This window comes from Citrobacter sp. RHBSTW-00986 (assembly GCF_013783065.1).
In the GTDB taxonomy this organism is placed as follows: Bacteria; Pseudomonadota; Gammaproteobacteria; order Enterobacterales; family Enterobacteriaceae; genus Citrobacter; species Citrobacter braakii.
The window spans coordinates 2704345-2819687 of the sequence record NZ_CP056200.1 but is presented as its reverse complement, the minus strand read 5'-3'; the positions used below and the strand labels follow the sequence as shown (position 1 = coordinate 2819687).

Genomic DNA, 115343 nt, shown 5'->3' with positions numbered 1-115343 from the left:
AGCCCGATGACCAGACAAGGCTGGCGCGATTTATTTCTGAACGGTGGGTTTGCACAGGTCTTGCAGCAGAATGGTGATATGTCGCTGATGTCGCCGCGAGGATTAATTCGTGATGAAGGGCTGACTGGGGCGGTTAAAATTGTGTTTAACGGCTTACGCACACGCGAAAATCGTCGCCGGTTCCTGAAAATGTTTCGCTTCTTCCGTTCGCAACGTCACCAGCTAAACTACATTGCCTGCTGCTCCGTAAAGGGAAAATAAAAAAGGATAAACGGATGAATATTGATAAAATGAAAGATCAGCATGTTGAAATTCTGGAAAAAATATCATTTCTACGTACGTTGAGCCATGCAGGCGTATCATCCAATGCCCAGGAAATTGCAACTGCGATCGTTAGCATGAGTGCCATTATAAAAACACATTTGTCTGCTGAAGATCAGTTCCTTTATCCACATATTGAGCAGGATGGAAATAGTACGCTCAGACAGGTTAGCTCAAAATTTAAACGTGAAATGACGGATATCGTCAGCGAATATGAAGTTTTTTCCCGGCGCTGGAATATTGCCAGTAAATTAAAAGGTAATGATGAGGCATTCAGACGTGATGCCAACAATGTTCTACGCAAAGTGTATGTGCGTATGCAAAAAGAAAATAAAGACTTCTATCCGCTGGTGGAAAGGATGTAGGGTGTTTTAAAACACAATGATAAAAGGATGGCGAAGTGTCAGAAAAACACTGGTCGAGAATGGAGTACCTTCATCAGACAGTAACCAACCCTAATATAGTTATTAAGGGTACGCATAGCTATTACAGTGACTGCTGGGATCATGGATTCGAACGTTCGGTGGTGCGGTATTTACTCGGTGATGAGATCAGCCGGGACTGGGAACCGCTTGGGCATTTGGATAAGTTGATTATTGGGAATTTCGTCTGCATTGGCGCTGAGAGCGTTATTCTGATGGGGGGAAATAGTACGCACCGGCTTGACTGGATCAGTCTTTATCCCTTTATGGCGTCGATCAAAGATGCCTACGAGTTTCGGGGTGACACGGTGTTGCATGATGGTTGCTGGTTAGGCATGCGCGCCATGATCATGCCAGGCGTTACGCTCGGGGAAGGCGCTGTTGTCGCAGCAGGTGCGGTGGTGACTAAAGATGTGCCACCGTATGCGGTAGTCGGCGGTAATCCGGCAAAAATAATAAAATATCGCCTGCCGGTGGGGGATATTGAACGAATACTGGCCCTTAATTTGTATCAACTTCCGGAAGAGTCGCTCGTGAAAATGCAACCGCTGTTGTCTTCTGGCGATATTTCCGCGCTCGAAGTTGAAGTGGCTAGCCTGAGACAAAATGCTAAATGACATAACATGTGGTCGAAACGCGAGGTCATAAAAATCAACCAGAGGAGATAACCTCTGGCTGATTTATGTATGTGGTTAGCTATTGCTGGTTGTACTTTGCTTATGAAACAGTTCGCGAAAGACCGGATAAATATCATCCTGGTCGCGGATATGCTGCATCGCAAAGTTTTCAAACGTTGATTGCAGATGTTCGTATTCACGCCACAAGGTCTGGTGCGCGCGGCGGGTGATTTCGATATAGCTATAATATCGCACCATCGGCAGCAGTTTTTTCGCCAGAATCTCATGACACAACGGGGAATCATCCGCCCAGTTATCACCGTCCGAGGCCTGTGCGGCATAGATGTTCCACTGGGCCGGGTCGTAACGGTCTTTTACCACTTCATCCATTAACTTCAGCGCGCTGGAGACAATGGTTCCCCCGGTTTCCTGAGAGTAGAAGAACTCGTGCTCATCCACCTCTTTCGCCTGGGTATGGTGGCGAATATAAACCACTTCCACGTTTTTGTAGGTCCGACTCAAGAACAGATACAGCAAGATATAAAAACGCTTGGCCATATCTTTGGTCGACTGATCCATTGAACCGGAGACGTCCATCAGGCAGAACATCACTGCCTGGCTGGAAGGATCGGGCCGTTTTTCATAATTCTTGTAGCGTAAATCAAAGGTGTCGATAAACGGCACGCGTTCGATTTTTGCCCGTAGTTCGGCAATCTCTTTGCGTAACCGTTCCTCTTCCAGCAACTGCGCTGGTTCACTTTTTGCGATGGTTTCCAGATCCGCTTCGAGCGCATGCAATTCGCGACGCTTACCTGCCGTCATCGCTGTGCGGCGCGCCAGTGAGTTTTGCAGGGAGCGCACCACGCTGATGTTGGCAGGCACGCCGTTAGAGGTGAAACCTGCCCGGTGCGTTTTGTACTCCGTTAACTGACGCTGCTGATTTTGCTTCAGGTTAGGAAGTGCTAAATCTTCGAACAACAGATCGAGATATTCATCTTTAGAGATCTGGAAGACGAATTCATCCTGACCCTCGCCATCCTGGCTGGCCTGGCCTTGTCCGCTTCCTGAACCACCGCCGCCGCCCTGCGGGCGTTCAATGCGGTCGTTCTGCACAAAATGGTCGTTACCCGGATGCACGCGATGGCGCAAGCCGCCACGCCCCTGATGGAACATCGGTTCGCTAATATCATCAGTCGGAATAGAGACAGATTCGCCGCTATCCACATCAGTCACCGAACGCTTGTTAATGGCCTCGGAGATCGACTGTTTAATTTGCGATTTATAACGGCGTAAGAAGCGCTGGCGGTTTACCGTGCTCTTGTTTTTGCCGTTAAGACGCCGGTCAATAAACCAGGTCATAAGCCCCCCGTACTGCATTTGCCAACTTTATGCTACATCAGTAACGCCGGATGCGCTGAGCATATCCGGCCTACGGATGTGTATTGTAGGCCCGGCAAGCGTACGCGCCTCCGGGCACTTATTTTAAGACGATTTACGTACGCGCAAATACCATTCGCACAGTAAACGTACCTGCTTACGCGTGTAGCCTTTTTCCATCATCCGGTCGACAAAATCGTCGTGTTTTTTCTGCTCGTCAGTTGAGGTTTTGGCGTTGAACGAAATGACCGGCAGCAACTCCTCGGTATTGGAGAACATTTTCTTCTCAATGACCGTGCGCAGTTTTTCGTAACTGGTCCAGTTTGGATTGCGACCGCTGTTATTCGCTCTGGCACGCAGAACAAAGTTGACGATCTCGTTACGGAAATCTTTGGGGTTACTAATACCCGCCGGTTTCTCAATTTTCTCCAGTTCTGAGTTCAACGACTCGCGGTCAAACAGCTGACCGGTATCCGGGTCGCGATACTCCTGATCCTGAATCCAGAAATCCGCATAAGTGACATAACGGTCAAAAATGTTTTGTCCATATTCGGAATAGGATTCGAGATAAGCCGTCTGGATCTCTTTGCCAATGAACTCAGCATATTTCGGGATCAGATAGCCTTTCAGGAACTCAAGGTAACGTTCTGCCAGCTCCTGCGGGAACTGTTCGCGCTCGATTTGCTGCTCCAGTACGTAGAACAGATGCACCGGGTTAGCTGCCACTTCGGCGTGGTCAAAGTTAAAGACGCGTGAGAGGATCTTAAACGCGAAGCGCGTGGAAAGACCGTTCATTCCCTCATCGACCCCGGCGTAATCCCGATATTCTTGATAGGACTTCGCTTTTGGATCGGTATCTTTCAGGCTTTCCCCATCGTAAACGCGCATCTTCGAGTAAATGCTCGAGTTCTCAGGCTCTTTCAGGCGAGAAAGAATGGTAAAGCGAGAGAGCGTTTCCAGCGTGCCCGGTGCGCAAGGCGCATGGGTCAGCTCACTGTGGTTAAGCAGTTTTTCGTAAATTTTGATCTCTTCGGAGATCCGCAGGCAATAAGGCACTTTGACGATGTAAACACGGTCAAGGAACGCCTCATTGTTTTTATTATTACGGAACGTCACCCATTCGGACTCGTTCGAGTGGGCAAGAATAATTCCGTTAAACGGCAGGGCAGAGATACCTTCTGTCCCGTTGTAGTTTCCTTCCTGGGTTGCGGTCAGCAGAGGATGCAGCACTTTAATTGGTGCTTTAAACATCTCAACGAACTCCATAATCCCCTGGTTTGAGCGGCACAGTGCGCCCGAATAACCGTAGGCATCAGGATCGTTCTGGGCGTGGTGTTCGAGTTTACGAATATCCACTTTCCCGACCAGCGCAGAGATATCCTGGTTGTTTTCATCACCAGGCTCCGTTTTGGCAATAGCGATCTGCTCCAGAATAGACGGCCAGACTTTGACAACGCGGAATTTTGTAATGTCCCCGCCAAAATCATGCAGACGTTTTGCAGCCCAGGGCGACATGATCGTACCGAGATAACGACGTGGGATCCCATACTCTTTTTCCAGGATCTGGGCGTCTTCCTGCGGGTTAAACAGGCATAACGGATGATCGTTTACCGGGCTACGCTCGCCGTTGGCGCTCAGGACATAAATCGGTACTCGCTGCATCAGCGACTTCAGCCGCTCAGCAAGAGATGATTTCCCCCCTCCCACAGGCCCCAGCAGATACAGAATCTGCTTCTTCTCTTCCAGACCCTGAGCCGCATGCTTCAAATAAGAAACAATCTGCTCAATGGCCTCTTCCATGCCATAAAACTCTTCAAAAGCAGGGTATCGTGCAATCACCCGATTCGAAAAGAGTCGAGAAAGACGAGGTTCGTGGGCAGTGTCGACCATGACAGGCTCACCAATAGCCATTAATAGCCGCTCTGCCGCATTGGCATAAGCGCTGCGATCTTGCCGACAAGTGGTAAGAAACTCCTGCAGCGTGAACTCTTCGTCCTTGGCAGCTTCATAACGCTGGCGATAGTGATCGAATATATTCATGGTATGCCGTCCTTTCGTTTTTTTAGCACATGTTAAGAGCCGTTCATATGAATAGTAGAGGCCCCTGAAGAGGTAAACTGAACGACGTCGCTGCTGAAGAAATAAGCAACTCTCATGCCATTGTGGTGGTCAGGAGATCAACGTATTCGGTGATACACCTTCTAAAATTAAGCGTAGATGGCATTTGCAAAACTTGCCTGTGTGCGCAAATGAATTTCAATGGCATATCAATAACTCATCAGCAAAAAAAGCATATCTTTTGTAAATCTATGGGGCAGGATTCATGCGGTGTTCACTGTCCTGCAAGCAAAATGTCATCACTCGCTGAGAAATTAGGGGGTTACATTCTGGGGCGAATCCGTAAAATAGTTGGGCTGAAGCGTATTGACGGTTAAACTTTGACCGCTACACATTTAAATAAGGAATTATTGACTGTGACCAAACTCAAACTTCTGGCACTTAGCGTGCTTATCGCCACTTCCGCTAACGTCGCACAGGCAGAGAGCAACCTGACGCTGGGCGCAGGCGTTGGTGTGGTTGAGCACCCTTACAAAGATTACGATAGTGACGTTTACCCGGTCCCGGTTGTGACTTATGAAAGCGATAACTTCTGGTTCCGTGGTCTGGGCGGTGGTTACTACCTGTGGAATGACGATACCGATAAGCTGTCGGTGATGGCCTATTGGTCGCCAATGTACTTCAAACCGGGTGACAGCGACGACAACCGTCTGCGTAGTCTGGATAAACGTAAGAGCACCATGATGGCTGGCCTTTCTTACATTCACAACACGCAATACGGTTTCCTGCGTACCAGCCTTGCAGGCGATACGCTGGATAACAGCAATGGTATTGTATGGGATCTGGCGTGGTTATACCGCTATACCAATGGCGGTTTGACGTTGACTCCGGGGATTGGTGTCGAGTGGAACAGTGAAAACCAGAATGAATACTATTATGGTGTTTCACGCCATGAATCTGCCCGTAGCGGCTTGCGTAGCTACGATCCTGAAAGCTCCTGGAACCCGTATCTGGAGCTCAGCGCAAACTATAACTTCCTTGGCAACTGGAGCGTATACGGTACTGCGCGTTATACCCGCCTGTCTGATGAAGTGACAGACAGCCCGATGGTGGACAAATCCTGGACGGGTCTGATTTCAACGGGTGTTACCTACAAGTTCTGATGCCACTGCGTGTCAAACACTAGCCCGCAGAGATGCGGGCTTTTTTGTGCATATCAGAGATGAATATTGATCCAAAACATGTGATTTGATTTTTTGTGCTGTTTTGGCATTACATCGGCCGCAACAAATAGTTAACGTATTTTTCCTGCCGCAATTACCAAAATTAAACCTGTTGTTTGATGAGACTGAAATCTATTCGTTTGTGAATGGAAGAGTATCTGTACAGTTTCACGAATCATTGTTCTGGGAGAGTGATTTCTGGTTGCGCAATATATTGATAATATTCTATTTTATAATCACGGTATAATTTTATCGTGAAACTCTCGCCACTAAAAATAGCAAGGTAACTATTTTATTATTGTTGTGTAACGATGAAAGTTAACTTTCATTTGAAAAAAATAAAATCATTAAGTTAATTTTTATTTTACATCTTTTAGGTATTTATCTGAAAAAATTAAAATTGACATTAAATAAGCGATTGCAGATATTACTCCAACTTAATAAGTAAAGACAGTAACGCTGCATGGCTCAGATATTAAATGTCATGTGGTTTTCTTGCGAATAAACCTGGTAGAGATAATGAAAAAGTTAATCATGATAGCAGTGATGGGTGGGATTCTGACGGGATGTTCCACCGAGGCTTCACGCATGAGTGCTTGCGAAAGCAAGGGCGTGAGCCGCGATGCCTGCTATATCGCTGAGCAAAACCGTCAGGCGACAATCAATGCCGTAGCTGAAAAACAAGCTATGGAGAACGCGCAAAACTTATATAACTCAAATGATACTAATTCCAGTCATCACCACAAACACAATAATTATTAAGGTGTAACTTATGAAGAAATTAATAATTATCGCTGTACTGGTCGCAACATCTGCTGCTGCACCAGCCTATGCCATCAGCGAGGCTTACCGTCAGCAGTTACAGCATGAACATAAAACGATGGTCAGCGATGCTAATGCTCCGCTGCAAGCCAGTAAAATCACACCCGTGAATGTGAATAAACTGGGCGTAGACTTTAAACGTGGCGCTGATGGTATTGCTTATATTAATGGCAAAGCTGCGGCAAATGATGAGAACAATGCAGACGCTCAGTCTTATAGCGCGGGCTTGATTTCCGTCATTGTCTATAAAAACGGGAAAATTAACGCGATGAAAGAGGGGAAATATTTAGGTCGCTTAAAATAACCGCAGTGCAGTTAAGATTTTCTGTCATTCGGCCCGGGAGCATTGTTTGTTCCCGGGTTTTTTATTGCCGTTGCCATAGCGGTCAACTTCCAATCTTAGAAGGTGCAATTTGTGCACCCTAACAGGACACATGCCAGTTGTTTTGCTTTACTGTGGTGCATTAACACAGGAGGGCGCGATGACAGCGAAACAGGTGATGTTTACAAAGCAGGTATCGCTGCCTGCTATTGGGCAGGGAACATGGTACATGGGCGAGGATCCTGGCCGACGCCGGGAAGAGGTTTCAGCGCTGCGGGCTGGTCTGGATCTCGGTCTGCGGTTGATCGATACCGCCGAAATGTATGCAGATGGTGCAGCGGAAGAGGTAGTGGGTGAAGCATTAATCGGGTGTCGTGATAGCGCTTTTTTAGTCTCGAAAGTATACCCCTGGAATGCCGGTGGTCAGAAAGCCATTGCCGCCTGTGAGGCGAGCCTGCGTCGACTAAAAACCGATTATCTGGATCTCTATTTGCTCCACTGGACGGGCAGTTTTTCATTTGCTGAGACCGTGGATGCCATGGAAGCACTCATTGCGCAGGGGAAAATCCGCCGCTGGGGCGTCTCTAATCTCGATTACGATGACATGCAGGCGTTATGGCAAGTCACAGGTGGGCGGGAATGTGCCACTAACCAGGTGCTTTATCATTTAGCATCGCGCGGTATTGAATATGATTTACTGCCGTGGTGCCAGCAGCAGCAGATGCCGGTCATGGCTTACAGTCCGCTGGCTCAGGCGGGGCGATTGCGCGGTGACTTGCTTTCTCACTCTGTGGTGAACGACATCGCGCACGCGCACAATGTTAGTGCTGCGCAGATTTTGCTGGCATGGGTGATCCGTCTGCCGGGCGTGATGGCGATTCCAAAAGCGGCAAGCATAGCGCATGTCGAACAAAATGCCGCCGCGCTGGAGATAACGCTCTCAGTTGATGAGCTGAAGCAGTTAGATAAGGCATATCCAGCGCCAAAGGGTAAAACGGCGCTGGATATGGCCTGATTTGCCGAATGGCGATGCTCACGCTTCTTATCCGGCCAACGCAATGTTTGGTAGGCCGGATAAGGCGCAAGTTCCGTCAGGCTACAGACACAATTTTAGCGTTTAGCAACGCGGATAGTTTGTGCCAGGCGTGATGGTTTTTCTTCGCGGGTTTTCTGCGGCGCGGTTGCGTAAGCCGTCTCTACGCAAACAAACGTTTTATAGCCGTCATCCGGCATGTCGCCCATGCTAACGGACAGCGCCGGACCCGGGTTCCAGCCCACGACATTCAGATGGTGATGATGGACGACGTCGATATTGCGGTTGAGCGCATCATCATGGATAACGCTGCACGCTTGCGGATTCAGATAGACACGATCGGTGCGGTCCGGGAAGGTCTGGATACCATCAGCCAGCACATCTTCTTTAGCATCATTCACTTTGTCGATCAGGCGATCGCCAAGTCCACTGACTTTTACTGCCGCAATGTCACCGACGTTGAAATAGGTATGCAGCGCAGAGGTGGTTTCAAATTCACCGTGGGCTTCCAGTTCCATTTCACAGGTAGCACCTACTTTGAAACGGGCCAGCAGGCAGAACTCGTGCGGCCATAGCTGACGCGTTTCAGCGTTGCTTTGCAATTCAAACGTCAGCACCACGCCATTGTCGTCTTCATTGTGCGCTTTCAGCGTCCATGGCAGGTTGCGGGCAAAACCATGAGAAGGCAGGCCCTGCTGAGCAGCCGGACCAAACCACGGCCAGCAAATTGGTACGCCGCCACGCAGCGCTACGCCGGTTTTAAACGGGGTATTGTTACTTAGCCACAGGACTTCCTCTTCGCCGTTGGGTTTCCAGGAAAGAAGATGTGCGCCCTGCAATGCGAAAGATGCTTTAACCTGTGGATGATCGACCACAAGAATCTCAAGTTCATCAAGCTGGCGGCGGGAGAGGACCGGGGTAATTTGTTCGATTACCGGAAGTGCAAAAATTTTATTAATCATTATGCAATCCTTTTTTTTACCCTAAATAATTCGAGTTGCAGGACGGCGGCAAGTGAACGATCCCGATGAGCTTACAGAAGTAAGTGATTCGGGTGAGAGAGCATTGCCAACACACCGGTAACTTGAAGTATGACGGGTATCTTCAGGCAAAAAAAAGAGCGACCTGAGTCGCTCTTACAGATTACTGTTTCATCTCAACTTATTTGGAGATGTGAGCAATCAGGTCCAGAACTTTGTTGGAGTAGCCGGTTTCGTTGTCGTACCAGGATACCAGTTTCACGAAGTTGTCGTTCAGTGCGATACCAGCTTTAGCATCGAACACGGAAGTGCAAACTTCACCGTTGAAATCGGTAGATACTACGTCGTCTTCGGTGTAACCCAGAACGCCTTTCATCGGGCCTTCGGAAGCAGCTTTGATTGCTTTCTTAATTTCTTCGTAAGAAGCAGCTTTTTCCAGACGAACGGTCAGGTCAACAACAGATACGTTCGGGGTAGGAACGCGGAACGCCATACCAGTCAGTTTGCCGTTCAGTTCTGGCAGTACTTTACCTACAGCTTTAGCAGCACCGGTAGAGGACGGGATGATGTTCTGGGATGCGCCGCGGCCGCCGCGCCAGTCTTTGTGAGACGGGCCATCAACGGTTTTCTGAGTAGCGGTGGTCGCGTGAACAGTAGTCATCAGACCTTCGATGATGCCGAAGTTGTCGTTGATAACTTTAGCCAGCGGAGCCAGGCAGTTAGTGGTGCAGGAAGCGTTAGAAACGATGTCCTGACCTTCGTATTTGTCAAAGTTAGCGCCTTTAACAAACATCGGAGTGTTATCTTTGGACGGACCAGTCAGAACCACTTTTTTCGCGCCAGCAGTGATGTGCTTACGAGCGGTTTCATCTGTCAGGAACAGGCCAGTAGCTTCAGCTACTACGTCAACACCAACTTCGTCCCATTTCAGGTTAGCCGGATCACGTTCAGCGGTAACACGGATTTTTTTACCGTTCACGATCAGATGACCGTCTTTCACTTCAACGGTACCGTTGAAACGGCCGTGAGTGGAGTCATATTTCAGCATGTAAGCCATGTAGTCAGCGTCTAACAGGTCGTTGATTGCAACGATCTCGATGTCAGAGCGTTCTTGAGCAGCACGGAAAACAATGCGACCGATACGGCCAAAACCGTTGATACCTACTTTGATAGTCATATATTCCACCAGCTATTTGTTAGTGAATAAAAGGTTGCCTGTAAAATTACAAAAACCTTACGCAGCGTCAAGCGGAATCGTGTCAATCATTGCGACAAATCAATCTGCTGCTTAAGCTTTGCGCAACTGACTCGCCTCACTCTTCCTTTGGGCTTGAAACCACATGGGGTCGGCGGCCCGAATTTTAAAGGGCAATCAAGATAAAAACGTGATTGTGATCACGAATTGCAGGCTGCCATTTCGCACGGATCAAGTTTAGAACAAAAGTTCGCACTCTGGTGTTAATGTTTTGTTAGAATCTGTCTCGCGATGTGAGTTTAGATAAAGCGAGATGTGAGCAAATGGCTAATCAACCTTCTCCAGAAGAACTAAAAAAAAATTTAACCGAAATGCAGTTCTACGTGACGCAGAATCACGGGACAGAACCGCCATTTACCGGGCGTTTGCTGCACAACAAGCGTGACGGAATCTACCACTGTTTGGTCTGTGACAAACCGCTATTTCGTTCCGAGACAAAATATGACTCTGGCTGCGGCTGGCCCAGCTTTTACGAGCCTGTCAGCGCAGAGGCTATCCGTTACATTAAAGATACTTCACACGGCATGCAGCGCATTGAAATCCGCTGTGGTAACTGTGATGCGCACCTGGGGCACGTCTTCCCGGATGGTCCGCAACCTACAGGTGAACGTTACTGCGTTAACTCAGCCTCTTTGAACTTCACCGATGGTGAAAACGGTGAGCAGACCAAAGGCTGAAGAAACGATTCAGCAAATTATTCTACGGAGAGTGGATTTAACATGAATCTTGATGAGATGATCAACAGCATGACGCCGGAAGTTTATCAGCGCTTATCAACTGCCGTTGAACTCGGAAAATGGCCGGATGGCGTGGCGCTAACGGCAGAACAAAAAGAGAACTGCTTACAGCTGGTGATGTTATGGCAGGCGCGAAACAATATTGACGCGCAGCATATGACGATTGATACCAACGGTGAGATGGTGATGAAGAGTAAGCAGCAGTTGAAAGTGGAGTTTGGTATTACGCCCGAACCCATTGCGACGTTTAAATCCTGATTACTCAGGCCCGGCAAACATCTATGTCGGGCCCGCAGTTGAAGTTATTTCTTGTTCATCATCGCCTTCAGATCGGCGAACGGATTATATTTCGCTTCGCCCACCGCTTTCTGTGCATCTTCGCCTGCAACCACCGTTGAACCATACTGGTCCGCTTCCGTATATTTGGAATGTTCGTGATCGTGGCAGTACAGGCACAACATTTCCCAGTTGCTACCATCTTCCGGGTTATTGGAGTGATCGTGATCGATATGGTGTACCGTCAATTCGCGCAAATTTGAATATACGAACTCACGGGAACAACGTCCGCAGACCCAGGGGAAGAGTTTAAGCGCCTTTTCCCGGTAACCGACTTCCAGACGGGCGTAATTTTTAGGGATAAAAGCCATAAAGCTCATGCCTCCAGTAGAAAATGAAAAGCTGCGCCAAAAGCTGGCGCAGCAGAATGCGATAATCATAACCTATTGTGTCAGGCGTTGGGATCAGTGTTTGATGCCTAACGAATCGGCTAACTGCTTAGCCAACTGGTTTTGGTCATCCGCACCGTATTCCCAGAACATGGCGCCTCCCAGCCCCTTGCTCTTGATGTAGTCAGCCTTGATCGCTACCGAGCGCGGGTTTTCATAGGAGAGGGCAAAGAGCGCTTTTCCCTCCACAGACTGCACTGACAGCCACGGCACTTTTGCTTCATCATCCCAATGCTGGCTAAAGCGCTTCTGCGGATCGTTGATCAATTTCGCCACGATATCGTTGTACTTCACATAGGTATCTTTGCTCAGATCGACGCCCAGTGATTTGAACAATTCAATTTGCGCGGGCCCGAAATAGGGCTGGGTAACAGGATTTTTCTGTGCGTCAGGTTTGCTCCAGTCAATGCCTGGCTCAACAGCGCGTTTCGGTACGCGACCATAAAAACCAATGCCCAGGTTCATCTGACTCGCTTTTAGACCGGCAGCAAGATAGTTGTTGACCACAAAATCAGCGCTGTACCTATCCGCCGCGGCGACTGTCGGCCATTGTGTCGAATCGTACAGGTTCGAGTTGAAATACTGCGTACCGTAAGCCATGTCATAGGTCATCAGGTTTATGTAGTCGAGCGATGGCGCAATGGCTTTCACATCCACCCAGCTTTTCGGGCTTTCCGCATTTGCGCCCACGGCGATGGTCAGTAGTTTTTTATGCCCCAATGCGGCGCGGAGCTCTTTTAACAGCGCGGTAAAGTTAGCTCGGTCGGCCGGTTGACTTTCGACCAGTCCCCAGGCGCCGTTGACCGGATATTCCCAGTCGAGGTCGATGCCATCAAGGCCATATTTCGCAATTATCTCCTGAGCAGACTGAATAAACACCGCGCGCGATTCTTTCGTTGCTGCCGCGCCGGAGAATCCACGAGCCCCCCAACCACCGACGGAAAGCAATACTTTCAGGTTCGGATTCTGTTTACGCAGCTGTGGAATTTTCAGTAAATCATCCTGCACTTTCGGTGAAAGCCAAATCTGATGCAGCTTACTGGCGTCTTTTAAGGCGTCATTGGTCTCGTCTTTTTCGTTGTTGTAGACAAGGCCAAACGAATAGTTGAGATGGGTTATCTGACGAACATCCAGTTTATTGATGTCGCCACCAGGACCGGCAGTGACGTCGCCGCCACCATTGAAGTAGCCAACTGACATCAGTGAACTGGCGGAAACAACGCTGGCGCAAAGCAGGGGTAATGCTGCCAACAAAGGCAATAGTTTCATCGGTGTTCCTCTTTGACATTTAAACAAGCAAACACGCCACGGAAATGGCGTGGCGAAAAAAACAGCATTTGCAGGTTAACAGTTTCATAACAGGAAAAATGCGAAGGTGTTCACGTCATGTCGGCGAGGCGGCAAACCATTTCTGGTAGGTTGTATCGGTTGGGGCAAACATTACTGATTGTTGACGCAAGTCCTTTTTCAGGCCTACAGATTTGCATACATGCGCAAATTCAATAGGCCGGATAAGGCGTTTTAAAGTATTAGCGCTGGGTTTCCAGCCAGTCATCAAGCGTATACAGCGTCGCGCCCGCTGCAGCCATTTCCATAAACGCCTCTGCACTGTCCTGGGGTTGAATATTGACGCCACGGCAGCCGTCGGTAATAACGCTGACGGTATAACCAAGATCGAGCGCATCCAGAACGGTGAATTTAACGCAATAGTCGCTAGCCAGACCCATGATAATAAGCTCAGCAATACGGTGTTCGAGCAGCCAGGCGTTCAGCGCGGTTGCCTGACGACGACCGTTATCAAAAAATGCACTGTAACTGTCGACCAGCGGGTTCTCGCCTTTGGTGAAGGTTTTCGCTATTGCACGCTGGTTCAGCAGCGGATGCAGGGCCGCCCCTTCGCTGTTTTGCACGCAATGATCGGGCCAGAACGTTTGCGCCAGACCATCCAGTTGTCCCTGACTGTAGGGGGCGACCTGATGCTGGCTGGCAAAACTACCGTGATTAGCCGGATGCCAGTCAAGACTGGCAACAACCGTGTCGCCGCGTAGGGCGCACCAGTCAATCAGACGGTTGGCAATCTCGATTGTGCTGTCGCCTTGCGGAACAGCGAGAGCGCCGCCGGCACAAAAGTCATTTTGTAAATCGACCAACAGTAAGGCTCGGGCCATGGGCATAGACTCCTTTATTCGTCCGGGGTGAGCTCGCCGCGCAGATTTTGCGTCATAGCTTCACGAATGCTCTGCACATCCAGTCCCTGACTGAGTAAATAGTGCAATTTGGTGAGCGTGGCTTCGACGGTCATATCCGCGCCGCCAATTACGCCAGCGTGGGCGAGGGCATTACCCGTCGCGTAGCCACCCATGTTTACCTTGCCGGACATACACTGGGTCAGGTTCACCACCACAATGCCACGTGAGCTCGCATCTTCAAGTTCTTGCAGAAACTCTTTATTTTGCGGTGCATTGCCCACGCCGTAGGAGCGCAAAATTAACGCTTTTACCGGCTGGCGCAGGAAGTTACGCACCACATCAGCGGAGATACCTGGATAAATGGTGACCACGCCAATCGGTTGTGGAGTAATAGGATGAACAATCAGTTCACCTGCGCCGTGCGGTGCTGGCGGAGTTCCCAGTCGACGGATGTGGATCCCGGCTTCCAGTAGCGGCGCAAGGTTGGGTGAGGCAAAGGCGTCAAAGCCATCGGCGTGCGCTTTAGTGGTACGGTTGCCGCGAAACAGTCGATTGTTGAAAAACAGGGTTACTTCATTGATCGGATAATTTGCCGCAACGTACAGCGCGTTGAGCAGATTGATTTGCCCGTCTGAACGTAGCTCTGCCAGCGGAATTTGTGACCCTGTCACAATGACCGGTTTACCCAGGTTCTCCAACATAAAAGAGAGCGCCGAAGCCGTAAACGCCATGGTGTCGGTGCCGTGCAGAATGACAAAACCATCGTAATCGTCGTAGTGTGCTTTAATGTCTTCCGCAATATGCTGCCAGTCTTCCGGCGTCATGTCGGAGGAATCCATCAACGGGACGTATTCGTGGATGGTGAAGTCTGGCATCTCCGGGCGGTGGAATTCAGGCATCAATGCCAGTTGACGCTGGAGATGACCAGAAACAGGAATATAACCCTGTTCTGAGCGCTGCATACCAATGGTACCGCCGGTATAGGCAACGTAAATCGATTTCTTTTGCATGACTTTTCTTCTGTCTTAATGAAAACCCCTCTTCATCCCGAAGAGGGGGCAATTGTTAGCGAACGTTGGCGCAGGTCAGGCAAAACGCATATCGGTTTTGCGGATCGTTAAACGCGGCCAGCTTATCGCTTTCCGCTTTAACTGCACTGGCCGCAGAAGCAAGCGGCGCCGGGAGCATGGCCTGAATAGCTTCGGGCAGCATGGCGCGAACGGAGCCTGACATGCTGTCCATTACCATATCGACGAATGTCGGTTCATCCTGATAATACGCAATGTGCCACTGTTTCAGCTTGGCAAGCTCAGCCGCTTTCGCGATGGCGTCGTCAAAATCACCGAGGCTGTCTACCAGTCCGTTGGCTTTCGCATCCTGACCGGTCCAGACGTGACCCTGCGCGATTTTGTCAATCTGCTCAGGGGTTGTCTTACGTGCATCCGCGACCAGCGTGATAAAGCGCTTATAGCCATTTTCAATGCTCAATTGCATCATTTGCTGCACTTCAGGCGGTAACGCTTTGGTGATGGAGATATCCGCCAGCGGGGAAGTGGCCACGCCATCGGTATGTACACCAATGGAATCCAGGCTGTTTTCTACGGTGTTGATCACACCAAAGATCCCGATTGAACCGGTTAACGTGCTGGGGTTTGCCACAATGTAACTGGCTGGGGTGGAGATCCAGTAGCCACCGGAGGCCGCCATGCCGCCCATAGACACGACAACCGGTTTACCCGCCGCTTTTGCCGCAGCCAGCTCAGCACGAATGACTTCCGAGGCGCTGACGCTGCCGCCAGGACTGTTCACGCGCAGAACAATAGCTTTCACTTTCGGATCGAGACGCGCTTCGCGGATTTGTGCGGCAGTGGTGTCGCCCCCCACATTTCCTGGGGTTTCTTCACCGTCCATAATCGCGCCGTTCGCGAAGATAACGCCAATGCTGTCTCCGGTATCCGCCGGTGTTTTCAGCGAATAATCGTAATAGCTGACGGCGCGATAGTTTTTATCCGCTTTGCTCCAGCCAAACTGTTTGGTCAGCATTTTTTCGACTTCGGCGCTGGAGGCGAGTGCATCCACCAGTTTGTTGTCGAGCGCATATTTCGCCGTATCTCCATCGACCTTCGTCAAACCGTCCAGCATCGCCTGTGCGCCAGGGAACACCTGCTGAGCTGGGATCTGGCGGTTGGCGGCGACCGTGTCGAGATAGTTCTGCCACAGCTCGCCGATCCAGCGACTGTCGGCTTCACGCGCGGCAGGAGACATATCATCGCGGATAAACGGCTCTACGGCAGACTTATAGGTCCCGACACGGAACACGTGCGTGGAAACTTTCAGCTTATCGAGCAGGGACTTGTAGTACAGACCGTTGGTGGCAAAGCCGTGCAGATCAACGGAACCCTGCGGAGAGAGGTAAATTTTGTTAGCAAAACTGGCGAGGTAATACTGCCCCTGGCTGAAGTTATCACCCACGGCAAAGACCGGTTTACCGCTGTCGCGGAATTCCCGCAGTGCTTTGCCGATATACTGCATGGAAGGCTGGTCTGCCCCGGCAAAATTTTTCAGATCCATCACGATGCCGGTGATGTTGCGATCATCTTTTGCCTGGCGAATCGTATTCACGATATCAAACAGAGAGTTTTCCTGCAGACGATCGGAACTGGCGCCAAACAGCTGACGGCCAATAACGCTTAAACGACTGGTGCTCGAAGGCTTATCGACAATCACCCCGGAGATATCCAGCAGCAGCGCGCCTCGCTCAGCGTGTTCGCTGGTGTTGCTGCTGCTGACCTGCATCCAGATGCCCACGCCAACCAGCACCAAAAAGATGAAGAACAGGTTAAGCACAAATTCACGGACGAAATTGAGTAATCGCCATGTCCATTTAAAAAATCCGGCAATAAATCGCCACAGGGTTCGCATGTATTCTCCCTACCAATTAACAACACGCCACCCCGAAATCCCGGAGAAAGGCGATAAGATGAGGCTATCGTAATGACCCGACAGGCACTTGTCAGCAGGAATCACCGCCTGTGCTGTAACAAAATCCGCTCACGTGTTAATTTTGTGAACAAATTTCATTGTTGGAGTTAAGCAAATGGATGCACTCGAATTACTTATGACTCGTCGTAGCGCCTCTCGTCTCGTCGAACCGGCCCCGGCAGGAGAGCAACTGCAAAATATTCTGCGTGCGGGAATGCGCGCGCCGGACCACAAAACGCTGCAACCGTGGCAATTCTTTGTCATTGAGGGCGAAGGGCGTGAACGCTTTGCCGCCGTGCTTGAAAAAGGCGCTATTGCATCTGGCAGCGATGAGAAGGCCCAGGAAAAAGCGCGCAGCGCGCCGTTTCGCGCGCCGCTGATTATTACCGTGGTGGCGAAATGTGAAGCAAACGACAAGGTTCCGCTATGGGAACAGGAAATGTCTGCCGGTTGTGCGGTGATGGCCATGCAGATGGCTGCCATTGCCCAGGGCTTTGGCGGTATCTGGCGCAGTGGCGCATTAACCGAAAGTGAGGTCGTCCGCGAAGCGTTTGACTGTCGCCCACAGGATAAAATCGTCGGTTTTCTCTATCTGGGCACACCACAGTTGAAAGCATCCACGACGATTACCCTTGCCGATCCGAGCGCATTCGTCCGTTATTTCTGATATCAACGGCAAAACTGTCTGGATTATGAGCAAAGGCACCCGAATTCAGACAGTCACTCTTACCACATCATGGAATGAGCGCTACCATATCCGGATTGCAATGACAGGAGATGTCCATGAGCGAGCAAGCTATTCGTTTAACGCAATACAGCCACGGAGCCGGTTGCGGTTGTAAAATTTCCCCAAAAGTGCTGGAAACCATCCTGCACAGTGAGCAGGCGAAGTTTGTTGATCCAAACTTACTGGTGGGTAATGAAACCCGCGACGACGCGGCTGTATACGATCTGGGGAACGGCACCAGCGTAATCAGCACCACCGATTTCTTTATGCCGATTGTCGATAATCCGTTTGATTTTGGCCGCATCGCCGCCACCAACGCCATCAGCGATATTTTCGCCATGGGCGGCAAACCGATTATGGCAATTGCTATCCTGGGCTGGCCGCTTGATAAGCTGGCGCCGGAAATCGCCCGCGAAGTAACCGAAGGCGGACGCTTTGCCTGCCGTCAGGCGGGTATCGCGCTGGCGGGGGGGCACTCTATCGATGCCCCTGAGCCTATCTTTGGTCTTGCGGTAACCGGCGTTGTTCCAACTGAACGCGTGAAGAAAAACAGCACCGCCGAGGCGGGATGCAAGCTGTTTTTGACCAAGCCTCTGGGTATTGGTGTCCTGACCACCGCAGAGAAAAAATCGCTGCTGAAGGACGAGCACAAAGGGCTGGCGACGGAAGTGATGTGCCGGATGAACATTGCCGGGGCGGCATTTGCCGATATCGACGGCGTGAAAGCCATGACCGACGTTACCGGTTTTGGGCTGCTGGGGCATCTGAGCGAGATGTGTCAGGGGGCCGGCGTTCAGGCGCAGATCGTCTACCAGGCTATTCCTAAGCTGCCAGGTGTTGAAGAATACATCGCGCAGGGTGCGGTGCCGGGCGGTACCCAGCGTAACTTTGCCAGCTACGGACACCTGATGGGTGAAATGCCGCAGTCGGTTCGCGATTTGCTCTGCGATCCGCAAACTTCCGGTGGTCTGCTGTTAGCGGTAACGCCGGAAGCTGAAGCCGAAGTTAAAGCGGCAGCGGCGCAGTTTGGCATCGACCTCACCGCGATTGGTGAGTTAGTGGAAGCTCGTGGCGGTCGCGCCATGGTTGAGATCCGTTAACTCGATGCGGTTGTTTATTGCCGAAAAACCGAGTCTGGCGCGCGCTATCGCCGATGTGCTGCCGAAGCCGCATCGCAAAGGTGACGGTTTTATCGAATGCGGAAACGGGCAAGTGGTGACCTGGTGTATTGGTCACCTGCTTGAACAGGCGCAGCCAGATGCCTACGACAGTCGTTATGCTCGCTGGAGTCTGGTTGATCTGCCGATTGTCCCGGAAAAGTGGCAACTGCAGCCGCGTCCCTCGGTGACCAAACAGCTCAACGTTATTAAGCGATTTTTGCATGAGGCCAGTGAAGTCATTCACGCAGGTGACCCCGATCGTGAAGGACAGCTGCTGGTAGATGAAGTGCTGGATTACCTGCAACTGGCCCCTGAAAAGCGCCAGCAGGTGCAACGCTGCCTGATTAACGACCTCAACCCGCAGGCCGTCGAGCGGGCGATTGAGCGTCTGCGCGCCAACAGTGAGTTCATCCCCCTGTGTGTGTCGGCACTGGCGCGAGCGCGGGCGGACTGGCTGTACGGTATCAACATGACGCGCGCTTATACCATTCTGGGGCGTAATGCGGGCTATCAGGGCGTACTTTCGGTCGGGCGCGTGCAAACGCCGGTGCTCGGACTGGTTGTGCGTCGCGATGAAGAAATTGAAAACTTCGTTGCCAAAGACTTCTTCGAGGTAAAGGCGCATATCGTGACGCCCGCCGATGAGCGGTTTACCGCTATCTGGCAGCCGAGCGAAGCGTGTGAGCCGTATCAGGATGAAGAAGGGCGCTTGCTAAACCGCACGCTGGCTGAACACGTGGTAAACCGCATTAACGGTCAGCCGGCGATCGTCACCAGCTATAACGATAAACGGGAATCAGAATCCGCGCCGCTGCCGTTTTCGCTGTCGGCGTTGCAGATTGAAGCGGCGAAACGCTTTGGCTTAAGTGCGCAAAACGTTCTGGATATCTGCCAGAAGCTGTATGAAACCCATAAACTGATCACCTATCCGCGTTCGGATAGCCGTTATCTGCCGGAAGAACACTTTGCCGGACGTCACGCGGTACTGAACGCGATTAGCGTCCATGCGCCGGATCTGCTTCCGCAACCGGCGGTCAATCCCGATACGCGAAACCGCTGTTGGGATGATAAAAAAGTGGATGCGCACCACGCCATCATTCCAACCGCGCGCAGTTCGTCCATCAACTTGAACGATAATGAAGCGAAGATATACAACCTGATTGCCCGTCAATATCTGATGCAGTTTTGCGCGGATGCGGTATTCAGGAAGTGCGTTATTGAGCTGGACATCGCGAAAGGTAAGTTTGTCGCCAAAGCCCGTTTTCTGGCGGAGGCCGGATGGCGTACGCTGCTTGGCAACAAAGAGCGCGACGAAGATAACGACGGGACGCCGCTGCCGGTGGTGGCAAAAGACGACGAACTGCTGTGCGAAAAAGGCGAAGTGGTTGAACGACAGACCCAGCCTCCGCGGCACTTTACCGATGCCACGCTGCTGTCAGCGATGACCGGAATCGCGCGCTTTGTGCAGGATAAAGATCTGAAAAAGATCCTGCGCGCAACGGACGGACTGGGAACGGAAGCGACGCGCGCCGGGATTATCGAGCTGCTGTTTAAGCGTGGTTTCCTGGTGAAGAAGGGGCGCTATATCCATTCTACCGATGCCGGAAAAGCGCTGTTTCATTCGCTGCCTGAAATGGCGACGCGCCCGGATATGACCGCGCACTGGGAATCGATCCTGACCCAAATCAGCGAAAAACAGTGTCGATATCAGGATTTCATGCAGCCGCTGGTGGGGACGCTGTATCAGCTAATCGATCAGGCGCGCAGCACGCCGGTACGACGCTTCCGTGGTATTGCCGCACCGGGTAGTAGTGGTGGTGACAAGAAAAAGAGCGCGCCGCGGAAACGCACGGCGAAAAAAAGCCCGCCATCTGAAGAGGCGGGCCTGTAATGCGCTCTTAGGCTGGATAAGGCATGTGTGCCGCATCAAGCCTACGGGAACAATAGATCTGAATTAAATCACACCCTGGCCCAACATCGCGTCGGCAACTTTCACGAATCCCGCGATGTTGGCGCCACGTACGTAGTTGGTTTGCTTGCTTTCGCCGCCGTACTCGACGCAGGCATGGTGAATATCCAGCATGATGTGGTGCAGGCGTGCATCCACTTTCTCCGCTTTCCAGCCCAGACGTGCGGCGTTCTGCGCCATTTCCAGACCGGATGTCGCTACGCCTCCCGCGTTGGCCGCTTTACCCGGCGCGAACAATACACCCGCTTCCAGGAACAGATCGGTGGCCTCGATGGTGGTAGGCATGTTTGCCCCTTCGGCGACAGCCTTCACGCCGTTGGCGATCAGCACGCGTGCCGCATCGACATCAAGTTCGTTCTGGGTGGCGCACGGCAGGGCGATATCAACCGGAACCGACCACGGCTGTTGGCCTTCCAGATAGGTCAGGCCAAATTCGCGGGCGTAATCTGCCACGCGGCCGTCGCGGCTGTCTTTGATCGCGCACAGACGCGCCAGTTTTTCTTTGGTAAATCCGCTTTCGTCGACCACGGTACCGCTGGAATCGGAGGCGGTGACTACTCGCGCGCCAAACTCCATGGCTTTCTCAATGGCGAATTGCGCCACGTTACCGGAACCAGAGACGGCCACGCGCATGCCTTCAAAGCCCAGACCATGGCGTTTGAGCATCGCTTCGGTGAAGTACACCAGACCGTAGCCGGTAGCTTCCGGGCGAATCAGGCTGCCGCCGAAAGAGAGACCTTTACCGGTAAAGACGCAGGCGCTGTTGTTGGACAGTTTTTTCATCATCCCGGCCATAAAGCCGACTTCACGACCTCCTACGCCGATATCGCCCGCCGGAACATCGGTATCGGGCCCTAAATGGCGGAACAGTTCGGTCATCAGCGCCTGGCAGAAACGCATGATTTCGCCTTCGCTTTTACCTTTCGGATCGAAATCGCTCCCGCCTTTACCCCCGCCCATTGGCAGCGTGGTGAGGGCGTTTTTAAATGTTTGCTCGAAGCCAAGGAATTTCAGGATCGACAGGTTCACGGAAGGGTGGAAACGCATCCCGCCTTTGTATGGGCCAATGGCGGAGCTAAACTGCACGCGCCACGCGCGGTTGACCTGCACCTGATTGCGATCGTCCAGCCAGACGACGCGGAACTGGATCACGCGCTCCGGTTCAACCAGACGTTCCAGCAACGACATCTGACGATAACGCGGGTTTTGCTCGAGGAAGGGCCACAGTGTCGTCATTACCTCACGAACGGCTTGCGCGAACTCGGTCTGATTCGGGTCGCGCTTTTGCACATGGTTAAGGAATGACTCCAGAGAACGTGTCTGATCCATAGATATAAGTACCTCTTATGTATTGATATGGTTATATTTTTGATTTTTGTGTTAAGTGTTTTGCAGTTTTTGACTATAACATCAGCAGTGTGACGGGACGCAAGAAAAAATTAACCGCGCTAAGTAAATTAATATTGCGGCGTGGGTCATAACCAAAAGCGATGATGGCAAGGGCTAAAGTTTCTGCCGGTTTATACCGTTATACTGAGCATAACTGTCAGTCAAAAAGGAAAGAATATGCGCCGTATAATCATGGCAGGAGCGTTGGCACTGGTGTCCAGCGCGACGCTGGCAAATCAGCTCTATCGCCCGGACGTGCAGGTGAATGTCCCGCCGGAAGTGTTCAGTTCCAGCGGTCAGCGGGCGCAACCCTGTAGTCAGTGCTGCATTTATCAGGATCAAAACTACTCAGAAGGGGCGGTGATTAAAGCGGATGGCGTTTTGCTTCAGTGCCAGCGTGATGATAAAACGATCAGCACGAATCCGCTGGTCTGGCGTCGCGTAAAAGGATAAACGCTTCTAATAGCGGGATATCGGCAGGCGCCAGCGGATAACGCAGCGCCTCTTCGGGTGAACACCAGACGATATCCTGATGTTCATACACTTTCAGCTCCCCCTGATATGACGGTACATGCCAGGCATGTAAGTGAATGAGTCGGCCTGAAACCTCGCGTTGATGGCTGGCAATGTAGCGCCCAACGACCGCCTCGATGCCGAACTCTTCACGCAGTTCACGGACCAGCGCCTCTGGCTGACTTTCCCCCGGCTCAACCTTACCGCCAGCAAACTCCCACATACCTGACTGATCCGCATGCTGCGGGCGTTGAGCCAGTAAAATTTTGCCATCACGTTCAATGATAGCGGCGACCACGTCGAGGGTTTTCATTATATTCATCAAGATCTAACGGTAGAAAATGACATACTATCGTTATCTTTGTTTTATCTAAAGTATTCAGGAGCCACCGTTGAACGATCCTCAGTCGTGGGTAAAACCGTTAACGCGTATCCCTTCCAGTTTGCAACCGCTCGTTGCTACGCAGAAAAAACATTATGGTGATGTGCTGCATCCCACACGCTGGTGGGGGCGGATGCCGTTCCTGTTCTGGCTGGTGGCGCTGTTTGTCGGGTATCTGGAGCGTAAAAAGGCGCGCCTGTCGCCGGTGATGCGCGCGCTGTTGATGACCCGCGTTTCTCAGGTGTGCCACTGCGCTTTCTGCGTTGACGCCAACAGTTTACGGCTGGCTGAACGCTGCGGCGCGCTGGATAAAGTCTTACAGGTTGCCAACTGGCAAGAATCAACGCTATTTAGCGCAGAAGAACGTGTAGGGCTGGCCTATGCTGATGCGGTCACCGCAACGCCACCACAGGTTGACGATGCGCTGAAAGCGCAGATGAAGCAGTATTTTACCGATGACGCCATTACTGAAATGACCGCGCTGATTGCGTTTCAAAATCTCTCGGCGCGTTTTAATGCCGCTCTCGATATTCCCTCCCAGGGACTGTGCGACAGTTTTAAAGGACGCCCGCATGCTTGACCGCCATCTTCATCCGCGATTAAAACCGCTTTTGCATCGCTGCGTGGGCATCATTGATCAACCGGCGATTACCCCGGACGGACTTACGCTGGTCGGTTTTGCTATTGGCGTGCTGGCGTTGCCATTTCTGGCGTTAGGCTGGTATATGGCGGCGCTGGTGGCCATTGTACTCAATCGGCTGTTTGACGGGCTGGATGGGGCGCTGGCACGGCGCAGAGGACTAACGGACGCGGGAGGGTTTCTCGATATCTCGCTCGATTTTCTGTTTTACGCCTTAGTGCCGTTTGGTTTTATTCTTGCTGCGCCGGCGCAAAATGCGCTGGCAGGCGGTTGGCTGTTGTTCGCGTTTATTGGCACCGGCAGCAGCTTTCTGGCCTTCGCCGCGCTGGCAGCAAAGCATCAGATTGATAACCCCGGTTATGCGCATAAATCGTTTTATTATCTGGGCGGACTGACTGAAGGAACCGAGACGATTTTGCTGTTTGTGTTGGGATGTCTGTTCCCGGAATATTTTGCCGTAATGGCGTGGGTCTTTGGCGCGCTGTGCTGGATGACGACGTTCACCCGGATCTGGAGCGGATATCTGACGCTGAAAGCGGTCCAGCGTCAGGCGTAACGTAGTGCGTTGCCGGATGCGCTTCGCTTATTCGGCCTACAACGATGGTTTATGTAGGCTGGGTAAAGCGTTCTCGCTGCATCCGGCAAAAATGACAATCTTACTTGCTGGCGTCCGGACCCCGTTCACCGCTGGCGATCGGGTTTTTCGGAGAGCTGCTCCACTCATACCAGCCGCCGTCGTAGACGGAGACGTTTTTCCAGCCCATTGCGCGGGCATACATAAACGTTTCCGAAGCACGCCAGCCGGTACCACAATAGAATGAGACCTGTTGCTGTGGCAGGATATTCCATTGCTTCCACATGGCGGCGATGTCATCGGCGCTGCGCATGGTGCCATCCGGATTATGGAAATCTTCCATGTGGGTGGAGTCGCTGCCTGCATGGCCCCAACGCGCCCCTGCGATCTCACCTTTTGGCTTAATGTAGCTATAGCCGCTGGTCGTACCGATAAATTCCGGCCATGAACGAATGCTCACCAAAGACGCATCCTGGCGATGCAGCAGACCGCGAGCCTGTTCCATATCCAGCATCAGCTGCGGTTGGGCAGGGATCGTCACGCCGAAATCAGGTTCAGGCTTCACCGTTGGTGCCGTACCGCGTTCGACCGGTAAACCTGAGTCAGACCAGGTCTGCCAGCCGCCGTCGAGCAGACGAACATCTTTCACACCTGCATACAGCATAATTTGTGCCACGCGCGCGGCGGCGTAGACATCGCGGCCGTATAAAATCACCGTGGTGTCGTGGCGGATGCCGTGTTTCGCCAGCATCGCTTTGAGCTGCGCGTCGGACACTTTATTCCACAGCGGTTCGCTTTCGACTTCGTTGGTATCAATGTAGCCCGCGCCAGGGATATGGCTGAGCAGATACAACTTCGGCGCGCCCCAGGCGGCTTCAATCACTTTCCAGTCACCGGCCGGTTTGGCGGTTACCTCTTTACCCTGCTGAAGGTCGTGCAGCCACTGCGGGTAAACCAACTGTTCGAAGTGCGGCAGACGTTGCAGGCGGGCAGGGTCCGTAAGCGCATCGCTGAGGGTTGAGATAGCGTTAAAGCCGACTTTCTGCAGGCGGGATTTGACGGCCTGCATGTCAGTATCGCTGCCATACAATGCCACCGGCGCGTCGGTTTTCAGGTGATGTGCCTTAACCCAGGCGCTGAGTTGTTCATCATTCATCTTGTCGAGCCAGGCGGCAGACAGGTTCAGTGCGGAAGGCTCGTGTCCTGAAGGACCATTAAGCGATTGCGGCCAGCCGTTATAGAAAGCGCTCTGACGGGTATCGATCGCCGCGCCTTGCTTTTGCTGTAACTGGTTGAGGGTGAGCGTCTGTGCTGTTTCAGCAGCCCAGGAAGAAGCGCAAGCGAGCCCTAAAGCCAGTGCCAGCGCGGTCATTTGAGAAACACGTTTCATCGAATAGCCCGACGTTGAAAAAGAGGACGACATTCTGTGCCGCCAGTTAAGTAAAAACCTTGCGTTAACGCAGCATATCGCCACATTCACGCCCAGTTTTCCATCTGTAATACGCGACCTGCTGGCGGGACGTCCTGCGCATCGTGGGTAACCTGGACCACAGGAATACCCAGTTTACGTACTTCGGTGAAGACCCACTGGCGAAAGGTATCGCGCAGCGACGCATCCAGCCTGCTAAAGGGTTCATCGAGTAACAGCGCCTGGGGTTGTGCCAGTAGCGCGCGAAGCAGGGCGACACGCGAGCGTTGCCCGCCGGAGAGCGAAGCCGGATCGCGTGAATAAAATCCTGCCAGGCCCGCGCGTGCGAGGGCGCTTTCCACCTCATGGCGTCTGGCGGGACCTTGCACGCTGGCGGGTAAGGCCAGCAGTAAATTCTGCCCAACGCTGAAATGGTCAAACAGCAGCGCATCCTGAAACAGAATGCCAATCTGGCGCTGCGCGGTAGGCAGTGTGTCTACGCGCTGTTCGTTGAGCCACAGTTCGCCTGACGCCTGAAGCTGAGGAGACAACGCCCCGATCATCCACGAAAATAACGAAGACTTACCGCTGCCGGAAGGTCCCATAATGGTGACAATGTCACTTTTATTAACCTGGAAATTAACGTCCTTCAGTAGTGCTGTCGTACCCTGGTACAACGAAACGCTTTGTACAATGAGCATTAGCGGAGTCCTTGTCGAAAGCGGCCAATCCACGCAGCGAGAAACGCCGCCAGTGCGAAAATTATAAGCGGTAACAGAAGCTGCCATAGCGCCTGGGTTGCCAGAATGGCGGTGCTACCGCCGCTGCTTAATGCCACCGCTTCGGTGGTCAGCGTGGGATAGCGCCCGGCGCCTAACCACAGCGTCGGCATATACTGGGCGATACTGACTGAGAACCCTACCGCGAAGGCAACCAGCGCCGGGCGCGCCAGCTGCGGACATTTTACTTGCCAGAATATGCGGCCCCGGGTCCAACCCAGCGTTTGCGCAATCAACATCAATCGTGGGTCAATGCGTTGCCACGCCGGTTTGAGCACAAACAGCATCCATGGCATCACCCACAGCAGGTGTCCCCAGACAATGGTTATCATCAGCCCATCCTGTCCGGCATATAACGCCAACAGATACTGTCCAGTCACTAGCGGCAGCGCAGGCAAAATGAGCGGTAGCCAGACCCAACGGTGTCCGGTTTGTGGACCCCATTCCAGCCAGGCAAAAAGTATCAGCAGCGCCAGCACGCTGGAGAGAAGCCCCAGTTGCAGGCTATTGCTGAGCGCCTCGCTATTTAGCGACGAATAGCTGGCGATCAGCGCCAGAACCAGCGCGCACACCACACCGCCAAAGGGCAAAAGTTGTACCAGCGAACGTCCGATTGTACAGGATGAAAAACGCAGGCGTTCCCCGTTTACTGCGGGAATAGTGCGTTGCCAGGCGCGCCAGAGCAGATACCCCAGCAGTGCGATGATGAGTAGCAGCAGTACCAGCAGCAGGCTGGCGAGTGCTCCTTTAGCCTGTTGCTCGGCATCGCCCTGACTGAGCCATTGCCAGCTCAACACGGCAAGCGTTGGTGGGTTTCCGGGACCAAGGACGATTGCTACATCCACTACCGAGAGCGACCAGGCGACGATCGCCAGCATGGCTTTGCCTAACGCGGGGGCGAGAGAGGGTAGAACCAGCCAGTTCAGGCATTGCAGTCGGCTGTAACCCAGCGAATCCAGGACGATAACCTGCTGCGAAAGCTGTTTTTCACTCAGCAGAGCTGAGAGGATCCATAACAAAAAGGCACTCTCTTTTACCGCCAGCGTCACGCCAAGCCCAATGCCGTAGCGGTCAGGCTGGGAGCTGAGAAACGGGAGCCATTGCCAGAGCATGCCGCCTTCGGCAAAAACCAACAGCACGCTGGTGGCGAAGGCAACATGTGGAATTGCCAGCAGCCACGGAAGACGCGTGCACAGACGCGCCCAGCCTGCGCCGGGCCATAAGGCGAGGATCGCCAGCAGGGCGATGATCAGCGCGCCGCCAGCCGCGAGGCTTACGGAAACCAACGTTGCCAGTAACGCCTGCGGGAGTTGAGGATCGCTAAATAGCGCCAGCCAGTGTCTGGTGCTCAGCGCCGGCGTTATCAGAGAAAAAGCCGCTGGCGCCAGCGGCAGATAAACGCCCGCCATGATGGCCCAGAGTAGCAGAATTAATGTGTACCGTAGCGGCGTAGCCATTCTTGTTCCAGAGCGTTTACCCATGCAGCATGCGGTTCTGGCAGCATGGCAGGGAGCCCTTGTGGGATCCGCGCCAGCAGCGCATTACGCTGGTCGACAGGCAATTTTTGTGGATCAAGCACCGAAGGATCTCCCCAGACTGACGGGGCGGCTTTACGCAGCTGCGCTTCGGGTGAAAGCAGGAAATTTGCCACGACTTTCGCTCCGGCGCTGGCGCGCGCATTCGCTGGAATGGTGACAAAATGCACGTTGCCGAGCATGCCCTGTGAGAAACCAAAACTATAGCTGCTTTTGGGTAATTCACCGCTGGCCACTTTTTGCTGCGCGTGGGCAGGATTAAAGGTCATTGATAAACGCAGGGTGCCACCGTTGAGCAGCGCATCCATTCGCGCTGGCGTGGGCGGAAAATCTTTACCTTCGCGCCACAGGGCAGGATGCAAAGCATCAAGGTAATGCCACAATGGAGCGGTAACGTCGGCGAATGTGGACGCATCTGGCGCTATTTTCAGCGCCTGCGGCTTGTTGGTGAGCGAAATTAACAACTGCTCAAGAAAAGCCGTTCCGGTAAAGTCTGGCGGACGCGGATAGGTCACCGTGCCAGGGTGCGCTTGGGCAAACTCAAGCAGTGCCTGCGGGGATTGCGGCGGCTGCGCGGTGAGATCGTGCCTGGCAATAAAGGTAAGCTGTGCGCCGCCCCACGGTGATTCAGCCCCCTCCGTTGGAATGGAAAAGTCTTCGTTCACCGGTTTCTGGGTATCAACATAGCGCCAGTTAGGCAGCGTTTGCGCCCACTGGGTCTGTAGCAGCCCGGCTTCTTTCAGCGTGCGGAAATTTTCGCCGTTCACCCATAGTAAATCGACCGAGCCACCGGTTTTTCGCCCGGATGCCGCTTCCGTCTGGATACGTTTTACGGCGTCGGCGGCATCCGCCAGGCGTACGATTTTCAGGTTAATGGCATAGTGCGTTTTCATCTCGCCGCTAACCCAGTCGAGATACTGGTTAACTGCGTTGTCGCCACCCCAGGCGTTGAACCACACCGTCTGACCGCGGGCGTCATTTTTGATTTGCTGCCAACTGGCGTCCTCGGCGAAAGCCGCCAGCGGAGAGAGCAGCAAACTCAGGCACAATAAGCAGTAACGCATAATATCTCCCTTGCTAAAAATGGGGGAAAGACTCAGGTCTTTTTCCGTTGATGCTCAAGATAAAGGCTTCTGGCCACGGCAATCACCACGCTCAGAGCGAACAGGATGAACAGGCCGGTAACAAACCAAAATGTGCCGCCGGTTAACAGGCTACCAGCCCATGAATAGACGATAGTGGCCGGTAACTGACCGATGCCGGTGGCGATGAAGAAATGGCGAAAACGAATCGAGGTCAGGCCTGCTGCGTAGCTTACCGGGTCGAACGGCACAAAAGGTAACAGGCGACAGACAAGAATTGTGTGCTTGCCATAGCGCTCGAAAAAAGAGTCCATGTTGTTCAGCACCGTTTTTCCGGTCAGTTTTTCCACCGCGCTGCGACCTAAAACGCGGGCAATAAAAAAGCACAGCGCCGCGCCTGCCATCGCGCTGCTCCAGGACAGAACGCCGCCCCAAAATGCGCCAAACAGCGAGGCATTGGCAAAGGTGATCACAAAGGCGGGAAGCGGTGCGACGATGGCCTGTAAGATCATCAGGAAGAACGACACGATCGCCGCCTGGGTTCCATAAGAACGAATGAAGTTCTCAAGAGCATGCTGATCGAGCGTGGTAAATGCCGCCAGACTGCCGTGAAGAAAATCACTCACGCCAGGTATCCACGCCCACGCCATCAGGGCGAGCAGCAGCAGGGCAAGCAAGCTTATACGGTAATAGCGTGTCCGCCGCGCTTTATTCATCTTGATCATTTACCCGCGTACTCGTGACCGGGCGCCGGATCGACATGTTTATGCCGGGCCCAGGCTTTGGCGGCCTGAACGAGGACGAATAGCGCCAGCCCCGCAACGCTGAGCTTACCGATAAATGCCCAGCTAATCCCTTCGCTGGCCAGTTCGTGCGACATCAGCGTATAGATAAAGATGCCGGGCAAGGTGGTTAGCGCAGATATCACGGTAAATGACCAGAACGGTATGGCCGTCAGCCCATAGGCATAGTTTTGAATGTTATAGGGGAACAGTGGCACGAGCCGGGTCAGGATCAGAAAGTCTACTCCGCTATGGGCAATGCCTTTTTCGATAGCCTGAAACGTTGCCGTGTGGCCAACGTATTTCAGCAGTAATTCCCGCCCAAGCCAGCGAGCCAGCATAAACGACAGCGCCGAAGCCATGGTTGCCGCCACTAACGAGATAAGCGTCCCTGTCACCGGGCCAAACAGCACACCGCCGACGATCACCAGGATGCTGCCTGGGATCAGGCACAGCGCGGCAACTATAAACAGCAGGATATAAAGGGTATAGCTGAACAGGCCGCTTTGGCGGATGACATCTTGTAAATGATGGAAATTGGTGATCAGATCGGTCAGACCGTAATGATGGAAAACTCCCGCCAGAACGCAGAACAATACCGCAACAATTAGCAGCCGGTATTCTGCGTTATGCGAACTTCTTTTTCATGGGGGTTCTCCTGTAAAACCGAGTGCAATGTAGCGTTTTCGTCAGCGAAAAGTGCGCGCGAAGATATAATAAATTTCCGACCGCAACAATGTATTACCGTGGCTTTATTGATTTTGCACAGAATAAACAGACTCTCCAGGCCAGGCCCGGAGAGTGAAAATACACAGACGATCAGACGCGGAATTTAGCCCATACAGGCGCATGGTCGGACGGCTTTTCCATGCTGCGGATTTCATAGTCGATGCCGGTTTCTTCGCAGCGCTCCGCCAGCGGTTTGCTCGCCAGCAGCAGATCAATACGCAGGCCACGGTTATCGTCAAAGCCTTTTGAGCGGTAATCAAACCACGAGAACTGGTCGTTCTTTTCAGGCCAGGCGTGACGGTAGGTATCTACCAGGCCCCAGCCCAGCAGACGTTCCATCCACTCGCGCTCTTCTGGCAGGAAGGAACATTTGCCGGTACGCAGCCAGCGTTTACGGTTCTCTTCGCCAATACCGATATCGAGGTCGGTTGGGCTGATATTCATATCGCCCATGATCAATACCGGATTGTCGCGCTTCAGTTCAGTCTCCAGGTAGTTTTGTAGGTTCTGATAAAACGCGGCTTTGGCCGGAAACTTGGTTTCATGGTCACGGCTTTCGCCCTGCGGGAAATAGCCGTTGATCACCGTGATGCTGCCCAGAGGCGACGGAATTTCCGCCATGATGATACGACGCTGCGCTTCTTCGCCATCACCCGGGAAGCCACGACGCACCGCAATCGGCGTTTCTTTCGTTAATAGTGCTACGCCGTAGTGGCCTTTCTGACCGTGATAAAAGACGTTATAACCCAGCTTTGCTACCTCTTCGAGAGGGAACATATCGTCGTGGACTTTTGTCTCCTGTAAGCCAATAACATCCGGTTGGTGTTTTTCGACAATGGCTGCCAGTTGATGGGGACGGGCACGCAGGCCGTTGATATTAAAAGAGACAAATTTCATAGTCGCTGCCACTTTGCAAGATGAATAGTGCAAGGATGGTAGCAGAATTTCTGCAGGCTGACTGCTTCTTGTCACTTGATTCCAACAATGATTGCTAATGGTGTTAACGATGGAGCAAAAACTGCACCGTTTTGGCGCGTAGCGCGTCGGAATAGAGCAATAATTTCCGATAAATTTCGTATACGATCACAATTCCAGAATTATATTTGGCGACTGAATAAAATTGCGTTTTTTCCTCTGTTTAGTCATCTGGTACGCAAACATATTCACTTTATATGCACATACAGTGAATATCGTCAGGTTGTAACTCGTTGATATTCCGTCACCGCCCTCCGTTTATGCACTTTTTTCGCTGGCTGGCACGAAGCCTGCAATCTACATTTACACCGCAAACACTATATTTATTAACATATAAATAACCTTTTATTTACCGTTGAGGTCGCTATGTCTCTGTCAATTACGCGTGAAAATTTTGATGAATGGATGATGCCCGTATACGCTCCGGCCCCTTTTATTCCGGTGCGTGGCGAAGGTTCACGTCTGTGGGATCAGCAGGGTAAAGAGTATATCGATTTCGCGGGAGGCATTGCGGTTAACGCGCTGGGTCATGCACATCCGGCATTGCGCGAGGCATTAAACGACCAGGCGAGCAAATTCTGGCATACGGGAAATGGCTACACCAACGAGCCGGTGCTGCGCCTGGCGAAAAAGCTGATTGATGCCACTTTTGCCGAGCGCATTTTCTTCTGTAACTCTGGCGCAGAAGCTAACGAAGCGGCATTAAAATTGGCACGTAAATATGCCCACGATCGTTTTGGTAGCCAGAAGAGCGGCATTGTGGCGTTTAAAAATGCTTTCCATGGTCGCACGCTGTTTACCGTCAGCGCCGGAGGACAGCCCGCCTATTCACAGGACTTCGCGCCGCTGCCGCCGGATATCCGCCATGCGGTGTATAACGATCTCGACTCTGCCAGCCAACTGATTGATGACAACACCTGTGCGGTTATTGTGGAGCCGGTGCAGGGGGAAGGCGGCGTAGTGCCGGCAACAAACGCCTTTTTGCAGGGGTTGCGTGAATTATGCGATCGCCATAATGCGCTGTTGATTTTTGATGAAGTTCAGACCGGGGTTGGCCGTACCGGCGAACTGTATGCCTACATGCACTACGGCGTTACGCCGGACCTGCTGACGACAGCAAAAGCGCTGGGCGGTGGTTTCCCCATCGGCGCACTGCTGGCGACAGAGCGTTGCGCCAGTGTGATGACGGTCGGTACGCACGGTACAACCTATGGCGGAAACCCGCTGGCCACTGCGGTGGCGGGAAAACTGCTGGAAATTGTTAACACGCCGGAAATGCTTAACGGAGTGAAACAGCGCCACGACTGGTTTGTGGAGCGTATTAACGCCATTAACGAACGTTTTGGACTGTTTAGTGAAATTCGTGGGCTCGGACTGCTGATTGGCTGTGTGCTGAACGCGGAATTTGCCGGGAAAGCAAAACTCATCTCGCAAGAAGCGGCCGTTGCCGGAGTGATGGTGCTGATTGCTGGCGCTAATGTGGTGCGGTTTGCGCCAGCGTTAAACGTCAGCGAAGAAGAAATCGCCACCGGACTGGATCGCTTTGCGCTGGCCTGCGAACGCATTAAAGCAGGAGGTTCATCATGATGGTGATTCGTCCCATTGAACGCGCTGATATCACCGCGCTGATGCAGCTTGCCAGTAAGACCGGCGGCGGGTTGACCTCGCTACCGGCGAATGAAGCTACGCTGATGGCGCGTATCGAACGTTCGCTACAAACCTGGCGCGGTGAGTTGCCCAAAAGTGAGCAGGGATATGTGTTTGTGCTTGAAGACAGCGCCAGCGGAACCGTGGCAGGGATTTGCGCCATTGAGGTGGCGGTGGGGCTTAACGATCCCTGGTACAACTACCGGGTCGGTACACTGGTGCACGCCTCGAAAGAGCTGAACGTGTATAACGCGCTGCCGACGCTGTTTCTGAGTAACGATCACACGGGCAGTAGCGAACTTTGTTCTCTGTTTCTCGATCCGGACTGGCGTAAAGAAGGCAACGGCTATTTGTTGTCGAAGTCGCGCTTTATGTTTATGGCGGCCTTTCGTGACCGGTTCAATGAGAAGGTCGTGGCCGAGATGCGCGGCGTGATCGATGAACACGGCTACTCTCCGTTTTGGCAAAGCCTCGGCAAACGTTTTTTCTCAATGGAGTTCAGCCGGGCGGATTTTCTCTGCGGAACCGGGCAAAAAGCCTTTATTGCTGAACTGATGCCTAAGCATCCGATTTATACCCATTTCCTGTCTGACGAAGCGCAAAGCGTGATTGGTCAGGTGCATCCGCAAACGGCTCCTGCGCGGGCGGTGCTGGAGAAAGAAGGATTTCGCTACCGCAACTACGTCGATATTTTCGACGGCGGACCGACCCTGGAGTGCGATATTGACCGGGTACGGGCTATCCGTAAGAGCAGGCTGGTGGAGGTGGCTGAAGGGCAGCCTGCGCCGGGCGACTATCCTGCTTGTCTGGTTGCCAATGAAAATTATCAAAACTTCCGCGTCATGTTGGTTCGTGCCGACCCGGATACTCAGCGTCTGGTACTGACGGCGGCGCAACTGGACGCCCTGAAATGTCACGCGGGCGACCATGTACGTTTTGTGCGTCTTTGTGCAGAGGAGAAAACAGCATGACATTATGGATAAACGGCGACTGGGTGACGGGGCTGGGCGAGCGTCGGGTGAAAACCAATCCCGTAAGCGGTGATGTGCTGTGGCAGGGCAATGATGCCGATGCAGCCCAGGTAGCGCAGGCGTGCCGGGCCGCGCGCGCAGCCTTTGCCGGTTGGGCTAAACAGCCCTTTGGCGCACGCCAGGCCATTGTTGAAAAATTTGCCTCATTGCTGGAAAGCAATAAAGCCGAACTCACACAGATTATCGCCCGGGAAACCGGCAAACCCCGTTGGGAAGCCGCTACAGAACTGACGGCGATGATCAATAAAATTGCCATCTCCGTGAAAGCCTGGCATGCGCGTACCGGAGAGCATCACAGCGAATTACCGGATGGCGCAGCGACGTTGCGCCATCGCCCGCACGGCGTGCTGGCGGTTTTTGGCCCGTATAACTTCCCTGGCCATTTACCCAATGGTCATATTGTTCCGGCACTGCTGGCAGGCAACACATTGATTTTCAAACCCAGCGAGCTGACGCCGTGGACCGGTGAAGCCGTGACAAAGCTGTGGGAGCTGGCGGGATTGCCGCCGGGTGTGCTGAACCTGGTGCAGGGCGGTCGCGATACGGGACAGGCGCTGAGCGCGCAGGACGACCTCGATGGCCTGCTGTTTACCGGCAGTGCCAATACGGGTTATCAACTGCATCGACAGCTATCCGGCCAGCCGGAAAAAATCCTCGCTCTGGAGATGGGGGGCAACAACCCGCTGATTATTGAGAACCCGGAAGATATTGATGCCGCAGTGCATCTGACTATTCAGTCCGCGTTTGTCACCGCCGGACAGCGTTGTACCTGCGCCCGTCGCCTGTTAGTTAAAAAAGGCGCGCAGGGGGATGCGTTCCTGACGCGTCTGGTGGACGTCAGCCAGCGTTTAATGCCCGGCAACTGGGATGCAGAACCGCAGCCATTTATTGGCGGGCTGATTTCCGAACAGGCCGCGCGGCATGTCTATGATGCCTGGCAGCGTCTGGAGTCGTTAGGAGGCCGGACGCTGTTAGCGCCACGTCTGGTGCAAGCCGGAACGTCACTGCTCACCCCAGGGATCATCGAACTGACCGGGGCGGCGAACGTACCCGATGAAGAGGTCTTTGGACCGCTGCTTGGCGTCTGGCGTTATGACAGCTTTGATGACGCAATTCGTATGGCGAACAACACCCGCTTTGGATTGTCGTGCGGGTTGGTTTCCCCCGATCGCAGCCAGTTTGATCAACTGCTGCTTGAGGCGCGGGCCGGGATCGTCAACTGGAATAAGCCGTTAACCGGCGCGGCGAGTACAGCGCCGTTTGGCGGCGTTGGCGCATCCGGGAACCATCGCGCCAGCGCGTGGTATGCCGCAGATTATTGCGCCTGGCCGATGGCAAGTCTGGAATCACCGGCCTTAACGCTGCCAACGACGCTTAGCCCCGGCCTGGATTTTTCTCGCGAGGATAAGCTATGAAAGCCCGTGAGGTAAATTTTGATGGTCTGGTGGGGCTGACCCACCACTATGCGGGGCTGTCATTTGGTAATGAGGCCTCAACCAAACATCGTTTTCAGGTATCGAACCCGCGTCTGGCGGCGAAGCAGGGTCTGCTAAAGATGAAAGCGCTGGCGGATGCGGGATTTCCCCAGGCGGTGATCCCGCCTCATGAGCGGCCGTATATTCCGGTGCTGCGTCAGTTGGGCTTTACCGGCCGCGACGAACAGATACTGGAGAACGTGGCGCGTCAGGCGCCTCACTGGCTCTCCAGCGCCAGCTCCGCATCGTCTATGTGGGTGGCGAATGCGGCAACGGTCTGCCCTTCAGCCGATGCGCTGGACGGGAAAGTGCATCTGACGGTGGCGAATCTGAATAATAAGTTTCACCGTTCGCTGGAAGCGCCGACCACCGAAGCGTTGCTACGGGCGATTTTCCGTGATGAGAATAGTTTTACGGTCCACGGTGCGTTACCCCAGGTTGCACTATTCGGTGATGAAGGTGCGGCAAACCATAACCGCCTCGGCGGGGATTACGGCGACCCTGGCGTACAGCTGTTTGTTTACGGTCGTGAAGAAGGGAATGCGTCCCATCCGAAGCGCTATCCGGCGAGGCAATCCCGTGAGGCCAGCGAGGCGGTCGCCCGACTGAATCAGGTTAACCCGCATCAGCGCATTTTTGCCCAGCAAAACCCGGACGTTATCGATCTTGGCGTGTTTCATAACGATGTGATTGCGGTGTCGAATCGCCAGGTACTGTTTTGTCATCAGCTGGCGTTTGTCAGACAGCAGACGTTGTTCGAGCAGTTACGCAGTCAGGTGGCAGGTTTTACCCCGCTGGAAGTCCCGGCTGCGGAAGTGTCGGTGCAGGATGCGGTGACTACCTATCTGTTTAACAGCCAGTTACTGAGCCGTGATGACGGTTCGATGATGCTGGTCCTGCCGCAGGAGTGTCGGGAGCATGCGGGCGTGTGGCGGTATTTGAACCGTCTGCTCGAGGAAGACAATCCGATCGATGACCTGCAGGTATTCGATCTGCGTGAAAGTATGTCCAACGGCGGCGGTCCGGCATGTCTGCGCCTGAGAGTGGTGCTTACGCCACAGGAGCTGCAGGCCGTAAATCCGGCGGTTATCATGAACGATAATCTGTTTAACACGCTGAATAATTGGATCGACCGTTACTATCGCGATCGTCTTACCGCCGCCGACCTTGCCGACCCGCAGTTGTTGCGTGAGGGGCGTGAAGCGCTGGATACGTTGACGCAATTGCTCAACCTCGGCTCTGTGTATCCCTTCCAGCAGGAGAGGACCCGCCATGGATAATTTTCTGGCCCAGACGCTGGCAGGGATAACCCCCGAGACAACCGAGGGCACAGCTCGCGGCTTTTCCTGGCAGTGGATTGGTCACGGAATTCTGGAGCTGACGCCGGACACTCCGGCGGAATATTCGCTGGTGCTGTCTGCGGGGATCCACGGCAATGAAACGGCCCCGGTAGAGATACTTGATTCAATTCTCTCCAGGCTGTTTAGCGGTGAACTAACGCTCACATGGCGGCTGCTGGTGATTCTGGGGAACCCGCAGGCGCTGGCGGCGGGACAACGTTATTGTCATAGCGACCTGAACCGTATGTTTGGCGGCCGTTGGCAGATTTTTGCCGCGAGCGAAGAAACGCACCGAGCCCATCAGCTTGAGCTGTGTCTGGAGGATTTTTATTCGCGGGCGAAAGAGCCAGTCCGCTGGCATCTGGATCTGCACACCGCGATTCGCGGCTCGCAGCATCTGCGCTTTGGCGTGTTGCCACAACGCAACGTTGCCTGGGACGAAGATTTTTTGGGATGGCTGGGAGAGGCAGGGCTGGAGGCGCTGGTTTTCCATCAGACACCTGGCGGCACGTTCACCCATTTTAGCGCTGAACATTTTGGCGCGCTGGCCTGCACGCTGGAACTGGGTAAAGCGCTGCCGTTTGGACAAAACGATCTGACTCAGTTTGCGCAGACGGCAGATGCGCTGGCGAAGCTGCTAAAGGGCGAGCGAATGTCACTGGGAGAAACATCTCCGCTGCGTTACCGCGTGGTGTCGCAAATCACGCGGCGTAGCGACGATTTCATTCTTCACATGGATAACCAGACGCTCAACTTTACCCCTTTTACAGAGGGCACCTTGCTGGCGCAGGACGGTGATGAACGTTTTACCGTCACCCATGATGTTGAATACGTTCTTTTTCCAAATCCAAACGTGGCCTGTGGTTTACGTGCCGGATTGATGCTCGAAAAATTGTGAAAAATATATATGCCCTTTTGGTTTATCCCTAAGGGCTTATTTTTACGTGCTGTTTTTATTTATTACGGATTATTCCTGGTGAATTGCTTTCTTAATAATCAGGGATGAGGTATAGTTCTTCATAATCCCTTCAAAATCATCCTGTTGTAATTTTTTATTGCAACTCTGCGCAATTTATTCTTTTTTTCTCCATAATTGATGAAAGTTTGTTTTTTACACTTTCATTGTTTTACCGTTGCTCTGATTAATTGACGCTTAAGCCGGTAAAGTTAATCTCGTCAACACGACATCACATTGCATAAGAGTCGCATGAGTGTCGTCAAAATAACTGAAAGAAAGGATAGAAATTATGCGTAAACTGACTGCTCTGTTTGTTGCCTCTACCCTGGCGCTGGGCGCTGCTAACCTGGCCCACGCCGCTGACACGACAACAGCTGCGCCAGCTGATGCCAAACCAATGATGCACCACAACGGTAAGTTTGCCCCGCATCACGACATGATGTTTAAAGACCTGAACCTGACCGATGCGCAGAAACAGCAGATTAGCGAGATCATGAAAGGTCAGCGCGATCAGATGAAACGTCCGCCGCTGGAAGAGCGCCGCGCAATGCACGACATCATCGCCAGCGATAGCTTCGATAAAGCGAAAGCGGAAGCGCAGATTGCGAAGATGGAAGAACAGCGCAAAGCCAACATGCTGGCGCATATGGAAACCCAGAACAAGATTTACAACATTCTGACCCCGGAACAGAAAAAGCAGTTTAATGCCAATTTTGAGAAGCGTCTGACAGAACGTGCCGCGCAGAAGGGTAAAATGCCGCAGGCTGCTGAGTAATCGTTCAGCGTCTACACTATATCATTCACGCTGTGTGTGCTGATTGCCGCACAGTGTGAAACCAAACTCAAGACCGCCGCTCTTGTCCACAACACGTTTAACGAGGTGGGCAGGATCGGCGGTTTTTTCTTTGCTGCCTCTTGCACCGCGCTTGTGACACGTTATTCTCCTGAAGCCCGCGAAAATTCCACCTGGAGGGCGCGTTGTTCTTTTTTGCAAAACACCGGGTTCATCGCTAAGGCAAATCAACTCTGCTGCCGATAACAATGATCTGCAGGGTGAACATAACAATGATGATTTATGGCTGCCTGTTTACGGTGGGCTGCCGTGCTGCGCCTTTCTGGAGGGATGATGGAATACTTTGATATCCGCAAAATGCCGGTCAATCTGTGGCGAAATGGTGCGGGAGAAACGCGTGAGATTTGCTGTTTTCCGCCAGCAACACGAGATTTTCACTGGCGGGCGAGTATCGCCTCCATCGCAGCGAATGGAGAGTTTTCTCTTTTTCCCGGCGTAGAACGCGTGATTACCCTGCTGGAAGGCGGAGAAGTGACGCTGGAAGAGCCGAACACCTTCACGCATACCCTGAAACAGCATCAGCCTTTTACCTTTGCTGGTGACAAGGTGGTAAAAGCGAAGCTGACGGAAGGGCAGATGTCGATGGATTTTAATATCATGACCCGACGGGATGTCTGCCAGGCAAAAGTCAGAGTTGCCGATCGCACCTTTACGACTTTTGGTTCGCGCGGCGGCGTGGTGTTTGTTATCAGCGGAGCCTGGCAACTGGGTGATAAGTTGTTGACCGTCGATCAGGGTGCAAGCTGGCACGACGGTAAACACACGTTACGACTGCTGGAGCGCGAGGGGAAACTGCTGTTCAGCGAGATTAACTGGATGCCGGGGCATTCGCCGGACTCAGTTCAATAATGTCATATTGACCAGACAGAATTGGCCGGCAGAGAATTTTGTAGCCATCTTGATCAAAGCCGGCCGGCATTCGCGCGAGTGTAGCTGCCTCATCCAGCGTTGAAACGGCTCCCAGCCACAGCCAGTTATTGATGATATGGTACTGCGTCATTTCAGCGCGGGTTTCCTGCAGCGCAATGGCATTGCTCCACGGCCAGCAGATTACGCGCACTCTTTCCAGGGCTTCTACCAGACGCAAATGATGTGCTTCAGGGCTTTCTTTCCCGCAGCAGGCTCCGGCGCAGCGTTTAAGCGCGGAGCGAAAACAGGCGCGCCCGTGGCTGAGGGGTTCCAGCCCCAACAGGCCGTAGCACAGCTGTTGTTCATCGGCGAGGCTTTGCAGCGTCTGTAGCGCTGCGCGGCGGTTGGCAAACAGGCCAAACAGATTGGGGGTGTGGGAGAAATCAATATCTCGTGCGTAAACCACCTGAACCGTTCGGTCGGTAAGCTGCAAGGCACACAGTTGGCGATTGCGTCGCAGCCGTTTGTTAAACAGGGGCTGCTGTTCTTTGATAAGCCGCGCTTCCAGCAGCAGGGCGCCAATTTCTCCTGCCGTACAAATCCAGCTAATGCGCCTGGCCTGACGCAGCATACTCGCTTCGTCTACGGTACGCAGATGCGCCAGCACACGGCTGCGAATATTGACACTTTTACCAATATAAAGCGGCATGGTGTCGCTATCACTGTGAAACAGATAGACGCCTGGCGCGGTGGGAAGCGCACTCAAAAACGGGCGCAGGTGCTCGGGATATTCATAGATTGCCGCTGCCTCAAATGTCAGACGAGGGGCTGATTGACGCTGTACCACTGTTGACTCCAGATGCTGGTTATTCATCCAGTATAGCAGTTTGAGGACGCTTAAAAAAGCGGCATGAGATTCAGCAGGCTAATGCCAGATAGTGCCAATCCTGGCGCTACCCGGCATTTTGAAGGGAAAAGGATTACGCTTTTTTCCAGAAATCATCAAACACGGTGATCGGGGTGCGACGTTTATGCTCAGTTTTCACGTACCAGCCTTCAATTTTTTTCGCGACGTCGGCATCCAGCGTTTTTCCTTCCAGATAGTCGTCGATGTTGTCGTAAGTGATGCCGAGTGCGGCTTCATCCGGCAGAGAAGGGCGATCGTCCTCGAGGTCGGCAGTTGGTGCTTTCTTATATAAGTGCTCCGGGCACCCCAGCGCGGCGAGCAGTTGTTTGCCCTGGCGCTTGTTCAGACGAAATAGTGGGTTAATGTCGGTACCGCCATCACCGTACTTAGTGAAAAATCCGGTGATGGCTTCTGCAGCATGATCGGTACCCACGACAACCCCGCTGGTCATGCCGGCGATACTGTATTGTGCCTTCATACGTTCACGGGCTTTTTCATTGCCGCGCACAAAATCGCTCAGTTCGATACCCGCTTCACGCAGGGCCTGCTCGCTGGCCAGCACCGCGCCCTTAATATTGACGGTCAGTACGCGGTCCGGTTGAATAAAGGCGATGGCATCCTGGCAGTCCTGCTCATCGGCCTGAACGCCATACGGTAGGCGTACGGCAATAAACTGCAGTGCGTCATTACCCGTTTCTTTTCGCAGCTCGGTGATCGCCATCTGGCACAGTTTTCCCGCGAGCGTTGAGTCCTGTCCGCCGCTAATTCCCAACACCAGCGATTTCAGAAAGGGGTAGGTCTGCAGATACGATTTCAGGAAATCCACGCTGCGGCGAATTTCTTCTTCTGCATCGATGTGCGGTTTTGCGCCAAGCGCCTGGATTATCTCTTGCTGCAGAGTCATTTAACCCCCTCCGAAAAATAAAATGATCAAAAAAATGATGTGTTAAAGCTAACGCGTTGAGGCCCAAACGACAAGGGATGCGAGCCTGATATAGCATCATTTTGTTTTAATAGAATTTTCCGAAACCACCTAAGTATCCTCTGATTGCTTGAAAAATGCGTTGTTGTGCTCCAGGCTTATATAACACGCTGAAATACAAGAGGACGGAATATGAACAAGAATCTAACAGGAATTCTGAGCGCAGCGGCTGTTTTGACTATGCTGGCAGGGTGTACGGCCTACGATCGTACGAAAGACCAATTTGTTCAGCCCGTGGTGAAAGATGTGAAGAAAGGGATGAGCCGGGCGCAGGTAGCGCAGATTGCCGGTAAACCGTCTTCCGAAGTCAGTATGATCCATGCGCGTGGGACGTGTCAGACCTACATCCTGGGTCAACGAGATGGTAAAGCTGAGACCTATTTTGTTGCTTTAGATGACACCGGACACGTGATTAACTCTGGCTACCAGAGCTGCGCAGAGTACGACACCGACCCGCAGGCAGCGAAGAAGTAACAACTGTTTATTGCCTGAGCACTCGGGAAAACCGGCCACTGCGCCGGTTTTTTTATGTCACACGATCTTAATTATTGACGCGAATTATTTACCTGAAGTGTGAGGGTGGTCATAACGCCAGGTCAAGGAGAGACAATTTAGTTGGTCAAGGAAATACCATCCGCTGGTGCAATCCCGTATACTCATTTCAGCCACCTAAAAAAGTAATTTAGCTGACGCAAGTTACCCAGAGCATGGATGCAGGTTAGGGCTTGCGGAGTGTCTGGTGACAGATAATCGCACATGAGGATCGTTTTAATGGAAAAGAAACACATTTATCTGTTTTGTTCTGCGGGCATGTCGACTTCATTGTTGGTTTCGAAGATGCGTGCTCAGGCCGAAAAATACGAAGTACCGGTTATTATTGAAGCGTTTCCTGAAACGCTGGCCGGAGAAAAAGGTCCAGTGGCCGATGTTGTATTATTAGGTCCACAAATTGCTTATATGTTGCCCGAAATTCAGCGTTTGTTACCCAACAAGCCTGTGGAAGTGATTGACTCGCTGCTGTATGGCAAAGTCGATGGTTTAGGCGTGCTTAAGGCTGCGGTTGCAGCAATTAAAAAAGCCGCAGCAAATTAATTATTTTATTTTAATTTTTCCCGTCAAAGAGTTATTTCATTAACATTCACCGCAATTATTAATTGCGGTATTTAAGGGTATTTTTCTATGAGTAACGCTATTGCTTCACTTGAAAAGGTACTCCTTCCTTTTGCTGTAAAAATTGGAAAGCAGCCACACGTTAATGCAATCAAAAACGGTTTTATTCGTTTAATGCCGTTAACCCTCGCAGGGGCCATGTTTGTATTAATCAATAACGTTTTCCTGAGCTTTGGGGAGGGGTCGTTTTTTTATTCAATGGGCATTCGACTTGATGCTTCAACTATTGAAACGCTGAATAGTTTGAAAGGCATTGGTGGAAACGTCTATAACGGTACGCTGGGTATCATGTCATTGATGGCGCCGTTCTTTATCGGTATGGCGCTGGCAGAAGAACGCAAAGTCGACTCTCTGGCTGCCGGGCTGTTATCCGTCGCCGCGTTTATGACCGTAACGCCATATAGCGTGGGTGAAGCCTATGCCGTTGGCGCGAACTGGCTCGGCGGTGCCAATATTATTTCCGGTATTATTATCGGCCTCGCGGTCGCGGAAATGTTCACCTTTGTGGTCCGTCGCAATTGGGTAATTAAATTACCTGATAGCGTACCGACATCCGTGTCGCGCTCTTTCTCTGCGCTGATTCCTGGCTTCCTTATCCTCTCCATTATGGGGATCATCGCCTGGGCATTGAACACCTGGGGTACGAACTTCCACCAGATCATCATGGATTCCATTTCAACTCCGCTGGCATCGCTGGGCAGCGTGGTGGGCTGGGCCTACGTGATTTTTGTTCCGCTGCTGTGGTTCTTCGGTATTCACGGTTCACTGGCGCTGACCGCGCTGGACAGCGGTATCATGACGCCATGGGCGCTGGAAAACATCTCCATCTACCAACAGTTTGGTTCCGTAGACGCCGCGCTGGAAGCCGGAAAGACCTTCCACGTCTGGGCGAAACCGATGCTCGACTCCTATATTTTCCTCGGGGGTAGCGGGGCTACGCTGGGTCTGATTATCGCTATCTTCCTGGCATCGCGTCGTCCGGATTATCGTCAGGTTGCTAAACTGGCACTGCCGTCAGGCCTGTTCCAGATTAACGAACCTATCCTGTTCGGTCTGCCGATCATCATGAACCCGGTGATGTTTATCCCGTTCATTCTGGTGCAGCCGATTCTGGCGGCGATTACGCTGGCAGCTTATTACTCCGGCATTATTCCACCGATTACCAACATCGCACCGTGGACCATGCCAACCGGTTTGGGCGCGTTCTTTAACACCAACGGTAGCGTCGCTGCTCTGCTGGTCGCGCTGTTCAACCTCGGTATCGCCACGCTGGTTTACCTGCCGTTCGTGGTGGTAGCCAACAAAGCGCAGAACGTTATTGATCAAGAAGAAAGCGAAGAAGATATCGCTAACGCATTGAAATTCTAAATTTAATCCGGCATGGCTTCACGGTCATGCCGGACTGAACCAGAGGAAAAAAGTATGTTGGATATCGAGAACATCGTCGACACGCAGTCAGAAGCAGAAGAACTTGAAGAAGTGGTGATGGGTCTCATCATCAACTCCGGTCAGGCGCGTAGCCTGGCGTACGGCGCGCTCAAAATGGCCAAGCAAGGCGATTTCGAGTCAGCTAAGGCTATGATGGACCAGTCTCGCCTGGCGCTGAATGAAGCGCACCTCGTGCAAACGAAACTGATTGAAGGCGATCAGGGCGAAGGTAAAATGAAAGTTAGCCTGGTGCTGGTTCATGCTCAGGACCACCTGATGACATCAATGCTGGCGCGTGAGCTGGTGACTGAACTGATTGAGCTTCACGAAAAGCTGAAATAGCGAGGAGTGCATAATGCAGCTACAGATTAACGCACCGGAAATCAAAACCGTCTATGAGCAGCAGCTATTTATGGCAAAAATTTCCATGTGTTCATCTACAACAAAACTGAGAGCATCAGCGGGCTGCATCAGCATGACTACTACGAATTTACCCTGGTTTTAACCGGGCGCTATTATCAGGAAATCAACGGTAAACGCGTATTGCTCGAACGCGGGGACTTTGTTTTTATTCCATTGGGATCGCACCACCAGAGTTTTTATGATTTTGGGGCGACAAGGATCCTGAACGTCGGTATCAGTAAACGCTTTTTTGAACAGCACTACCACCCGCTGCTGCCATTTTGTTTCGTAGCATCGCAGGTCTATCGGGCGAATAATTCGTTTCTCACTTACATTGAAACGGTTATTGCATCACTGAACTTTCGCGAGAGTGGGCTGGATGAATTTGTAGAAGTGGTCACCTTCTATATTATTAACCGGTTGCGCCATCATCGCGAAGAGCAGGTGCTGGATGATATTCCCCAGTGGCTTAAAACCACCGTGGAGACCATGCATGACAAACGGCAGTTTAGCGAGAATGCGCTGGAAAACATGGTACACCTGTCCGCGAAATCCCAGGAGTATCTGACCCGTGCAACCCAGCGTTATTACAGCAAGACGCCGATGCAGATCATTAATGAAATCCGCATTAACTTTGCTAAAAAACAGCTGGAAATGACTAACTATTCTGTAACGGATATTGCTTACGAATCTGGCTACAGTAGTCCAAGCCTGTTTATTAAAACGTTTAAAAAGCTGACGTCATTTACACCTAATAGCTATCGTAAGAAATTAACTGAATTTAATCAGTAGATATTATTTGCCAATAACCCATTTTTTATAGCTTGCCCAAAATAGCGTCGGGACAGCCACGCTATACCTGACAAACGGGTTGAGCATAATACACGTCAGTGTTTTGACACTGAAGGGAGAAAGTATGAGCCAGAAATTAAAAGTCGTCACTATCGGTGGCGGGAGCAGCTACACCCCTGAGTTACTTGAAGGCTTTATTAAGCGCTATCATGAATTACCGGTTTCTGAATTGTGGCTGGTTGATGTCGACGATGGAAAAGAGAAGCTGGACATTATTTTTGACCTTTGCCAGCGCATGATCGATAAAGCTGGCGTGCCGATGAAGTTGTTTAAAACGCTGGACCGCCGTGAAGCGCTGAAAGATGCTGATTTCGTTACCACCCAACTGCGCGTAGGGCAACTGAAAGCCCGCGAAAAGGATGAACGCATTCCGCTGAGCCACGGGTATCTGGGGCAGGAAACCAACGGCGCTGGTGGGCTGTTCAAAGGTCTGCGTACTATTCCGGTTATCTTTGATATTGTCAAAGATGTGGAAGAACTGTGCCCGAATGCGTGGGTGATTAACTTTACTAACCCGGCCGGGATGGTGACGGAAGCGGTATATCGCCATACGAATTTTAAGAAATTCATCGGTGTATGTAATATTCCTGTCGGCATGAAAATGTTCATTAGCGATGTACTGGCGCTGAAAGAGAGCGATGACTTATCCATCGATCTGTTCGGTCTGAACCATATGGTCTTTATTAAAGACGTACTGGTGAATGGTAAATCACGCTTTGATGAACTGTTGGATGGCGTGGCTTCAGGTCAACTGAAAGCCTCCACCGTGAAGAATATCTTCGATCTGCCGTTCAGTGAAGGGTTGATTCGCTCGCTGAAACTGCTGCCGTGCTCATATTTGCTCTATTACTTCAAGCCAAAAGAGATGCTGGCGATTGAAATGGGTGAATACTATAAGGGCGGCGCTCGCGCTCAGGTGGTACAGAAAGTGGAGAAACAACTGTTTGAACTGTACAAAAACCCGGATTTGAACGTGAAACCGAAAGAGCTGGAACAGCGCGGTGGAGCCTATTACTCCGATGCGGCCTGTGAAGTGATCAACGCCATCTACAACGACAAACAGACCGAGCACTATGTCAACGTTCCGCACCATGGGCATGTTGACAATATCCCGGCGGACTGGGCGGTTGAGATGACCTGTACACTGGGACGCAACGGCGCCACGCCGCACCCACGTATTACCCATTTTGATGAGAAAGTGCTCGGCCTTATCTATACCATAAAAGGCTTTGAAGTCGCGGCGAGCAATGCGGCACTGAGCGGTGAGCTGAATGATGTGCTGCTGGCGTTGAACCTGAGTCCGCTGGTGCATTCTGACAGCGATGCCGAGATTCTGGCGCGTGAGCTGATTCTGGCGCATGAAAAATGGCTGCCAAACTTCGCCGGGTGTATCGAGAAACTCAAAAGCGAACAACACTAACTGAGGTCGGCTATGGAACGCGTACTGATTGTAAATGCGGATGATTTTGGCCTGAGTAAAGGACAAAACTACGGCATTGTTGAAGCCTGTCGCAATGGCGTGGTCACCTCGACAACCGCACTGGTTAATGGCGCAGCCATTGACCATGCGGTACAGCTGAGTCGCGACATACCTGAACTAGCCGTTGGGATGCATTTTGTTCTGACGCTGGGCAGGCCGTTGACGGCAATGCCAGGCCTTACTCGTGACGGGTTACTGGGAAAATGGATCTGGCAGATGGCTGAAGAAGACACCTTGCCGTTGGATGAAATTTCTCAGGAACTGGCCGCGCAGTATCAGCGTTTTATTGACCTGTTCGGGCGGGAGCCAACGCATCTGGATAGCCATCACCATGTGCATATGTTCCCGCAGATTTTCCCTATCGTGGCCGGGTTTGCTGCCCAACGGGGGATTGCGTTACGGATCGATCGTCAGGCGGTATTCCAGGCGTCTGACTTTCCGCAGACGTTACGGACTTCCCAGGGATTCAGCAGCGAGTTTTATGGCGAAGCGATTTCTGAAGCCCTGTTTTTGCAAACGCTTGACGCGTCAGCAGACCGGGGAGAGTCCTCGCTGGAAGTGATGTGTCATCCGGCCTTTATCGATGACATTATTCGTCAAAGTGCCTACTGTTACCCCCGCTTAACTGAGCTCGACGTGCTGACGTCTCCGTCACTGAAATATGCTATTGCGGAGCGCGGTTATCGTCTTGGCAGTTTTCTGAACGTCTAACTCCTGAGTTTGCGGCGCATAATGCGCCGCATTTTTTTAGGCAGGGATCGTGTCGATTTTTCCGGCGCGTGACCAGACGCGGTGCGCAGTCATTAGCGTCAGCAGGGTATCCATAAACTGTGCGTCTGCACTGTCTGCCTCCACCACGCCTTCTTCTCCTTCATTTTTGATATTCAACGTTGCTTTAAACTGACGCGCATCGCCAGCCAGTGCGATAGGTTTTAAGTGCTTATACGCTTCGAGTAAGTAATATCGGGCATCACCGTTCATAGCGATATCTGCGATATTGCCACACGGAACGATAACCGCATCGACGGTCAGCGATGGTGAACCCGCAAAGGTACCGGCGATTGTCAGGACGGAACCATCATCGGCAACCACATTACCCATTCGGGAATAGAGCAGTTTGGCGTGAACGCCTTTGGCCTGTAAGGCTTGCATAATGGCAAGCAGGTCGCCTGATTTCACCTGGTCATTAAGTAGAATGGCGACCACGTGGCCCTTAATCTCACCTTGCGCACCCGCATATAAACTGAGTGACGGCGCACTTTTCAAACCATTGACGTTAGCCGGTAGGGCGATTTTGGCCTGTTCCTCGGTTAGCTCAAAACCGAGATTATCGGCAACCGCCTCGGCGAGGGCTGTATCAATATGGGCTAACTGTTCGACCACTCTTTCCCGAATATAGGGGCGCGTAACTTTGCTGAGTTCGAAGCTGAATCCGCCGATAATATGCTGCTGTTCAATTGGCGTCTGACTTAGCCAGAACAGGCGAGGGTGCGCATAGTATTCGCCAAAAGAGGGGCTACGTTCGCGGATTTTGTTTCCTTCAATCCGTTCCTGATACGACTCAAATCCACCGCGTTTTGGCCCCGGCGGCGTTTCACGCGGCCAGTTATCATTGATGGAATTAGGTTCATAGTTGGCCGGGTTGGTATCGATGTCCATACGATGCATACCGTCACGCTGGAAGTTATGGTACGGGCAGGTCGGGCGATTAATCGGGATTTCATGGAAGTTGGGCCCGCCCAGGCGACTGATCTGGGTATCGGTATAAGAAAACAAGCGGCCTTGCAGCAAGGGATCGTTGGTAAAATCAATACCAGGGACGATGTGTCCGGGATGAAAAGCGACTTGTTCATTTTCGGCGAAGAAATTATCCGGATTACGGTTCAGCACCATTTTACCAACGCGTTGCACCGGAACCAGCTCTTCCGGGATCAGCTTGGTGGGGTCGAGCAGGTCAAAATCGAACTTGAATTCGTCTTCTTCAGGAATGAGCTGCAGCCCCAGTTCGTATTCCGGATAATCGCCTGCTTCAATAGCTTCCCACAGATCGCGGCGATGAAAATCGGGATCACGACCGGTAAGTTTTTGCGCTTCATCCCATACCAGCGAAGCTTTGCCCGCCAGCGGTTTCCAGTGAAAACGGACAAAGGTGGCTTTCCCTTGCGCATTTATCAACCGGAACGTGTGAATGCCAAAGCCTTCCATCGTGCGATAGCTGCGTGGAATACCCCGGTCAGACATCGCCCATATAACGTTGTGCAACGTTTCTGGCTGTAACGAGACATAATCCCAAAAGGTATCGTGGGCGCTTTGACCCTGTGGGATAGCCCAATGCGGTTCCGGTTTTACCGCATGAACGAAATCCGGGAATTTATGGGCATCCTGAATGAAGAAGACTGGCGTGTTGTTTCCCACCAGATCGAAAATGCCCTCCTCAGTATAAAATTTGGTCGCAAATCCTCGAATATCTCTGACCGTATCCGCTGAGCCTGCGCCGCCCTGAACCGTAGAGAAACGGACAAAAACCGGGGTGATTTTATTTTCATCACTCAGAAAGTCCGCTTTCGTTGTCGCGCTGAGGCTGGCATAGGGCTGAAAGTAACCATGAGCAGCAGAACCTCGGGCATGTACGATCCGCTCCGGGATGCGTTCGTGATCAAAATGGGTGATTTTTTCCCGCAGGATAAAGTCTTCCAGCAGAGTTGGCCCACGGTTTCCTGCGCGCAGAGAGTTTTGATCGTCCGCGATGCGCACTCCCTGATTGGTTGTCAGAGCAAAATCTTCGCTGCCTTTACGAAAACTATCCAGCGCGTTGAGTTTGTCACTTCTGGTGTCAGGCGCTTTTAAGCTACCGGACGTGGTGGGTTGCATGCCTGGTGGCGTGGGTTCAGGTGTTGGCCGATGTGAACCGTCTGCTGGCGCCAGTGAGTCAAGTCCTGGCTGGGATTCGCTGGCATCATGAACCGGCGCTGAGTGATGGAGTGGGTGCTTATCATTCTGTGACATTAAACTCGTCTCCTGTTTTCATCGCTTAAAGGTCGTTGTTGCCGTCAAAAGCTTTAACTATAGACCACTTGCTCAGTGGTGCAGGAACTGACCGAGGGCGTAAAGCGCGATGAACCAGGCAAACAGCGCACGCAAGGCAGGACGTCAGGAGGCAAAATCGGCTAAGATAGCCGTTTTCTGATTTTTAGAATTAGTCTTTAGTGAAGCAACTGATTATGAAACCTCTTCGCCAACAAAATCGTCCGGTAATTAGCTATGTTCCTCGCGTGGAGCCAGCCCCACCAGAGCATGCAGTTAAAATGGATGCGTTTCGTGACGTATGGATACTGCGCGGAAAATATGTCGCTTTTGTCTTAATAGGGGAGGCGTTTCAGCGTTCGCCTGCATTTACGGTCCCGGAATCAGCGCAACGCTGGGCTAATCAGGTTCGCCAGGAAAATGAACTGAGCGATTAATGGATATAAAAAAACCGCCGGAGCATGACACTCCGGCGGTTTTTTGTTTTTCAGATTTAGCGATGCGCCAGTTCGGCGTTATCGTCGCTGTCCAGAATTGTTTTATCGGTCTGTTTCAGCCATTGGCTGGTCAGCGTACCGGCTGTCATAGAACCGCTCACGTTCAGCGCGGTACGGCCCATATCGATCAGCGGCTCAACGGAAATCAGCAGCGCAACAAGCGTGACCGGCAGACCCATAGCTGGCAGGACGATTAGCGCGGCAAACGTTGCACCGCCACCCACACCCGCAACCCCTGCGGAACTGACGGTGACAATACCGACCAGCGTCGCAATCCACATCGGGTCCAGCGGGTTGATCCCGACGGTCGGGGCGACCATTACTGCCAGCATTGCCGGGTACAGCCCTGCACAACCGTTCTGGCCAATGGTGGCGCCAAAGGAGGCGGCAAAAGAGGCGATGGATTCAGGCACGCCCAGACGACGGGTTTGCGCTTCCACGTTCAGCGGAATTGAGGCTGCGCTGGAACGGCTGGTGAAGGCGAAAGTCAGCACCGGCCACACCTTGCGGAAGTATTTCAGCGGGCTAACGCCGTTAACACCCAACAGGATCCCGTGTACCACGAACATAATGCCCAGACCGAGATAAGAGGCCACGACGAAGCTACCCAGCTTGATGATGTCCTGCAGGTTGGAGCCCGCAACCACTTTGGTCATCAGCGCCAGAACACCGTATGGTGTCAACTGCATCACCAAACGAACCAGCTTCATCACCCAGCTTTGCAGGGTATCGATAGCAACCAGCACACGCTCGCCTTTCGGCGCATCATCTTTCAGCAGCTTCAGTGCGGCAACACCGAGGAATGCAGCGAAGATAACCACGCTGATAATTGACGTCGGGTTAGCTCCGGTCAGATCGGCAAACGGGTTTTTCGGGATAAACGACAACACCAGCTGTGGAACGCTGAGGTCAGCTACTTTGCCAACATAGTTGGTTTCAATCGCGTTCAGACGAGCGGTTTCGGCCCCACCTTGCACCAGACCTTCCGCGGTCAGGCCGAACAGGTTAGTCACCAGAACCCCTACCAGCGCGGCAATCAGCGTAGTAAACAGCAGCGTACCGATGGTCAGGAAGCTGATTTTACCTAACTGAGAGGCGTTGTGCAGACGCGCAACGGCGCTGAGAATAGACGCAAACACCAGCGGCATGACAATCATCTGCAGCAGTTGGACATAACCGTTGCCGACAATGTTGAACCACTGTACAGAATCTTTAAGAACCTGGCTGTCGGAACCATAAATGGTGTGCAGGGCGAGGCCAAACACCACACCCATGACCAGACCGACCAGTACTTTTTTTGCCAGACTCCACTGCTTGTGACGGGCTTGCGCCAGCACGAACAGCAGCACTACGAACACGATAATGTTCGCGATTAATGGATAGTTCATCCCCGTTCTCCTGATCTTATTATGCGTATCACCGTGTGACGGTGATTCTGTTGGCGCAAGATTAGCAGAACTGTGACTTGCCTCTTATATTCAAATGGAATTGTTTATGCCAAAAATAACTTTATGGCTGATTTATTAGTCAACCTGGTGCGTTATAAAACGATTAAACTGCATTTGCAGCGTATTTATCATTTGTGATGACCAGCGCACCGCACTGTTCTCTTGTACGGTCTGCGGCATCCAGATTGCCCACGCGAACAGCGCCATGCACAGAAACCGCTCCAGTTGGTTGCCTTTTTGCGGCACGAGGATAGGCAGACGAAAACGCCAGCGGCAGGGCCAAAGCAGGGGGACGCCCGCCGGGGTCAACATGTCGGCCAGAATGTGGCTGAGATAACCGAGAACCATACCTTGTAAGGCATCCGCTGGAATTATCCAGGTATCAGGGACTTTCAGGTAAAACGTGGCCAGCAGGGCAAAAACCGCCAGCAGGCTATGTGTAAATCCGCGATGACCAAATGCCCGGGCAATGGGCTTTGATATCCACTTCAGACGCTGCCCCAGCAGGGATTTTGGATGATCGATATCCGGCAGCAAGCACGTCAAAATGGCTGAAGGAACAATATGCCACCAGTCACCCTGCGCAAGAACGGGCGTTAGCTCGGCATTCTTGGCAAATACCGCACAGGCAATAGAAAAAAGAAGGTGACCTTCTGCCGTCATGATAAAACCCAATAAACTGTCGATTCATACAGTATAGGGATTTTATACAGTAGGCGGAAGAGGTGACGTTGTAACCCTTTGTCACAAGTGCGCCTTTACCGCGCCAGCCAACCGCCATCCACGGCCAGCATATAGCCATGTATATAGTCCGAGGCAGCATTTGCGAGAAACACGACCGGGCCTTTCAGGTCATCAGGCGTGCCCCAGCGTCCGGCAGGCGGGCAATGCGATCATTGCCCGTCGCAGGATTAGCCGCGCAGGTGAGCGGCAGTGAGTTCGGTGAGCGAGGCCAGTTTGACGTCGGCCAGAACGAAGCGAGGATCGTCCTGATTTTCATGCGCAGGTACCACGATGGAACGCATACGGGCGGCTTTCGAAGCAATCATGCCGTTCACCGAGTCTTCCAGTGCTACGCAGTTTATAGGGTCAATGCCCAGTTTCGCCGCGCAATCGAGATAAACCTGCGGGTGCGGTTTGCTGTAGGGCAGTTTTTCCGCAGAAGCCAGTGCGTCGAAGCTGCTGCGCAGATCAAACATGATTAGCACTTTTTCCAGCATATGCAGCGGCGAGGCGGATGCCAGTCCTACTTTCAACCCCTGAGATTTACACAATGCCACGGCCTCACGCACGCCCGGCAGCAGTGGTTTTGTTTCTTCAACTAACGCAATTGCGCGGGTAATGATGCGCTCGGTTACTTCCTGACGTGAGGGACCGTTCCACGGTTGCTGCGCAAACCATAAATCAACCACCATGTCGATGCGTAAGCCAAGTGTATCGGGAAGTTCATGGCGGCGGGAGATATCAACGCCTAAACTTGCTATCACATCCAGTTCGGCCTGATCCCAAAGCGGTTCAGAATCGACCAGTAATCCATCCATATCGAAAATTGCAGCAAGAATTTGACGCGGGGTTGACATCACAACCTCTCCTTTACGGGTGATAAAAGGGATTAAGAGCCAGCCAGGACGGGCTCTGAGCGTTCATTATGGCTAATTCAGCAGTATACCGCCTTTAAAGATCAGGCGAAAACGATAATCAACGGGTAAACTTAGGCCAAAATGACACGTCTTAATCAAGGGGAACTCATGACGTATCAACAAGCTGGACGCATTGCCATCTTGAAAAGGCTGGTGGGATGGGTGATTTTCATTCCCGCGCTGATTTCAACCCTGGTTTCAGTACTGAAGTTTATGTATGCGCACAGCGAAAAGCAGGAAGGGATTAACGCGGTCATGCTCGATTTTGCTCACGTGATGATCGACATGATGCGCGTGAACACACCTTTTCTTAACGTGTTTTGGTATAACTCGCCGACGCCCGATTTTCAAAGTGGACTGAATCTCGTTTTTTGGCTGATTTTCATTCTGATTTTTATCGGTCTGGCGTTGCAGGATTCAGGCGCCAGAATGAGCCGTCAGGCGCGTTATTTACGCGAGGGCGTTGAGGATCAGTTGATTCTGGAACAGGCAAAGGGCAGTGAAGGGTTATCACGCGAGCAACTTGAGTCGCGTATTGTGGTACCGCACCATACGATCTTTTTACAAATTTTCCCGCTTTATATTTTGCCGGTGATCGTTATCGTGATTGGCTACTTCTTCTTTTCATTACTGGGCTTTTTGTAACTGCTGCACTATCAGGCCTGACGCGTTGCGAAACGCCAGGCCAGATAAGCAACGTGCGACTTTGCTAAGCCGCCAGTAACCTGTCCAGCGCTTTCTGCGCCACGACCAGATGCTGTCCCCCGAACAGAATAGCCCTGTTCAGCAGCGTATAGAGCTGGTAGACAGGCTGTCTGTCGAGAAAATCCAATGGTAGCGGAGAAACAGACTGATAACCGTCATAGAGTTGCGGCGGCTGATCGGTATGTAACGGCAGCATTGCCAGGTCACACTCTCTGTCCCCCCAGTAGCAGGCAGGGTCAAAGATGTACGGGCCGTTCGGGCCAAGGGCGCAGTTCCCGGACCACAAATCACCATGCAGAAGAGATGGCTGCGGCTGATGGGAAGAGAGACGCTGCTGAACATGCTCGACAATGGCGTCGATATTGCCAAACGCAATGCCTTTTTCAGCGGCGAGTTCCAACTGCCAGCCAATACGCTGCTCGGCAAAAAAGGTTGACCAGCGACGTTGCCAGGTGTTGGGCTGCGGCGTGGTAGAGAGCGCATTATCGAAGTCGAGCCCAAACTGCGGCTGATCGCTCCATTCATGCAAATGCGCCAACTGTTGGCCGAGGATAAACGCGTTGTGCGCATCAAGCGGACGGGGAGGGAGGAAATCCATCACCAGAAAGCTGTAATCTCTGTCTGCGCCTACCGCCCAGACTTTCGGTACAGATACGGTTTGACTGCGAGAAAGTAGCTCCAGCTGATCGGCTTCCGCCGTAAAGCCGGTTAACAGCTCTCTTTCATCGCATTTAACGAAAAAATCGCGCCCCGCATAGCGTAAATGCCATGCGGCGTGGATCTCTCCGCCGGGCAGTTCGTTACGCAGTTCGATTTCGCCTTCACCTAATTGCTCGCTTAAAAGACGACTGATAGCCTGCCACATGATGTCTCTCCCCATGTTGTCTGCCAGATCATAAGGTTAGCGCAAGAATGCGGTTAAAAAACACGAACTGACGCACACCACGGACGCGTCATCGCTGGAAAGGCACTTAATGTGTGTCGTTCTTCTTCACCTCGCATAGTTGTGAAGACGCCTAGTCGCACATGATTCACTGCTTTGTAATCATGTGATTTTTTATCATAGACGTATAACACCCATGCCGACAGTTTTACGGGGAAATCCCCTTGTATCTAGACAAGGGGAAGCCGTCATTACTGAGCCAGATACGCGTATATTTTTTGCGTATCGTCTAAAGCGCACAGACGCGTACCCTGATTCAGGGTGGCGGCGCTACCTGCGGCGACGCCGTAACGAACAATATCTGCAAAAGGTGCGCTCTCCGCCAGTTTAAGCGTCATGGCCCCGACCATACTGTCGCCCGCACCTACGGTACTTTGACTCTTCACCGGTGGCGGAACCACCTGGACACAGGTTTCACGATCAACGCCCAGCGCTCCTTGTGGTCCAAGCGAGACCACTACGCGATGCGCTTTTCCGCTTTGCACGATTTCTTGTGCGGCGTTGCGCACATCATCGGGCTGCGTGAGTTCGCGATTCACCAGCGCGCTCAGTTCTTTGAGGTTGGGTTTGACCAGTTCGATATTGCCGATGGTTAATGCTGCAGCCAGCGCTTCGCCAGAACTATCGACGATACAGCGAATCCCTTGTTTTTGTGCTGTGGTAATGAGCCGGGTCAGCTTCTCAAACTGTACGCCAGGCGGCAAACTGCCGCTAATAACCAGCAGTGCGCCAGACTCAATTTCCAGCACCTGATCCTGAAGTTGGTAGAACTCATCATCGGTGAGCGCAGCGCCTGGCATGACGAAGCGATACTGTTCGCCGCTGGACTCAACGTGGACATGGAGATTTTGTCGGGTCCAGTCTTTAGCTTCGACGGTGGATACGGGAACATTTTCGTCGGCGAGCAAAGCAACAAGATGCTCTCCGGTGGCGCCACCCGCAGGGACGATGGCCGTAGCGGTGCCGCCAAGATGGGCAATTGCGCGAGCGACGTTGATACCGCCGCCGCCGGGTTCAAAAACCGGCGAGGTACAGCGAAGCTTACCTTCCGGGTAGATTTGCGGCGTGATTGTTGCGCTATCGAGAGAGGGCGCAAGTGTTAACGTATAGATACGTACCATCTTTACCTCCTGTTAGGCTGTCCTCAGTCTGGCACTTAACCCCCCGAAAGTGAAGTAATTAACAACATGATTTTTCATATCTTTATTTAAAATATTCGCGTTAAAGATATATAAATAAAAAAACGGTTTAGGAACGCTCTTATTCAAAAAATGAAATAAGAATTTATTGCTATGTTATTCGAGTCTTTTTATAATTTGTTACCTTTCAAGGGTCTTTTGTCATTGATCCATATGAAAGTTTCCGAGACCGTTATGGTCTCTTTTTTTGTTGTACGGACTCTTAATAAATGAAGCTTTTGAAGACAGTGCCCGCAGCGTTACTGCTGACGGGTGGCCTGCTTGCGTCAATGCAGGCTGCCGCCGATGATTCCGTTTTTACTGTCATGGATGACCCTTCCAGCGCGAAAAAAACCTTTGAAGGTAACCTGAACGCGGGATATCTCGCCCAGTCAGGCAACACAAAAAGTTCTTCTTTAACTGCAGACACCACCATGACCTGGTACGGTCAAACTACGGCGTGGTCTTTGTGGGGAAATGCCAGCAATACCTCCTCAAATGATGAGCGTTCATCGGAGAAATATGCCGTAGGTGGCCGTAGTCGTTACAACATGACCGACTATGACTATCTCTTTGGTCAGGCAAGCTGGCTGACCGACCGTTACAACGGCTATCGCGAGCGTGACGTGCTAACCGCAGGTTATGGTCGTCAGTTCCTCAACGGACCAGTGCACAGCTTCCGTTTTGAATTCGGTCCTGGTGTGCGCTATGACGAGCACACGGATGGCACCACCGAAACACAGCCGCTGGGCTATGCGTCCGGGGCCTATGCGTGGCAGATGACGGACAATACTAAGTTTACGCAAGGTGTGTCGGTATTTGGTGCTGACGATACAACGCTCAATTCTGAAACGGCCTTGAACGTTGCTATCAACGAACACTTTGGGTTAAAGGTGGCTTACAACGTTACCTGGAACTCTGAACCACCGGCAACAGCGCCGGAGCATACCGATCGTCGTACTACTGTGTCACTCGGCTATCGTATGTAATGACAAGCCGGGTCAAATAATTGGCCCGGCTTTTCTCAATTAACGTTAAATTTATTTAATATTAAATCTGTGTTTTATTTTTAATACTTATCAATAACGCGCTATTTTCAGACGAATTCGATTTAATTGATAAATACAACGGAACCGGAACAGCGTGTGCCAGTATTTTAACCCCAGATCATCGCAGCCCAACGTAGCATCAGCATTGCCGCACAAATAACGAGCAGTATCACAACCATCTTCCAGTGTTTCTTCGCAAAGCGATTTGTTGGCATTGTCCTTTTCCTGCTCAGGTTAGATGACTTTATACAAGTGTAACAAAAACGTCAGGGTGTCAGTGAATTGATTTACATCATAGAGTGCGCGTTGATTGTTGCTTTGATCGGCTCGTAATGCCGTGTACACTGTCAAACGGTGTTATCAAAAAGCGGGTGTAGGTCCAGTGTAGCCATTAAGGCGACCAGTGACATATTTCGCAGAGTGAAGCGGGAATCAGCCCACACCTTTTTGATGATTTTAAATATTGAATCTTTGTATGTGATCTTACGTGTGGGTCACCACTGCAAATAAGGATATAACATGCCTGTTATTACTCTTCCTGATGGCAGCCAACGCCATTACGACCACGCTGTAAGCCCCATGGATGTTGCGCTGGACATCGGTCCAGGTCTGGCGAAAGCCACTATTGCTGGCCGTGTTGACGGTGAGCTGGTAGATGCTTCCGATCTGATTGAGCATGATGCGAAGCTCTCCATCATCACCGCGAAGGATGAAGAAGGTCTGGAGATCATTCGTCACTCCTGTGCGCACCTGTTAGGGCACGCGATCAAACAACTCTGGCCGCACACCAAAATGGCGATCGGACCGGTTGTTGATAACGGTTTTTACTACGATATCGATCTTGACCGTACGCTAACCCAGGAAGATGTCGACGCGCTCGAGAAGCGGATGCACGAGCTCGCTGAGAAAAACTACGATGTCATTAAGAAGAAAGTCAGCTGGTACGAAGCGCGTGAAACCTTCGTGAAGCGTGGCGAGACCTATAAAGTCTCCATTCTTGATGAAAACATTGCCCATGATGACAAGCCTGGCTTGTACCATCATGAAGAATATGTCGATATGTGCCGTGGCCCGCACGTGCCGAACATGCGTTTCTGTCATCACTTCAAACTGATGAAGACCGCTGGGGCATACTGGCGTGGCGACAGCAATAACAAGATGCTGCAGCGTATTTATGGTACTGCATGGGCCGATAAAAAAGCCCTGAGTGCCTACCTGCAACGTCTGGAAGAAGCGGCCAAACGCGACCACCGTAAAATCGGTAAGCAGCTTGACCTGTATCATATGCAGGAAGAAGCGCCGGGTATGGTGTTCTGGCACAATGATGGCTGGACAATCTTCCGTGAACTGGAAGTCTTTGTTCGCTCAAAACTGAAAGAATACCAGTATCAGGAAGTTAAAGGTCCGTTCATGATGGACCGTGTGCTGTGGGAAAAAACAGGTCACTGGGATAACTACAAAGATGCGATGTTCACGACCTCCTCTGAGAACCGTGAATACTGCATTAAGCCCATGAACTGCCCGGGCCACGTGCAGATCTTCAATCAGGGTCTGAAATCCTATCGTGATCTGCCGTTGCGTATGGCTGAGTTTGGTAGCTGCCACCGTAATGAGCCGTCAGGCGCGCTGCATGGCCTGATGCGCGTTCGTGGCTTCACTCAGGATGATGCACATATCTTCTGTACAGAAGAGCAGATCCGTGATGAAGTTAACGCTTGCATTCGTATGGTCTACGATATGTATAGCACCTTTGGCTTCGAGAAAATCGTCGTCAAACTGTCCACTCGCCCCGAAAAACGTATCGGTAGCGATGAAATGTGGGACCGTGCTGAAGCTGACCTGGCCGTTGCGCTGGAAGAAAACAACATCCCGTTTGAGTACCAACTGGGTGAGGGCGCATTCTACGGTCCGAAAATTGAATTTACCCTGTATGACTGCCTCGATCGTGCATGGCAGTGCGGTACTGTACAGCTGGACTTCTCTCTGCCGTCCCGTTTAAGCGCCTCTTATGTTGGCGAAAACAACGAGCGTCAGGTGCCGGTTATGATTCACCGCGCAATTCTTGGGTCGATGGAACGTTTCATCGGTATCCTGACCGAAGAGTTCGCTGGCTTCTTCCCGACCTGGCTTGCGCCAGTTCAGGTTGTCGTCATGAACATCACCGATTCACAGTCTGAATACGTCAACGAATTAACGCAGAAACTACAAAATGCGGGTATTCGTGTAAAAGCAGACTTGAGAAATGAGAAGATTGGCTTTAAAATCCGCGAGCACACTTTACGTCGTGTCCCTTACATGTTGGTCTGTGGCGACAAAGAGGTAGAAGCAGGCAAAGTTGCCGTGCGCACCCGTCGTGGCAAAGACTTGGGCAGCCTGGACGTAAATGAAGTGATTGAGAAGCTGCAACAAGAGATTCGCAGCCGCAGTCTTCAACAACTGGAGGAATAAGGTATTAAAGGCGGAAAACGAGTTCAAACGGCACGTCCGAATCGTATCAATGGCGAGATTCGCGCCCTGGAAGTTCGCTTAACAGGTCTGGAAGGCGAAGCTTTGGGTATTGTGAGTCTGAGAGAAGCGATCGAAAAAGCTGAAGAAGCTGGAGTAGATTTAGTTGAAATCAGCCCTAACGCCGAACCGCCAGTTTGTCGTATTATGGACTACGGCAAGTTCCTTTATGAAAAGAGTAAGTCTTCTAAGGAACAGAAGAAAAAGCAAAAAGTTATCCAGGTTAAGGAAATTAAATTCCGTCCTGGCACCGACGATGGCGATTACCAGGTAAAACTCCGCAGCCTGGTACGCTTTCTGGAAGATGGCGATAAGGCTAAGATCACGCTGCGTTTTCGCGGTCGTGAGATGGCCCACCAACAGATCGGTATGGAAGTGCTCAACCGCGTCCGTGACGATCTGAGTGAACTGGCAGTAGTCGAATCCTTCCCTACGAAGATCGAAGGCCGCCAGATGATCATGGTGCTCGCTCCTAAGAAGAAACAGTAAGGCCTTCAAGTAGCAATGTCTGTGGAGCCTGCGGGCTCCACAGCCGTTGTTCGCCTACGTTTCGTTTATTAACAATGCGAAGTGGAAGTTATTAAAATGCCAAAAATTAAGACCGTACGCGGTGCTGCTAAGCGCTTCAAAAAAACCGGTGGTGGTGGATTTAAGCGTAAGCACGCAAACCTGCGTCATATTCTGACCAAAAAATCTACTAAGCGTAAACGTCACCTGCGTCCAAAAGGCCTCGTTTCTAAAGGCGATCTGGGTCTGGTTATCGCGTGCCTGCCGTACGCATAAGCCGTTAACGTTTAATTAATTTTTTTACTAAGAATATAGATACAGGAGAGCACATATGGCTCGCGTAAAACGTGGTGTAGTTGCCCGTGCACGTCACAAGAAAATTTTGAAACAAGCTAAAGGCTACTACGGTGCGCGTTCTCGCGTATACCGCGTTGCCTTCCAGGCTGTTATCAAAGCTGGTCAGTACGCTTATCGTGACCGTCGTCAGAAAAAGCGTCAGTTCCGTCAACTGTGGATTGCGCGTATCAACGCAGCAGCACGTCAGAACGGTATTTCTTACAGCAAATTCATCAACGGCCTGAAAAAAGCCTCTGTTGAAATCGACCGTAAGATCCTGGCTGACATCGCAGTATTCGACAAAGTAGCGTTCACCGCTCTGGTCGAAAAAGCGAAAGCAGCTCTGGCATAAGCCGGTGAAAAGAGGGAGCCTGGCTCCCTCTCTTTTATTTGTAGTGCAATCAATTGGTTGACAATTTATCCGTAAGCCTTTTCAATAAAGGTTGTTCGGTTTTTACCACACAAGGTAACGCAAGCATGAATGCTGCTATTTTCCGCTTCTTCTTTTACTTTAGCACCTGAACTCAGGAGGCTTGCGCGTGAAAGAAGAAACGGAAAACAGCGCCTAAAAGCCTCCCTGGTGGAGGCTTTTTTTATACACGTTATCCTTCAGGCTGCCTCTGCATTGGCTGCAGTCGCTTCCCCCAGTCTCGTACGTGTGTACGCTCCTGAGGATTAGCGCTCTACTGCTGCCTTGACTCAGCCAGAATGATTTTGTGTATATACGAGCGACTAGTGAATATCGCAACATAACGAGGAAAACCATGTCACATCTCGCAGAGCTGGTTGCCAGTGCAACGGCCGCCATTAACCAGGCTTCAGATGTTGCCGCGTTAGACAATGTCCGCGTCGAATATTTGGGCAAGAAAGGGCACCTGACCCTTCAGATGACTACCCTGCGTGAACTGCCGGCAGAAGAGCGCCCGGCAGCAGGTGCGGTGATAAACGAAGCCAAAGAGCAGGTTCAGCAAGCGCTGAACGCGCGTAAAGCCGAATTAGAAAATGCCGCGCTGAATGCTCGTCTGGCTGAAGAAACGATCGATATCTCCTTGCCTGGGCGTCGTATCGAAAACGGCGGTTTGCATCCGGTAACGCGGACTATCGATCGCATTGAAAGTTTCTTTGGTGAGCTGGGCTTTACCGTGGCGACCGGTCCGGAAATCGAAGATGACTATCATAACTTCGATGCGCTGAATATTCCTGGCCATCACCCGGCGCGCGCTGACCACGACACTTTCTGGTTTGATGCGACTCGTCTGCTGCGAACGCAGACTTCCGGCGTGCAGATCCGCACCATGAAAGAAAAACAGCCGCCGATCCGTATTATCGCTCCGGGCCGCGTATATCGTAACGACTACGATCAGACGCACACCCCAATGTTCCATCAGATGGAAGGGCTGATTGTTGATACCAACATCAACTTCACCAACCTGAAAGGCACGCTGCACGATTTCCTGCGCAACTTCTTTGAAGAAGACCTGCAGGTTCGTTTCCGTCCTTCCTACTTCCCGTTCACCGAACCTTCTGCGGAAGTCGATGTGATGGGTAAAAATGGCAAATGGCTGGAAGTATTGGGTTGCGGAATGGTTCATCCGAATGTGCTGCGTAACGTCGGTATCGATCCGGAAATCTACTCTGGCTTTGCATTCGGTATGGGTATGGAGCGTCTGACCATGCTGCGTTACGGCGTAACCGATCTGCGTTCTTTCTTCGAAAACGATCTGCGTTTCCTCAAACAGTTTAAATAAAGGCAGGATAAAACAATGAAATTCAGTGAACTGTGGTTACGCGAATGGGTAAACCCGGCGATTGATAGCGATGCGTTGTCAAACCAAATCACGATGGCGGGTCTGGAAGTTGACGGTGTGGATCCTGTTTCTGGCGCGTTCAACGGCGTTGTAGTGGGTGAAGTGGTTGAGTGCGCTCAGCATCCTAACGCTGACAAACTGCGCGTCACCAAGGTGAATGTCGGCGGCGACCGCCTGCTGGATATCGTCTGCGGTGCGCCAAACTGCCGTCAAGGTTTGAAAGTGGCTGTAGCAACCGTTGGTGCCGTTCTGCCGGGCGATTTCAAAATCAAAGCCGCGAAACTGCGCGGTGAGCCGTCTGAAGGCATGCTGTGCTCGTTCTCCGAGCTGGGCATTTCCGACGATCACAACGGTATTATCGAACTGCCTGTCGATGCACCAATTGGTACCGATATCCGTGAATACCTGAAGCTTGACGATAATACTATCGAAATCAGCGTCACTCCGAACCGCGCCGACTGCTTAGGCATTATCGGTGTGGCACGTGACGTAGCTGTATTGAACAAAGCCCCTCTGGCTGAGCCGGAAATAGCGCCAGTAGCCGCAACCATTAGCGACGTCCTGCCGATTCAGGTCGACGCGGTGGAAGCCTGCCCACGCTATCTGGGCCGCGTGGTGAAAGGCATTAACGTTAAAGCGCCAACCCCGCTGTGGATGAAAGAAAAACTGCGTCGTTGCGGCATCCGCTCGATCGATGCCGTGGTTGACGTGACTAACTATGTGCTGCTCGAATTGGGCCAGCCGATGCACGCATTCGACAAAGACCGCATTGAAGGCGGGATTGTTGTCCGCATGGCAAAAGAAGGTGAAACCCTGGTATTGCTGGACGGCAGTGAAGCGAAGCTGAATGCGGATACGTTGGTGATTGCGGACCATAACAAAGCGCTGGCAATGGGCGGCATCTTTGGTGGCGAGCACTCCGGTGTGAATGATGAAACGCAAAACGTCCTGCTGGAATGCGCGTTCTTCAGCCCGCTGTCTATTACCGGTCGCGCACGTCGTCACGGTCTGCACACCGATGCGTCTCACCGCTATGAGCGTGGTGTCGATCCGGCGCTGCAACATAAAGCCATGGAACGTGCTACGCGCCTGCTGATTGATATCTGCGGCGGCGAAGCGGGTCCAATCATTGACGTGACGAACGAAGCCTCGCTGCCAAAACGCGCAACCATTACGCTGCGCCGTAGCAAACTGGATCGTCTGATCGGACACCATATTGCAGATGAGCAGGTGAGCGATATTCTGCGCCGTCTGGGTTGTGATGTCACGGAAGGGCAAGATGAGTGGAAAGCGGTAGCGCCGAGCTGGCGTTTCGATATGGAGATCGAAGAAGACCTGGTCGAAGAAGTCGCCCGCGTATACGGTTATGACAATATCCCGAATATGCCAATTCAGGCGGGTCTTATCATGGGTACGCATCGTGAAGCGGATTTGTCGCTGAAACGCGTAAAAACCATGCTGAATGACAAAGGCTACCAGGAAGTTATTACCTACAGCTTTGTCGACCCGAAAGTCCAGGCGCTGCTGCACCCGGGTGAAGAAGCGCTGCTGCTGCCAAGCCCAATCTCGATTGATATGTCGGCAATGCGTTTATCCCTGTGGACCGGCTTGCTGTCTACGGTAGTGTACAACCAGAATCGTCAGCAAAACCGCGTGCGTATTTTCGAAACGGGTTTACGTTTCGTACCGGACACGCAGGCCAACCTCGGGATCCGTCAGGATCTGATGCTGGCGGGCGCGATCTGCGGTAACCGTCATGATGAACACTGGAATCTGGCAAAAGAGACCGTTGATTTCTATGATCTGAAAGGCGATCTGGAAGCGGTTCTCGACCTGACCGGCAAGCTGGCGGATATTCAATTCAAAGCTGAAGCGAATCCAGCACTGCATCCGGGGCAGTCTGCGGCGATTTATCTGAAAGGTGAACGCATTGGTTTCATTGGGGTTGTTCATCCTGAACTGGAACGTAAACTGGATCTGAACGGTCGCACTCTGGTGTTTGAACTGGAGTGGAACAAGCTCGCAGACCGCGTGGTGCCTCAGGCGCGTGAAGTTTCTCGCTTCCCGGCGAACCGTCGCGACATCGCGGTCGTTGTGGCAGAAAACGTTCCCGCTGCGGATATTTTATCCGAATGTAAGAAAGTTGGCGTAAATCAGGTAGTTGGCGTAAACTTGTTTGACGTGTACCGCGGTAAGGGTGTTGCGGAGGGTTATAAGAGCCTCGCTATCAGCCTGATCCTTCAGGATACCAGCCGTACACTTGAAGAAGAGGAGATTGCCGCTACCGTCGCCAAATGTGTAGAGGCATTAAAAGAGCGATTCCAGGCATCATTGAGGGATTGAACCTATGGCGCTTACAAAAGCTGAAATGTCAGAATATCTGTTTGATAAGCTTGGGCTTAGCAAGCGGGATGCCAAAGAACTGGTCGAGCTGTTTTTCGAAGAGATCCGTCGTGCTCTGGAAAATGGTGAGCAGGTAAAACTCTCTGGTTTTGGTAACTTCGATCTGCGTGATAAGAATCAACGTCCGGGCCGTAATCCGAAAACGGGCGAAGATATTCCCATTACAGCACGGCGCGTGGTGACCTTCAGACCCGGACAGAAGTTAAAAAGCCGGGTTGAAAACGCAACGCCGAAAGAAGAGTAATCTGAACTAACTAAAAAGGCCGCGAATGCGGCCTTTTTTCTTAGTGGGCCAGAAGGAAAAACAGCCCGGTCAGTGCTGCGCTCAGCAGGTTAGACAACGTGCCCGCCAGGATCACTTTAAGCCCCATTTTAGCAATGAAACTTTTTTTCCCCGGCACAATCCCCCCCAGTACGCCAATCAATGCGGCAGGAGAGGACAAATTGGCAAACCCAGCCAGCGCCATGATCGTTATTATCTGCGAATATTCCGACAGTTGGTCTTTCATTGGAATAAAGCTGGTATACGCGACGAACTCATTCAACACCAATTTTTGACCTAACAGGCTGCCAATTTGCAAGACTTCGTTAGCGGGAATGCCCAACAGCCAGGCAACCGGAGCAAAGAGGTAACTAAAGATAAATTGTAGCGTGACGTTACCATAGCCGAAAAAGCTACAAAACCAGCCCAACAAGCCGTTCACCATAGCAATTAATGCAATCAGTGCCAGAAGCATTGCCCCCACGTTAGCGGCGAGCTTCAGCCCGATAGTCGCGCCATTTGTAGCCGCTTCAACGATGTTGATAGGCTTTTCATCTTGACCAAGCATATCGCCTGACACGTCGGCAGTGTTTTCGGGTTCCGTTTCTGGAAACAGCATTTTCGCCATTAACAGACCGCCTGGCGCTGACATAAAAGAGGCGGCTACCAGATAGCGAATTTCGATCCCCATACTGGCATAGCCTACCAGCACTGAGCCTGCGATAGAGGCCACACCACCTGTCATGAGTGCAAACAGTTCTGAGCGCGTCATGCGTGGCGCATAAGGCTTCATCAGGACGAAGACGTCAGTATTGCCCGCAAAAATATTGGCCGTTGCAGCCATGGATTCTGCCGGGCTGGTGCGTAGCAGTTTATGGATACCCGTACCGATGAGACGGATAATCCACTGCATGATGCCCAGGTAGTACAGCACGGAGAACAATGCTGACATAAAAATGATAATCGGCAGAACATGCACGGCAAATACAAACCCCATTTTGAACTGTCCGAGATTCCCGAAGAGAAAGTTAATCCCTTCCGACGAATAGTTCAGCATGCCTGACAGACTGTTTGATATGGCGAGTAAGATTTTTTCCCCTAAGGGGACATACAGGATAAATGCAGCAAAAAGAGCCTGGATTGCAAAGGCGCCGCCAACGGTGCGAAACCGGATAGCTTTGCGATTTTCTGAACATAGCCAGGCAACGAGTAACAGGACAACAATGCCAAGTATGACGATGAGTATCTGCATGGTTTATCCCTCATCGGCATCAATGATGCTACGGAAAAGATCTTTAAAGAGAGCATCCCGCTCAATAAATTTTGCGACCTGAATGACGTGACGGCGGTTATCAAAACTCCAGCTCAGATTGTCATTGATCAAAGGGGATGTACGGTATTCACAGGTGAACCAGTCAGGATTCAGGACATAGCCAACCGTAGTGATATCCCAAATGACTTTGCGGGATGCAAAACCAATCCAGGGGCATCGCGGGGCAATTTCAGCAAAGTAGCTACCAATGCGGCTGGTCTCTGCAAAATAGTGCTGCATCTCTGGGACCGATGAGGCCATAGTGTTAGCCACGCCAAAGCAGGGGATTTGGGTGAGCGCTACGCCGCTATCAAAAAGTACCCGACTCGCCGCAATGTCCTGCATCAGGTTGAATTCATGATTATCTTTCCAGGCATAACTGTTACCCCCAAGCCAGATGACATGAATCTTTGTGACGATGTCCGGCGCGAGGAGCAGTGCGTTAGCGATATTGGTCGGCGCGGCGATTGCGAGTACATGTAATGTTTGCTCAGCCGTTCTTGCCCGGTTAATCAAATCCTGTACTGCAGCTGACATCTCCGGCTGGTTGCTATCTTTCAGATAGCGTGTTGAACCCTGGAATATTTGCGGTATGTTTTCGCGGCGGGGGAGTTTGTTAAATACGCGATAGATCTCATCGACGCTCAGTTGCATGCCTACTGCGGGATCGTCAACATATGTGTGTGAGCCCTCTTTACCAAAATAGTGGTTGGTAAACGGAGCGGCGTATACAGCTTGCAGATCGAGGCGCTCCGGGTGTAAGAATGCCCAGGCAATGGCCATCTGATCGTCAATTTCATTGTAGGTATCGCTGTCAATAACGATAGGCACTTTGCCATACTTAGGTGGCGTAATTAAGGCAATACGCTGCGCTGAAGTTAATTCAGGCCAGTGGATACTTAACATCGTTAATGTTCCTTAAGTTAGAAGTCGTAGGCCAGTCGATAAATGAGAATATCGCCATATCCATCCGCACCAAGTTTGTTATAAAAGTATCGATACATTAATGTGGTGGATATATGAGGCATGATTTTCCAGGTAATATTCAGGCCGCCGTTTAAACCATTGCTACCATGATTGTTAGCGGTATAGTCATCATTACGGTCAAGTTCTATTTCATTCCAATTGGACAGTAAGAAGTCCTGGTTGAGAAGATTGAAAGCATAACCAGCGTTCCATCCAATTGAGAAACCATTGAGTCCATTAATATCATAAGCTGGGCCAAAATTACTGTGCGCGGTAATATACTGACGAGCAATCCAGGGTTTAAACCAACATCCATCGCCTTTCAGGTCGGTATAGCCAAGCCCAATAAATTGATTCGTCTCTTTAAAATTAGGGCTTTGCGAATTATAGACTTTTGTAAATAGGCTGGCACCCGTTTTCCAGAGGTAGGTATGGATTTCACCATTCGCAGTCTGCCCCTGATTTCCCTCGTCGTCTAGAATATTTTCAAAATCATAAAAACCGTACATCTCACCCCAATCAAAACCAATACCTCCCTCAATACCAATTAAGGCTTGTTCATATTCGAGGTCTTTAACACCGGCATCCCAGGATTGATAGTCAAAATGTATATTTCCCCAACCGTATTGTTGTTCAGCTAATGAGGAAAAAGCTACGCACGATAATAAAGCCCCGAAGGCGATTTTTTTCATTTTATATCCCTATTTTGGTGGTGGATTAATATCAGTATTTAGTACAAGCTAATCGTTTTAATACAAGTTCATGGCATGGCATATTGGCTGCGCCTTCACGCTCTACGGCCAGTGCTGCAAATACACAGGCGTAATGAATTGCGTTGGCAATATTTTCTCCACAGGCAAGTCGTGCAGCGAGTGCACCATTAAATGCATCACCGGCGCCGGAGGTATCAATATTAACGGCGGGATATGCCGGGAACTGTTGGTGAGTAGAACCATCAAATAACCAGCACCCATCTTTGCCTAACGTAATTAGAATATATTGTGGTCCCATTTGGTGCATGGTTTCGGCGGCCTGACGAATATCGTCTGGCGTACGAATAGCCTTGCCAATTATCGCCTCTGCTTCTGTGAGGTTTGGGGTCAGGATGTGTGTCCAGCGGAGAAGGTCTGTCACCTCCTTACGCCATGGCGCTGGATTCAGGATTGTCATCACCCCTGCGGCATGTGCGAACTTAATAGCTTGAGCTGTAGCGTCAGGATTGTTTTCCATCTGCGTCAAAAAAACATTGGCGGTGCCCATCTCGTCATAACAGGATATAATTTCTTCACTCGTTATTTCCTGATTAGCCCCTGGATTAATAACGATTACATTATCGCCAGCCTCTTCGGATATCATCACTACGGCACTGCCGGTTGGTGCATCACTTTTGGTAAAGATGGTTAGCTTTTCTAATCCTACGCCATTTAAAAAATGCTGGGCTTTGGTTGAAAACTCATCTTCACCTAATTTGACTGTAAAATAAGTGCGAGCATTGGCTTGTACGGATGCTATCGCCTGGTTGCTGCCTTTCCCTCCGGGTAAACAACAGGAAAAAAGCGCGCGCGTGGTTTCCCCTGAAATAGGAAAACGGTGAAGCCGATATACTAAGTCAGTATTAAATGAACCCAGAATGTAAACTTTCCCATTGTTTTCGTTCATTGATATTTCTCGTTCGATCTTTGATTGGTTAATGATGATGTTTTGGTGCAAATAAAGAGAGTTGTTCTCATATAATGGGAATGCATTGTCGTGATTATATACAGCACCTCCATAGCATGAGCGGACATGTCCTGTTTTTACGAGGTCATTGATGTCGCGGCGGAGTGTTCTTTCCGTAACATCAAGTACCTTAACAAGAGATGATATTTTTACACTTCCTTGTTTTTTGAGTAGTGTTAAAATATAGCGAAGACGCTGTTTTTTGTAACGACAGGGCATCTAATCCTCACTTTTCATGAATGTGATGAGAGGTCCATGTAATAATTTTATTTTGTCTATACGTTAATTTCTTTGGTGAATGAATTTATTTGTTGAATAAATAATTAAAGATCTGATTACCACTAAGTACACCGATGATACCAAATACACCAGGCCAGGCAGCAGGGGCTGGAATGGGGAGTTTTATTAATGTAAATATGAAACCAATAATTGCACCGGCAATAAGCGAAAGAATTATATCCATAAGATAATTCCTGAGGGTGTTATGATGATATGAAGACTACACAATATATTTACGTATTGATGAGAAGACAATCACACAAAACTTTTGCAACCGGACATCTTGTCCGGTTGTGGTTATTTATTTAATCTCAGGAACGATATTAATAATGACAGCTACTACCTGGTATTGCTGCCAGCATTGCATTATGCAAAAGACTAAGGTTCATGCTGTTTTGGGCCATTGCCTCATTTGCGGTAGAGCTTCCTTCCATGTTTTTTGCTTTCATCGTAAAATTAATGAGATAACCCATAAAAAAAGTATAAACATGCAACCTTTTGCACAATTACAACGTCGGCGAGACCGATACTGGTTAGGCACTTTATCGCTGTTGCTATTGGTCATGCTCGTGATTAGCTTATGCGCAGGAGAACAGTGGATCGCCCCCGGCGACTGGTTCAGCGCCCGCGGCGACCTGTTCGTCTGGCAAATCCGATTTCCCCGTACCCTCGCCGTTTTGCTGGTAGGCGCTGCGTTGGCCTTATCTGGCGCAGTGATGCAAGCTCTCTTTGAAAACCCGCTCGCAGAGCCTGGATTACTGGGCGTGTCGAATGGCGCGGGAGTCGGGCTCATCGCGGCGGTGCTGCTGGGGCAGGGGCAGCTCCCCGGCTGGGCGCTGGGTTTATGCGCCATCGCTGGGGCGCTGATTATCACGCTTATTCTGCTCCGTTTTGCCCGCCGTCATTTGTCTACCAGCCGTCTGCTGTTGGCGGGGGTGGCGCTGGGCATTATCTGTAGCGCGCTGATGACATGGGCCATCTACTTCTCCACTTCTTTTGATTTGCGACAGCTAATGTACTGGATGATGGGGGGCTTTGGCGGCGTTGACTGGCATCAGGCCTGGCTCATGGTGGCGTTGATTCCGGTGCTGGTGTGGATCTGCTGTCAGTCGCAGCCGATGAATATGCTGGCGCTGGGGGAGACTTCTGCACGTCAGTTGGGATTGCCATTATGGTTCTGGCGCAACCTGCTGGTGGTCGCCACAGGCTGGATGGTTGGCGTAAGCGTGGCTCTGGCGGGAGCGATTGGCTTTATTGGGCTTGTGATCCCACATATTCTGCGGCTGTGCGGCTTAACCGATCATCGCGTGTTACTGCCGGGCTGCGCATTGGCTGGCGCTATCGTATTACTGTTGGCTGATGTTGTCGCGCGTCTGGTGCTGGCCTCGGCTGAGCTGCCAATTGGCGTGGTGACGGCCACCATGGGCGCACCGGTATTTATCTGGCTATTGTTAAAAGCCGCGCGCTAGAACGCGTTGATTCGGTCTATGATTAAAAACTGAAAATCCACCTGTTGTTCTGGAGATGCTATGCAAAACACTATCCTCGATACAGACGTGACGACCATCGACGGCGAGGTGACCTCACTGCAACCGTATGCCGGAAATGTGCTGTTAATCGTCAACGTTGCTTCAAAATGTGGGCTAACGCCGCAATATGAGCAACTGGAGAATCTGCAGAAAGCCTGGCATCAGCAGGGCTTTACCGTTCTTGGGTTCCCCTGCAACCAGTTTCTGGGCCAGGAGCCGGGCAGTGAAGAGGAAATAAAAACGTACTGCAGTACCACCTGGGGCGTTACCTTCCCGATGTTCAGCAAAATTGAGGTCAACGGCGAGGGACGCCATCCGCTGTATCAGAAACTGATTGATGCCGCGCCAACCGCCGTTGCGCCTGCGGATAGTGGATTCTATGAGCGTATGGCGAGTAAAGGTCGGGCGCCTCTCTACCCGGACGATATTCTGTGGAATTTCGAGAAGTTTTTAGTGGGTCGGGATGGTCAGGTATTGCAACGATTTTCACCTGATATGACGCCTGAGGATCCTATTTTGGTGCAATCCATCAAGACGGCGCTGGCAAACTAATGTCTCGATTGATGCAGCTACAGGACGTAGCAGAATCGACCCGACTTGGCCCGCTTTCTGGTGAGATAAAAGCAGGGGAGATCCTGCATTTAGTGGGGCCTAACGGCGCAGGAAAGAGCACGCTGTTGGCGCGAATGGCGGGGCTGACGACCGGCAAGGGCAGCATCACCTTTGGTGATGTGTCATTGGATGAATGGCCGGCAGCAAAGCTGGCGCAATATCGTGCTTATCTTGCGCAACAGCAAAACCCGCCGTTTGCGATGCCGGTCTGGCATTTTCTGACGCTGCATCAACCCGATAAAGCACGCACCGATCTGTTACAGGAAGTCGCCGATGCGCTTGGGCTTGGGGATAAGCTGGGACGCAGCGTGAATCAGCTCTCCGGCGGTGAGTGGCAGCGCGTGCGCCTGGCTGCGGTTATCCTGCAGATTTGCCCACAAGCGAATCCATTCGGCCAGCTTTTGCTGCTGGATGAGCCGATGAACAGCCTGGACGTGGCGCAACAAAATGCACTGGACCGGATGCTGGGTCAGCTGTGTTTACAGGGCATCGCGATTGTAATGAGCAGCCATGACCTTAATCACACCTTACGTCATGCGCACAAGGCCTGGCTCCTCAAACGCGGGAAGCTGCTTGCCAGTGGTGCTCGTGATACGGTACTAACGCCGGCCAATTTGTCTGCGGCTTATGGCGTGAACTTCCGTCGTTTGGATATTGAAGGCCACAGAATGCTCATATCAACCACTTAAGTTAAATGGGTTCTTGAAAATCATATAATTTCCACGCTAAATTGACATAAAAATATAATTCAGAGGATTCGTCCTGAATGCGCTTTTGGCTTCTTTTCATCACAGCATTGTTTTTGGCGGGCTGCAGCAGCCATCGTGCTCCTGCGCCAAATGCCCGCTTGTCGGATTCTATCGCCGTTATCGCCGGGCTTAATGACCAGCTACAAACCTGGCATGGCACACCCTATCGTTATGGCGGCATGAGCCGTAGCGGAGTGGATTGTTCTGGATTTGTATTGATGACAATGCGCGATAAATTCGATCTGCAACTCCCGCGTGATACCCGCACGCAATCAAAGATTGGTACCGAAATTGATAAAGATGATTTGCTGCCCGGCGATCTGGTGTTCTTTAAAACCGGGTCTGGGGAAAGCGGTCTGCATGTCGGAATTTACGATACCAATAATCAATTTATTCATGCCTCAACCAGCCGTGGTGTGATGCGCTCGTCACTGGACAACGTTTACTGGCGCAAAAACTTTTGGCAGGCGCGACGTATTTAATCCTCATCAGTCACGAGGCTGCCTACGGCTGAGCAGCCTCGACATTTCCATTTGTTAGTAACTTCTTATTTCTGCCGCCAGCCGGACAATACCCCTGAACATTAAGAGCGTATCTTGCTAAAAATATGATTTATTCCGAGATATTAAAAAGTGCAAAGCTGGATATTCGCTTATAATCAGGATAAGCTAAAAAAAGGGATTCGATTTACTGGCTATAAAGGGAAAAATGAAAGGGCCTCTACTTGCATCAGCAATAACGTATTTCTCCATCCTTTGCTACAGGATGCCGGATAACACCTATGCAGAGGGGCTGGCACGATGATTGTTTCAATGGATACTCTTTATCATTCAGAGTTCTCTTTTCTCCCTGCGAGAAACGAAAAAGGCGATCTTGAATACGTAGATATCATTACCAGTTTTGCCAGTGCGCAGGGGGATGTGCGTATACCCACCGAGCTGGTCCTACCTCGGATGTCGGACGAAGAGCAATGTCGCTTATTTACCGAAAAGCTTGAATTAATCGAAACGTGCCAACATTTTTTTATTCAACGAAAGGTTTCTGCCTGGATTAATTTAACGCCGGCAATTGCTAATACTTTATTATCAGATGCTAAATTGCTTCACAAGTTGAACGATTGTCATTTCTGGAACTGGCTATTAATGAAAACTATCCAGAGTTAAATAATGGAAAAGCGAATCCAACGCTGGCAGCACTGGCGGCGCGATTTCCATTAGTACTGACAAACTATGGTGCTGGTGGCATATCAAATCGGGCAATTTTTGATGGGCTGTTCAAACGCGTCGTGCTCGATAAAAACTTTGTTCAACAAAGGATTACACATATTTCGTTTGAGCCCTTTATGCGGGCTATCCTGGCACAGCTATTTCCCAGCAGTGAGTCAATTATCATTAGCGGTATTGATACACCCGAGATGTTAGCGCGCGTACTGCCTCTGGGATTCAGCGCCATGCAGGGCGCGCTGTGGCCTGCTGTGCCCCCCGCGCAGATAATTTCGCTCGCGAAGATATAACCCTCATATTTGCTGGTGTTTAACAGGCTTTTAACAGTCTACACTAGAGACAGGAGGCCCTATGACCCTGTCTTTTACCACCCGCTGGCGTGATGAATTACCAGCAACCTATACAGCACTTTCACCCACTCCCCTGAAAAACGCGCGCCTGATCTGGCATAACGATGCGCTGGCGGAGCAATTAGCTATTCCAGAGACGCTATTTGATATTCCGACCGGAGCCGGTGTTTGGGGCGGTGAATCGTTGCTTCCCGGGATGTCGCCGTTAGCGCAAGTTTATAGCGGACATCAGTTTGGCGTCTGGGCGGGCCAGCTTGGCGATGGACGCGGGATCCTGTTGGGAGAACAACAGCTCGCTGACGGCTCAACGTGTGACTGGCACCTGAAAGGCGCCGGACTTACGCCTTATTCCCGTATGGGGGATGGTCGCGCCGTACTGCGCTCGACAATTCGCGAAAGCCTGGCCAGCGAAGCGATGCATTACCTGGGAATACCGACCACGCGGGCATTGTCGATTGTTACCAGCGACACGCCGGTGTATCGCGAAACGGTAGAATCAGGGGCGATGCTCATTCGCGTGGCGCAAAGCCATATGCGCTTTGGCCATTTTGAGCATTTTTACTATCGCCGTGAGCCGGAAAAAGTGCGCCAGTTGGCTGACTTTGCGATTCGCTATTATTGGCCGCAATGGCAGGAAGAAGCCGATAAGTATCAGCTGTGGTTTAACGATGTTGTCACGCGTACTGCGACGTTAATCGCGGACTGGCAGGCGGTAGGATTTGCGCATGGTGTCATGAACACGGACAACATGTCGATTCTGGGACTGACGATGGATTACGGCCCATTCGGTTTCCTTGATGACTACGTGCCCGATTTTATCTGCAACCACTCAGACAACCAGGGTCGATACAGTTTCGATAATCAACCGGCCGCGGCGCTTTGGAACCTGCAACGTCTGGCGCAAACTCTGTCGCCATTTATCCCGGTCGAGGCGCTTAATGATGCGCTGGACAGTTATCAACTGGCGCTGTTAACTCGCTACGGTCAGCGGATGCGACAAAAGCTTGGCTTCTTTAGCGAGCAAAAAAACGATAACGAACTGCTTAGTGAACTGTTTAACCTGATGGCGCGGGAAAGAAGCGACTATACGCGAACGTTTCGCATGCTCAGTCAGACGGAACAACACAGCGCGCAATCCCCGCTGCGCGATGAGTTTATCGAACGCGCAGCGTTTGATGACTGGTTCACACGGTATCGCTCACGCCTGCAGCAAGACAACATTGCCGACGCAGTCAGACAAACGCAGATGAAGGCGGCTAATCCGGCGATGGTATTACGTAACTGGTTGGCGCAACGGGCGATTAATCAGGCAGAGCAGGGGGATTACGCCGAGCTGCATCGGTTACACGAAGCGTTGCGTACCCCATTTGTCGATCGTGATGATGACTATGTCAGCCGTCCACCTGACTGGGGCAAACGGCTGGAAGTGAGCTGTTCAAGCTAAGGGGCCAGAAACACCTGCGGGGATCCGTTGGCCGGATGCTGGCCAACGTGTACCTGCGCGCCATACCAGCGCTTCAGGTCATCGGCCTGTAACACGGCCTCTGGCGTTCCCTGCGACACCAGCCTGCCGTTGTGCAGCAACACTATTCTGTCTGCCCACAGTGCGGCGAGATTCAGATCGTGAAGCACAATGCACACATGCAGCTCTTGTGAAGCGGTAAGCGTCTTCAGCAAGCGCAACAGATGCTGCTGGTGGTAAAGATCCAGCGCAGAGGTCGGCTCATCAAGGAATAACCAGCCGCGAGGCGCGCCGTCGCACCAAAGTTGCGCCAGTGCACGGGCTAACTGTACTCGCTGTTGCTCGCCGCCGGAAAGCGCGGCGTATTGCCGGCCCGCCAGCGGTGTACATCCGGTCATTTCCATCACCTGAGCGATAAGTCGAGGTTCCGACCGCGAGGTCCAGGGCGTACGCCCCATCGCTATGACGGCCTCTACCGGCCAGTCAAATCCCAGTTGTGTTTGCTGGCGCATCACCGCCCGATGCCGCGACAGTGTTTGGCTATGCCATTCATCCAGCGGTTTACCCGCCAGCACGCAGCGCCCTGTAGCCGGTTTCAGAAAACCGGTCAGCAGGCGCAGCAGGGTGGATTTCCCCGCACCATTTGGGCCGATGAGCGCCACCAGTTCACCTTTTTCGAGAGCAAGAGTGACGTCGTCAATCACCGCTCTGCCCGCGACGCGATAGTGAAGCCCTTCAGCGATGAAATGTTCAGCCATGCGGTCCTCGCTGACGAAAAATAAGCCATAAAAACCACGGTGCGCCCAGAAGACTGGTTAGCAAACCGACCGGCATTTCCGCAGGCGCAACCGCCGTACGGGCCAGCGTGTCGGCTATCAGCAATAAAAATGCGCCCGCCAGCACGGAACCTGGGATAACGGCCCGATGGTCTGAGCCGAGCCACATGCGCATCAGATGCGGGATAACCAGCCCGATGAAGCCTATTACGCCGCTTACCGCCACGGCTGCGGCAACCAGCAATGCGCTACAAAGTAGCAAAACACGCTGAACGGTACGCACATCTACGCCGAGGTAATGCGCCTCTTCCTCACCTAACTGCAGCAGGTTCAGCGCCGGTGCCAGACGCCAGATGATCAGCACCGTCGGGACAGTCAATGAAGTGACAGCCAGCAGCGTGGACCATTGCGCGGCCCCCAGACTGCCCATCCCCCATAGCGACAGCTGGCGCAGTTGCGCGTCATTACTGACCCACGACAGAACGCCAACCGCCGCCCCGCACAGCGCGTTGATGGCAATACCGACCAACAGTAGACGTGAGAGTGAAGCGTCGCGCTGTTGGCTAAGGATAAAAATAACCACCGTTGCCGCCAGCGCACCGAGAAAAGCGGCCAGCATGGGGGCGTACAGCATCAACAGCGCGGGCAAAGAGACCGGCAGCACTACCCACAGGGCGACGGCGCAGGCGGCTCCGCTGCTTATCCCCAGTAATCCCGGATCGGCAAGCGGGTTGCGAAACAGGCCCTGCATCACGCAGCCCGCGAGCGCCAGAGAACCGCCAATCACCAGCGCCAGCAGGACGCGGGGCAGGCGAATGGTGAGCCAGATTTGACGCAGTGCCTCATCGCCATCACGCCAAAGCAGACTTACCGGCAGGCGCAACGCGCCAAAACCGGTAGCCATGATTGTCATCACGACCAACATGAGTGCGAGTGTCCACAAAGAACAACGGATACGTCGCGACATCAGGGCAATTGCTCAGCTTTAGCGCGAAGCTGCAAAATGGCCTGCGGGGTGCGTACGCTAAAGCCGAGCAGCGCCATATCGTCAACCTGCAATACCTGTTTATTTCGTCCGGCAGGCGTCTGCGCCAGGCCCGGCAGCGCCCACAGGTTATCTTCGCCACCCATCGCCTCAACGCCGTCCTGTGAAATCACCACCAGATCGGGCTGGCTGGCAATGACACCTTCCTGCGACAGCGGCTGATAGCGGTTAACACCCTGCATTGCGTTGCGCAAACCGGCGGCACGAATAGCCGCATCGGCTGCGGTTTGCTGGCCCGCTGCCATCGCGGTCATCCCGCCATGATTGCGAATAAACAGCACGCGTTTGTTAAGTTCAGATGACGGCAGCGCCGCCAGTTCCTGACGTAAGCGGGTGCGCAGCGTTTCGCCATCGGCCTCCCTATGGGTGGCTTCGGCGATGACGCGAATTTTTTCATCAATCACGTTAAGCTCGTTGCTTGCCGGGATCGTCACAACCCTGACGTTGCTCTGTTCGAGCTGTTTTAGCGCCAGAGAGGGCTGCGCCTGCGCGCTGGCAAGGACCAGCGTAGGACGGGTGGCAAGGATCCCTTCGGCGTTGAGTTGGCGCAAATAACCGACATCAGGTAGGGCGTTTGCTGCTTCAGGCCAATGGCTGGTGCTGTCTCGCGCCACAAGGGAAGACTGTGCTCCCAGTGCGTATACAATCTCGGTGACATCGCCACCGAGAGCAACAACCCGTTCCCTGGACGCAGCCAGCGCTACGATGGGCAGTAGCGCAATCAGGACCAGCAGTTTTTTCATGCGGCCAGCCCCTTCGGCGTCAGTGCGTCAATTTGCGCGCGCCATTGCGTCTGCTCCGGTTCGCCTTCCGTTCGTTGACCATACAGCTGGGCGATTTGCATGCCGTCGGCAGCAAACAGTTCCAGGCTGGTGACGTGGCCATCGGCGGTCGGTTTGCGCGTTACCCATGTTTCTGCCACGCTCTCTTCCAGCAGGTGTAAGGTAAATGTCGGGTTGAATATATTCAGCCAGCCTTTCATCGGCACCAGTTTTTCTATCACACCGGTAAAAATCTGTACGCAGCCACGATTACCCACAAAGACCATAATTTCATTGCCATCCTGGCGCGCGGTGTCGAGTAACTGCGCCAGAGCGCTATTTGCGACTTTACAGGCCAGATCGTCGCCCACCAGGTTAAACGCCTGTTGGCGGGTGAGATCGTGGCGTTTCAGCAGACCGAAGAACTGGTGTACATCGGTCATGGCTCGCCACTCTTGATCCACGGTCTGCGCATCGACCGTGACGGTGGCTGGAGCAGAAGGGGGGGCGGGTTGCAGCGCCAGAGGCGGGTTTTCAGCGAAGATGAAACGGGTCAGCAACGCAGCCCATTCCTCAATGAGGGTATTCTGTGTGGCATAGACCTTCAGCAGCGCATCCCCCTGATGGTCAAAGAACTGAATGCTCTGACGCTCACCGTGGGCGGTTGTTTCGCTGAAATGGAACACGCTTGCCCACTGATTGAGGAACAGGCGCAGGTCGAGGGCGCGCGGATTGAGTACCAGTCCGGCATGACCGTTCAGGTGCTGATTGGTAAACGCACCAACCTGCTCATGCACCGCATATTCGTTGCGGCATATACATTTGGTTTCGCCGACGGCTTCCAGTGCGCCGAGGATTTCACGCACTTCGCCCCGTAAGCGCCAGGCGTCATGACCGACGCGCGCGAAGGTCAGTTCGGCTTCGCTAATATTCATCAATCCCGCAATATCACGTGCGTATTTGCCAGGATTTTCTTTCTTCAGTTCCAGCCAGCGTGTGTAATGATTCATTGTCTCTTCCTTCCAGATTGCTGCCCCGGCGAACCGGGGAAAAGTGATTACCACTGATAACTCACGAAAATTTTGCCATTACGACCATCCTGCGGAATGCCCTGCGGCGACCAGTACTCTTTGTCGAAGGCGTTGCCCAGTACCAGCGTGGTGGTCATACCTTTCAGCGCTTGTTGGCCCTGATAGCTCACGTAGAAATCGTTTACCGCATAACCGGGCTGTTTCGTGTAGCTGCTGCTGATATGCGTTGAACGGTCAGCAAAGGTACCTATCCAGCCAACGGAGAAACCGCTGTGCGCAACCGGTACGTTCAGTTTGCTGGTGACGGTATCCGGGTTAATGCTGGAAATGTATTCGCCGGTGTCTGTATCTTTGCCGCGCGTACGGTTATAGGCCATGTCGAGGCTGAACAGATCGGCGGAATATTTCGCCATCACGTCCCAGCCCCAGATTTTGGCGTTGGGTACGTTATAGGACATGGTTGTCGCGGCGGCAAAGTCGACGCTGGTGGAGATGTAATCTTTCGCTTTGGTGTCGAAATAGCTGGCTTTAAATTCGAGCGCATCGCTCGCCATCAACAGATCGTCAAAGCGCAGGCCAAATCCGTATTCCTGCGTTTCGTTGGTTTCCGGGCGTAGGTTAGGGTTCGGTACCCAGTAGTTGGTGTAAAAACGGCCAATCGAGAAGTGTTTGGCATCGTTATACATCTCGCCCATGGTCGGCGCACGGAAGGCCTGAGCGTATGAACTGAACAGCATCAGCCAGTCGGTTGGCGCAACGGTGAGCCCGGCGCGGGACGACCATTTATCGGCATCGACATCTTCATAGCCGTCGCTGCTGCCGCGATAAGAGTCATAACGGGTACCGCCCAGCAGCGTAACCGGCAGGTCGCGCAGGGTGATTTCATCTTGTAACCAACCGGAGCTGAAATCGATTTTTGCCTCCGGGAAACCGGTGGTTGCGCCGCCTGGCTGTTGTTCCTGACGATAGTATTCCCCGCCATAGGTCAGCAGGTGAGATGCAAAAGAGTCGGTTAACAGGCGGCTGCGGTTGTCGATTTTGCCGCCTTTGGTGGTTTGTTTGCGAAACTCGCCGGTGTTATCCGTGTTTTGCGCATTAATACGTGCTTCGGACCAGTAGACGCGGGCATCCGCGTTCAACCAGTCATTGTCGGCAGGAGCAATCGAGTAGGTCAGTTGCGCGTCGCGCTGGATGGTTGAGCGATCGGTCATCGGGTTGCTGGTGGCATCCGCCGCGCTGGTTTGCGGGTTTTTAGGTTCACGGGCGTCATTGTTGTAGTAACGCAGCGAGCCGGCCAGCGTCTGGGCGCTGTCAATTTTCCAGCTGCCTTTAGCCAGCATATTGTTAATCGCTTCGTCGTTTGGTGCCGTAGTACCGTTGCTCTGGCGCAAATCACCGCGATCGCGACTGGACCAGGCAAGCAGTCCGTCCAGCGTATCGGTGCGACCAAACGCGCTGGCACCCATACCGAGGCTGTGATCGCCGGTTGCCGCGGTACCGAACACGCGATAACCGCTGTTTTGTCCGGCTTCCAGCAGATCTTTGGCATCCGCAGTGTCATAGGCGATCACTCCACCTAACGCGCCGCTACCGTACAGCAGTGCAGAAGGGCCACGGACGACCTCGATGCGTTTGATCAGCGCCGGATCGAGGAAGGTACTGTTCAGGTGTCCGGTGTCGGTTCCCTGACGAACGCCATCAACCAGCACCAGAACGCCACGTCGATCGTAGCCGCGCAGATTCACGTCCTGGCCGTTAGTGCGACCGGTGCCGTCAAGGGTCAGGCCCGGAACCGTACGCAACAGGTCGGCTGCTGAGCTGGCGGTCTGGTTTTCCGGCGCGGTGGCATCAATCACGCTGACCATCATCGGTGCTTCAAAAGCACTACGGGCATTGCCGGTAGCGGTGACGGTCATATCTTCTACCGCCGCATACGCGACGGCGGGCAGGTTACTGATAATCGCCAGCGCCAAGAGCGAAGGGCGCAGGGATGCAGTGTGCAGGTGTGGCATAGCAACTCTCCATTAGGAAATCGAAAAGCGCTGGCTGCCTGGGTACTACCTGGGTGGCTGGCGAAAAGTGGTGTTTATTTGGTCAGAATGAGTTTTCCGGCTTGTGTCTGGCGCAGCAAATAGAGCTGGCCATCGTGTTCTATGATCACGCGCCCCTCTTTGCCCAGCAGACTTTTACTGTCAATTCGGCGCTCGTTTGGCGCGACGGCAGGCGGTGTTTTTTCTTTTGCGGGCGTTGTTGTGTTATCCATACGTGAATAGTGTTTAAAAATAACAATCAATTCAACAATGATAATCATTATCATCAAACTGCAAAATTGCGGCAAGCCTTTTTGTGAAATAATTGTGACGAGAATAGATTTTGTACAATAAGGAGGGGGAAAACAAAGGATTAGCACCGGGCAACGTGATGTTACCCGGCGAACAGCATTAAAAACGGCTATCAACCGCAGAGGCGAGTTTTTCAACCAGCAGTTCAGTATCTTCCCAGTTCAGGCACGGGTCGGTAATGGACTGGCCGTAAACCAGCGGCTGGCCGCTAACGATTTTTTGCGTACCTTCACGCAGGAAACTCTCCGCCATAATCCCGGCAATCGCCGTCGAACCATTGCGAATTTGCTGGCACACATCATCACAAACGTCCAACTGACGACGATGCTGCTTCTGGCAATTGCCATGGCTAAAATCGACCACCAGATGTTCAGGCAGGGAAAATTCGTGCAGGGTATCGCAGGCGGCGGCAATATCTTCAGCATAATAATTCGGTTTTTTACCGCCGCGCATGATGATATGCCCGTAAGGATTACCGCTGGTCTGATAAATGGTCATCTGGCCGGTTTTATCAGGTGAGAGGAACATATGGCTGGCACGGGAGGCGCGAATCGCATCGACGGCAATACGCGTATTGCCATCCGTACCGTTTTTAAAGCCGACCGGGCAGGAAAGCGCAGAGGCCATTTCACGGTGGATCTGGCTTTCGGTGGTGCGTGCGCCAATGGCTCCCCAACTGATTAAATCGGCAATAAACTGACCGGTCACCATGTCGAGGAATTCTGTTGCCGTGGGTACGCCCAGTTCATTGACCTGCAACAGCAGTTTGCGCGCCAGTTCAATGCCGTGGTTCACGCGGTAGCTGCCGTTTAAATCTGGGTCGGAAATTAAGCCTTTCCAGCCCACTACGGTGCGCGGTTTTTCAAAATAAGTGCGCATCACGATTTCCAGACGCGCCTGATGTTTTTCGCGCAGCGCCTGTAAACGCGTCGCGTATTCCATGGCGGCATCAAGATCGTGAATCGAGCAGGGACCTACGATCATCAGTAAACGAGCGTCTTCACCATTTAAAATTTTTTTTATCCGGCGTCGGGAGTCCGTAACATGACGGGCGACGGAGGACGAAACAGGATGCCGTTGCGCAAGCTCTGCTGGAGTGACCAGGTTGTCAATACGCGCAGTACGGAGTTCATCGGTTCTGTTCATTACTTGTCTCAGAAATTTGTTGCTTCAACGGCAGGACTACCGGGAAGTGATGTATATCACAATATCATACTCATCCTGCCTGGTGGCGAGCATAATAACAAAAAATCGAACCAATGCACTAGCATTCTAGTACATGCGGCGATTCAGCCCCATGATGTCTAGGATCTTGGTAGCAATCTCTTCTACCGAATAATTGGTACTGTTCAGCCATGGGATCTGGTTTTTCCGGTACAGCGCTTCCACCTCAGCAACCTCCATCCGGCACTGGCGCATCGAGGCGTAACGGCTGTTTTCCCGGCGCTCTTCGCGGATGGCCGCCAGGCGCTCAGGGTCAATGGTCAGGCCGAACAATTTATGCTGTAACGGCTTCAGGGACGCTGGCAGCACCAGATTATCCATATCATCGGCAATAAAGGGGTAGTTGGCCGCGCGAATGCCAAACTGCATGGCCAGATACAAACTGGTCGGGGTTTTACCGCAACGGGAAACGCCAAGCAGGATCACCTGCGCCTGATCGAGGTTGCGCAACGAAATACCGTCGTCATGAGCGAGGGTATAATCAATGGCGGCAATGCGCGCGTCGTACTTGTTAAGGTTGCCGGGGTTCAGGCCGTGGGTACGATGGGCGATCGGCGTAGGGTCGAGCTTCATCTCTTGTTGCAGTGGGGCAACCAACGCCTGCACGATATCCTGACAAAATCCTTCGCTTTGCAAAATGATCGAGCGAATTTCCGGCAAAACGATAGAGTAAAACACCAGAGGGCGCACGCCAGTTTGTTGATAGATCGCGTCAATCTGGTCTTTAACCGCTCGCGCACGACTCTCATTTTCTACAAACGGCAGCGTAATGCTGCTGATCGTAACCGGAAATTGCGACATTACCGCGTGGCCCAATACTTCGGCGGTGATGGCCGTACCATCAGAAATATAAAATACGTGACGATCAACAGCATTATCCATTTTGCTCATCCTGGGGCTGACATAATTCTCTGAAAGCATAAATTAAAATTCGCCAGAAGCGAATATTGCTGCATCTATTTTGTAAAATGAAACGGTATTTTTATATTTACTGAAAAGTACATTTCATTTTTCGGAACAAATGTTTATACCGGTAGTTTTTGTGGTGATCCCCTGTGGCTCGCGGGTTTGCGCAAATGCGGAAACAATCTGAAAAAATAAAAAATAAAGTTGCTTGAACGATTCACCGTTTTTTTCGCTGAAGTAAATATGCAAAGATAATTACGCAAAATTGAGTTTCCTAACCTCGTTCATATATAAGGATTGTTCGATGTCCAACAATGGCTCGTCACCGCTGGTGCTTTGGTATAACCAACTCGGCATGAATGATGTAGACAGAGTTGGGGGCAAAAATGCCTCCCTGGGTGAAATGATTACTAACCTTTCCGGTATGGGTGTTTCCGTACCGAATGGTTTTGCAACGACCGCCGATGCGTTTAACCAGTTTCTGGACCAGAGCGGTGTAAACCAGCGCATTTATGAGCTGCTGGATAAAACGGATATTGACGATGTCACCGAGCTTGCGAAAGCCGGCGCACAGATCCGCCAGTGGATTATCGACACTCCTTTCCAGCCGGAGCTGGAAAATGCCGTCCGCGATGCCTACGCGCAGCTGTCAGCAGACGATGCCCATGCCTCTTTTGCCGTGCGCTCTTCCGCCACCGCAGAAGATATGCCAGATGCGTCATTTGCCGGTCAGCAGGAAACCTTCCTCAACGTCCAGGGATTTGATGCCGTACTGGTTGCTATCAAACACGTCTTTGCCTCGCTGTTTAACGACCGAGCAATCTCTTATCGCGTTCACCAGGGTTATGACCATCGTGGCGTGGCGCTCTCTGCTGGCGTTCAGCGGATGGTGCGCTCAGACCTCGCGTCTTCCGGCGTAATGTTCTCCATCGATACCGAATCCGGTTTCGATCAGGTGGTGTTCATCACTTCCGCATGGGGCCTGGGCGAGATGGTCGTGCAGGGTGCCGTTAACCCGGATGAATTCTACGTGCACAAACCGACTCTGGCGGCAAACCGTCCGGCGATCGTCCGTCGCACAATGGGTTCGAAAAAAATCCGCATGGTCTACGCGCCAACCCAGGAACATGGCAAGCAGGTGACGATTGAAGATGTACCGCAGGAGCAGCGCGACATTTTCTCCCTGACCAACGCTGAAGTGCAGGAGCTGGCGAAGCAGGCGGTACAGATCGAGAAGCACTACGGTCGTCCGATGGACATCGAATGGGCGAAAGACGGTCATACCGGCAAGCTGTTCATTGTGCAGGCGCGTCCGGAAACCGTGCGCTCGCGCGGCCAGGTGATGGAGCGTTATACGCTGCATGCTCAGGGTAAAATTATTGCTGAAGGTCGTGCTATCGGTCACCGCATTGGCGCGGGTCCGGTCAAAGTCATTCAGGACATCAGCGAAATGAACCGTATCGAACCTGGCGATGTCCTGGTTACCGACATGACCGACCCGGACTGGGAACCGATCATGAAGAAAGCGGCGGCGATTGTCACCAACCGTGGCGGTCGTACCTGTCACGCGGCGATCATTGCCCGTGAACTGGGGATCCCGGCCGTGGTTGGCTGTGGTGATGCCACCGAGCGTATGAAGGACGGTGAGAAAGTCACAGTCTCCTGCGCCGAGGGTGATACCGGTTATGTTTATGCTGAGATGCTCGACTTCAGCGTGAAGAGTTCCAGCGTGGAGACCATGCCGGATCTGCCGTTGAAGGTGATGATGAACGTGGGTAACCCGGACCGGGCTTTCGACTTCGCCTGTCTGCCAAACGAAGGTGTCGGCCTGGCGCGTCTGGAATTTATCATCAACCGCATGATTGGCGTACACCCGCGTGCGTTGCTGGAGTTCGATGACCAGACGCCTGAGCTGCAAAACGAAATCCGCGGCATGATGAAAGGTTTTGATTCCCCGCGTGAATTCTACGTTGGTCGTCTGACGGAAGGGATCGCCACGCTGGGTGCGGCGTTCTATCCAAAACGCGTTATCGTGCGTATGTCAGACTTTAAGTCCAACGAATATGCCAACCTCGTCGGCGGTGAGCGTTATGAGCCGCACGAAGAGAACCCGATGCTGGGCTTCCGCGGGGCGGGCCGTTACATTGCTGATAGCTTCCGCGACTGTTTCGCGTTGGAATGTGACGCAGTGAAACGTGTCCGTAACGATATGGGCCTGACTAACGTAGAAGTGATGGTACCGTTTGTCCGTACCGTTGCCCAGGCGAAAGCGGTAGTGGAAGAGCTGGCGCGTCAGGGGCTGAAACGCGGTGAGAACGGACTGAAGATCATCATGATGTGTGAGATCCCGTCCAACGCCTTGCTGGCCGAACAGTTCCTTGAGTACTTTGACGGCTTCTCCATCGGTTCAAACGACATGACGCAGCTGGCGTTGGGACTGGACCGTGACTCTGGTGTGGTTTCTGAACTGTTTGATGAGCGTAACGACGCGGTGAAAGCGCTGCTGTCGATGGCGATTCGTGCAGCCAAGAAACAGGGCAAATACGTGGGTATTTGCGGTCAGGGTCCATCCGATCACGAAGACTTCGCTGCCTGGCTGATGGAAGAGGGGATCGACAGTCTGTCGCTGAACCCGGACACCGTCGTGCAGACCTGGCTGAGCCTGGCTGAACTGAAGAAGTAACATCATGCCGGATGGTGGCGTAAATGCCTTATCCGGCCTACGGTTAGTATGCAACGTAGGCCGGATTAGAGGTGTTAGCATCGCCATCCGGTACTTTACCCTTCAACGCTTTCCACACTCAAACGCTGAATGATATCCTGACGCAACTGGTATTTTTGTACCTTGCCAGACGCCGTGCGCGGTAACGTTTCGACAATGACGATGTGTTCCGGATATTTATACTTTGCCACCCGTTTGCGGCTAAAAAAGGCCACCACTGATTCCAGCGACAGCGAATGATGCGGCGGTTTCAGTACCACATAAGCGCACGACCTTTCACCTAGCCGATCGTCTGGCATCGCGACAACGCAGGCATCATGAATGCGCGGATGCTGTAATAAAATATCCTCCACTTCGCGGCTGCTGATGTTTTCCCCGCCGCGCACAATAATATCTTTTTTACGCCCGGTAATTTTGATGTATCCCGCTTCGTCCATGCGGCATAAGTCGCCACTGTAATACCAGCCATCTTTGTCCAGCGCGCGGGCGGTCAGCTCAGGCTCATCGAGGTAGCCCATAAAAACATTGGGGCCACGCGAGGCCTCTTCACCTTCGCACCCTGCAGGCAACGTATTGCACGCTTCATCGACGACTTTAATTTCCACGCCTGCGGCGGCATATCCATCGGTGTTCATCATGCGTGAAAGTGAATCGTCGAGATTGACCAGCGCATGCGGCGAGCTCTCCGTCGAACCATAGATGCTTAACAATTTAATGCCGCGCTGTTGGCAGTCACGGGCAATCTTTTGCGGAATAGTGGTGCCACCGCATAAGAAAAAACGTAGTGATGTGAGATCACAGGGCCGTTTTTCCAGGCTACACAACATGTCGTAGACGAAGGGGGTTGCACCGAGCACGCAGGTACAGCGTTGTTGCTCGAGCAGTTCAAGACACGCGGTTGGGGTGAATATATCCAACAATACGCTGCGTGCGCCGATTAAAAACGGCGCGGTAACGCCATGCAAAAAACCGGTAGCGTGTCCCAGTGGGGCGGGCATCAAAAACACATCCTGCCAGGTGAGATTGAGTCGGGCACAGTAGGCGCGTTCGCTGGCAAGGATATTGTTGTGGGTTAACATTACGCCTTTCGGCATTCCCTCGGTCCCGGAGGTAAACAGCACGGCAGCCAGTTCATCGGCGTGAACGTTAATAACCTGGGTTAATGGCGGAGCCAGAAGCAGTTGGCTGAACGCCAGCGAGGCGGTGGCCGGTGCCAGTTTATCTACGGCGACAATCTGTTGCAGATGCGGCAACTGGTTTTGCAAGGGGAGGATCAGATCAACCGGTCGGGTCTGTTTAAACAACGTCGGTGCGAAAAAAATCTTCGCTTTGCATTTGTTCAGTACCCACACCAGTTCCGCTTCGCGCCAGGCAGGCAGCAGTGGTACGGAAACGGCTCCGGTTTTCAGGCAGGCCAGATAGATAATGGTGAACTCGCACCAGCCAGGCAACTGAAAGGCAATGCGATCGCCGGGTTGGATCCCGCAGGCTACAAACCAGGTTGCCAGACTGCTGGCAGCATCGTCGAGTGCAGCGTAGGTATATGAAGCGCCATGATTATCAACCACGGCGATTTTATCCGGCATGGCTCTGGCGGTTTGGTGCCAGTAATCGCCAAGCGAAGCATCTCCCCATAAACCCAGTTGTCGCCAGGCCTGGCGACGTTCGGCGTTAAACGTAAGTGTGATACTCATGAAGTTATTCCCAGGATTATTTCGGCATACATCTGACCGGATGGCCAGGCGGGGCCAATCCGGCGTACAACATGCAAAATCCGTTAGCCGTAGCGGAAATCAACGCCAAATGTTCCGAGCGGGTATTCCCATTGTGTGAGGATCGTGTCACCGCACAGCACCCGGCAGGTGCCGCACTCCAGGCAGCCTGCGGAATCAAAATGAATATTTCCACTCTCATCCTGTTTATACAGTCCGGCGGGGCAGGCTTTCAGCAACTTGCGAAATTCATTAAGATCGGGATGTTCAGCCAGAATGATGTGCGGGTGGCCTTCATCAACATTAAATTTATTGACGCCCAGTTTGACGTCGACGTTAACGTTAGTGTCCTGATTCATAGTGCGGTGGCCCCCTTGATGCCGTCTTTCAGTAAGTTCATCAGCCCAATTTGCCTGGCATGGGACATGATCATCTTGCGAACGGGCTGATTTGGGCTTCCGTCGACGGTAAACATATCGTTCATGATATCGGCCACCATGCGGGGATACTGGGTGAACAGGCGCGGGTTTTCCATCAGCGCCGGGATCTTGCGAAAATGCTGTAAATCACGCATCACACAGCCCTGTTCGAGGGCGCGTTTGTAATCCATCAGGCTACTGGCCGAGTAATCCTGGCGCTCTTTTGCAGCAATGGCTGTTTGGGCGGCGGCTTCTGCGGAAGCTATCGCCAAATCCATGCCGCGCACGGTATAACCCAGATTCAGACAGAAACCAGCGGCATCGCCGACGATCATTACCCCGTCATCAACCAGTTTCGGAACCATTGCCAGACCGCCTTCCGGTACCATATGCGCGGAATACTCCAGCAGTTCACCGCCGGCAATTAGCGGACGAATAGTCGGGTGTCGCTTAAAGTCTTCCAGCATTTGCGGAATGCTTTTCGTGGCATGGGCAATATCCCCCAGACCACACACCAGGCCCAGAGAGATGGAATCCTGGTTGGTATACAGAAATCCGCCTCCCATCAGTCCATCAGACGGTGAGCCTGCGAACAGCCAGGCTGCACCTTCGTTGCCTGACAGATTGAACCGATCCGCAATCACCGCCGACGGTAAGCCGATCAGCTCTTTTACGCCAACGGCATAGTGCTGTGCAGAAGAGGGGGGAACCATCCCCAGCGACCGTCCCAGCATAGAATTAACGCCATCGGCAAGGATGACAATATTGGCTTCGAGGATATCGTCCCCGGCTTGCACTCCGGTGACCTTATTGCCTTTGCGAATTAGCGCGTCGACGCGCACGCCGGGGATGAACTGCACGCCAGCCTGTTCCGCTTTTTCCATTAGCCATGGGTCAAGCCGGTTGCGCAAAACGGTATAAGAGTCCTGCGCTGGCGCGTTGTCTTTTTCACGATGGAAGTCGAGGGTAACGGCGCTCTCTTCGGTCAGGAAGGAGATTTTTTCGCGGGTGACTTTACGTTCGAGAGGCGCTTCCTGCGCGAATCCGGGCATGATGCGCTCAAGGCTATGCGCGTAGAGTCTCCCGCCGGTCATATTTTTACTGCCCGCACTGTTGCCGCGCTCGATGACCAGTACGTCCAGTCCGGCCCGGGCCATAACGTAGCCTGCCATTGTACCCGCTACACCAGCACCGACCACAATGGCATCAAATTTTTCATCTGACATGCTTTATGCTCCTTTCCCGCCGCGAGGGCAGCGGGAGATGTGCGTTAACGGGATTAGCGGCTGAGATGGTCGATAAGGGCCGGAACCACTTTGTAGATGTCGCCCACCAGACCGTAATCGGCGTAATTGAAAATAGGGGCTTTTTTATCTTTGTTGATGGCGACAATGACTTTCGCGCCGTTACCGCCGACCATATGCTGAATTTGTCCTGAGATGCCCAGCGTGAGATACAGGTCTGATTTCAATAACACGCCAGAAACGCCAATGTAGCGTTCGCGTTCCATCCAGTTTTCGCCTTCGGCAATCGGTCGTGAACAACCCACTTCAGCACCCAGCACAGATGCCAGTTGGCGCACCATTTCCAGATCGTTTTGCGCCACCAGGCCGCGACCCACACCCACCACGCGCCTGGCTTTGCTGAGATCCACACTGCTCACGGATTTGGCGCGACGCTCCAGGCACATCACTTCATGGTACGGCGCGATGTACGTTGCTGAGACAACCGGGCAGTTGTGCAAGGCGTTTTCCGCGACCGGTTCAAGCTGGCCTGGGGCAAGCGTGATAATCGCCAGCGTACTTTTGATTTTTTCTTTGCCAAATGCCAGACCACCATACATCCGGTGTTCGGCGAACAAAATGCCTGCATCCAGCGTTACCGATGTGGCGTCGTTCACCATCGCTGCGTTGAGCTGAATGCTTAAGCGTGCGCCAAGGGATTTGGCTCGTTTAGTCGCGGACATCAGCAGCAGCCCGGCGTGTTCCTGCATCAGGGCGGCGATGGTCTCAGCGTAATTTTCAACACGCTGTAAACCGGAGGTTGCGTCGAGCACGACTATCTTATCGGCGCCCAGGGCTTGCAACTGATTGGCCTGGTCGCTGCCTTGTACGATAAGGTGTACCTGCTCACCCCACAGGCGAGCGCCGGCCATTAATTCTGCATAGCGTTCTACGTTATCGCTGAACACCCAGACGTTGGCTAATTTACTCATGATGATTTCTCTCCGTTGGGCTTAGTTCAGGGCTTTTTTCAGGTGTTCAGCCAGTTCGGCAATGGCTTCTGCTGAGTCATTTTCCAGAATGATGTGCTGACGTTCGGTTTGCGGCGGCACGGTAAGACTTACCAGCTCCGCTAACGGTGAAGCAGGTATCCAACCAATATCGCTGGCTTGCCACGGGGTGACCGGTTTTTTACCCGCGCCCAGAATCGCCTTCATCGAGGGAATACGCGGTGTGTTGATATCCGACGTCACGCACAGTACGGCGGGGAGCGGCAGATCAATTACTTCGACTTCATCTTCAAGTGTGCGCTCAACCACAAGGCGATCGCCGTTACGTTGGATGCTGCTGACGGCATTAATCACCGGGAGCTGTAATAGTTCGCCAACCAGTAAGCCGACCTGCTGCGCGTAGATATCCCCCGATCCTTCACCGAACAGCATCAGGTCGAAATCCATATTTTTGGCCGCACAGGCCAGCGCCTGAGCGGTATCCCGGGGTAATGAATGCTCCAGTTGTGGATCCTGCACCATATACAAACTGTCCGGCCCGCGGGACAGCACGTCTTTACGCACTTTGGAGTTTTGTAGTAGCGACCCGCCCACCGTTAAGGCGACGATTTCATCACCCTCTGCGCTAAGCTGCGCTGCGGCCTCTATCGCATTTAAGTCAAACTGGCTGATTTTGGCATCGGCCCGGTCAAAGTTAAGCGAGCGCTGTGGGGTAACAACAATGTCCTGTTCTTCAGGCACCAACTTAAAGCAGGTTATTATTTTCATGGCATCTCCAGTGATTCTCGTGTGGATGATGACGTGGTGCGTCATTATCGACAGTAGGGAAAATTGACTGAAAATAGTGTGCGACAGAGGGAGGGCTGTTTTCGACGGGGAAATCTGTTTTCATTGCCAACAATCTTGCAAAAAAAACGTCCCGGGAATGCCTGGTTTATCAGCAATAATCAGACGGTGCGTACCAGAGGAAAAAACGGGAACACAAAGACAGTGAAAATAATTGCGAAATGCGTCATGTTTTTAATCGCCTCTGCGCTGAATTTGTTTCTTATATGTAAATTATTAATGCAGACTTAATAACATTTATTCTTTTTGATTATTATTAAACGCAAATAATCAATTGCAGCAATGTACCAAAGCAAAAGGTGTCATCTTGCAGACGGCGCAAATAATTTTGTTTCGCCGGGAAGGAATAACGTTGTATAACGTCATTATCATTTTTATTTTCTGATATTAATAATCCCAAAATTGCTGCCTTTAGGTGGAGGTTGTCATGTATCAACGCTGCTTTGATAATGCCGCGGAGACCCTTTTTGAACAGGGAAAAACCCCGAGATTCTCGCGATTCGTCATCAGTGATGACCCTAACTGGGAGTCGGGTCATCACGTTCACGATAATGAAACAGAGCTTATTTATGTCAAAAAAGGGGTCGCAAGATTAATTATCGATTCGTCGCTGTATGTCGCGCATGCCGGGGATATCGTGGTGATAGAGCAAGGGCGACTTCATGCGGTTGCTTCGGATAGTAGCGCACCTGCAACGACTTACACCTGCGCGCTCTACGGGTTTCGTTTCAACGGCTGGCAGGATAATCAGCTATTGCAGATGCACTCGTGTCCGGTGATTAGCGTTACTCAGGGGAAGGAGGTTATTAAGAGTATCTTTAATGAGTTGGGGGTTATGCTCCCCCAGAGCAAAAATAACCTGACATCTTCAGCCTACGACGCTTTTGCTTATGCTCTAACCGTTTTATTTTACGAAAACTTTAAAAATGCCTATCGTTCTGAGCAAGGTTATATTAAAAAAGATGTCTTAATTAAAGATGTGCTGGTTTATTTAAATAATAACTTCCGCGAAAAAATTACACTCGATCAGTTATCCAAAAAATTCCGGGCCAGCGTGAGTTATATCTGCCATGAATTTACTAAGGAGTATCGAATTTCGCCGATCAATTATGTGATTCAGCGACGAATGACCGAGGCGAAATTTGCCCTGACGAATACGGAAGCTTCGTTAGCGGAAATCTCCTGGCGGGTAGGGTATGAAAATGTCGATCACTTTGCCAAACTCTTTCAGCGGCATGTGGGTTGTACCCCCAGTGATTATCGCAAGCAGTTTAAAAATAATCTGGTTGAGCAGGAATGCTTGATGCCAGAGGTCTGATTATCCTGGCTCGTGCCGGAAAACGCTTGTGCGCTATCCGGCACGGATTACCGCTTACTTATTCTGATAATCTTTCAGGATTTGGCGTCCGGCGACGTAAATCATAATTTCGTCGGTGCCGCCGCCAATGCGCTCGCAGCGAACATCGCGCCAGAATCGGGAAACGCGCGCTTCATCGGTGTAACCCAGCCCGCCCATGATCTGAATGGCGTCATCAATCACTTCCATTGCCGTGCGGGCGCAGTACAGTTTTGCCAACGCCGCGCTGGTCCGCAGCGACTGTTCCTGATCGGCCTGCCAGGCGACTTTCAACACCATATTGCGCATGTTTTCAATTTTAATCGCCATCAGCGCCAGTTTTTCCTGGATCATCTGGTTATGGCCAATCGGTTTACCAAATGCGATACGCTGGTTAGCATAACGAGCGGCATCTTCGAAGGCGCACTCGGCGAAACCGGTACTACGCGCGGCGTTGATCAGCCGTTCCATCTCAAAGTTGTACATGACGTTGAGGAACCCCATGCCTTCTTCGCCAACCATATCGCTTTCGTCTACTTCAACATCATCAAGATAGACTTCGCAGGTGCTGAGCATGTGCCAGCCGATTTTATGCAGCGGATTAACCTTAATGCCGGGTTTCTTCGAATCCACCCACCACAGCGTAAAGGCTTTCTTCGGATCTTTCGGCTCCGGATCGCGAGCCAGTACCAGCATATAAGGATACTCTTTAGCGCCGGTGATAAAGGTTTTTTGCCCGTTGAGATATACCTTGCCGTTCTTGCGGGTGTAGCTGGTGGTAGCGCTGTTATTGTCTGAACCTGCTCCCGGTTCGGTTAATGCCAGCGCATAAGCCGGATCGCCCGTTTCCATGGTGCTTTCTGCCGTTTTACGTAACTGCTCGGCGGATCCAAAACGACGCATACTGTGAATACACTGACCGTTCGTGATTAAAAAAGCGGGTGCGCCGCATTTGGAAACTTCCATCAGTGCCAGCATCTGCGTGACGTAATCTGCCGGGATACCGCCGAACTCTTCCGGAACGCCCAGCATTGAAATACCGTTGTCCGCAAGGGCGCGCATAAACTCTTTCGGATAGGTAGCCGTCTGATCGCAGGTACGGAAATATTCCTCCGGGAAATTGCTGGTAATCAGTTCGCGAATGCTGGCAAGCAGCAGCTCTTGTTCTTCAGTTAATGAAAAATCCATCAGGGTACTCCTTTTAATTGGCGGCATCGGGCAATATAAAACCCATCGAAGCATCGATAAATAATCTTTCGTCCATCAGTTTCAGTTCCGGAGAAATAACCGGAGGGAAATCCATTTTGTCCAGAATGTCTTCCTGTAAAGAGACACCTGGCGCAATTTCGACTAAATGAAGACCATCTTCTTTTAACGTAAATACAGCACGCTCGGTGATGTAACGCACATCCAGTCCGCGCTCGAGTGCAATTTTTCCGCTGAAAGTGACTTCAGGTAGTTCGTTGACGAATTTTTTCACCCGGCCTTCCTGCACGATATTTAATTTGCCATTGGCAACTTCCGTTTTCAGGCTTCCGGCAGTTAACGTGCCGCAAAATATTATTTTCTTCGAGGTGGCGCTAATATCGATAAAACCGCCGGTTCCCATAATTTTGCCATTGAATTTATGTACGCCGACATTGCCGTGGCGATCCACTTCGGCGAAGCTTAAATAGCATACATCCAGCCCACCGCCGTGGTAGAAGTCAAACTGGGAGGTCATATCCAGAATCGCGCGGGTGTTGACGTTGGCGCCAAAAGCGATGCCCTGGGAGGTAATTCCGCCAATCGGGCCGGTCTCGACCGTCAGAATAAAGTCGTCAGCGCAGCCTTCTTCGCGAGCAACGAGACCAATACCATCGGCGATACCCACGCCAACGTTGCCGACCGCGCCTTTACGCATTTCGAACAGGGCGCGTCGGGCCACCAGTTTACGCTGATTGAGCGGCAGGGCAGTCTGCTGGCTGTCATCAAGGACAAAATCGCCCGAGATAAAGCGGTTAACCGGCGCACCGCCGTACAATTGAGTTTGATCGGGATCGATGACCACAATATCGACCAGATAGCCCGGAATACGCACGGCTTTTGGGTGCAGTGTGGCTTTCTTCACCATTTTTTGCACCTGCATCATGACGATACCGCCGTTGTTGTGAACGGCCTGAGCAATCACCAACGCGTCGAGATACATAACTTCATCTTCAAACGTGGCGTAACCTTCGCTGTCGCAGGTGGTGGCGCGAATAAAGGCGATGTTTGGCGCAATGGCTTTGTAGTAGAGGTACTCTTTGTTATCAATTTCCACCAGCTTGATCAGATCTTCGGTGGTCACTTCATTCAGCTTTCCGCCCTGTTGGCGGGGATCGACAAATGTTCCGATACCGATCTCACTCAGAATACCCGGCTGGTGGGCTGCCGAGGCACGCAGGGTCTGGGTTAATACGCCCTGAGGATAGTTATAGGCGGCAATTTTATTCTGCTCAGCGAGGTCAGAAATTCGTGGTGATTGTCCCCAGTGGCCGCATAATGCCCATTTGACTAAACCTTCCTGTGCTAACGGGCTAATTCCACGGTCAGCACGGTCACCTAATCCCGTTGGGCTAATCAATGATAAGTTTCGGGGTGAGTGTGCATTTTTATATTTTTCAGCCAGCGCGTTAATTAATGTTGTTGCTTCGAGAATACCGCCGCCTGCGCCTAATACACAGAGCGTTGCCTCATCAGGAATATAATTAATGGCATCCGCTGCGGATAATACGGGGACCCGACCATCAATGCGTTTTGGTCTTGATAATTTCATGTGAACTCCAGATTATATGCGTGCGACTACCTGTCGCTATATTCGACAATAATAATGTGAGTTATTTAATAATGTCCGGCCATCTGCCCGATATTCGGGATTAAACGAATATCTGGGGCAGGGCATTACTGATATTAATATGGATAAACAGTACTATTACGCCTGATGCAATATGGTCAAAACGGTACGTAGGTCGGTGACCGAAATTTGCCCAGGGGCAGAGGCTTTTTTCACCGCGCCAAAGGTTGCCGCTGAACCGAAAACCTCACCGGACAGACGTGAAATCACCCCTGTTTTAGCCATCGACATAGTAATGATCGGGCGATCGGCATAGCGTTCCTGCATTTCCAGCGTGGCGCCAAGCAGGGTCAATACATCCGTTTTGTTTTGCGGCATCAGGGCGATTTTCGGGATATCAGCGCCAAGCTCCTGCATTTTACGCAGGCGCAGGACAATCTCTTGTGCCGCTGGCGTCTTATGGAAATCATGATTCGACATAATGACGGCGACATTTTTTGCATGTGCATATTCGACGGTGGCTTTAATCAGTTCGTCACCGGTGAAAAGCTCCAGGTCAATCATATCGACCAGACCGCTATCTACCGCCGCACGGTTTAGCGCAATATAGTTTTCGACAGCCAGCGCCTGTTCACCACCTTCTTTGGCACTACGGAAGGTGAACAGCAGCGGTTTGTCAGCTATCACCTCGCGGATGGCGCGTGCAGCTTCCAGTACGGCATCAACGGAGGACACCTCGGTGAAATGGTCAACGCGCCATTCCAGAATGTCGAAATCCGCCTCGCGATAGGCCAGCGCTTCGCTTTTTACCGTTGCGATGTCTTTACCCATCAGTGAGACAATGATCTTCGGCGCACCCTCGCCAATGACGAGGTTTTTTACGGTTACGGTTTTCATCGATTACCCTTTAAATATTTTACAAATGCTTGCCCATCAGGCTGCAAAACCCATAACCTGTTTCACATACTCAAGAGGGAAATCTTTCCCGGTCCAGAGTTTGAACTGTTCAGCCCCTTGCCATAACAACATGCCGTAACCATCAATCGTTTTGCAACCGGCAAGTTGTGCCTGTTGCAATAATTTGGTCATATGCGGGTTGTAGACGCATTCAGTCACCAGCAGATCCGGGCGTAGCAGGGAAACGTCGGTCACCAGAGATTCGTTCTCCAGCGGCTTCATTCCCACTTTCGTACCGTTGGTCAGAATATCCGCGCTGGCCAGTGCGTCCGCAAAAGCCTGTCGATCGTCGAGATCGATAACGGTGACCACGCAATCGGTATTTTCATTAACACGTTTGGCGAATTCCTGCGCTTTGGCAAAGAACTCATCTTGACGGTTAAAGAGTTTGATTTCTTTGATGCCTTCAATCGCCGCCTGGGCACCAATGGCCGTTGACGCGCCGCCTGCGCCCAACAGTACCATGGTTTTACCCCTGATATCGAAACCGCTTTCCTTGATGGCGCGAATATGCCCCGTGCCATCAGTATTGTAGCCGCGCAGGTAACCATCATCATTGACGATAGTATTAATCGCGCCGACCAGTTTGGCTGCAGGCGTTAATTCATCAACATATTCACATGCCAGTTGCTTGTTGGGCATTGAGACACCGGTACCGCGCATTTTTAAGGCCTTCAGCCCGGCAATCGCATTAGCAAACGTGGAGTTATCGACTTCAAATGCCATGTAGGTAAAAGGTAATCCCGCTTTTTCTAATGCCTTATTTTGCATTTCAGGCGACAAGCTGTGTCTGATAGGGTAGGCCATCAGACCAATCAGTTCATATTTTGCAGTTACGTCCATTTGATACTCCTTCTAAGCAATTTATTGAAAATAACGTTCGCCCAACCGCACATCATTTTTGGGAATATCAAATACGCGGTAGTAACGAATAAAGACGATGATGGCGGTGATGAAGGCCAGCAAAGCAAATGCGAGGTCCAGCAAAATGATGTACTGCAGGCCGATGTTTGAAAGGTATCCGGTGATTAATGGGATAATAAAGTTGGCTACGCCCCCCATCATCATATAAATACTGGTGACCTTGGCTTTGCTCCTGGGGAAAAACTCTGACATCACCGAAACGCCGAGCTGTAAAATACCGCCTGCGGCAGAAAACCCGATAAGAAATGAACCGGCGTTACACACCAATGGGGATGGATATAAATAGATAACCGCTGCGGTGAGGGTTGCCAGCCCGGCGTTAAATACATTCGCCCAAATGGGTCGAACCATTTTCTTGAGCAGTGCAGCAAAAATAAACACGCAGACCAGCGATCCCATACTGTAGTAAGAGATGGTTTTCAGCGCGTCGGCTTCTGCCATGCCGGCAAATGCCATCGCGTATTTCGGCATCCAGACTACGATGACGTAAAAGGTCGAGAATGCGGCCACCCCAAACATAACGGAGGCTACGCCTTCCAGCCAGACCAGCGGTTTACTGTTCATCTGCGGTAGCTCTTTTGCAATGCCCGCATCCACCATCTGGCTGGGGAAACGGCTTTTGAGCAGCATCAACGTTATGACGACGAACAGTACCCCCGGGATAATGACCGCATAGCCATACCAGATATGGTTGAGCAGCATGGTGCTGACGACGATGGGGTAGATCATCTGCCCGAATGAGACCATCGCTTTAACCAGGATAACCGCTGACCCAGACGCCTTAGGGAAGCATTCCATCAAAGCCGGATAGCCACCTGTATCCAGGGCCGAGTTAGCGACGCCGACACAAACAGCGAGAATAAAGGCAATCATCAGATTCGGGCTGGCGGGAATGCCGAAGAAAAACAGCATGTACAGAATTGCCCCTAACAGAATGATAGCCCGTCTACCAAATTTATCTGAGAGCACGCCAAAGAATAAAATACTCACCAGGCGACCAAGACCAATGCCGGAAATTAAATAGGCTATCCCAGCATTGTCAGTGGAGAATTTTTCTGCGAGAGAGCTCATATTTTGCGCCAGTGTAATGACGCTAATGCCGTGTAAAAAATAATTTAAATAAATACAGATTATCGCCAAAAGGAATGGCGTATTAAAGGTCTTATTTTGAGACATGTTCACAACTCCTTGCGGATTTTAAAATTGTTCTGTGCTCGTCGATTTTGTTTAAATTGCGGCGACCTTGTGATTAATATACCGAGGCGCTGATATTGTGCCTACATAGCATGGCGTTTAAGTTACCAGGTATGTTGCATGCTCAACTGTGAAACTTAATTCTTTCAACCAAGATTTTGCTGAAGTTTTAAAACCGCGACCAATTATTTTGCAGCGGGGGAGAACAATATTGCATCCGCATTATTTTACGACCGTCGCCATGTTTAGTTGCTGCTTTGTCGCGATACGGCTGCGATAGCCAATAAACAATGCTAACAGGAAGCCTACCGCGGCTATGCCGGTATCAAACCACATGATGTGAGCAATGCTGGTCTGCGAGAGTCTTGCCGTTATCAGTGGGATGGTGAAGGTCGCAATGCTGCCCGCGCTGTAGTAAATCCCGGTGGCTTTGCCCTTCGCATCGGGAAAGCGTGCGGCCATCAGCGTTAAACCGATTTGTACAACGCCTCCGGCTGAAGAGAAACCGATGACAAATGCGAAGACGATCACCATGTAGATCGACGGATGCAGGCAGACCATCAGCAAGGCGATAAATGAGATAAAGGTGTACAGCATTAACAGAGAGGTTGCGCGCCCCGTCTTTCGTGCCAGTGGCGCGGTGATCAACACACACAGTAGAGAACCGCAGGTGTAAATGCTTAACAGCTTGATCGATAAGGTGTAGGACATCCCGGCGACAAACTGTCCGTACTGTGCTAACCACTGGCTTATCAGATAAAATGTCGCCATGGCGATGTAGCCGTACAGAGTGTAACTGGCGAGATCGAGAAGAGAACAACGATGTTCAGATTGTATGCTTTTCTGTTCAACAGGTAATGCCTTGAGGGGGGCTTGATGCCCAGGATGGGCCGGGAATCGACAGCGAAACAAAAATACGCCATTGATTAGCATCACCGCGGCCGCCACAAGGAAGGACCAGCCAAACCAAAGTTCTGCCCACACCAGCAGACTGATAATCATCGGCAGCAGAAACTGACCGATGGAAACAAACGCTTTAATTAAGATATTAGCCGTGCCGGGAGAGCGGGGAAACGCCTCCATCAGGCTGGGGTAGGTTCCGGCGTCAAGAAAACTGTTTGCCATTCCGGCTAAAAATCCAAAAGCATAGGCAATATAAATGCTGTGAGTATTGATGATGCCTACAAAGAACAGCAGGTAGCAGACCATACCGAAAATAATAAACGGTCTGCGGCCATAGCGATCGGAAAGCATGCCCGCCACCAATAACACGCTTAAACGGCCAATGCCGAGTGAGGAAATAACAATTGAGACGCCTGCGGCATCGGTGTGCCACTGTTGTTCCAGTGAAGACATATTGAGGCTCATCAGAATGACCCCCATGCCGTGTACCAGGTAATTAAAGTACAGCCCTATCGCAGTGGAGAAATAGGTGTTTTTCATAATATGTTACTCAGCGAAGAGGCTAAATGAGTGTGGCGCTGCGGTCTCTTAACACAAACGCTCAAGGTCGTGGGCATACAGTTCAACAGCGGCCGATTGATAGATTTTCCAGTCGAGAAAATCATCGTGCTGATAAACCGCCTGAAAAGAGTTCAGATCGGGAAAGAAACGCATGGTGTTATTACCGATACGGTTATTTATTTTTTCGATAATGGCGTTAATTCTTAACTTTCGTCTGGCTTTCATTTCTGCACAAATGCGCGTGATGTCTTCCGGGATTTCCCTTTCGCCATTCTCCCATTGTTGCCAGGCGGCAACATTGTGATCCCGCGAGATATACATAGCGCTTTCTTCTACCGTCATAGCAAAAATATGGCGGATAGCCTGGAGTTCTAATGCGTTCATTATTTGATCACCTCATAAAAGACGGTGGAATAGTAATAACATTGCTGTGGATATTTCGGCTTGAAGAGAGTCACAGTATCTTGTGCAATATTATTTGTTTATCAACGGGGAAGAGCGGAGCTGTGGTGCGGTAAGGTTGGTGGCGAGGCGCGCGAAGGACAAAAAAAAGCCCATCGTGGGAGATGGGCAAAGACTACACACAGCAATTCGTTGTTTCACTCAGGGGATTTCCATGCTTATAAATCAATGTGTTGATCTAAAGCCATGGGCTAATAGTAGGCATACTGATTTTTTACGTCGATCAGATTCATCTCAATAGTTTAAAAACTGTAAATAATTTGCGAAGCAAATGAGTATTTAAAGAAGGATAACGTTGGGTCTTATTCAGTAAGCGGGCGGAATTGATTAGTATTGTTAAACAATCAGGCGGCGGTGCCGCCTGACGTGGGATTACTTATTGCGTTCGATTTCAGCAATTTCCTCGAGGATTTCGTCGGGATCGCTACCTGGCGCAGGGGCTTCGTTTACCCAGGCAGAGAACAGACGCCAGGACACGGCCAGTACCACCGGGCCGATAAACAGACCAATCATGCCGAAGGCAATCAGTCCTCCGATGACCCCTGAGAGAATCAGGATCAGCGGCAAATCGGCCCCCATGCGAATCAGCATCGGGCGAATAACGTTATCCAGCGTTCCGACCACGCCGCTCCACACCAGCAGCACCGTGCCCCAGGTTGAATCGCCCGTCCAGTACAGCCAGATAATGGCCGGGACCAGCACCGGCAATGGCCCCAGTTGCACCAGACAAGACAGGATCATCAATACCGCCAGCAACGTGGCGTACGGCACGCCGGTTACCGCCAGACCAATACCACCGAGCACTGCCTGCACCAGCGCGGTGACCACAACGCCTAATGCGACGGCGCGAATGGCTTGTGCTGCCAGCAGAATGGCGGCATCGCCACGTTTGGATGCCAGGCGACAAGCGAAGTGGCGAATACCTAACGCCACCTGTTCACCGCGCCAGTACAGCAGGGCGCTGAAAAGCAGCATCAGACCACAGTGCATCATAAAGCGGCCAAGGTGTGCAGCCTGGCCAACAAACCAGGTCGTCGTCGTGCCGATATAAGGACGAACCTTGGCCATGATGGCCGCGCCGCCCATATCCAGCAGACTGTGCCACGCGGCATACAATTTGGCGCCGACCAACGGAATACTGTTCAGCCACGCCAGATCCGGCAGGGTCATATCGCCTGCGGTTACGGCATGGATCAATGGCCCGCTGCCATCAACAATGCTATTGACCAGTAGCGCGATAGGAATGATGAACAACAGCACCAGCAGCAGGGTCATCACCAGCACAGCCAGCGAGCGACGGCCCCAGAGCAATTTTTGTAAGCGTAGCAGGATCGGCCAGGTCGCAATGACCACCGTCCCCGCCCATGCAAAACCGAGGATAAAGGGCTGAACAATCCAAAGACAGGCCACAATCATGACGGCTAAAAACAGCGCCGATAGCAGCACTTGTGCAATATCCTTGGGCTGGCGGAAATTTACCATAAATACTTTTCACCTTTGTCTTTGCGCCAGAACGTTGACGCGACGTGAACACTTAAATGACACCCTGTAATGATGAGCAATTTCAGCGGTTTTTAACAGGCGGATTCTGCCTGTAAATCTGCTGAGCGTATTAGAAAAAAATGTGATACAACAAACAAAGCAACACGCAAACGATTAAATTCACAACACAGACCGCAGGAAAGGGTCACTATAATGATTCCACAAATTTCTCAGGCGCCAGGTGTCGTTCAACTGGTGCTCAATTTTTTGCAGGCACTGGAGCAGCAAGGATTTACGGGCGATACGGCAACGAGCTATGCCGATCGTCTGACAATGTCGACGGATAACAGTATTTATCAGCTGCTTCCTGATGCTGTCGTATTCCCTCGTTCAACCGCAGATGTGGCGCTCATTGCTCGTCTGGCAGCGGAACCTCTTTTCTCTTCGTTGATTTTTACCCCACGCGGCGGCGGCACCGGGACCAACGGTCAGGCGCTGAATCAGGGCATTATTGTTGATATGTCCCGCTATATGAGCCGCATCATTGAAATCAATGTGCAGGAAGGTTGGGTGCGGGTTGAAGCCGGGGTGATAAAAGACCAGCTCAACCAGTTTCTGAAGCCTTACGGCTATTTCTTTGCCCCCGAGTTATCCACCAGTAACCGGGCAACGCTGGGTGGGATGATCAATACCGACGCATCCGGACAAGGCTCGTTGGTTTACGGTAAAACCTCCGATCACGTGCTGGGTATCCGCGCGGTGCTAATGGGCGGCGATATTCTTGATACCCAGCCAATGCCGGTCGAACTTGCCCAAACGCTGGGTAATAGCAACACCACTATTGGCCGCATCTACAAGACGGTTTATGAGCGTTGCCGCGACAACCGACAGCTGATCATTGATAAATTTCCGAAACTTAATCGCTTCCTGACCGGTTACGATCTGCGGCACGTCTTTAACGATGAGATGACCGAATTTGATTTAACCCGCATTCTTACCGGCTCTGAAGGTACGCTGGCGTTTATCACCGAAGCCCGTCTCGATATCACGCCGCTACCCAAAGTCAGACAACTGGTTAACGTTAAGTACGACTCTTTCGACTCGGCATTGCGTAATGCCCCGGTGATGGTGGAAGCGCGCGCGCTGTCGGTAGAAACCGTCGACTCCAAAGTGCTTAACCTGGCACGGGAAGATATTGTCTGGCACTCGGTAAGTGAATTGATTACCGATGTGGCGGATAAAGAGATGCTGGGTCTGAATATTGTGGAGTTTGCCGGTGACGATGAAGCATTGATTGATTCGCAAGTCAGCGCACTGTGCGAACGGCTGGATGGCTTAATCGCGCGTCAGGAAGCGGGTGTTATAGGCTGGCAGCTATGTACCGAGCTGGCAGGCGTCGAACGCATTTACGCGATGCGTAAAAAAGCCGTCGGTCTGCTGGGGAATGCGAAAGGGGCCGCGAAGCCGATTCCGTTTGCTGAAGATACCTGCGTTCCGCCGGAACATCTGGCTGACTATATTGCCGAGTTCCGTGCGCTGCTCGATAGCCACGGCCTGAGTTACGGCATGTTTGGTCACGTGGATGCAGGCGTGCTGCACGTCAGACCGGCGCTGGATATGTGCGACCCGCAGCAGGAAGTGCTGATGAAACGCATTTCTGACGATGTTGTCGCGCTGACGGCAAAATATGGCGGCCTGCTGTGGGGCGAGCACGGAAAAGGTTTTCGTGCAGAATATAGCCCGGCGTTCTTCGGTGAGGAACTGTATCGTGAACTGCGTAAAGTGAAATCGGTGTTTGATCCGCAAAACCGGCTCAATCCGGGCAAAATCTGTCCACCGGAGGATGTTGATGCGCCGATGATGAAAGTGGACGCGGTGAAGCGCGGAACGTATGACCGTCAGATCCCGCTGGCCGTACGCCAGGAGTGGCGTGGGGCGATGGAGTGTAACGGCAACGGGTTATGCTTTAACTTTGATGCGAAAAGCCCGATGTGTCCGTCGATGAAAATCAGCCTCAACCGCATCCATTCACCGAAAGGGCGAGCTACGCTGGTGCGTGAATGGCTGCGTCTGTTGGCAGATCGCGGGATTGACCCGCTACAGCTGGAAAAAGAGCTACCGGAAAAACGTGCCAGTTTACGTACGCTGATTGCCCGTACCCGCAACAGCTGGCATGCGCGCAAAGGCGAATACGATTTCTCGCACGAAGTGAAAGAGGCAATGTCGGGTTGTCTGGCGTGTAAAGCCTGCTCCACACAGTGTCCGATTAAAATCGATGTGCCGGAGTTCCGCTCACGCTTCCTGCAGTTGTATCACACGCGTTATCTGCGGCCGTTGCGCGATCACATGGTGGCGACCGTTGAGAGCTATGCGCCGTTAATGGCGCGGGCGCCCAACACGTTTAACTTCTTCATCAACCAGCCGCTGGTGCGTAATCTGGCTAAAAAGCACATCGGCATGGTCGACTTACCGCTGCTGTCTGCGCCGTCGCTTCAACGTCAGCTGGTTGGTCATCGTTCCGCCAATATGACGCTGGAACAGCTCGAATTACTCAGCCTTGAGCAAAAAACCCGTACGGTGCTGGTGGTGCAGGATCCGTTCACCAGCTATTACGATGCACAGGTGGTGGCTGATTTTATACGTCTGGTTGAAAAGCTGGGTTTGCAGCCGGTACTGTTGCCGTTTTCGCCAAACGGCAAGGCCCAGCATATTAAGGGCTTTTTAAACCGTTTTGCTAAAACCGCAAAGAAAACATCTGAGTTTCTCAATCGGGTGGCGAAGCTGAATATTCCGATGGTGGGTGTCGATCCGGCGCTGGTGCTTTGCTATCGCGATGAATACAAACTGGCGCTCGGGGAACAGCGGGGCGATTTCCATGTGTTACTCGCCAACGAATGGTTATCGACAGTTGTGGAGTCACAGCCGCCAGTCGCTGTGGGCGGTGAACCATGGTACTTCTTTGGACACTGTACCGAAGTGACGGCCCTGCCGGGCGCGCCTGCTCAGTGGGCGGCTATTTTTGCCCGCTTTGGCGCAAAGCTGGAGAACATCAGCGTAGGGTGCTGTGGTATGGCGGGCACCTATGGCCACGAAGTGAAGAATCATCAGAACTCACTGGGGATCTATGAGCTATCATGGCACCAGGCAATGCAACGATTGCCGCGTAACCGTTGTCTGGCTACCGGATACTCCTGTCGCAGTCAGGTTAAACGCGTTGAAGGCACGGGCGTTCGCCATCCATTACAGGCACTGCTGGAGATTATAGGATGATCTGGAAACGTGAAGTCACACTCGAAGCGCTCAACGCCATGGGTGAAGGAAATATGGTTGGGCTGCTTGATATTCGTTTTGTGCACATTGGCGATGACACGCTGGAAGCCACAATGCCGGTAGACCACCGTACTAAACAACCATTTGGTTTGCTGCACGGCGGCGCGTCCGTGGTGCTGGCTGAGAGCATTGGTTCGGTGGCTGGCTATCTGTGTACTCAGGGTGAGCAGAAAGTGGTGGGCCTGGAGGTCAACGCCAACCATATTCGCTCGGCGCGGGAAGGGCGCGTCAGAGGGGTATGTCGCGCGGTGCATACCGGCTCCCGTCATCAGGTATGGCAAATCGAAATCTTCGATGAGCAGGGACGATTGTGCTGCACGTCGCGTCTGACGACAGCAATTTTGTGATGCATATTGCTTTTGGTCATTATCTGCACAGGGAATGGTGTTATACTGTGCAGGTTTTGAACACAAGCGAGGATGATATGTCTACCCAATTAGACCCGGCCCAACTGGCAATAGAGTTTTTACGTCGTGATAAAACCGATCTTTCACCAGCTCAGTACCTGAAAAGACTGAAACAGTTAGAGCTGGAGTTCGCGGATTTATTGACGCTTTCTTCGACTGAACTTAAAGAAGAGATCTATTTTGCCTGGCGCATGGGCGTTCATTGATTCCGGTATGCTTATCGTAATGAAACCCCGACACGCGTTCGGGGTTATTTTTTGCGTTAAATCTCAATCACCACTTCATCTCACCAGTATTAACCTTCGCACTTAACTCCAGAGAACTTGCGTCTGCAAGACCTGGCCATGCCGCGGTGATGGTTTTAATCACATAATCCGAACCTTTCTTCGCCCCTAACGCCTGCTCAAACGATTGCAGATAGTCCTGTGTGAAGCGAATCGCTTTATCGCCCGCAGGGCGTTCGCCAATGTAATGCCCCGGGACCACCTGGGTGGGTTGTAACTTCTGCATTTCGCTCAGTACGCTACGCCACGCGCTACGCTGTTCTGCAGATTGCGTATCCGCTGTCCAGACGTGTATACCAGACGCCACGCCGGTACCGCCAATAATGGCACGGTTCGCTGGGATCCAGACATAGGCTGCATAATCATTAGGGTGGCGCAGCTCCAGCGTTTCACCATCAACCGTGAAATGCGTTTGCGTTGTTGCTTGCGGAACGGTGAGCGATGTTGGCGCGCCATCCTTCATTTGCGGACCCCAGAATTGCAGTTTGGCCTCTTTGGTGGCACGGATATGGTCTACTACGTGCGGTGTTGCCAGGACTTTTACCTGTGGGAAGGCTTTGACGATAGGCCGCAGTCCGAAATAGAAATCCGGATCGCCGGAGGTGATCACGATGGCCTTCAGCGTTTTACCGCTGGCGCGAATCATCTGCACCAGCTGTTCACCATCTTTAGTACTGAACTGTGCGTCAAACAATATCGCTTCTTTCGGTCCTGAAACCAGCGTTGAAGAGACCGGGAAAATAGCCTTGTCCTGTGGATTGTAGACGTCCAGCTGTAGCGTCGCGGCAAAGGCTGAAGAGGCGAACAGAGGTAACAGCAGGGCCAGCGTTTTAACTTTCATGTCAGGTATCCTTGTGCAGGAAATTGTCTTTTGATAGTTCCTGTATTTTAAGGAAATTCGGATCTGTTAGAATTCCCTTATTAGGACATGCTGAGTTTCATAAAACGATCGGATGGGATGCAATGGACAGAGTGATGGCGGCAACGGTATTCAACCATATCTGTGATTTGGGCAGTCTGAGCGCCGCCGCGCGTGCGCTGGGGCTTTCCCGTCCGATGGTCAGTCGTTACCTCGACGAGATGGAAAAATGGGCGGGTGCAAGGCTTATCCATCGCTCGTCGCGCCGTCTGACAATCACGCCAGCGGGTGAAGAGGCATTAGTGAAAACGCGTTCTCTGGCGCAGCTTTCGCTGGATATTGGTGCCGCCAGCGCCGCGCAAACTCCCTCTGGCACGCTACGTGTGGCCTGTGCGCATTCTACAGCTATGCATATTTTAGCGCCGGTACTGCCCGCGTTTCTGACGAAGTATCCACAACTGCGTATCGAGGTGGAGATCAATAATCAACCGGTAAGCCTCGTTGGAGAACGCATTGATGTGGCGATCCGTATAACGGAAAACCCTGAACCTGGAACTATCGCCCGTCGCCTTGGCGACTGTAAATCGGTACTGTGCGCGTCTGTAGAGTACCTGCATCGACATGGCACTCCTGAGACTATCGACGACCTTACGCGGCATAATTGTCTGTACTACAGCGGGTTTGCCGGGAAATCCTGGCACTTTCTGGATTCCCAGGGGCGGGCTGCCGCTGTTGCGATTAAAGGCAATTTGAGCGCCGGGATCTCTTCGTTGCTCTGTGAGTCGGCGTTGGCGGGAACGGGCATTGCGCTGGTGCCGGAACTGGAGGCGCGGGAAGGGCTGGCACAGGGAAAGCTGGTTAGACTCTTGCCCGAGCTTCAACCAAAAAGCCTGCCAATTTATGGTTTATATCTTTCGCGGGAGCATCAGCCTGCAGGACTGCGCCTGTTGCTGGACGCGCTCAGTGAAAAACAGCGCCTAATAATTGATTGAATACGCTTATAAAATAGTCAAATCGCAATTTGTGTTAAACAAAACATATCCGGAAGTGAGATTATTCTTATCGCCCCTTCAAGAGCTAAGCCATCGTGAGTGCCGGAGATAAGCGCCGGATGGGGCCGGAACCCTTAAGCCTGCCAGCAAGCAGCCTTAAGGGTTTTTTGTTGTCTTCACGTAGTGCCCGAACGGGATTGTACCTACTTGCCGTGAGTCTGCAGACCGATGTTGTCAAAAAATAGCCGTGGTGACATTTAAGTTTAAAGAATCAAAACCGCTTTATATCGCACAAAGAATGCAGAACAGACCCTTTGGTAAATCATTACTGTGTGCGCTGTTCTGGTCACCGTATCAGCTTGAAAATAATATAACCCCTGCCTACGGGCGAGTGAAAAATGGCAATGGGTGGTTAGCCAACCGTTAATTTTTTTCCGTTCACCGCTCTGCGAATCTCATCTCTGATAACTCCCTGGTTAGGGATAGCCTGACAGAGGAAGTTGCCCCTTCTATCACAGAAATAGTCATTTTCTATACATCTTTTGATTATCGACCTGTCTCGCCGATTGAAATTACTTAATCCATTATTAATCAATGCATTGAACAAAAAAATCCATCCCTGTTAACCCACGCAGCAGGGTCTATGCTTAGTAAAAGGGGGCAAAAAGGGCGATTAACCCGAATGCCCCTGCTGTTGAGGGGTTGAAGTGATAATCATTATCACTAACATGTTGTTATAGCTTGAAAGCTAGTGACTCGAGGTAACCCTATGGAATTGCATTCAGGAACATTTAACCCGGACGATTTTGCCTGGCGTGGTCTGACGTTAACGCCAGCGGCTGCGGCGCACATCCGCGAGCTGGTGGCAAAGCAACCCGACATGTTAGGCGTGCGTTTAGGCGTGAAGCAAACGGGATGCGCGGGATTTGGCTACGTGCTGGACACCGTTCGCCAGGCGGAAAAAGACGATCTGCTGTTTGAAACGGAGGGGGCCAGACTTTATGTACCGTTACAGGCGATGCCATTCATCGACGGCACAGAAGTTGATTTCGTGCGCGAAGGATTAAATCAGCTATTTAAATTTCATAACCCGAAAGCCCAGAACGAATGCGGCTGTGGCGAAAGTTTTGGGGTATAGGCGGTACTATGTCTCGTAATACTGAAGCAACTGACGATGTCAACACCTGGGCTGGCGGGCACCTTAATTACAAAGAGGGCTTCTTCACCCATCTACAAACCGATGAGCTGGCGAAAGGGATCAACGAAGATGTCGTGCGCGCGATTTCGGCAAAACGTAATGAACCCGGCTGGATGCTGGAATTTCGCCTGAATGCCTTTAAAGCGTGGCTCACCATGGAAGAGCCGCACTGGCTAAAAGCGCATTACGATAAGCTGAACTACCAGGAGTACAGTTATTACTCTGCGCCGTCCTGCGGTAATTGCGATGAAACCTGCGCGTCTGAGCCGGGCGCGGTGCAGCAAACGGGGGCGAATGCGTTTTTAAGTAAAGAAGTTGAGGACGCATTCGAGCAGCTTGGCGTGCCGGTCCGCGAAGGCAAAGAGGTGGCGGTTGATGCCATTTTTGACTCGGTGTCGGTGGCGACAACTTATCGCGATAAACTGGCGGAACAGGGCATTATTTTCTGTTCGTTTGGTGAGGCGATTCACGATCACCCTGAGCTGGTAAAACAATATCTGGGTACGGTTGTCCCGGGTAATGACAATTTCTTTGCGGCGCTAAATGCGGCGGTGGCCTCCGACGGCACGTTTATTTATGTCCCGAAAGGTGTGCGTTGCCCAATGGAACTGTCGACCTATTTCCGTATAAATGCGGAAAAAACCGGTCAGTTTGAACGCACCATTCTGGTTGCGGATGAGGGCAGTTACGTCAGCTATATCGAAGGCTGTTCAGCCCCGGTACGCGATAGCTACCAACTGCATGCCGCGGTGGTAGAAGTCATCATCCACAAAGATGCCGAAGTGAAATACTCGACGGTACAAAACTGGTTCCCTGGTGATGGTAACACCGGCGGCATTTTGAACTTCGTCACCAAGCGCGCTCTGTGCGAAGGCGAAAACAGCAAAATGTCGTGGACGCAGTCGGAAACCGGCTCGGCCATTACCTGGAAATACCCAAGCTGTATTCTGCGCGGCGACAACTCTATCGGCGAATTCTACTCCGTCGCGCTGACCAGTGGTTATCAGCAGGCCGATACCGGCACCAAGATGATCCACATCGGTAAGAACACCAAATCGACCATTATCTCGAAAGGGATCTCCGCGGGACACAGTCAAAACAGCTATCGCGGCTTAGTGAAGATCATGCCGACCGCAACCAACGCCCGCAACTATACCCAATGCGACTCGATGCTGATTGGCGCGGATTGTGGAGCGCACACCTTCCCGTATGTGGAGTGTCGTAACAACAGCGCCCAGCTTGAGCATGAAGCCACGACCTCGCGCATTGGTGAAGACCAGCTGTTTTACTGTTTGCAGCGCGGCATCAGCGAAGAGGATGCCATTTCGATGATCGTTAATGGTTTCTGTAAAGACGTGTTCTCTGAACTGCCGCTGGAATTTGCCGTTGAAGCGCAAAAACTTCTCGCCATAAGTCTTGAACACAGCGTCGGTTAAAATTTAAGGAAAGCACATGTTAAGCATTAAAAATTTACAGGTCAGTGTGGAAGATAAGGCGATCCTGCGTGGGCTGAGCCTGGATATTGGCCCCGGAGAGGTACACGCCATTATGGGGCCGAACGGTTCCGGGAAAAGTACGCTTTCCGCAACGCTCGCCGGGCGCGATGACTACGAAGTCACCGGCGGGACGGTAGAATTCAACGGTAAGGATTTACTGGAACTGTCACCTGAAGACCGGGCCGGTGAAGGGATCTTTATGGCATTTCAGTATCCGGTAGAAATCCCCGGCGTCAGTAATCAGTTTTTCCTGCAAACGGCACTGAATGCGGTGCGCAGCTACCGTGGTGAAGAGTCGCTGGACAGGTTTGACTTCCAGGATCTGATGGAAGAGAAAATCGCGTTATTGAAGATGCCGGAAGATTTGTTAACGCGTTCGGTCAACGTTGGTTTCTCCGGTGGCGAGAAAAAGCGTAATGACATTTTGCAAATGGCGGTGCTGGAACCTCAGCTGTGCATTCTTGATGAGTCGGACTCCGGGCTGGATATCGACGCGCTGAAAGTCGTTGCGGATGGCGTGAACTCGCTGCGCGACGGGCAACGTTCATTCATTATTGTCACCCACTATCAGCGCATCCTGGATTACATCAAACCCGATTATGTGCACGTTCTCTACCAGGGGCGAATTGTGAAATCCGGTGATTTCACGCTGGTAAAACAACTGGAGGAGCAAGGTTATGGCTGGCTTAGCGAACAGCAGTAACGTGCTGCAACAGTGGCATCATCTGTTTGAAACGCAAGGGAAGACGCGCTCGCACCATGCCCAGCAGCACCTGCAGCAGATGCTGCGTCTGGGACTGCCAACGCGTAAGCATGAGGACTGGAAATACACGCCGCTGGAAGGATTAACCAACAGCCAGTTTGTCAGTCATGTCACTGAGATAACGTCCGCCCAGTGTGAAGCGTTAGCGCCGGCTATTGATGCTGTCCGCCTGGTGTTTGTTGACGGGCAATTCTGTCCAACGCTCAGCGACAGCGCAGAAGGTAGCGGGTTTAACATTACCGTTGATGATGTGCGCCAGTCGCTACCGGCGGCTATCCAACCGGAAGTCTTTCTGCACCTGACCGAAAGCCTCTCCCGCAGCGTAACGCACATTCAGGTGAGGCGTAACCAGCGACCGGCAAAACCGTTGCTGCTGCTGCACATTACCCAGGGGCTGGCGGGCGATGAGGTGAATACGGCGCACTATCGCCACCATCTGGACCTGGCAGAAGGCGCAGAAGCCACCGTCATTGAACAGTATGTCAGCCTCAGCGAATATCGCCATTTTACCGGTGCACGATTAACGATGAACGTCGCGGCAAACGCACACTTGCGCCACATCAAACTGGCGTTTGAGAATCCGCTCAGCCACCACTTCGCGCATAATGATATTCAGTTGGGCGCTGATGCCACGGCCGCCAGCCACAGCTTTTTACTCGGTGATGCGGTGTTGCGCCATAACACCAGCACCCAGCTTAACGGCGAAAACACCACGCTTCGGCTTAACAGCCTGGCGATGCCGGTGAAAAATGAAGTCTGCGATACCCGCACCTGGCTTGCGCACAACAAGGGATATTGCAACAGTCGACAACTGCATAAAACGATTGTCAGCGATAAGGGGCGGGCGGTATTCAATGGCCTGATCAACGTCGCTAAGCACGCCATTAAAACCGACGGTCAGATGACCAACAATAATTTGCTGCTCGGAAAACTGGCGGAAGTGGATACCAAACCGCAGCTTGAAATTTATGCCGACGACGTGAAATGCAGCCACGGGGCGACGGTAGGGCGGATCGACGACGAGCAGATGTTCTATCTGCGTTCGCGCGGGATCGGCCAGCAGGATGCCCAACAAATGATTCTCTATGCGTTTGCCGCTGAGCTGACGGAGGCCCTGGGCGAGGAAACGATGAAACAACAGGTCCTGGCACGGATCGCCCAACGCTTGCCGGGAGGCGTAGCATGACATTTCCCATTGAAAAAGTGCGGGCTGATTTTCCGGTCCTGACGCGTGAAGTGAACGGTTTACCGTTGGCGTATCTGGATAGCGCCGCCAGCGCGCAAAAGCCTAACCAGGTGATTGATGCCGAAGCCGAGTTTTACCGTCACGGCTATGCCGCGGTCCACCGCGGGATCCATACGCTGAGCGCGCAGGCCACGGAAAAAATGGAGAATGTACGCAAGCTCGCCTCGCTGTTTATCAACGCCCGTTCAGCTGAAGAACTGGTGTTTGTTCGCGGCACAACGGAAGGTATCAACCTGGTAGCTAACAGCTGGGGCGGCAGCAATGTGCGGGCGGGCGATAACATTATCATCAGCGAAATGGAGCACCACGCCAATATTGTGCCCTGGCAGATGTTGTGCGCCCGCGTAGGTGCAGAACTGCGCGTTATTCCGCTCAATACAGAGGGTACGTTGCAACTGGAAACGCTGCCGACGCTGTTTGACGATCGCACGAAACTGCTGGCGATTACCCATGTGTCTAACGTGCTGGGCACGGAAAACCCATTGGTTGAGATGATTGAGCTGGCGCATCAATACGGCGCGAAAGTGCTGGTGGATGGCGCACAGGCAGTTATGCATCATCAGGTGGATGTGCAGGCGCTGGATTGCGACTTCTATGTTTTCTCTGGGCACAAGCTCTACGGGCCAACCGGTATTGGCGTTCTGTATGCCAGAGAGTCGTTGCTGCAGGAAATGCCGCCGTGGGAAGGCGGTGGGTCGATGATTGCGACGGTGAGCCTGAGCCAGGGGACGACGTGGGCCAAAGCCCCCTGGCGGTTTGAAGCCGGAACGCCAAACACCGGGGGGATTATTGGACTCGGCGCGGCTATTGAATATGTTTCCGCGCTGGGGCTTACTGAAATCAGCGAATATGAACAATTCCTGATGCGCTATGCGCTGGAACAGCTGGCGGATGTGCCGGATTTAACGCTCTACGGGCCGGATAACCGTCTGGGGGTGATTGCGTTTAACCTCGGCAAACATCATGCCTATGATGTCGGAAGTTTTCTTGATAACTATGGTATCGCCGTGCGGACAGGGCATCACTGCGCTATGCCGCTGATGGCCTACTATAACGTTCCTGCGATGTGCCGGGCGTCGATTGCCATGTACAACACCCACGAAGAAGTGGATCGCCTGGTAACGGGCCTCAAGCGTATTCATCACTTACTGGGATAACAGGGAGGCGTTATGGCTGCGCTACCGGATAAAGAAAAGTTGTTGCGTAATTTTCTGCGTTGCGCTAATTGGGAAGAGAAATACCTGTACATTATTGAACTGGGTCAGCGTTTGCCGGAATTAAACGACGACGATCGTAATACGGAAAATAGCATCCAGGGCTGTCAAAGTCAGGTATGGATTGTCATGCGTCAGAATGCTGAAGGAATTATTGAATTACAGGGCGACAGCGATGCGGCAATTGTGAAAGGGCTTATCGCTGTCGTATTCATTTTATATGACCGCATGACCGCCCAGGATATTGTGAATTTTGATGTGCGTCCGTGGTTTGAAAAAATGGCGCTCGCACAGCATCTCACACCGTCTCGTTCACAAGGGCTGGAGGCGATGATTCGGGCTATTCGCACCAAAGCCGCAACTCTTAGCTAAACTGATAAAACACGTCAATTTTCAGCTCGACGTGAAAGAGTGAGGTAGTGCAACGCAGTGACTCGTAGGCCGGATCGGGCGCTCGACGCCGTCCGGCAGGAACGCCAGGGGGGTGAGTATGAAACGCGCGTCTGTTATTACGTTAATGCTAATCGGCGCTTACAGCGCTATTCAGGCCGCATGGGCGGTCGATTATCCTTTGCCTCAGGCGAACAGCCGTCTTGTTGGGCAAAATCAAACTTACACCGTGCAGGAAGGCGATAAAAACCTACAGGCGATTGCCCGTAAGTTTGATACCGCCGCAATGCTGATTCTTGAAGCCAATAATACGATTGCCCCCGTACCTAAACCCGGAACGCTGATTACTATTCCCTCGCAATTACTGCTACCGGATGCACCCCGAGAAGGCATTATTGTGAATCTGGCGGAACTGCGTTTGTATTACTTCCCGCCGGGAGAGAATATTGTTCAGGTTTTCCCAATTGGTATCGGTTTGCAGGGGCTGGAAACGCCGGTAATGGAAACCCGGGTTGGGCAGAAAATCCCGAATCCGACCTGGACCCCTACAGCAGGCATCCGTAAACGCTCTTTGGAGCGCGGCATAACATTACCGCCGATAGTACCTGCCGGGCCAAATAACCCGTTAGGACGCTTTGCACTGCGTCTGGCGCATGGAAACGGTGAATATCTGATCCATGGCACCAGTGCGCCTGACAGCGTGGGACTGCGCGTAAGTTCTGGGTGTATTCGCATGAACGCGCCGGACATCAAAGCACTGTTTGCTCAGGTCCGGACAGGAACGCCGGTTCGGGTGATTAATGAGCCGATAAAATATTCGATAGAGCCGAACGGAATGCGCTATGTCGAGGTGCATCGACCGCTGTCGCCGGAAGAGGAGCAAAACGTCCAGACCATGCCGTATGTGCTGCCAGCCGGTTTTACCC

Annotated in this window: 111 protein-coding genes, 1 other RNA gene, 3 pseudogenes and 1 other annotated feature (2 of these 116 only partly in view); of the genes and pseudogenes, 59 read left to right on the top strand and 56 right to left on the bottom strand. The window is 52.0% G+C overall.

The window, feature by feature from the left end; genetic code table 11:
* The 3 genes in view from HV345_RS13830 to HV345_RS13820 are tightly spaced (at most 35 nt apart) and all read left to right on the top strand, a layout consistent with a single transcriptional unit that may run on beyond the window.
* On the top strand, positions 1-261 hold the end of the coding sequence (locus HV345_RS13830) for a class I SAM-dependent methyltransferase (protein ID WP_137380475.1). It extends 510 nt beyond the left edge of the window; 261 of the gene's 771 nt are visible here — the last part of the coding sequence; its start codon lies beyond the left edge, outside the window; its stop codon occupies positions 259-261.
* 14 nt (positions 262-275) lie between these two features.
* Positions 276-686: a hemerythrin domain-containing protein gene (locus HV345_RS13825; protein WP_142417889.1), complete on the top strand. Its 411-nt coding sequence runs from the start codon at positions 276-278 to the stop codon at positions 684-686.
* Positions 687-721: 35 nt separating this feature from the next.
* Positions 722-1360 (top strand): CatB-related O-acetyltransferase, encoded by a 639-nt coding sequence (locus HV345_RS13820; RefSeq protein WP_016156305.1) that lies wholly within the window; start codon positions 722-724, stop codon positions 1358-1360.
* Positions 1361-1435: 75 nt separating this feature from the next.
* Here the strand turns inward: HV345_RS13820 and HV345_RS13815 are convergent, their stop codons facing one another.
* Both HV345_RS13815 and yeaG read right to left on the bottom strand, forming a co-directional pair.
* Entirely contained in the window at positions 1436-2719 is a 1284-nt protein-coding gene (locus HV345_RS13815; RefSeq protein WP_016152809.1) for a YeaH/YhbH family protein, read from the bottom strand.
* Positions 2720-2842: 123 nt separating this feature from the next.
* Positions 2843-4777, bottom strand: a complete 1935-nt coding sequence (gene yeaG / locus HV345_RS13810) for a protein kinase YeaG (protein ID WP_016152810.1) — start codon at positions 4775-4777, stop codon at positions 2843-2845.
* Between the two features lie 434 nt (positions 4778-5211).
* Here yeaG and HV345_RS13805 point away from each other — a divergent pair, with 434 nt between their 5' ends.
* The 4 genes from HV345_RS13805 (at position 5212) to HV345_RS13790 (ending at position 8177) form a co-directional block, all read left to right on the top strand.
* On the top strand, positions 5212-5958 hold the full coding sequence (locus tag HV345_RS13805; protein ID WP_016152811.1) for a MipA/OmpV family protein: 747 nt from the start codon (positions 5212-5214) through the stop codon (positions 5956-5958).
* 579 nt (positions 5959-6537) lie between these two features.
* Entirely contained in the window at positions 6538-6780 is a 243-nt protein-coding gene (locus tag HV345_RS13800) for a hypothetical protein (RefSeq protein ID WP_053389182.1), read from the top strand.
* A 10-nt stretch (positions 6781-6790) separates the two neighbouring features.
* Complete coding sequence (locus HV345_RS13795; protein WP_080858690.1) at positions 6791-7144, top strand: hypothetical protein; 354 nt, start codon at positions 6791-6793, stop codon at positions 7142-7144.
* 178 nt (positions 7145-7322) lie between these two features.
* Positions 7323-8177 (top strand): aldo/keto reductase, encoded by an 855-nt coding sequence (locus HV345_RS13790; RefSeq protein WP_019076612.1) that lies wholly within the window; start codon positions 7323-7325, stop codon positions 8175-8177.
* A 95-nt stretch (positions 8178-8272) separates the two neighbouring features.
* Here the strand turns inward: HV345_RS13790 and HV345_RS13785 are convergent, their stop codons facing one another.
* Positions 8273-9157 carry a D-hexose-6-phosphate mutarotase gene (locus HV345_RS13785; protein WP_016156308.1) on the bottom strand — a complete coding sequence of 295 codons (885 nt, stop codon included), beginning with the start codon at positions 9155-9157 and terminating at the stop codon, positions 8273-8275.
* A gap of 199 nt (positions 9158-9356) precedes the next feature.
* Complete coding sequence (gene gapA, locus HV345_RS13780) at positions 9357-10352, bottom strand: glyceraldehyde-3-phosphate dehydrogenase (protein WP_003030697.1); 996 nt, start codon at positions 10350-10352, stop codon at positions 9357-9359.
* A 341-nt stretch (positions 10353-10693) separates the two neighbouring features.
* Between gapA and msrB the strand changes: the two genes are divergently transcribed.
* Both msrB and HV345_RS13770 read left to right on the top strand, forming a co-directional pair.
* Complete coding sequence (gene msrB, locus HV345_RS13775; RefSeq protein WP_016152816.1) at positions 10694-11107, top strand: peptide-methionine (R)-S-oxide reductase MsrB; 414 nt, start codon at positions 10694-10696, stop codon at positions 11105-11107.
* Positions 11108-11149: 42 nt separating this feature from the next.
* Complete coding sequence (locus tag HV345_RS13770; RefSeq protein ID WP_016152817.1) at positions 11150-11425, top strand: YeaC family protein; 276 nt, start codon at positions 11150-11152, stop codon at positions 11423-11425.
* A 44-nt stretch (positions 11426-11469) separates the two neighbouring features.
* Here the strand turns inward: HV345_RS13770 and yajD are convergent, their stop codons facing one another.
* The 5 genes from yajD to sppA all read right to left on the bottom strand — a co-directional run bounded on the left by yajD (position 11470) and on the right by sppA (position 17003).
* Positions 11470-11814, bottom strand: coding sequence for an HNH nuclease YajD (yajD, locus tag HV345_RS13765; RefSeq protein ID WP_003832478.1), 345 nt, complete (start codon positions 11812-11814; stop codon positions 11470-11472).
* A gap of 93 nt (positions 11815-11907) precedes the next feature.
* A complete protein-coding gene (locus tag HV345_RS13760; RefSeq protein ID WP_047417909.1) occupies positions 11908-13161 on the bottom strand; it encodes a glycoside hydrolase family 18 protein in 1254 nt (417 codons plus the stop codon).
* 260 nt (positions 13162-13421) lie between these two features.
* On the bottom strand, positions 13422-14060 hold the full coding sequence (gene pncA / locus HV345_RS13755) for a bifunctional nicotinamidase/pyrazinamidase (RefSeq protein ID WP_016152827.1): 639 nt from the start codon (positions 14058-14060) through the stop codon (positions 13422-13424).
* A gap of 14 nt (positions 14061-14074) precedes the next feature.
* Positions 14075-15091 carry an asparaginase gene (gene ansA / locus HV345_RS13750; protein WP_016156311.1) on the bottom strand — a complete coding sequence of 339 codons (1017 nt, stop codon included), beginning with the start codon at positions 15089-15091 and terminating at the stop codon, positions 14075-14077.
* 55 nt (positions 15092-15146) lie between these two features.
* Entirely contained in the window at positions 15147-17003 is a 1857-nt protein-coding gene (sppA, locus tag HV345_RS13745) for a signal peptide peptidase SppA (protein ID WP_016156312.1), read from the bottom strand.
* Between the two features lie 175 nt (positions 17004-17178).
* On the opposite strand from sppA, the gene HV345_RS13740 reads away from it, so the two are divergent.
* From HV345_RS13740 to topB, 3 genes are all read left to right on the top strand, one after another.
* Positions 17179-17730, top strand: a complete 552-nt coding sequence (locus HV345_RS13740) for an NAD(P)H nitroreductase (protein ID WP_016152830.1) — start codon at positions 17179-17181, stop codon at positions 17728-17730.
* Positions 17731-17846: 116 nt separating this feature from the next.
* Entirely contained in the window at positions 17847-18890 is a 1044-nt protein-coding gene (gene selD, locus HV345_RS13735; protein WP_016152831.1) for a selenide, water dikinase SelD, read from the top strand.
* Positions 18891-18894: 4 nt separating this feature from the next.
* Entirely contained in the window at positions 18895-20841 is a 1947-nt protein-coding gene (gene topB / locus HV345_RS13730; RefSeq protein WP_019076618.1) for a DNA topoisomerase III, read from the top strand.
* 63 nt (positions 20842-20904) lie between these two features.
* On the opposite strand, the gene gdhA is transcribed toward topB, so the two are convergent.
* Positions 20905-22248, bottom strand: a complete 1344-nt coding sequence (gene gdhA / locus HV345_RS13725; protein WP_016152833.1) for an NADP-specific glutamate dehydrogenase — start codon at positions 22246-22248, stop codon at positions 20905-20907.
* A gap of 237 nt (positions 22249-22485) precedes the next feature.
* Between gdhA and HV345_RS13720 the strand changes: the two genes are divergently transcribed.
* On the top strand, positions 22486-22761 hold the full coding sequence (locus HV345_RS13720) for a YnjH family protein (protein ID WP_016152834.1): 276 nt from the start codon (positions 22486-22488) through the stop codon (positions 22759-22761).
* Here HV345_RS13720 and HV345_RS13715 read toward each other — a convergent pair.
* A complete protein-coding gene (locus tag HV345_RS13715) occupies positions 22721-23134 on the bottom strand; it encodes a pyrimidine (deoxy)nucleoside triphosphate diphosphatase (RefSeq protein ID WP_181545951.1) in 414 nt (137 codons plus the stop codon). The two genes, HV345_RS13720 and HV345_RS13715, sit on opposite strands and share 41 nt — an antisense overlap.
* Before the next feature lie 79 nt (positions 23135-23213).
* Here HV345_RS13715 and HV345_RS13710 point away from each other — a divergent pair, with 79 nt between their 5' ends.
* Both HV345_RS13710 and HV345_RS13705 read left to right on the top strand, forming a co-directional pair.
* Positions 23214-23783, top strand: a complete 570-nt coding sequence (locus tag HV345_RS13710) for a carboxymuconolactone decarboxylase family protein (RefSeq protein WP_047417903.1) — start codon at positions 23214-23216, stop codon at positions 23781-23783.
* Positions 23776-24399 (top strand): CDP-alcohol phosphatidyltransferase family protein, encoded by a 624-nt coding sequence (locus HV345_RS13705; RefSeq protein WP_047358607.1) that lies wholly within the window; start codon positions 23776-23778, stop codon positions 24397-24399. Before HV345_RS13710 ends, HV345_RS13705 begins: the two co-directional genes overlap by 8 nt.
* 100 nt (positions 24400-24499) lie before the next feature.
* Here the strand turns inward: HV345_RS13705 and HV345_RS13700 are convergent, their stop codons facing one another.
* From HV345_RS13700 to xthA, 7 genes are all read right to left on the bottom strand, one after another.
* The gene (locus tag HV345_RS13700) at positions 24500-25807 is read right to left on the bottom strand and encodes a sulfurtransferase (RefSeq protein ID WP_049040435.1); all 1308 of its coding nucleotides are present in this window, start codon (positions 25805-25807) and stop codon (positions 24500-24502) included.
* A gap of 86 nt (positions 25808-25893) precedes the next feature.
* Positions 25894-26526 carry an ATP-binding cassette domain-containing protein gene (locus HV345_RS13695; protein WP_016156318.1) on the bottom strand — a complete coding sequence of 211 codons (633 nt, stop codon included), beginning with the start codon at positions 26524-26526 and terminating at the stop codon, positions 25894-25896.
* Positions 26526-28061: a thiamine ABC transporter permease gene (locus HV345_RS13690; RefSeq protein ID WP_181635695.1), complete on the bottom strand. Its 1536-nt coding sequence runs from the start codon at positions 28059-28061 to the stop codon at positions 26526-26528. The genes HV345_RS13695 and HV345_RS13690 overlap by 1 nt, the downstream gene beginning before the upstream one ends.
* Positions 28034-29203, bottom strand: a complete 1170-nt coding sequence (locus tag HV345_RS13685; RefSeq protein WP_181635694.1) for an ABC transporter substrate-binding protein — start codon at positions 29201-29203, stop codon at positions 28034-28036. Before HV345_RS13685 ends, HV345_RS13690 begins: the two co-directional genes overlap by 28 nt.
* 32 nt (positions 29204-29235) lie before the next feature.
* Positions 29236-29946, bottom strand: a complete 711-nt coding sequence (locus HV345_RS13680) for a TVP38/TMEM64 family protein (protein ID WP_181635693.1) — start codon at positions 29944-29946, stop codon at positions 29236-29238.
* A complete protein-coding gene (locus tag HV345_RS13675; protein WP_170973729.1) occupies positions 29943-30599 on the bottom strand; it encodes a TVP38/TMEM64 family protein in 657 nt (218 codons plus the stop codon). Before HV345_RS13675 ends, HV345_RS13680 begins: the two co-directional genes overlap by 4 nt.
* 223 nt (positions 30600-30822) lie before the next feature.
* Positions 30823-31629 (bottom strand): exodeoxyribonuclease III, encoded by an 807-nt coding sequence (gene xthA, locus HV345_RS13670; RefSeq protein ID WP_016156323.1) that lies wholly within the window; start codon positions 31627-31629, stop codon positions 30823-30825.
* 444 nt (positions 31630-32073) lie between these two features.
* Here xthA and HV345_RS13665 point away from each other — a divergent pair, with 444 nt between their 5' ends.
* From HV345_RS13665 to ves, 7 genes are all read left to right on the top strand, one after another.
* The gene (locus HV345_RS13665) at positions 32074-33294 is read left to right on the top strand and encodes an aspartate aminotransferase family protein (protein WP_169330182.1); all 1221 of its coding nucleotides are present in this window, start codon (positions 32074-32076) and stop codon (positions 33292-33294) included.
* Positions 33291-34325 carry an arginine N-succinyltransferase gene (gene astA / locus HV345_RS13660; RefSeq protein ID WP_016152846.1) on the top strand — a complete coding sequence of 345 codons (1035 nt, stop codon included), beginning with the start codon at positions 33291-33293 and terminating at the stop codon, positions 34323-34325. The genes HV345_RS13665 and astA overlap by 4 nt, the downstream gene beginning before the upstream one ends.
* Entirely contained in the window at positions 34322-35800 is a 1479-nt protein-coding gene (gene astD / locus HV345_RS13655; RefSeq protein WP_181635692.1) for a succinylglutamate-semialdehyde dehydrogenase, read from the top strand. Before astA ends, astD begins: the two co-directional genes overlap by 4 nt.
* Positions 35797-37140 (top strand): N-succinylarginine dihydrolase, encoded by a 1344-nt coding sequence (gene astB, locus HV345_RS13650; protein ID WP_181635691.1) that lies wholly within the window; start codon positions 35797-35799, stop codon positions 37138-37140. Before astD ends, astB begins: the two co-directional genes overlap by 4 nt.
* Positions 37133-38098 (top strand): succinylglutamate desuccinylase, encoded by a 966-nt coding sequence (astE, locus tag HV345_RS13645; protein ID WP_047358615.1) that lies wholly within the window; start codon positions 37133-37135, stop codon positions 38096-38098. Before astB ends, astE begins: the two co-directional genes overlap by 8 nt.
* A 349-nt stretch (positions 38099-38447) precedes the next feature.
* A complete protein-coding gene (gene spy, locus HV345_RS13640; RefSeq protein ID WP_181635690.1) occupies positions 38448-38933 on the top strand; it encodes an ATP-independent periplasmic protein-refolding chaperone Spy in 486 nt (161 codons plus the stop codon).
* Positions 38934-39284: 351 nt separating this feature from the next.
* Positions 39285-39860, top strand: coding sequence for an environmental stress-induced protein Ves (ves, locus tag HV345_RS13635; protein ID WP_016152850.1), 576 nt, complete (start codon positions 39285-39287; stop codon positions 39858-39860).
* Here the strand turns inward: ves and cho are convergent.
* Both cho and nadE read right to left on the bottom strand, forming a co-directional pair.
* Positions 39820-40734, bottom strand: a complete 915-nt coding sequence (gene cho / locus HV345_RS13630; protein WP_181635689.1) for an excinuclease Cho — start codon at positions 40732-40734, stop codon at positions 39820-39822. The two genes, ves and cho, sit on opposite strands and share 41 nt — an antisense overlap.
* A gap of 106 nt (positions 40735-40840) precedes the next feature.
* Complete coding sequence (nadE, locus tag HV345_RS13625; RefSeq protein ID WP_181635688.1) at positions 40841-41671, bottom strand: ammonia-dependent NAD(+) synthetase; 831 nt, start codon at positions 41669-41671, stop codon at positions 40841-40843.
* 210 nt (positions 41672-41881) lie between these two features.
* On the opposite strand from nadE, the gene osmE reads away from it, so the two are divergent.
* The 7 genes and pseudogenes from osmE (at position 41882) to chbG (ending at position 47792) form a co-directional block, all read left to right on the top strand.
* Positions 41882-42223: an osmotically-inducible lipoprotein OsmE gene (osmE, locus tag HV345_RS13620; protein WP_016152853.1), complete on the top strand. Its 342-nt coding sequence runs from the start codon at positions 41882-41884 to the stop codon at positions 42221-42223.
* Between the two features lie 297 nt (positions 42224-42520).
* Positions 42521-42841, top strand: coding sequence for a PTS N,N'-diacetylchitobiose transporter subunit IIB (chbB, locus tag HV345_RS13615; RefSeq protein ID WP_003832547.1), 321 nt, complete (start codon positions 42521-42523; stop codon positions 42839-42841).
* An 87-nt stretch (positions 42842-42928) separates the two neighbouring features.
* Complete coding sequence (gene chbC, locus HV345_RS13610; protein WP_003030619.1) at positions 42929-44287, top strand: PTS N,N'-diacetylchitobiose transporter subunit IIC; 1359 nt, start codon at positions 42929-42931, stop codon at positions 44285-44287.
* A gap of 54 nt (positions 44288-44341) precedes the next feature.
* Positions 44342-44689 (top strand): PTS N,N'-diacetylchitobiose transporter subunit IIA, encoded by a 348-nt coding sequence (chbA, locus tag HV345_RS13605; protein WP_003030618.1) that lies wholly within the window; start codon positions 44342-44344, stop codon positions 44687-44689.
* A 10-nt stretch (positions 44690-44699) separates the two neighbouring features.
* A pseudogene (gene chbR, locus HV345_RS13600) lies at positions 44700-45541 on the top strand (transcriptional regulator ChbR).
* A gap of 124 nt (positions 45542-45665) precedes the next feature.
* On the top strand, positions 45666-47021 hold the full coding sequence (locus HV345_RS13595) for a 6-phospho-beta-glucosidase (RefSeq protein WP_047417871.1): 1356 nt from the start codon (positions 45666-45668) through the stop codon (positions 47019-47021).
* A 12-nt stretch (positions 47022-47033) separates the two neighbouring features.
* On the top strand, positions 47034-47792 hold the full coding sequence (gene chbG / locus HV345_RS13590) for a chitin disaccharide deacetylase (protein WP_016152855.1): 759 nt from the start codon (positions 47034-47036) through the stop codon (positions 47790-47792).
* Between the two features lie 36 nt (positions 47793-47828).
* On the opposite strand, the gene katE is transcribed toward chbG, so the two are convergent.
* Positions 47829-50087: a catalase HPII gene (katE, locus tag HV345_RS13585; protein ID WP_181635687.1), complete on the bottom strand. Its 2259-nt coding sequence runs from the start codon at positions 50085-50087 to the stop codon at positions 47829-47831.
* 212 nt (positions 50088-50299) lie between these two features.
* On the opposite strand from katE, the gene cedA reads away from it, so the two are divergent.
* Positions 50300-50542, top strand: coding sequence for a cell division activator CedA (gene cedA / locus HV345_RS13580; RefSeq protein WP_029139771.1), 243 nt, complete (start codon positions 50300-50302; stop codon positions 50540-50542).
* Positions 50543-50598: 56 nt separating this feature from the next.
* Here the strand turns inward: cedA and tcyP are convergent, their stop codons facing one another.
* The 4 genes and pseudogenes from tcyP to hxpB all read right to left on the bottom strand — a co-directional run bounded on the left by tcyP (position 50599) and on the right by hxpB (position 53630).
* Positions 50599-51990 carry a cystine/sulfocysteine:cation symporter gene (gene tcyP, locus HV345_RS13575; protein ID WP_019078417.1) on the bottom strand — a complete coding sequence of 464 codons (1392 nt, stop codon included), beginning with the start codon at positions 51988-51990 and terminating at the stop codon, positions 50599-50601.
* A gap of 135 nt (positions 51991-52125) precedes the next feature.
* Positions 52126-52725: a metal-dependent hydrolase gene (locus HV345_RS13570; RefSeq protein WP_087050648.1), complete on the bottom strand. Its 600-nt coding sequence runs from the start codon at positions 52723-52725 to the stop codon at positions 52126-52128.
* 83 nt (positions 52726-52808) lie between these two features.
* Positions 52809-52931, bottom strand: a pseudogene (locus tag HV345_RS13565) (SDR family oxidoreductase); the annotation flags it as partial.
* A gap of 30 nt (positions 52932-52961) precedes the next feature.
* Positions 52962-53630: a hexitol phosphatase HxpB gene (hxpB, locus tag HV345_RS13560; RefSeq protein ID WP_103928135.1), complete on the bottom strand. Its 669-nt coding sequence runs from the start codon at positions 53628-53630 to the stop codon at positions 52962-52964.
* A gap of 168 nt (positions 53631-53798) precedes the next feature.
* On the opposite strand from hxpB, the gene HV345_RS13555 reads away from it, so the two are divergent.
* Positions 53799-54335 (top strand): YniB family protein, encoded by a 537-nt coding sequence (locus HV345_RS13555; protein ID WP_019076635.1) that lies wholly within the window; start codon positions 53799-53801, stop codon positions 54333-54335.
* 64 nt (positions 54336-54399) lie between these two features.
* On the opposite strand, the gene HV345_RS13550 is transcribed toward HV345_RS13555, so the two are convergent.
* Both HV345_RS13550 and pfkB read right to left on the bottom strand, forming a co-directional pair.
* On the bottom strand, positions 54400-55260 hold the full coding sequence (locus tag HV345_RS13550) for a fructosamine kinase family protein (protein ID WP_016152861.1): 861 nt from the start codon (positions 55258-55260) through the stop codon (positions 54400-54402).
* A gap of 269 nt (positions 55261-55529) precedes the next feature.
* On the bottom strand, positions 55530-56459 hold the full coding sequence (gene pfkB / locus HV345_RS13545; RefSeq protein ID WP_181635686.1) for a 6-phosphofructokinase II: 930 nt from the start codon (positions 56457-56459) through the stop codon (positions 55530-55532).
* A 287-nt stretch (positions 56460-56746) separates the two neighbouring features.
* Here pfkB and HV345_RS13540 point away from each other — a divergent pair, with 287 nt between their 5' ends.
* Entirely contained in the window at positions 56747-57505 is a 759-nt protein-coding gene (locus tag HV345_RS13540) for a YdiY family protein (RefSeq protein WP_181545929.1), read from the top strand.
* A 167-nt stretch (positions 57506-57672) separates the two neighbouring features.
* On the opposite strand, the gene yniD is transcribed toward HV345_RS13540, so the two are convergent.
* On the bottom strand, positions 57673-57780 hold the full coding sequence (gene yniD / locus HV345_RS13535) for a small membrane protein YniD (protein ID WP_003030590.1): 108 nt from the start codon (positions 57778-57780) through the stop codon (positions 57673-57675).
* A 304-nt stretch (positions 57781-58084) separates the two neighbouring features.
* Between yniD and thrS the strand changes: the two genes are divergently transcribed.
* From thrS to ihfA, 8 genes are all read left to right on the top strand, one after another.
* A complete protein-coding gene (gene thrS / locus HV345_RS13530; protein ID WP_016152864.1) occupies positions 58085-60013 on the top strand; it encodes a threonine--tRNA ligase in 1929 nt (642 codons plus the stop codon).
* A gap of 3 nt (positions 60014-60016) precedes the next feature.
* A complete protein-coding gene (infC, locus tag HV345_RS13525) occupies positions 60017-60559 on the top strand; it encodes a translation initiation factor IF-3 (protein ID WP_048997935.1) in 543 nt (180 codons plus the stop codon).
* A 96-nt stretch (positions 60560-60655) separates the two neighbouring features.
* Entirely contained in the window at positions 60656-60853 is a 198-nt protein-coding gene (gene rpmI / locus HV345_RS13520; protein ID WP_003030583.1) for a 50S ribosomal protein L35, read from the top strand.
* Positions 60854-60908: 55 nt separating this feature from the next.
* On the top strand, positions 60909-61265 hold the full coding sequence (gene rplT / locus HV345_RS13515) for a 50S ribosomal protein L20 (RefSeq protein WP_003030578.1): 357 nt from the start codon (positions 60909-60911) through the stop codon (positions 61263-61265).
* A 120-nt stretch (positions 61266-61385) separates the two neighbouring features.
* Positions 61386-61510: a sequence feature (Phe leader region), on the top strand.
* On the top strand, positions 61391-61435 hold the full coding sequence (pheM, locus tag HV345_RS26235) for a pheST operon leader peptide PheM (protein ID WP_001386830.1): 45 nt from the start codon (positions 61391-61393) through the stop codon (positions 61433-61435). It overlaps the preceding feature by 45 nt.
* A gap of 167 nt (positions 61511-61677) precedes the next feature.
* Positions 61678-62661 (top strand): phenylalanine--tRNA ligase subunit alpha, encoded by a 984-nt coding sequence (gene pheS / locus HV345_RS13505; protein WP_016152865.1) that lies wholly within the window; start codon positions 61678-61680, stop codon positions 62659-62661.
* 15 nt (positions 62662-62676) lie between these two features.
* Positions 62677-65064 carry a phenylalanine--tRNA ligase subunit beta gene (gene pheT / locus HV345_RS13500; protein ID WP_181635685.1) on the top strand — a complete coding sequence of 796 codons (2388 nt, stop codon included), beginning with the start codon at positions 62677-62679 and terminating at the stop codon, positions 65062-65064.
* Positions 65065-65068: 4 nt separating this feature from the next.
* A complete protein-coding gene (gene ihfA, locus HV345_RS13495; protein WP_003030571.1) occupies positions 65069-65368 on the top strand; it encodes an integration host factor subunit alpha in 300 nt (99 codons plus the stop codon).
* A gap of 40 nt (positions 65369-65408) precedes the next feature.
* On the opposite strand, the gene HV345_RS13490 is transcribed toward ihfA, so the two are convergent.
* The 5 genes from HV345_RS13490 to HV345_RS13470 all read right to left on the bottom strand — a co-directional run bounded on the left by HV345_RS13490 (position 65409) and on the right by HV345_RS13470 (position 69846).
* Positions 65409-66638 (bottom strand): NupC/NupG family nucleoside CNT transporter, encoded by a 1230-nt coding sequence (locus HV345_RS13490; protein ID WP_016152867.1) that lies wholly within the window; start codon positions 66636-66638, stop codon positions 65409-65411.
* Positions 66639-66641: 3 nt separating this feature from the next.
* Positions 66642-67604: a nucleoside hydrolase gene (locus tag HV345_RS13485; RefSeq protein ID WP_080858713.1), complete on the bottom strand. Its 963-nt coding sequence runs from the start codon at positions 67602-67604 to the stop codon at positions 66642-66644.
* 17 nt (positions 67605-67621) lie between these two features.
* The gene (locus HV345_RS13480) at positions 67622-68356 is read right to left on the bottom strand and encodes an outer membrane protein OmpK (RefSeq protein WP_181635684.1); all 735 of its coding nucleotides are present in this window, start codon (positions 68354-68356) and stop codon (positions 67622-67624) included.
* 31 nt (positions 68357-68387) lie between these two features.
* Positions 68388-69602 (bottom strand): PfkB family carbohydrate kinase, encoded by a 1215-nt coding sequence (locus tag HV345_RS13475; RefSeq protein ID WP_181635683.1) that lies wholly within the window; start codon positions 69600-69602, stop codon positions 68388-68390.
* An 85-nt stretch (positions 69603-69687) separates the two neighbouring features.
* Positions 69688-69846 carry a DUF1427 family protein gene (locus HV345_RS13470; RefSeq protein WP_016152871.1) on the bottom strand — a complete coding sequence of 53 codons (159 nt, stop codon included), beginning with the start codon at positions 69844-69846 and terminating at the stop codon, positions 69688-69690.
* A 304-nt stretch (positions 69847-70150) separates the two neighbouring features.
* Between HV345_RS13470 and btuC the strand changes: the two genes are divergently transcribed.
* The 6 genes and pseudogenes from btuC (at position 70151) to selO (ending at position 75569) form a co-directional block, all read left to right on the top strand.
* Positions 70151-71131, top strand: coding sequence for a vitamin B12 ABC transporter permease BtuC (btuC, locus tag HV345_RS13465; RefSeq protein WP_032931198.1), 981 nt, complete (start codon positions 70151-70153; stop codon positions 71129-71131).
* 60 nt (positions 71132-71191) lie between these two features.
* A complete protein-coding gene (locus tag HV345_RS13460) occupies positions 71192-71743 on the top strand; it encodes a glutathione peroxidase (RefSeq protein WP_181635682.1) in 552 nt (183 codons plus the stop codon).
* Positions 71743-72492 (top strand): vitamin B12 ABC transporter ATP-binding protein BtuD, encoded by a 750-nt coding sequence (btuD, locus tag HV345_RS13455; protein WP_016152874.1) that lies wholly within the window; start codon positions 71743-71745, stop codon positions 72490-72492. The genes HV345_RS13460 and btuD overlap by 1 nt, the downstream gene beginning before the upstream one ends.
* 77 nt (positions 72493-72569) lie before the next feature.
* Complete coding sequence (locus HV345_RS13450) at positions 72570-73034, top strand: NlpC/P60 family protein (protein ID WP_003832591.1); 465 nt, start codon at positions 72570-72572, stop codon at positions 73032-73034.
* Between the two features lie 318 nt (positions 73035-73352).
* Positions 73353-74065, top strand: a pseudogene (locus HV345_RS13445) (EAL domain-containing protein).
* Between the two features lie 61 nt (positions 74066-74126).
* Complete coding sequence (selO, locus tag HV345_RS13440; protein WP_080858717.1) at positions 74127-75569, top strand: protein adenylyltransferase SelO; 1443 nt, start codon at positions 74127-74129, stop codon at positions 75567-75569.
* On the opposite strand, the gene HV345_RS13435 is transcribed toward selO, so the two are convergent.
* The 8 genes from HV345_RS13435 to ppsR all read right to left on the bottom strand — a co-directional run bounded on the left by HV345_RS13435 (position 75566) and on the right by ppsR (position 83648).
* Entirely contained in the window at positions 75566-76345 is a 780-nt protein-coding gene (locus HV345_RS13435) for a heme ABC transporter ATP-binding protein (protein WP_181635681.1), read from the bottom strand. The genes selO and HV345_RS13435 overlap by 4 nt on opposite strands.
* Entirely contained in the window at positions 76338-77330 is a 993-nt protein-coding gene (locus HV345_RS13430; protein ID WP_032947022.1) for an iron ABC transporter permease, read from the bottom strand. Before HV345_RS13430 ends, HV345_RS13435 begins: the two co-directional genes overlap by 8 nt.
* Positions 77330-78151, bottom strand: a complete 822-nt coding sequence (locus HV345_RS13425) for a hemin ABC transporter substrate-binding protein (protein WP_181635680.1) — start codon at positions 78149-78151, stop codon at positions 77330-77332. Before HV345_RS13425 ends, HV345_RS13430 begins: the two co-directional genes overlap by 1 nt.
* On the bottom strand, positions 78148-79179 hold the full coding sequence (gene chuS, locus HV345_RS13420) for a hematinate-forming heme oxygenase ChuS (protein ID WP_181635679.1): 1032 nt from the start codon (positions 79177-79179) through the stop codon (positions 78148-78150). Before chuS ends, HV345_RS13425 begins: the two co-directional genes overlap by 4 nt.
* Before the next feature lie 47 nt (positions 79180-79226).
* Positions 79227-81212, bottom strand: a complete 1986-nt coding sequence (locus HV345_RS13415) for a TonB-dependent hemoglobin/transferrin/lactoferrin family receptor (protein ID WP_181635678.1) — start codon at positions 81210-81212, stop codon at positions 79227-79229.
* 74 nt (positions 81213-81286) lie between these two features.
* Positions 81287-81517, bottom strand: a complete 231-nt coding sequence (gene hemP / locus HV345_RS13410; protein WP_255467604.1) for a hemin uptake protein HemP — start codon at positions 81515-81517, stop codon at positions 81287-81289.
* 124 nt (positions 81518-81641) lie between these two features.
* Positions 81642-82688: a 3-deoxy-7-phosphoheptulonate synthase AroH gene (gene aroH / locus HV345_RS13405; protein WP_181635677.1), complete on the bottom strand. Its 1047-nt coding sequence runs from the start codon at positions 82686-82688 to the stop codon at positions 81642-81644.
* A gap of 126 nt (positions 82689-82814) precedes the next feature.
* A complete protein-coding gene (ppsR, locus tag HV345_RS13400; RefSeq protein WP_016152884.1) occupies positions 82815-83648 on the bottom strand; it encodes a posphoenolpyruvate synthetase regulatory kinase/phosphorylase PpsR in 834 nt (277 codons plus the stop codon).
* Positions 83649-83976: 328 nt separating this feature from the next.
* On the opposite strand from ppsR, the gene ppsA reads away from it, so the two are divergent.
* The gene (gene ppsA, locus HV345_RS13395; protein WP_016152885.1) at positions 83977-86355 is read left to right on the top strand and encodes a phosphoenolpyruvate synthase; all 2379 of its coding nucleotides are present in this window, start codon (positions 83977-83979) and stop codon (positions 86353-86355) included.
* Between the two features lie 95 nt (positions 86356-86450).
* Here the strand turns inward: ppsA and fadK are convergent, their stop codons facing one another.
* The 5 genes from fadK to HV345_RS13370 form a co-directional block, all read right to left on the bottom strand.
* Positions 86451-88088: a medium-chain fatty-acid--CoA ligase gene (fadK, locus tag HV345_RS13390; RefSeq protein WP_181635676.1), complete on the bottom strand. Its 1638-nt coding sequence runs from the start codon at positions 88086-88088 to the stop codon at positions 86451-86453.
* 83 nt (positions 88089-88171) lie between these two features.
* Positions 88172-88465 carry a ferredoxin gene (locus tag HV345_RS13385; protein WP_016152887.1) on the bottom strand — a complete coding sequence of 98 codons (294 nt, stop codon included), beginning with the start codon at positions 88463-88465 and terminating at the stop codon, positions 88172-88174.
* On the bottom strand, positions 88462-89751 hold the full coding sequence (locus HV345_RS13380) for an FAD-dependent oxidoreductase (RefSeq protein ID WP_181635675.1): 1290 nt from the start codon (positions 89749-89751) through the stop codon (positions 88462-88464). Before HV345_RS13380 ends, HV345_RS13385 begins: the two co-directional genes overlap by 4 nt.
* Positions 89752-89804: 53 nt before the next feature.
* A complete protein-coding gene (locus HV345_RS13375; protein WP_181635674.1) occupies positions 89805-90740 on the bottom strand; it encodes an electron transfer flavoprotein subunit alpha in 936 nt (311 codons plus the stop codon).
* Positions 90741-90761: 21 nt separating this feature from the next.
* Complete coding sequence (locus tag HV345_RS13370; protein ID WP_016152890.1) at positions 90762-91526, bottom strand: electron transfer flavoprotein; 765 nt, start codon at positions 91524-91526, stop codon at positions 90762-90764.
* A 505-nt stretch (positions 91527-92031) separates the two neighbouring features.
* On the opposite strand from HV345_RS13370, the gene HV345_RS13365 reads away from it, so the two are divergent.
* Positions 92032-92922: an AraC family transcriptional regulator gene (locus HV345_RS13365; RefSeq protein WP_181635673.1), complete on the top strand. Its 891-nt coding sequence runs from the start codon at positions 92032-92034 to the stop codon at positions 92920-92922.
* Between the two features lie 54 nt (positions 92923-92976).
* Here the strand turns inward: HV345_RS13365 and HV345_RS13360 are convergent, their stop codons facing one another.
* The 9 genes from HV345_RS13360 to ydiK form a co-directional block, all read right to left on the bottom strand.
* Positions 92977-94128, bottom strand: coding sequence for an acyl-CoA dehydrogenase (locus HV345_RS13360; RefSeq protein WP_003836610.1), 1152 nt, complete (start codon positions 94126-94128; stop codon positions 92977-92979).
* 13 nt (positions 94129-94141) lie between these two features.
* A complete protein-coding gene (locus tag HV345_RS13355; RefSeq protein ID WP_046274671.1) occupies positions 94142-95737 on the bottom strand; it encodes an acyl CoA:acetate/3-ketoacid CoA transferase in 1596 nt (531 codons plus the stop codon).
* Positions 95738-95893: 156 nt separating this feature from the next.
* Positions 95894-96652 (bottom strand): type I 3-dehydroquinate dehydratase, encoded by a 759-nt coding sequence (aroD, locus tag HV345_RS13350; protein WP_019076674.1) that lies wholly within the window; start codon positions 96650-96652, stop codon positions 95894-95896.
* A gap of 36 nt (positions 96653-96688) precedes the next feature.
* A complete protein-coding gene (ydiB, locus tag HV345_RS13345) occupies positions 96689-97555 on the bottom strand; it encodes a quinate/shikimate dehydrogenase (protein ID WP_016156358.1) in 867 nt (288 codons plus the stop codon).
* 21 nt (positions 97556-97576) lie between these two features.
* A complete protein-coding gene (locus HV345_RS13340) occupies positions 97577-98812 on the bottom strand; it encodes an MFS transporter (RefSeq protein ID WP_181635672.1) in 1236 nt (411 codons plus the stop codon).
* A gap of 240 nt (positions 98813-99052) precedes the next feature.
* On the bottom strand, positions 99053-100273 hold the full coding sequence (locus HV345_RS13335) for an MFS transporter (RefSeq protein WP_049040475.1): 1221 nt from the start codon (positions 100271-100273) through the stop codon (positions 99053-99055).
* A 48-nt stretch (positions 100274-100321) separates the two neighbouring features.
* Entirely contained in the window at positions 100322-100678 is a 357-nt protein-coding gene (locus HV345_RS13330; protein WP_019076677.1) for a YdiL family protein, read from the bottom strand.
* 158 nt (positions 100679-100836) lie between these two features.
* Positions 100837-100944: antisense sRNA RprA (gene rprA, locus HV345_RS13325), an RNA gene on the bottom strand.
* Positions 100945-101128: 184 nt separating this feature from the next.
* On the bottom strand, positions 101129-102238 hold the full coding sequence (gene ydiK, locus HV345_RS13320) for an AI-2E family transporter YdiK (RefSeq protein ID WP_016156362.1): 1110 nt from the start codon (positions 102236-102238) through the stop codon (positions 101129-101131).
* Positions 102239-102451: 213 nt separating this feature from the next.
* On the opposite strand from ydiK, the gene HV345_RS13315 reads away from it, so the two are divergent.
* From HV345_RS13315 to HV345_RS13305, 3 genes are all read left to right on the top strand, one after another.
* Positions 102452-105508 carry an FAD-binding and (Fe-S)-binding domain-containing protein gene (locus tag HV345_RS13315; protein ID WP_181635671.1) on the top strand — a complete coding sequence of 1019 codons (3057 nt, stop codon included), beginning with the start codon at positions 102452-102454 and terminating at the stop codon, positions 105506-105508.
* Positions 105505-105915, top strand: a complete 411-nt coding sequence (gene menI / locus HV345_RS13310) for a 1,4-dihydroxy-2-naphthoyl-CoA hydrolase (RefSeq protein ID WP_016152900.1) — start codon at positions 105505-105507, stop codon at positions 105913-105915. Before HV345_RS13315 ends, menI begins: the two co-directional genes overlap by 4 nt.
* 77 nt (positions 105916-105992) lie before the next feature.
* Positions 105993-106181, top strand: a complete 189-nt coding sequence (locus HV345_RS13305; RefSeq protein ID WP_029139522.1) for a YdiH family protein — start codon at positions 105993-105995, stop codon at positions 106179-106181.
* A gap of 67 nt (positions 106182-106248) precedes the next feature.
* On the opposite strand, the gene HV345_RS13300 is transcribed toward HV345_RS13305, so the two are convergent.
* Complete coding sequence (locus HV345_RS13300; RefSeq protein WP_181635670.1) at positions 106249-107100, bottom strand: Vmh family MBL fold metallo-hydrolase; 852 nt, start codon at positions 107098-107100, stop codon at positions 106249-106251.
* A 122-nt stretch (positions 107101-107222) separates the two neighbouring features.
* On the opposite strand from HV345_RS13300, the gene HV345_RS13295 reads away from it, so the two are divergent.
* The 8 genes from HV345_RS13295 to HV345_RS13260 all read left to right on the top strand — a co-directional run.
* Positions 107223-108110 (top strand): LysR family transcriptional regulator, encoded by an 888-nt coding sequence (locus tag HV345_RS13295; RefSeq protein WP_181635669.1) that lies wholly within the window; start codon positions 107223-107225, stop codon positions 108108-108110.
* A gap of 769 nt (positions 108111-108879) precedes the next feature.
* Positions 108880-109248: a Fe-S cluster assembly scaffold SufA gene (gene sufA / locus HV345_RS13290; protein ID WP_016152905.1), complete on the top strand. Its 369-nt coding sequence runs from the start codon at positions 108880-108882 to the stop codon at positions 109246-109248.
* A gap of 8 nt (positions 109249-109256) precedes the next feature.
* Entirely contained in the window at positions 109257-110744 is a 1488-nt protein-coding gene (gene sufB / locus HV345_RS13285; RefSeq protein WP_181635668.1) for a Fe-S cluster assembly protein SufB, read from the top strand.
* A gap of 16 nt (positions 110745-110760) precedes the next feature.
* Positions 110761-111507, top strand: coding sequence for a Fe-S cluster assembly ATPase SufC (gene sufC, locus HV345_RS13280; protein WP_016152907.1), 747 nt, complete (start codon positions 110761-110763; stop codon positions 111505-111507).
* Positions 111482-112753, top strand: coding sequence for a Fe-S cluster assembly protein SufD (gene sufD, locus HV345_RS13275; RefSeq protein ID WP_181635667.1), 1272 nt, complete (start codon positions 111482-111484; stop codon positions 112751-112753). The genes sufC and sufD overlap by 26 nt, the downstream gene beginning before the upstream one ends.
* A complete protein-coding gene (gene sufS, locus HV345_RS13270) occupies positions 112750-113970 on the top strand; it encodes a cysteine desulfurase SufS (protein WP_016156370.1) in 1221 nt (406 codons plus the stop codon). The genes sufD and sufS overlap by 4 nt, the downstream gene beginning before the upstream one ends.
* Positions 113971-113982: 12 nt before the next feature.
* Complete coding sequence (gene sufE, locus HV345_RS13265) at positions 113983-114399, top strand: cysteine desulfuration protein SufE (RefSeq protein ID WP_016152910.1); 417 nt, start codon at positions 113983-113985, stop codon at positions 114397-114399.
* A gap of 118 nt (positions 114400-114517) precedes the next feature.
* A protein-coding gene (locus HV345_RS13260; RefSeq protein WP_094761864.1) for a L,D-transpeptidase family protein crosses the window boundary here: on the top strand, positions 114518-115343 show its 5' portion. 179 nt of this gene lie beyond the right edge of the window; 826 of the gene's 1005 nt are visible here — the first part of the coding sequence; the start codon lies at positions 114518-114520; its stop codon lies beyond the right edge, outside the window.

Coding starts and splice junctions, on each gene's coding strand:
- HV345_RS13825 (WP_142417889.1), top strand. CDS start 276: ATGAATATTGATAAAATGAAAGATCAGCATGTTGAAATTCTGGAAAAA.
- HV345_RS13815 (WP_016152809.1), bottom strand. CDS start 2,719: ATGACCTGGTTTATTGACCGGCGTCTTAACGGCAAAAACAAGAGCACG.
- yeaG (WP_016152810.1), bottom strand. CDS start 4,777: ATGAATATATTCGATCACTATCGCCAGCGTTATGAAGCTGCCAAGGAC.
- HV345_RS13800 (WP_053389182.1), top strand. CDS start 6,538: ATGAAAAAGTTAATCATGATAGCAGTGATGGGTGGGATTCTGACGGGA.
- HV345_RS13795 (WP_080858690.1), top strand. CDS start 6,791: ATGAAGAAATTAATAATTATCGCTGTACTGGTCGCAACATCTGCTGCT.
- HV345_RS13790 (WP_019076612.1), top strand. CDS start 7,323: ATGACAGCGAAACAGGTGATGTTTACAAAGCAGGTATCGCTGCCTGCT.
- HV345_RS13785 (WP_016156308.1), bottom strand. CDS start 9,157: ATGATTAATAAAATTTTTGCACTTCCGGTAATCGAACAAATTACCCCG.
- gapA (WP_003030697.1), bottom strand. CDS start 10,352: ATGACTATCAAAGTAGGTATCAACGGTTTTGGCCGTATCGGTCGCATT.
- msrB (WP_016152816.1), top strand. CDS start 10,694: ATGGCTAATCAACCTTCTCCAGAAGAACTAAAAAAAAATTTAACCGAA.
- HV345_RS13770 (WP_016152817.1), top strand. CDS start 11,150: ATGAATCTTGATGAGATGATCAACAGCATGACGCCGGAAGTTTATCAG.
- yajD (WP_003832478.1), bottom strand. CDS start 11,814: ATGGCTTTTATCCCTAAAAATTACGCCCGTCTGGAAGTCGGTTACCGG.
- HV345_RS13760 (WP_047417909.1), bottom strand. CDS start 13,161: ATGAAACTATTGCCTTTGTTGGCAGCATTACCCCTGCTTTGCGCCAGC.
- pncA (WP_016152827.1), bottom strand. CDS start 14,060: ATGGCCCGAGCCTTACTGTTGGTCGATTTACAAAATGACTTTTGTGCC.
- ansA (WP_016156311.1), bottom strand. CDS start 15,091: ATGCAAAAGAAATCGATTTACGTTGCCTATACCGGCGGTACCATTGGT.
- sppA (WP_016156312.1), bottom strand. CDS start 17,003: ATGCGAACCCTGTGGCGATTTATTGCCGGATTTTTTAAATGGACATGG.
- HV345_RS13740 (WP_016152830.1), top strand. CDS start 17,179: ATGGATGCACTCGAATTACTTATGACTCGTCGTAGCGCCTCTCGTCTC.
- selD (WP_016152831.1), top strand. CDS start 17,847: ATGAGCGAGCAAGCTATTCGTTTAACGCAATACAGCCACGGAGCCGGT.
- topB (WP_019076618.1), top strand. CDS start 18,895: ATGCGGTTGTTTATTGCCGAAAAACCGAGTCTGGCGCGCGCTATCGCC.
- gdhA (WP_016152833.1), bottom strand. CDS start 22,248: ATGGATCAGACACGTTCTCTGGAGTCATTCCTTAACCATGTGCAAAAG.
- HV345_RS13720 (WP_016152834.1), top strand. CDS start 22,486: ATGCGCCGTATAATCATGGCAGGAGCGTTGGCACTGGTGTCCAGCGCG.
- HV345_RS13715 (WP_181545951.1), bottom strand. CDS start 23,134: ATGAAAACCCTCGACGTGGTCGCCGCTATCATTGAACGTGATGGCAAA.
- HV345_RS13705 (WP_047358607.1), top strand. CDS start 23,776: ATGCTTGACCGCCATCTTCATCCGCGATTAAAACCGCTTTTGCATCGC.
- HV345_RS13700 (WP_049040435.1), bottom strand. CDS start 25,807: ATGAAACGTGTTTCTCAAATGACCGCGCTGGCACTGGCTTTAGGGCTC.
- HV345_RS13695 (WP_016156318.1), bottom strand. CDS start 26,526: ATGCTCATTGTACAAAGCGTTTCGTTGTACCAGGGTACGACAGCACTA.
- HV345_RS13690 (WP_181635695.1), bottom strand. CDS start 28,061: ATGGCTACGCCGCTACGGTACACATTAATTCTGCTACTCTGGGCCATC.
- HV345_RS13685 (WP_181635694.1), bottom strand. CDS start 29,203: ATGCGTTACTGCTTATTGTGCCTGAGTTTGCTGCTCTCTCCGCTGGCG.
- HV345_RS13680 (WP_181635693.1), bottom strand. CDS start 29,946: ATGATCAAGATGAATAAAGCGCGGCGGACACGCTATTACCGTATAAGC.
- xthA (WP_016156323.1), bottom strand. CDS start 31,629: ATGAAATTTGTCTCTTTTAATATCAACGGCCTGCGTGCCCGTCCCCAT.
- HV345_RS13665 (WP_169330182.1), top strand. CDS start 32,074: ATGTCTCTGTCAATTACGCGTGAAAATTTTGATGAATGGATGATGCCC.
- astA (WP_016152846.1), top strand. CDS start 33,291: ATGATGGTGATTCGTCCCATTGAACGCGCTGATATCACCGCGCTGATG.
- astD (WP_181635692.1), top strand. CDS start 34,322: ATGACATTATGGATAAACGGCGACTGGGTGACGGGGCTGGGCGAGCGT.
- astB (WP_181635691.1), top strand. CDS start 35,797: ATGAAAGCCCGTGAGGTAAATTTTGATGGTCTGGTGGGGCTGACCCAC.
- astE (WP_047358615.1), top strand. CDS start 37,133: ATGGATAATTTTCTGGCCCAGACGCTGGCAGGGATAACCCCCGAGACA.
- spy (WP_181635690.1), top strand. CDS start 38,448: ATGCGTAAACTGACTGCTCTGTTTGTTGCCTCTACCCTGGCGCTGGGC.
- ves (WP_016152850.1), top strand. CDS start 39,285: ATGGAATACTTTGATATCCGCAAAATGCCGGTCAATCTGTGGCGAAAT.
- cho (WP_181635689.1), bottom strand. CDS start 40,734: ATGAATAACCAGCATCTGGAGTCAACAGTGGTACAGCGTCAATCAGCC.
- nadE (WP_181635688.1), bottom strand. CDS start 41,671: ATGACTCTGCAGCAAGAGATAATCCAGGCGCTTGGCGCAAAACCGCAC.
- osmE (WP_016152853.1), top strand. CDS start 41,882: ATGAACAAGAATCTAACAGGAATTCTGAGCGCAGCGGCTGTTTTGACT.
- chbB (WP_003832547.1), top strand. CDS start 42,521: ATGGAAAAGAAACACATTTATCTGTTTTGTTCTGCGGGCATGTCGACT.
- chbC (WP_003030619.1), top strand. CDS start 42,929: ATGAGTAACGCTATTGCTTCACTTGAAAAGGTACTCCTTCCTTTTGCT.
- chbA (WP_003030618.1), top strand. CDS start 44,342: ATGTTGGATATCGAGAACATCGTCGACACGCAGTCAGAAGCAGAAGAA.
- HV345_RS13595 (WP_047417871.1), top strand. CDS start 45,666: ATGAGCCAGAAATTAAAAGTCGTCACTATCGGTGGCGGGAGCAGCTAC.
- chbG (WP_016152855.1), top strand. CDS start 47,034: ATGGAACGCGTACTGATTGTAAATGCGGATGATTTTGGCCTGAGTAAA.
- katE (WP_181635687.1), bottom strand. CDS start 50,087: ATGTCACAGAATGATAAGCACCCACTCCATCACTCAGCGCCGGTTCAT.
- tcyP (WP_019078417.1), bottom strand. CDS start 51,990: ATGAACTATCCATTAATCGCGAACATTATCGTGTTCGTAGTGCTGCTG.
- hxpB (WP_103928135.1), bottom strand. CDS start 53,630: ATGTCAACCCCGCGTCAAATTCTTGCTGCAATTTTCGATATGGATGGA.
- HV345_RS13555 (WP_019076635.1), top strand. CDS start 53,799: ATGACGTATCAACAAGCTGGACGCATTGCCATCTTGAAAAGGCTGGTG.
- HV345_RS13550 (WP_016152861.1), bottom strand. CDS start 55,260: ATGTGGCAGGCTATCAGTCGTCTTTTAAGCGAGCAATTAGGTGAAGGC.
- pfkB (WP_181635686.1), bottom strand. CDS start 56,459: ATGGTACGTATCTATACGTTAACACTTGCGCCCTCTCTCGATAGCGCA.
- HV345_RS13540 (WP_181545929.1), top strand. CDS start 56,747: ATGAAGCTTTTGAAGACAGTGCCCGCAGCGTTACTGCTGACGGGTGGC.
- yniD (WP_003030590.1), bottom strand. CDS start 57,780: ATGCCAACAAATCGCTTTGCGAAGAAACACTGGAAGATGGTTGTGATA.
- thrS (WP_016152864.1), top strand. CDS start 58,085: ATGCCTGTTATTACTCTTCCTGATGGCAGCCAACGCCATTACGACCAC.
- rpmI (WP_003030583.1), top strand. CDS start 60,656: ATGCCAAAAATTAAGACCGTACGCGGTGCTGCTAAGCGCTTCAAAAAA.
- rplT (WP_003030578.1), top strand. CDS start 60,909: ATGGCTCGCGTAAAACGTGGTGTAGTTGCCCGTGCACGTCACAAGAAA.
- pheS (WP_016152865.1), top strand. CDS start 61,678: ATGTCACATCTCGCAGAGCTGGTTGCCAGTGCAACGGCCGCCATTAAC.
- pheT (WP_181635685.1), top strand. CDS start 62,677: ATGAAATTCAGTGAACTGTGGTTACGCGAATGGGTAAACCCGGCGATT.
- ihfA (WP_003030571.1), top strand. CDS start 65,069: ATGGCGCTTACAAAAGCTGAAATGTCAGAATATCTGTTTGATAAGCTT.
- HV345_RS13490 (WP_016152867.1), bottom strand. CDS start 66,638: ATGCAGATACTCATCGTCATACTTGGCATTGTTGTCCTGTTACTCGTT.
- HV345_RS13485 (WP_080858713.1), bottom strand. CDS start 67,604: ATGTTAAGTATCCACTGGCCTGAATTAACTTCAGCGCAGCGTATTGCC.
- HV345_RS13480 (WP_181635684.1), bottom strand. CDS start 68,356: ATGAAAAAAATCGCCTTCGGGGCTTTATTATCGTGCGTAGCTTTTTCC.
- HV345_RS13475 (WP_181635683.1), bottom strand. CDS start 69,602: ATGCCCTGTCGTTACAAAAAACAGCGTCTTCGCTATATTTTAACACTA.
- HV345_RS13470 (WP_016152871.1), bottom strand. CDS start 69,846: ATGGATATAATTCTTTCGCTTATTGCCGGTGCAATTATTGGTTTCATA.
- btuC (WP_032931198.1), top strand. CDS start 70,151: ATGCAACCTTTTGCACAATTACAACGTCGGCGAGACCGATACTGGTTA.
- HV345_RS13460 (WP_181635682.1), top strand. CDS start 71,192: ATGCAAAACACTATCCTCGATACAGACGTGACGACCATCGACGGCGAG.
- btuD (WP_016152874.1), top strand. CDS start 71,743: ATGTCTCGATTGATGCAGCTACAGGACGTAGCAGAATCGACCCGACTT.
- HV345_RS13450 (WP_003832591.1), top strand. CDS start 72,570: ATGCGCTTTTGGCTTCTTTTCATCACAGCATTGTTTTTGGCGGGCTGC.
- selO (WP_080858717.1), top strand. CDS start 74,127: ATGACCCTGTCTTTTACCACCCGCTGGCGTGATGAATTACCAGCAACC.
- HV345_RS13435 (WP_181635681.1), bottom strand. CDS start 76,345: ATGGCTGAACATTTCATCGCTGAAGGGCTTCACTATCGCGTCGCGGGC.
- HV345_RS13430 (WP_032947022.1), bottom strand. CDS start 77,330: ATGTCGCGACGTATCCGTTGTTCTTTGTGGACACTCGCACTCATGTTG.
- HV345_RS13425 (WP_181635680.1), bottom strand. CDS start 78,151: ATGAAAAAACTGCTGGTCCTGATTGCGCTACTGCCCATCGTAGCGCTG.
- chuS (WP_181635679.1), bottom strand. CDS start 79,179: ATGAATCATTACACACGCTGGCTGGAACTGAAGAAAGAAAATCCTGGC.
- HV345_RS13415 (WP_181635678.1), bottom strand. CDS start 81,212: ATGCCACACCTGCACACTGCATCCCTGCGCCCTTCGCTCTTGGCGCTG.
- hemP (WP_255467604.1), bottom strand. CDS start 81,517: ATGATAATGATTATCATTGTTGAATTGATTGTTATTTTTAAACACTAT.
- aroH (WP_181635677.1), bottom strand. CDS start 82,688: ATGAACAGAACCGATGAACTCCGTACTGCGCGTATTGACAACCTGGTC.
- ppsR (WP_016152884.1), bottom strand. CDS start 83,648: ATGGATAATGCTGTTGATCGTCACGTATTTTATATTTCTGATGGTACG.
- ppsA (WP_016152885.1), top strand. CDS start 83,977: ATGTCCAACAATGGCTCGTCACCGCTGGTGCTTTGGTATAACCAACTC.
- fadK (WP_181635676.1), bottom strand. CDS start 88,088: ATGAGTATCACACTTACGTTTAACGCCGAACGTCGCCAGGCCTGGCGA.
- HV345_RS13385 (WP_016152887.1), bottom strand. CDS start 88,465: ATGAATCAGGACACTAACGTTAACGTCGACGTCAAACTGGGCGTCAAT.
- HV345_RS13380 (WP_181635675.1), bottom strand. CDS start 89,751: ATGTCAGATGAAAAATTTGATGCCATTGTGGTCGGTGCTGGTGTAGCG.
- HV345_RS13375 (WP_181635674.1), bottom strand. CDS start 90,740: ATGAGTAAATTAGCCAACGTCTGGGTGTTCAGCGATAACGTAGAACGC.
- HV345_RS13370 (WP_016152890.1), bottom strand. CDS start 91,526: ATGAAAATAATAACCTGCTTTAAGTTGGTGCCTGAAGAACAGGACATT.
- HV345_RS13365 (WP_181635673.1), top strand. CDS start 92,032: ATGTATCAACGCTGCTTTGATAATGCCGCGGAGACCCTTTTTGAACAG.
- HV345_RS13360 (WP_003836610.1), bottom strand. CDS start 94,128: ATGGATTTTTCATTAACTGAAGAACAAGAGCTGCTGCTTGCCAGCATT.
- HV345_RS13355 (WP_046274671.1), bottom strand. CDS start 95,737: ATGAAATTATCAAGACCAAAACGCATTGATGGTCGGGTCCCCGTATTA.
- aroD (WP_019076674.1), bottom strand. CDS start 96,652: ATGAAAACCGTAACCGTAAAAAACCTCGTCATTGGCGAGGGTGCGCCG.
- ydiB (WP_016156358.1), bottom strand. CDS start 97,555: ATGGACGTAACTGCAAAATATGAACTGATTGGTCTGATGGCCTACCCT.
- HV345_RS13340 (WP_181635672.1), bottom strand. CDS start 98,812: ATGTCTCAAAATAAGACCTTTAATACGCCATTCCTTTTGGCGATAATC.
- HV345_RS13335 (WP_049040475.1), bottom strand. CDS start 100,273: ATGAAAAACACCTATTTCTCCACTGCGATAGGGCTGTACTTTAATTAC.
- HV345_RS13330 (WP_019076677.1), bottom strand. CDS start 100,678: ATGAACGCATTAGAACTCCAGGCTATCCGCCATATTTTTGCTATGACG.
- ydiK (WP_016156362.1), bottom strand. CDS start 102,238: ATGGTAAATTTCCGCCAGCCCAAGGATATTGCACAAGTGCTGCTATCG.
- HV345_RS13315 (WP_181635671.1), top strand. CDS start 102,452: ATGATTCCACAAATTTCTCAGGCGCCAGGTGTCGTTCAACTGGTGCTC.
- menI (WP_016152900.1), top strand. CDS start 105,505: ATGATCTGGAAACGTGAAGTCACACTCGAAGCGCTCAACGCCATGGGT.
- HV345_RS13305 (WP_029139522.1), top strand. CDS start 105,993: ATGTCTACCCAATTAGACCCGGCCCAACTGGCAATAGAGTTTTTACGT.
- HV345_RS13300 (WP_181635670.1), bottom strand. CDS start 107,100: ATGAAAGTTAAAACGCTGGCCCTGCTGTTACCTCTGTTCGCCTCTTCA.
- HV345_RS13295 (WP_181635669.1), top strand. CDS start 107,223: ATGGACAGAGTGATGGCGGCAACGGTATTCAACCATATCTGTGATTTG.
- sufA (WP_016152905.1), top strand. CDS start 108,880: ATGGAATTGCATTCAGGAACATTTAACCCGGACGATTTTGCCTGGCGT.
- sufB (WP_181635668.1), top strand. CDS start 109,257: ATGTCTCGTAATACTGAAGCAACTGACGATGTCAACACCTGGGCTGGC.
- sufC (WP_016152907.1), top strand. CDS start 110,761: ATGTTAAGCATTAAAAATTTACAGGTCAGTGTGGAAGATAAGGCGATC.
- sufD (WP_181635667.1), top strand. CDS start 111,482: ATGGCTGGCTTAGCGAACAGCAGTAACGTGCTGCAACAGTGGCATCAT.
- sufS (WP_016156370.1), top strand. CDS start 112,750: ATGACATTTCCCATTGAAAAAGTGCGGGCTGATTTTCCGGTCCTGACG.
- sufE (WP_016152910.1), top strand. CDS start 113,983: ATGGCTGCGCTACCGGATAAAGAAAAGTTGTTGCGTAATTTTCTGCGT.